102 protein-coding genes, 2 tRNA genes, 2 pseudogenes and 1 riboswitch (2 of these 107 running past the window's edge) are annotated in these 112,585 nt (G+C 72.1%); of the genes and pseudogenes, 50 read left to right on the top strand and 56 right to left on the bottom strand.

What is annotated here, in order from left to right:
- The 7 genes and pseudogenes from LO763_RS02405 to LO763_RS02375 all read right to left on the bottom strand — a co-directional run.
- Window positions 1-2,240 (bottom strand): annotated as a pseudogene (locus LO763_RS02405) (ATP-dependent Clp protease ATP-binding subunit); its annotated part reaches 271 nt to the left of the window's first position; the annotation flags it as partial.
- A gap of 308 nt (window positions 2,241-2,548) precedes the next feature.
- Window positions 2,549-2,905 (bottom strand): histone-like nucleoid-structuring protein Lsr2, encoded by a 357-nt coding sequence (locus tag LO763_RS02400; protein ID WP_091032362.1) that lies wholly within the window; start codon window positions 2,903-2,905, stop codon window positions 2,549-2,551.
- A 249-nt stretch (window positions 2,906-3,154) separates the two neighbouring features.
- Entirely contained in the window at window positions 3,155-4,609 is a 1,455-nt protein-coding gene (lysS, locus tag LO763_RS02395; RefSeq protein WP_255671609.1) for a lysine--tRNA ligase, read from the bottom strand.
- Window positions 4,610-4,953: 344 nt separating this feature from the next.
- Window positions 4,954-5,760: an AmmeMemoRadiSam system protein B gene (amrB, locus tag LO763_RS02390; RefSeq protein WP_230600262.1), complete on the bottom strand. Its 807-nt coding sequence runs from the start codon at window positions 5,758-5,760 to the stop codon at window positions 4,954-4,956.
- Window positions 5,761-5,789: 29 nt separating this feature from the next.
- The gene (locus tag LO763_RS02385) at window positions 5,790-6,413 is read right to left on the bottom strand and encodes a hypothetical protein (protein WP_230600260.1); all 624 of its coding nucleotides are present in this window, start codon (window positions 6,411-6,413) and stop codon (window positions 5,790-5,792) included.
- 149 nt (window positions 6,414-6,562) lie between these two features.
- Entirely contained in the window at window positions 6,563-7,657 is a 1,095-nt protein-coding gene (locus LO763_RS02380; RefSeq protein WP_230600259.1) for an ABC transporter ATP-binding protein, read from the bottom strand.
- 238 nt (window positions 7,658-7,895) lie between these two features.
- Window positions 7,896-8,639, bottom strand: coding sequence for a hypothetical protein (locus tag LO763_RS02375; RefSeq protein ID WP_230600258.1), 744 nt, complete (start codon window positions 8,637-8,639; stop codon window positions 7,896-7,898).
- 47 nt (window positions 8,640-8,686) lie between these two features.
- Between LO763_RS02375 and LO763_RS02370 the strand changes: the two genes are divergently transcribed.
- Window positions 8,687-9,742: a UDP-N-acetylmuramate dehydrogenase gene (locus tag LO763_RS02370; protein ID WP_230600256.1), complete on the top strand. Its 1,056-nt coding sequence runs from the start codon at window positions 8,687-8,689 to the stop codon at window positions 9,740-9,742.
- Window positions 9,743-9,787: 45 nt separating this feature from the next.
- Here the strand turns inward: LO763_RS02370 and LO763_RS02365 are convergent, their stop codons facing one another.
- Window positions 9,788-11,971 (bottom strand): MMPL family transporter, encoded by a 2,184-nt coding sequence (locus LO763_RS02365; protein WP_230600254.1) that lies wholly within the window; start codon window positions 11,969-11,971, stop codon window positions 9,788-9,790.
- A gap of 95 nt (window positions 11,972-12,066) precedes the next feature.
- Between LO763_RS02365 and LO763_RS02360 the strand changes: the two genes are divergently transcribed.
- Window positions 12,067-12,693, top strand: a complete 627-nt coding sequence (locus tag LO763_RS02360; protein WP_230600252.1) for a TetR family transcriptional regulator — start codon at window positions 12,067-12,069, stop codon at window positions 12,691-12,693.
- Between the two features lie 35 nt (window positions 12,694-12,728).
- A complete protein-coding gene (locus LO763_RS02355) occupies window positions 12,729-13,121 on the top strand; it encodes a type II toxin-antitoxin system VapB family antitoxin (RefSeq protein WP_230600250.1) in 393 nt (130 codons plus the stop codon).
- Here the strand turns inward: LO763_RS02355 and LO763_RS02350 are convergent.
- The 8 genes from LO763_RS02350 to LO763_RS02315 form a co-directional block, all read right to left on the bottom strand.
- Complete coding sequence (locus LO763_RS02350; protein WP_230600248.1) at window positions 13,102-13,515, bottom strand: type II toxin-antitoxin system VapC family toxin; 414 nt, start codon at window positions 13,513-13,515, stop codon at window positions 13,102-13,104. The two genes, LO763_RS02355 and LO763_RS02350, sit on opposite strands and share 20 nt — an antisense overlap.
- Window positions 13,512-13,751, bottom strand: coding sequence for a hypothetical protein (locus LO763_RS02345; RefSeq protein ID WP_230600247.1), 240 nt, complete (start codon window positions 13,749-13,751; stop codon window positions 13,512-13,514). The genes LO763_RS02350 and LO763_RS02345 overlap by 4 nt, the downstream gene beginning before the upstream one ends.
- 39 nt (window positions 13,752-13,790) lie before the next feature.
- Window positions 13,791-14,753, bottom strand: coding sequence for a porphobilinogen synthase (gene hemB / locus LO763_RS02340; RefSeq protein WP_230600245.1), 963 nt, complete (start codon window positions 14,751-14,753; stop codon window positions 13,791-13,793).
- Window positions 14,754-14,815: 62 nt separating this feature from the next.
- Entirely contained in the window at window positions 14,816-16,396 is a 1,581-nt protein-coding gene (locus tag LO763_RS02335; RefSeq protein ID WP_230600243.1) for a bifunctional uroporphyrinogen-III C-methyltransferase/uroporphyrinogen-III synthase, read from the bottom strand.
- A gap of 34 nt (window positions 16,397-16,430) precedes the next feature.
- The gene (gene hemC, locus LO763_RS02330; protein ID WP_255671518.1) at window positions 16,431-17,378 is read right to left on the bottom strand and encodes a hydroxymethylbilane synthase; all 948 of its coding nucleotides are present in this window, start codon (window positions 17,376-17,378) and stop codon (window positions 16,431-16,433) included.
- Window positions 17,379-17,393: 15 nt separating this feature from the next.
- Entirely contained in the window at window positions 17,394-18,830 is a 1,437-nt protein-coding gene (locus LO763_RS02325) for a glutamyl-tRNA reductase (protein ID WP_230600239.1), read from the bottom strand.
- 27 nt (window positions 18,831-18,857) lie between these two features.
- On the bottom strand, window positions 18,858-19,601 hold the full coding sequence (locus LO763_RS02320) for a redox-sensing transcriptional repressor Rex (RefSeq protein WP_230600237.1): 744 nt from the start codon (window positions 19,599-19,601) through the stop codon (window positions 18,858-18,860).
- A 328-nt stretch (window positions 19,602-19,929) separates the two neighbouring features.
- Window positions 19,930-20,187: a glutaredoxin family protein gene (locus tag LO763_RS02315; RefSeq protein WP_230600235.1), complete on the bottom strand. Its 258-nt coding sequence runs from the start codon at window positions 20,185-20,187 to the stop codon at window positions 19,930-19,932.
- Between the two features lie 385 nt (window positions 20,188-20,572).
- Here LO763_RS02315 and LO763_RS02310 point away from each other — a divergent pair, with 385 nt between their 5' ends.
- The 7 genes from LO763_RS02310 (at window position 20,573) to LO763_RS02280 (ending at window position 29,001) form a co-directional block, all read left to right on the top strand.
- Window positions 20,573-21,388: an ECF subfamily RNA polymerase sigma factor, BldN family gene (locus tag LO763_RS02310; protein WP_255671605.1), complete on the top strand. Its 816-nt coding sequence runs from the start codon at window positions 20,573-20,575 to the stop codon at window positions 21,386-21,388.
- A gap of 337 nt (window positions 21,389-21,725) precedes the next feature.
- Window positions 21,726-22,871: a DUF5667 domain-containing protein gene (locus LO763_RS02305; protein WP_230600232.1), complete on the top strand. Its 1,146-nt coding sequence runs from the start codon at window positions 21,726-21,728 to the stop codon at window positions 22,869-22,871.
- Between the two features lie 296 nt (window positions 22,872-23,167).
- Window positions 23,168-24,055 (top strand): HAD family hydrolase, encoded by an 888-nt coding sequence (locus LO763_RS02300; protein WP_230600231.1) that lies wholly within the window; start codon window positions 23,168-23,170, stop codon window positions 24,053-24,055.
- Between the two features lie 6 nt (window positions 24,056-24,061).
- Window positions 24,062-25,150, top strand: a complete 1,089-nt coding sequence (locus LO763_RS02295) for a hypothetical protein (RefSeq protein WP_230600229.1) — start codon at window positions 24,062-24,064, stop codon at window positions 25,148-25,150.
- A gap of 107 nt (window positions 25,151-25,257) precedes the next feature.
- A complete protein-coding gene (gene folP / locus LO763_RS02290; protein ID WP_255671603.1) occupies window positions 25,258-26,055 on the top strand; it encodes a dihydropteroate synthase in 798 nt (265 codons plus the stop codon).
- A gap of 143 nt (window positions 26,056-26,198) precedes the next feature.
- Window positions 26,199-26,315, top strand: a riboswitch (SAM riboswitch).
- 14 nt (window positions 26,316-26,329) lie between these two features.
- A complete protein-coding gene (thrC, locus tag LO763_RS02285) occupies window positions 26,330-27,592 on the top strand; it encodes a threonine synthase (RefSeq protein WP_230600226.1) in 1,263 nt (420 codons plus the stop codon).
- Window positions 27,593-27,975: 383 nt separating this feature from the next.
- Window positions 27,976-29,001, top strand: a complete 1,026-nt coding sequence (locus tag LO763_RS02280) for a GNAT family N-acetyltransferase (RefSeq protein ID WP_230600225.1) — start codon at window positions 27,976-27,978, stop codon at window positions 28,999-29,001.
- Between the two features lie 28 nt (window positions 29,002-29,029).
- Here the strand turns inward: LO763_RS02280 and LO763_RS02275 are convergent, their stop codons facing one another.
- The 6 genes from LO763_RS02275 to LO763_RS02250 form a co-directional block, all read right to left on the bottom strand.
- The gene (locus LO763_RS02275) at window positions 29,030-29,860 is read right to left on the bottom strand and encodes a potassium channel family protein (RefSeq protein WP_230600224.1); all 831 of its coding nucleotides are present in this window, start codon (window positions 29,858-29,860) and stop codon (window positions 29,030-29,032) included.
- Window positions 29,861-29,921: 61 nt separating this feature from the next.
- Window positions 29,922-32,225: an AAA family ATPase gene (locus LO763_RS02270; RefSeq protein WP_439650259.1), complete on the bottom strand. Its 2,304-nt coding sequence runs from the start codon at window positions 32,223-32,225 to the stop codon at window positions 29,922-29,924.
- Window positions 32,226-32,284: 59 nt separating this feature from the next.
- A complete protein-coding gene (locus LO763_RS02265; RefSeq protein ID WP_230600222.1) occupies window positions 32,285-32,488 on the bottom strand; it encodes a hypothetical protein in 204 nt (67 codons plus the stop codon).
- A 24-nt stretch (window positions 32,489-32,512) separates the two neighbouring features.
- Entirely contained in the window at window positions 32,513-34,432 is a 1,920-nt protein-coding gene (locus LO763_RS02260; protein WP_230600221.1) for a right-handed parallel beta-helix repeat-containing protein, read from the bottom strand.
- A 458-nt stretch (window positions 34,433-34,890) separates the two neighbouring features.
- The gene (gene groL, locus LO763_RS02255; RefSeq protein WP_230600220.1) at window positions 34,891-36,519 is read right to left on the bottom strand and encodes a chaperonin GroEL; all 1,629 of its coding nucleotides are present in this window, start codon (window positions 36,517-36,519) and stop codon (window positions 34,891-34,893) included.
- Between the two features lie 237 nt (window positions 36,520-36,756).
- Complete coding sequence (locus LO763_RS02250) at window positions 36,757-37,755, bottom strand: hypothetical protein (protein ID WP_230600219.1); 999 nt, start codon at window positions 37,753-37,755, stop codon at window positions 36,757-36,759.
- Between the two features lie 168 nt (window positions 37,756-37,923).
- Between LO763_RS02250 and LO763_RS02245 the strand changes: the two genes are divergently transcribed.
- A complete protein-coding gene (locus LO763_RS02245; RefSeq protein WP_230600218.1) occupies window positions 37,924-39,459 on the top strand; it encodes a peptide MFS transporter in 1,536 nt (511 codons plus the stop codon).
- Window positions 39,460-40,338: 879 nt separating this feature from the next.
- On the opposite strand, the pseudogene LO763_RS02240 reads toward LO763_RS02245, so the two are convergent.
- The 4 genes and pseudogenes from LO763_RS02240 to LO763_RS02225 form a co-directional block, all read right to left on the bottom strand.
- Window positions 40,339-40,869 (bottom strand): annotated as a pseudogene (locus LO763_RS02240) (metallophosphoesterase); the annotation flags it as partial.
- Between the two features lie 766 nt (window positions 40,870-41,635).
- Window positions 41,636-41,941, bottom strand: coding sequence for a hypothetical protein (locus tag LO763_RS02235; protein WP_230600217.1), 306 nt, complete (start codon window positions 41,939-41,941; stop codon window positions 41,636-41,638).
- A gap of 148 nt (window positions 41,942-42,089) precedes the next feature.
- Window positions 42,090-42,485 carry a VOC family protein gene (locus LO763_RS02230; protein WP_230600216.1) on the bottom strand — a complete coding sequence of 132 codons (396 nt, stop codon included), beginning with the start codon at window positions 42,483-42,485 and terminating at the stop codon, window positions 42,090-42,092.
- A gap of 198 nt (window positions 42,486-42,683) precedes the next feature.
- Entirely contained in the window at window positions 42,684-46,154 is a 3,471-nt protein-coding gene (locus LO763_RS02225; protein WP_230600215.1) for a putative Ig domain-containing protein, read from the bottom strand.
- A gap of 369 nt (window positions 46,155-46,523) precedes the next feature.
- On the opposite strand from LO763_RS02225, the gene LO763_RS29530 reads away from it, so the two are divergent.
- The 3 genes from LO763_RS29530 to LO763_RS02210 all read left to right on the top strand — a co-directional run bounded on the left by LO763_RS29530 (window position 46,524) and on the right by LO763_RS02210 (window position 49,424).
- The gene (locus LO763_RS29530) at window positions 46,524-47,531 is read left to right on the top strand and encodes a hydroxyacid dehydrogenase (protein WP_230600214.1); all 1,008 of its coding nucleotides are present in this window, start codon (window positions 46,524-46,526) and stop codon (window positions 47,529-47,531) included.
- 418 nt (window positions 47,532-47,949) lie between these two features.
- Entirely contained in the window at window positions 47,950-48,624 is a 675-nt protein-coding gene (locus LO763_RS02215) for a hypothetical protein (RefSeq protein ID WP_230600213.1), read from the top strand.
- Between the two features lie 80 nt (window positions 48,625-48,704).
- Entirely contained in the window at window positions 48,705-49,424 is a 720-nt protein-coding gene (locus tag LO763_RS02210) for a hypothetical protein (protein ID WP_230600212.1), read from the top strand.
- 56 nt (window positions 49,425-49,480) lie between these two features.
- Here LO763_RS02210 and LO763_RS02205 read toward each other — a convergent pair whose 3' ends face one another.
- Complete coding sequence (locus LO763_RS02205) at window positions 49,481-50,065, bottom strand: TetR/AcrR family transcriptional regulator (protein ID WP_369431889.1); 585 nt, start codon at window positions 50,063-50,065, stop codon at window positions 49,481-49,483.
- Between the two features lie 104 nt (window positions 50,066-50,169).
- On the opposite strand from LO763_RS02205, the gene LO763_RS02200 reads away from it, so the two are divergent.
- A complete protein-coding gene (locus tag LO763_RS02200; protein WP_230600210.1) occupies window positions 50,170-50,742 on the top strand; it encodes a hypothetical protein in 573 nt (190 codons plus the stop codon).
- A gap of 15 nt (window positions 50,743-50,757) precedes the next feature.
- On the opposite strand, the gene LO763_RS02195 is transcribed toward LO763_RS02200, so the two are convergent.
- From LO763_RS02195 to LO763_RS02170, 6 genes are all read right to left on the bottom strand, one after another.
- Complete coding sequence (locus LO763_RS02195; RefSeq protein ID WP_230600209.1) at window positions 50,758-51,021, bottom strand: DUF6510 family protein; 264 nt, start codon at window positions 51,019-51,021, stop codon at window positions 50,758-50,760.
- Between the two features lie 9 nt (window positions 51,022-51,030).
- Entirely contained in the window at window positions 51,031-51,777 is a 747-nt protein-coding gene (locus tag LO763_RS02190) for a ferredoxin reductase (protein WP_439650258.1), read from the bottom strand.
- Window positions 51,744-52,346 carry a sulfite oxidase-like oxidoreductase gene (locus LO763_RS02185; protein ID WP_230600208.1) on the bottom strand — a complete coding sequence of 201 codons (603 nt, stop codon included), beginning with the start codon at window positions 52,344-52,346 and terminating at the stop codon, window positions 51,744-51,746. The genes LO763_RS02190 and LO763_RS02185 overlap by 34 nt, the downstream gene beginning before the upstream one ends.
- A gap of 117 nt (window positions 52,347-52,463) precedes the next feature.
- Window positions 52,464-53,183 carry a DUF981 domain-containing protein gene (locus LO763_RS02180; protein WP_230600207.1) on the bottom strand — a complete coding sequence of 240 codons (720 nt, stop codon included), beginning with the start codon at window positions 53,181-53,183 and terminating at the stop codon, window positions 52,464-52,466.
- 304 nt (window positions 53,184-53,487) lie between these two features.
- Window positions 53,488-54,321 carry an NADPH-dependent oxidoreductase gene (locus LO763_RS02175; RefSeq protein ID WP_230600206.1) on the bottom strand — a complete coding sequence of 278 codons (834 nt, stop codon included), beginning with the start codon at window positions 54,319-54,321 and terminating at the stop codon, window positions 53,488-53,490.
- Window position 54,322: 1 nt separating this feature from the next.
- Window positions 54,323-55,354, bottom strand: coding sequence for an aldo/keto reductase (locus LO763_RS02170; protein ID WP_230600205.1), 1,032 nt, complete (start codon window positions 55,352-55,354; stop codon window positions 54,323-54,325).
- Between the two features lie 155 nt (window positions 55,355-55,509).
- Between LO763_RS02170 and LO763_RS02165 the strand changes: the two genes are divergently transcribed.
- On the top strand, window positions 55,510-56,586 hold the full coding sequence (locus tag LO763_RS02165) for an LLM class flavin-dependent oxidoreductase (protein ID WP_230600204.1): 1,077 nt from the start codon (window positions 55,510-55,512) through the stop codon (window positions 56,584-56,586).
- Window positions 56,587-56,602: 16 nt separating this feature from the next.
- Here the strand turns inward: LO763_RS02165 and LO763_RS02160 are convergent, their stop codons facing one another.
- Entirely contained in the window at window positions 56,603-57,802 is a 1,200-nt protein-coding gene (locus tag LO763_RS02160) for an FAD-dependent oxidoreductase (protein ID WP_230600203.1), read from the bottom strand.
- Between the two features lie 88 nt (window positions 57,803-57,890).
- Here LO763_RS02160 and LO763_RS02155 point away from each other — a divergent pair, with 88 nt between their 5' ends.
- Entirely contained in the window at window positions 57,891-58,511 is a 621-nt protein-coding gene (locus LO763_RS02155) for a TetR/AcrR family transcriptional regulator (RefSeq protein WP_230600202.1), read from the top strand.
- Window positions 58,512-58,669: 158 nt separating this feature from the next.
- Window positions 58,670-59,353, top strand: a complete 684-nt coding sequence (locus tag LO763_RS02150; protein WP_230600201.1) for a hypothetical protein — start codon at window positions 58,670-58,672, stop codon at window positions 59,351-59,353.
- A 15-nt stretch (window positions 59,354-59,368) separates the two neighbouring features.
- Here the strand turns inward: LO763_RS02150 and LO763_RS02145 are convergent, their stop codons facing one another.
- Complete coding sequence (locus tag LO763_RS02145) at window positions 59,369-60,160, bottom strand: helix-turn-helix domain-containing protein (RefSeq protein ID WP_230600200.1); 792 nt, start codon at window positions 60,158-60,160, stop codon at window positions 59,369-59,371.
- A 126-nt stretch (window positions 60,161-60,286) separates the two neighbouring features.
- Here LO763_RS02145 and LO763_RS02140 point away from each other — a divergent pair, with 126 nt between their 5' ends.
- A complete protein-coding gene (locus tag LO763_RS02140; protein WP_230600199.1) occupies window positions 60,287-60,652 on the top strand; it encodes a nuclear transport factor 2 family protein in 366 nt (121 codons plus the stop codon).
- A 43-nt stretch (window positions 60,653-60,695) separates the two neighbouring features.
- Here LO763_RS02140 and LO763_RS02135 read toward each other — a convergent pair whose 3' ends face one another.
- Window positions 60,696-61,898, bottom strand: coding sequence for a sulfotransferase family protein (locus LO763_RS02135; protein ID WP_369431888.1), 1,203 nt, complete (start codon window positions 61,896-61,898; stop codon window positions 60,696-60,698).
- Window positions 61,899-62,126: 228 nt separating this feature from the next.
- Here LO763_RS02135 and LO763_RS02130 point away from each other — a divergent pair, with 228 nt between their 5' ends.
- A complete protein-coding gene (locus LO763_RS02130) occupies window positions 62,127-62,858 on the top strand; it encodes an SDR family oxidoreductase (protein ID WP_230600198.1) in 732 nt (243 codons plus the stop codon).
- A 37-nt stretch (window positions 62,859-62,895) separates the two neighbouring features.
- On the opposite strand, the gene LO763_RS02125 is transcribed toward LO763_RS02130, so the two are convergent.
- Window positions 62,896-63,777 (bottom strand): RNA polymerase sigma-70 factor, encoded by an 882-nt coding sequence (locus tag LO763_RS02125; protein ID WP_230600197.1) that lies wholly within the window; start codon window positions 63,775-63,777, stop codon window positions 62,896-62,898.
- Between the two features lie 469 nt (window positions 63,778-64,246).
- On the opposite strand from LO763_RS02125, the gene LO763_RS02120 reads away from it, so the two are divergent.
- A complete protein-coding gene (locus tag LO763_RS02120; protein ID WP_230600196.1) occupies window positions 64,247-67,570 on the top strand; it encodes a discoidin domain-containing protein in 3,324 nt (1,107 codons plus the stop codon).
- Between the two features lie 62 nt (window positions 67,571-67,632).
- On the opposite strand, the gene LO763_RS02115 is transcribed toward LO763_RS02120, so the two are convergent.
- Entirely contained in the window at window positions 67,633-67,905 is a 273-nt protein-coding gene (locus tag LO763_RS02115; RefSeq protein WP_230600195.1) for a hypothetical protein, read from the bottom strand.
- A gap of 258 nt (window positions 67,906-68,163) precedes the next feature.
- On the opposite strand from LO763_RS02115, the gene LO763_RS02110 reads away from it, so the two are divergent.
- From LO763_RS02110 to LO763_RS02075, 8 genes are all read left to right on the top strand, one after another.
- Window positions 68,164-68,580, top strand: a complete 417-nt coding sequence (locus LO763_RS02110; RefSeq protein ID WP_230600194.1) for a hypothetical protein — start codon at window positions 68,164-68,166, stop codon at window positions 68,578-68,580.
- Between the two features lie 158 nt (window positions 68,581-68,738).
- Window positions 68,739-69,179 (top strand): Asp23/Gls24 family envelope stress response protein, encoded by a 441-nt coding sequence (locus LO763_RS02105; RefSeq protein WP_230600193.1) that lies wholly within the window; start codon window positions 68,739-68,741, stop codon window positions 69,177-69,179.
- On the top strand, window positions 69,176-69,484 hold the full coding sequence (locus LO763_RS02100; RefSeq protein WP_230600192.1) for an Asp23/Gls24 family envelope stress response protein: 309 nt from the start codon (window positions 69,176-69,178) through the stop codon (window positions 69,482-69,484). The genes LO763_RS02105 and LO763_RS02100 overlap by 4 nt, the downstream gene beginning before the upstream one ends.
- Complete coding sequence (locus tag LO763_RS02095; protein WP_230600191.1) at window positions 69,481-69,657, top strand: hypothetical protein; 177 nt, start codon at window positions 69,481-69,483, stop codon at window positions 69,655-69,657. Before LO763_RS02100 ends, LO763_RS02095 begins: the two co-directional genes overlap by 4 nt.
- Window positions 69,650-70,033 carry a hypothetical protein gene (locus tag LO763_RS02090; RefSeq protein ID WP_230600190.1) on the top strand — a complete coding sequence of 128 codons (384 nt, stop codon included), beginning with the start codon at window positions 69,650-69,652 and terminating at the stop codon, window positions 70,031-70,033. Before LO763_RS02095 ends, LO763_RS02090 begins: the two co-directional genes overlap by 8 nt.
- Complete coding sequence (locus LO763_RS02085) at window positions 70,030-70,551, top strand: DUF6286 domain-containing protein (protein ID WP_230600189.1); 522 nt, start codon at window positions 70,030-70,032, stop codon at window positions 70,549-70,551. Before LO763_RS02090 ends, LO763_RS02085 begins: the two co-directional genes overlap by 4 nt.
- A complete protein-coding gene (locus LO763_RS02080) occupies window positions 70,548-71,105 on the top strand; it encodes a hypothetical protein (RefSeq protein WP_230600188.1) in 558 nt (185 codons plus the stop codon). The genes LO763_RS02085 and LO763_RS02080 overlap by 4 nt, the downstream gene beginning before the upstream one ends.
- Before the next feature lie 488 nt (window positions 71,106-71,593).
- Entirely contained in the window at window positions 71,594-73,672 is a 2,079-nt protein-coding gene (locus LO763_RS02075; protein WP_230600187.1) for an HNH endonuclease signature motif containing protein, read from the top strand.
- A 593-nt stretch (window positions 73,673-74,265) separates the two neighbouring features.
- On the opposite strand, the gene LO763_RS02070 is transcribed toward LO763_RS02075, so the two are convergent.
- Both LO763_RS02070 and LO763_RS02065 read right to left on the bottom strand, forming a co-directional pair.
- Complete coding sequence (locus LO763_RS02070) at window positions 74,266-75,420, bottom strand: DUF1648 domain-containing protein (RefSeq protein ID WP_230600186.1); 1,155 nt, start codon at window positions 75,418-75,420, stop codon at window positions 74,266-74,268.
- Window positions 75,417-75,833, bottom strand: a complete 417-nt coding sequence (locus LO763_RS02065; protein WP_230600185.1) for a GntR family transcriptional regulator — start codon at window positions 75,831-75,833, stop codon at window positions 75,417-75,419. Before LO763_RS02065 ends, LO763_RS02070 begins: the two co-directional genes overlap by 4 nt.
- Before the next feature lie 71 nt (window positions 75,834-75,904).
- Here LO763_RS02065 and LO763_RS02060 point away from each other — a divergent pair, with 71 nt between their 5' ends.
- From LO763_RS02060 to LO763_RS02045, 4 genes are read left to right on the top strand one after another with little or no spacing between them, the layout of a single operon-like run.
- Window positions 75,905-76,618 carry an ABC transporter ATP-binding protein gene (locus LO763_RS02060; RefSeq protein WP_230600184.1) on the top strand — a complete coding sequence of 238 codons (714 nt, stop codon included), beginning with the start codon at window positions 75,905-75,907 and terminating at the stop codon, window positions 76,616-76,618.
- Window positions 76,615-77,409, top strand: coding sequence for a hypothetical protein (locus LO763_RS02055; RefSeq protein ID WP_230600183.1), 795 nt, complete (start codon window positions 76,615-76,617; stop codon window positions 77,407-77,409). The genes LO763_RS02060 and LO763_RS02055 overlap by 4 nt, the downstream gene beginning before the upstream one ends.
- 27 nt (window positions 77,410-77,436) lie before the next feature.
- Window positions 77,437-77,799 (top strand): hypothetical protein, encoded by a 363-nt coding sequence (locus tag LO763_RS02050; protein ID WP_230600182.1) that lies wholly within the window; start codon window positions 77,437-77,439, stop codon window positions 77,797-77,799.
- Between the two features lie 52 nt (window positions 77,800-77,851).
- The gene (locus tag LO763_RS02045) at window positions 77,852-78,568 is read left to right on the top strand and encodes a hypothetical protein (RefSeq protein WP_230600181.1); all 717 of its coding nucleotides are present in this window, start codon (window positions 77,852-77,854) and stop codon (window positions 78,566-78,568) included.
- Between the two features lie 64 nt (window positions 78,569-78,632).
- Here LO763_RS02045 and LO763_RS02040 read toward each other — a convergent pair whose 3' ends face one another.
- On the bottom strand, window positions 78,633-80,024 hold the full coding sequence (locus LO763_RS02040; RefSeq protein WP_230600180.1) for a cellulase family glycosylhydrolase: 1,392 nt from the start codon (window positions 80,022-80,024) through the stop codon (window positions 78,633-78,635).
- 183 nt (window positions 80,025-80,207) lie between these two features.
- Here LO763_RS02040 and LO763_RS02035 point away from each other — a divergent pair, with 183 nt between their 5' ends.
- Window positions 80,208-80,966, top strand: coding sequence for a helix-turn-helix domain-containing protein (locus LO763_RS02035; protein WP_230600179.1), 759 nt, complete (start codon window positions 80,208-80,210; stop codon window positions 80,964-80,966).
- A 47-nt stretch (window positions 80,967-81,013) separates the two neighbouring features.
- Complete coding sequence (locus tag LO763_RS02030; RefSeq protein ID WP_230600178.1) at window positions 81,014-81,424, top strand: VOC family protein; 411 nt, start codon at window positions 81,014-81,016, stop codon at window positions 81,422-81,424.
- 166 nt (window positions 81,425-81,590) lie between these two features.
- Here LO763_RS02030 and LO763_RS02025 read toward each other — a convergent pair whose 3' ends face one another.
- From LO763_RS02025 to LO763_RS02015, 3 genes are all read right to left on the bottom strand, one after another.
- The gene (locus LO763_RS02025) at window positions 81,591-82,331 is read right to left on the bottom strand and encodes a hypothetical protein (RefSeq protein WP_230600177.1); all 741 of its coding nucleotides are present in this window, start codon (window positions 82,329-82,331) and stop codon (window positions 81,591-81,593) included.
- On the bottom strand, window positions 82,328-82,840 hold the full coding sequence (locus LO763_RS02020; RefSeq protein ID WP_230600176.1) for a sigma-70 family RNA polymerase sigma factor: 513 nt from the start codon (window positions 82,838-82,840) through the stop codon (window positions 82,328-82,330). The genes LO763_RS02025 and LO763_RS02020 overlap by 4 nt, the downstream gene beginning before the upstream one ends.
- 214 nt (window positions 82,841-83,054) lie before the next feature.
- Window positions 83,055-84,782 (bottom strand): ABC transporter substrate-binding protein, encoded by a 1,728-nt coding sequence (locus LO763_RS02015; RefSeq protein WP_230600175.1) that lies wholly within the window; start codon window positions 84,780-84,782, stop codon window positions 83,055-83,057.
- Window positions 84,783-85,604: 822 nt separating this feature from the next.
- Between LO763_RS02015 and LO763_RS02010 the strand changes: the two genes are divergently transcribed.
- Both LO763_RS02010 and LO763_RS02005 read left to right on the top strand, forming a co-directional pair.
- Window positions 85,605-86,255, top strand: coding sequence for a DUF4360 domain-containing protein (locus LO763_RS02010; RefSeq protein WP_230600174.1), 651 nt, complete (start codon window positions 85,605-85,607; stop codon window positions 86,253-86,255).
- A 458-nt stretch (window positions 86,256-86,713) separates the two neighbouring features.
- A complete protein-coding gene (locus LO763_RS02005) occupies window positions 86,714-87,379 on the top strand; it encodes a DUF4360 domain-containing protein (protein WP_230600173.1) in 666 nt (221 codons plus the stop codon).
- 88 nt (window positions 87,380-87,467) lie between these two features.
- On the opposite strand, the gene LO763_RS02000 is transcribed toward LO763_RS02005, so the two are convergent.
- Window positions 87,468-88,406: an SDR family oxidoreductase gene (locus LO763_RS02000; RefSeq protein ID WP_230600172.1), complete on the bottom strand. Its 939-nt coding sequence runs from the start codon at window positions 88,404-88,406 to the stop codon at window positions 87,468-87,470.
- A 175-nt stretch (window positions 88,407-88,581) separates the two neighbouring features.
- Between LO763_RS02000 and LO763_RS01995 the strand changes: the two genes are divergently transcribed.
- The gene (locus LO763_RS01995) at window positions 88,582-89,424 is read left to right on the top strand and encodes a helix-turn-helix transcriptional regulator (RefSeq protein WP_230600171.1); all 843 of its coding nucleotides are present in this window, start codon (window positions 88,582-88,584) and stop codon (window positions 89,422-89,424) included.
- An 86-nt stretch (window positions 89,425-89,510) separates the two neighbouring features.
- A complete protein-coding gene (locus LO763_RS01990) occupies window positions 89,511-90,155 on the top strand; it encodes a dihydrofolate reductase family protein (protein ID WP_230600170.1) in 645 nt (214 codons plus the stop codon).
- A gap of 15 nt (window positions 90,156-90,170) precedes the next feature.
- Here the strand turns inward: LO763_RS01990 and LO763_RS01985 are convergent, their stop codons facing one another.
- Entirely contained in the window at window positions 90,171-90,992 is an 822-nt protein-coding gene (locus LO763_RS01985) for a helix-turn-helix domain-containing protein (protein ID WP_230600169.1), read from the bottom strand.
- Window positions 90,993-91,101: 109 nt separating this feature from the next.
- On the opposite strand from LO763_RS01985, the gene LO763_RS01980 reads away from it, so the two are divergent.
- The 4 genes from LO763_RS01980 (at window position 91,102) to LO763_RS29335 (ending at window position 95,592) form a co-directional block, all read left to right on the top strand.
- Entirely contained in the window at window positions 91,102-92,301 is a 1,200-nt protein-coding gene (locus tag LO763_RS01980; RefSeq protein WP_230600168.1) for a Gfo/Idh/MocA family protein, read from the top strand.
- Window positions 92,302-92,417: 116 nt separating this feature from the next.
- Window positions 92,418-93,755, top strand: a complete 1,338-nt coding sequence (locus LO763_RS01975; RefSeq protein ID WP_230600167.1) for a replication-associated recombination protein A — start codon at window positions 92,418-92,420, stop codon at window positions 93,753-93,755.
- A gap of 131 nt (window positions 93,756-93,886) precedes the next feature.
- On the top strand, window positions 93,887-94,819 hold the full coding sequence (locus LO763_RS01970) for a phosphotransferase (RefSeq protein ID WP_230600166.1): 933 nt from the start codon (window positions 93,887-93,889) through the stop codon (window positions 94,817-94,819).
- Between the two features lie 230 nt (window positions 94,820-95,049).
- Complete coding sequence (locus LO763_RS29335) at window positions 95,050-95,592, top strand: sugar O-acetyltransferase (RefSeq protein ID WP_304608760.1); 543 nt, start codon at window positions 95,050-95,052, stop codon at window positions 95,590-95,592.
- A gap of 313 nt (window positions 95,593-95,905) precedes the next feature.
- Here LO763_RS29335 and LO763_RS01960 read toward each other — a convergent pair whose 3' ends face one another.
- Together LO763_RS01960 and LO763_RS01955 are read right to left on the bottom strand one after the other, a co-directional pair.
- Complete coding sequence (locus LO763_RS01960) at window positions 95,906-97,492, bottom strand: MFS transporter (protein WP_439650250.1); 1,587 nt, start codon at window positions 97,490-97,492, stop codon at window positions 95,906-95,908.
- A 29-nt stretch (window positions 97,493-97,521) separates the two neighbouring features.
- Window positions 97,522-98,166, bottom strand: coding sequence for an SAM-dependent methyltransferase (locus tag LO763_RS01955; protein ID WP_230600164.1), 645 nt, complete (start codon window positions 98,164-98,166; stop codon window positions 97,522-97,524).
- Between the two features lie 111 nt (window positions 98,167-98,277).
- Here LO763_RS01955 and LO763_RS01950 point away from each other — a divergent pair, with 111 nt between their 5' ends.
- A complete protein-coding gene (locus LO763_RS01950) occupies window positions 98,278-98,874 on the top strand; it encodes a helix-turn-helix domain-containing protein (protein WP_230600163.1) in 597 nt (198 codons plus the stop codon).
- Window positions 98,875-99,205: 331 nt separating this feature from the next.
- Here the strand turns inward: LO763_RS01950 and LO763_RS01945 are convergent.
- Both LO763_RS01945 and LO763_RS01940 read right to left on the bottom strand, forming a co-directional pair.
- Window positions 99,206-99,296, bottom strand: a tRNA-Ser gene (locus tag LO763_RS01945).
- 66 nt (window positions 99,297-99,362) lie between these two features.
- Window positions 99,363-100,142, bottom strand: coding sequence for a CPBP family intramembrane glutamic endopeptidase (locus tag LO763_RS01940; RefSeq protein ID WP_230600162.1), 780 nt, complete (start codon window positions 100,140-100,142; stop codon window positions 99,363-99,365).
- Between the two features lie 269 nt (window positions 100,143-100,411).
- Here LO763_RS01940 and LO763_RS01935 point away from each other — a divergent pair, with 269 nt between their 5' ends.
- From LO763_RS01935 to mshD, 3 genes are all read left to right on the top strand, one after another.
- Window positions 100,412-101,224, top strand: coding sequence for a hypothetical protein (locus LO763_RS01935; protein ID WP_230600161.1), 813 nt, complete (start codon window positions 100,412-100,414; stop codon window positions 101,222-101,224).
- A 47-nt stretch (window positions 101,225-101,271) separates the two neighbouring features.
- A tRNA-Ser gene (locus tag LO763_RS01930) sits at window positions 101,272-101,363 on the top strand.
- A gap of 144 nt (window positions 101,364-101,507) precedes the next feature.
- Window positions 101,508-102,443, top strand: a complete 936-nt coding sequence (gene mshD / locus LO763_RS01925) for a mycothiol synthase (protein ID WP_255671501.1) — start codon at window positions 101,508-101,510, stop codon at window positions 102,441-102,443.
- A gap of 29 nt (window positions 102,444-102,472) precedes the next feature.
- Here mshD and LO763_RS01920 read toward each other — a convergent pair whose 3' ends face one another.
- From LO763_RS01920 to LO763_RS01900, 5 genes are all read right to left on the bottom strand, one after another.
- Window positions 102,473-103,243, bottom strand: coding sequence for an NUDIX hydrolase (locus LO763_RS01920; RefSeq protein WP_230600159.1), 771 nt, complete (start codon window positions 103,241-103,243; stop codon window positions 102,473-102,475).
- 105 nt (window positions 103,244-103,348) lie between these two features.
- A complete protein-coding gene (locus LO763_RS01915; protein WP_230600158.1) occupies window positions 103,349-104,374 on the bottom strand; it encodes an inorganic phosphate transporter in 1,026 nt (341 codons plus the stop codon).
- Between the two features lie 2 nt (window positions 104,375-104,376).
- Window positions 104,377-105,006, bottom strand: coding sequence for a DUF47 domain-containing protein (locus tag LO763_RS01910; protein WP_230600157.1), 630 nt, complete (start codon window positions 105,004-105,006; stop codon window positions 104,377-104,379).
- Between the two features lie 327 nt (window positions 105,007-105,333).
- Complete coding sequence (locus LO763_RS01905; RefSeq protein ID WP_230600156.1) at window positions 105,334-107,295, bottom strand: ATP-dependent DNA helicase; 1,962 nt, start codon at window positions 107,293-107,295, stop codon at window positions 105,334-105,336.
- The gene (locus tag LO763_RS01900; RefSeq protein WP_230600155.1) at window positions 107,292-108,668 is read right to left on the bottom strand and encodes an AI-2E family transporter; all 1,377 of its coding nucleotides are present in this window, start codon (window positions 108,666-108,668) and stop codon (window positions 107,292-107,294) included. The genes LO763_RS01905 and LO763_RS01900 overlap by 4 nt, the downstream gene beginning before the upstream one ends.
- 561 nt (window positions 108,669-109,229) lie before the next feature.
- Here LO763_RS01900 and LO763_RS01895 point away from each other — a divergent pair.
- Genes LO763_RS01895 through LO763_RS01885 form a run of 3 tightly spaced genes read left to right on the top strand, consistent with a single transcriptional unit; the run spans window position 109,230 to window position 112,194 of the window.
- Window positions 109,230-109,568: a GroES family chaperonin gene (locus tag LO763_RS01895; protein WP_230600154.1), complete on the top strand. Its 339-nt coding sequence runs from the start codon at window positions 109,230-109,232 to the stop codon at window positions 109,566-109,568.
- Window positions 109,568-110,500: a prephenate dehydrogenase gene (locus tag LO763_RS01890; protein WP_230600153.1), complete on the top strand. Its 933-nt coding sequence runs from the start codon at window positions 109,568-109,570 to the stop codon at window positions 110,498-110,500. The genes LO763_RS01895 and LO763_RS01890 overlap by 1 nt, the downstream gene beginning before the upstream one ends.
- A complete protein-coding gene (locus tag LO763_RS01885) occupies window positions 110,497-112,194 on the top strand; it encodes a DUF885 domain-containing protein (RefSeq protein ID WP_230600152.1) in 1,698 nt (565 codons plus the stop codon). Before LO763_RS01890 ends, LO763_RS01885 begins: the two co-directional genes overlap by 4 nt.
- A 206-nt stretch (window positions 112,195-112,400) precedes the next feature.
- Here LO763_RS01885 and LO763_RS01880 read toward each other — a convergent pair whose 3' ends face one another.
- On the bottom strand, window positions 112,401-112,585 hold the end of the coding sequence (locus LO763_RS01880; RefSeq protein WP_230600151.1) for a winged helix DNA-binding domain-containing protein. Its footprint extends 955 nt past the window's final position; only the last 185 of its 1,140 coding nucleotides appear in the window; the start codon falls outside the window, past its right edge; its stop codon occupies window positions 112,401-112,403.

The raw sequence follows: 112,585 nt of genomic DNA, 5'->3' as shown, positions 1-112,585 counted from the left end.
ATGTCGCGGTTGGCGAGCTGGTCCTCGATGCGCTTGACCATGAGGTCGACGATCGAGACGATCGCCTCCTGGGTGTGCTTCGGGAACACGATCGTGTCGTCGATGCGGTTGAGGAACTCGGGGCGGAAGTGGTTCTTCAGCTCCTCGTTGACCTTCTCCTTCATCCGCTCGTAGTCGCCGCCCTCGGAGGCGTCGGCCTGGAAGCCCAGCGACACGGCCTTGCCGACGTCCCTCGTGCCGAGGTTCGTGGTCAGGATCAGCACCGTGTTCTTGAAGTCGACGATGCGGCCCTGGCCGTCGGTGAGGCGGCCGTCCTCCAGGATCTGGAGGAGGGTGTTGAACACGTCCGGGTGGGCCTTCTCGATCTCGTCGAACAGGACCACGCTGAACGGCTTGCGGCGGACCTTCTCGGTGAGCTGCCCGCCCTCGTCGTAGCCGACGTAGCCGGGAGGCGCGCCGACCAGGCGCGACACCGTGTACCGGTCGTGGAACTCGGACATGTCCAGCTGGATCAGCGAGTCCTCGGAGCCGAACAGGAACTCCGCGAGCGCCTTGGCCAGCTCGGTCTTGCCGACGCCCGAGGGGCCGGCGAAGATGAACGAGCCGGAGGGGCGCTTGGGGTCCTTGAGGCCCGCGCGGGTGCGCCGGATGGCCTTGGAGACGGCCTTGACGGCGTCCTCCTGCCCGATGATGCGCTTGTGGAGCTCCTCCTCCATCTTGAGCAGGCGGGTGGTCTCCTCCTCGGTGAGCTTGTAGACCGGGATGCCGGTCCAGTTCGCGAGGACCTCGGAGATCATCTCCTCGTCGACCTCGGTGACCTGGTCGAGGTCGCCGGCCTTCCACTCCTGCTCGCGCTTGGCGCGCTTCTCGTGGAGGCGCTTCTCGGTGTCGCGCAGGCGCGCGGCGGCCTCGAAGTCCTGGGCGTCGATCGCCGACTCCTTCTGGCGGCGCGTCTCGGCGATCTCCTCGTCGATCTCGCGCAGGTCCGGCGGAGCGGTCATGCGGCGGATGCGCATCCTCGCGCCGGCCTCGTCGATGAGGTCGATGGCCTTGTCCGGCAGGAACCGGTCCGAGATGTAGCGGTCGGCGAGCGTCGCGGCCTGCACCAGGGCGCCGTCGGTGATGGAGACGCGGTGGTGGGCCTCGTAGCGGTCGCGCAGGCCCTTGAGGATCTCGATGGTGTGCGCCAGCGACGGCTCGGCCACCTGGATCGGCTGGAAGCGGCGCTCCAGGGCGGCGTCCTTCTCGAGGTACTTGCGGTACTCGTCGAGGGTGGTCGCGCCGATGGTCTGGAGCTCGCCGCGGGCGAGCATGGGCTTGAGGATCGAGGCGGCGTCGATCGCGCCCTCGGCGGCCCCCGCGCCGACGAGCGTGTGGATCTCGTCGATGAACAGGATGATGTCGCCGCGGGTCTTGATCTCCTTGAGGACCTTCTTCAGGCGCTCCTCGAAGTCGCCGCGGTAGCGCGACCCGGCGACGAGCGCGCCGAGGTCGAGCGTGTACAGCTGCTTGTCCTTGAGGGTCTCGGGGACCTCGCCCTTGGTGATCGCCTGCGCGAGGCCCTCGACGGCGGCGGTCTTGCCGACGCCGGGCTCGCCGATGAGCACCGGGTTGTTCTTGGTGCGGCGGGACAGGACCTGCATGACGCGCTCGATCTCGCGCTGGCGCCCGATCACGGGGTCGAGCTTGCCGTCGCGGGCGGCCTGCGTGAGGTTGCGGCCGAACTGGTCGAGCACGAGCGAGCCGGACTGCTGCGCCTCGGTGGAGGTGCCGCCGGAGGTGGCGCCCGCGGGCTCCTTGCCCTGGTAGCCGGACAGGAGCTGGAGCACCTGCTGGCGGACGCGGTTGAGGTCGGCGCCGAGCTTGATGAGGACCTGGGCGGCGACGCCCTCGCCCTCGCGGATGAGGCCGAGCAGGATGTGCTCGGTGCCGATGTAGTTGTGCCCCAGCTGGAGGGCCTCGCGGAGGCTCAGCTCCAGGACCTTCTTCGCCCGGGGGGTGAAGGGGATGTGGCCGGAGGGGGCCTGCTGGCCCTGGCCGATGATCTCCTCGACCTGCTGACGGACGCCTTCGAGCGAGATGCCCAGGCTCTCCAGGGCTTTCGCCGCCACGCCCTCGCCCTCGTGGATGAGGCCGAGCAGGATGTGTTCCGTGCCGATGTAGTTGTGGTTGAGCATCCTGGCTTCTTCTTGGGCCAGGACGACCACGCGTCGGGCACGGTCCGTAAACCGTTCAAACATGCGCTTCTGCTCCTCGCGTCCGCCGCTACTTGTCGTCGATACTGGTCGTGGCTTGCAAAACCCTGTGGGTACACCTTATCTCCCGGGTCCGCGGACGACGGGTGCCACGTGGGTGACAACAAGCGTGCCCCGGGGACCATTCCCGTTGATAAAACGTTCGCTGTGAGCGCAATACCCGCCGGTGGGCTCCCCAATCCAATGGTGCCCGCCGGGTGCGACAGTTCCGGCATGCGTTCACTCAGGGCGGAAGTCGCGCGAAAGCGCCCGCTCCCCGGGCAGGGGGGCGGGCGCCGAGTCGGTTCGCCGGTCTAGTTGTGGGCGGCGTTGTATTCCTCGACGATGGCCTGCGGGATGCGGCCGCGGGGCGAGACGCGCTTGCCGTTGCGCTCGGCCCACTCGCGGATGGCCTTGTTCTGCTCACGGTCCACGGTCTGGCGGCGGGGGGCCGCGGCGCCGCGGACCGGGCCGCGGGGCGCGCCGAGGCTGTAGCGGCCCAGACGGGTGCCGGCCTCCTGGAACTTCTCCAGTGCGTCGCGCAGTTCCTTGGCGTGCGAGGCGGACAGGTCGATCTCGTAGGCCTGGCCGTCGATGGCGAATTTGACGGTCTCCTCAGCCTTGCTGCCGTCGATATCGTCGATCAGGATGACCTGTGTCTTCTTCGCCATGGCAAATTCCTCTCGAACTGTATTGACTGCAACTTCCCGGACAGCCGTCCTGTTAGTGCCAGAGCATATACGAGTCCCTTAGAGAAACGTAAGAGGGTTCGCCGATCTAATTGTGAATACGCGGCTACACGGCAGCTCACCACCGACTCGAATACGACGGCGACTGGGCGCCGCGGGCAAAAGGGGACCGCGCCGGACGCGAGAGCGGCGAATAGGCTCGGCCGGTCCGGCGCGGTCGTATTGCTTTCCCTATTCGGGTTTCACCAGCGGGAAGAGGATCGTCTCTCGGATGCCGAGTCCGGTGAGCGCCATAAGGAGGCGGTCGATGCCCATGCCCATGCCGCACAGGGGAGGCATGCCGTACTCCATCGCGCGCAGGAAGTCCTCGTCGACGCCCATGGCCTCGTCGTCGCCCTTGGCGGCCTGCCTGGCCTGGGCCTCCATGCGCTCGCGCTGGATCACGGGGTCGATGAGCTCGGAATAGCCCGTGGCCAGTTCGAAGCCGCGCACGTACAGGTCCCATTTCTCGGTGAGCCCGGGCGTGTCGCGGTGGCCGCGCACGAGCGGCGAGGTCTCCTCCGGGTAGTCGTACACGAACGTGGGCGCGTGGAGGTGGTCCGCGACCAGGTGCTCGAACAATTCCTCGGCGAGTTTCCCGGGACCCCACTTGGGGTCGACGCCCAGTTCGACTTTGTCCGCGTAGGCGCGGAGCGTCTCGAGCGGAGTGTCGACGGTCACTGTTTCTCCGAGCGCTTCGGAAAGGGAGCCGAAGACGGTGATCTCGTCCCAGTCGCCGCCGAGATCGTAGTGGGCGCCGTCGGCGAGCGCGACCGTCTCGGATCCGAACACGGAGCGCGCGGCGCCTTGAATGAGCGACTTGGTGAGCGCCCCGATGGTGCGGTAGTCGCCGTAGGTGCGATAGGCCTCGAGCATCGCGAACTCCGGCGAATGCGTCGAGTCGGCGCCCTCGTTGCGGAAGTTCCTGTTGATCTCGAATACGCGCTCGATCCCGCCGACCACGCACCGCTTCAGATAGAGCTCGGGGGCGATGCGCAGGTACAGGTCGATGTCGTAGGCGTTCATGTGGGTGACGAAGGGCCGCGCGGTGGCCCCGCCCGGCTGGACCTGCATCATCGGGGTCTCGACCTCGATGAAGTCCTGGGCGTCGAGCTGGTCGCGCAGGGAGCGGACGACCTTCGCGCGGTTGCGGGCGGTGTCGCGGGCCTCGGGGCGCACGATGAGGTCGACGTAGCGCTGGCGGACGCGGGTCTCCTCGGCGAGCGCCTTGTGGGCGACCGGCAGGGGGCGCAGGGCCTTGCCGGTGATCTGGAAGGAGTCGGCCATGACCGACAGCTCGCCGCGCTTGGAGGTGACGACCTCGCCGGTGACGCCGATGTGGTCGCCGATGTCGGCCAGGCGCTTCCACTCGGCGAGGGCCTCCTCGCCGACCTTGGCCTGGGAGAGCATCACCTGGAACTCGGTGCCGTCGCCGTCGCGCAGGCGGGCGAAGCAGAGCTTGCCGGCGGTGCGCACGAAGATCACCCGTCCGGTGGTGGATACGGTGGTGCCGGAGGACTCGCCGTCGGCGAGTTCGGTGAACTGCTCGCGCAGCTGGGCGAGCGTGTGGGTACGCGGATAGCCGAGCGCGTACGGCTCCTTGCCTTCCGCGAGGAGGGCGGCGCGCTTCTCGCGGCGGATCTGCATCTGCTCGGGAAGGTCGTCGCCGGTCTCGGTGTCTTGCTCGTGCTCGGTCACGTCTTACAGGGTAAATGCCGCCGCGGGCGGGCGGCATGCGAGTTTCGCCGCACCGAGCCCGGGTCACATGCGCCCGGCGGCCGCCCCCGCGGCCGGGTGTGTCGGTCCCGGGCGCCCCCGATCACCCGGAGTGCCCTCGGGGTCCGACGTTCCGAGGCGGTGCGGCGCCCCCGGGGCCGGGTGTGCCGGGCGCCGGCGCCCTGATGCGCCAGGGTGCCCCCGGGTGCGACAGCGGGGCGCTGGCGTCGGGGAGCCGTTCCGGGGGCTCGTGCCCTCGGGTGCGGCGGTCGCGGCTACTCGGCGACGGCCGGGAAGTCGATGGCGAAGGCCGGGTAGCCGACCACGCGTTCGGGGTCGCCGACCGTGTCGGCCGAGGTGCCCAGGGCGAGCTGGCGGGGCCGGCGGCCCGTGGCGTCGGCCCAGGCCACCGTGCCGCGCAGCGCGAACACGCCGCAGGCGTGCTGCGCGGCGATCTCGCGCGGGCGCAGGCTCCGGATCGCCTGCGCGGTCGCGGCGTCGACCCGTTCGGCGGTCGCCCGGTCGTGGTAGTGCGACAGGTCCGTCGAGCACACCAGGACCGTGCCCTCGCCGGCCTCCTCCAGGAGGGCGCCGATGACGCGGGCGGTGTCGGGCGTGCGGCTCATGCCGCACGCCACGGGCATCACCTCGATGTCGTCGCCGAGGGCGACCTGGAGGAACGGCAGCTGCACTTCGAGGGCGTGCTCGGCCTCGTGCGGCAGCCTCGAGGAGCCGACGACGTTGGTCGGCGCGGCCCGCACCTGCCCGAGCGGGGTCTGCCAGGCCGCGTACGGCGCGGCGGCGTGCCCGCGCAGCGGGTAGTGGTGCGAGGGGCCGACGAGGATGACGCGCTTGACCTCGCCCCGGTGCGCGGCGAGGCGGGCGTAGACCTCGGCGGCGACGGGGCCGGAGTGGCGGTATCCGGCGTGGGGCGCGATGTAGGCCGCCGCGAGCGGATCGCGCACGGGCCCCACCGCCTCGATGAGCCGCGCGATGTCGTCGCGCAGCCGGTCCGGGTCGGCCGGGTAGAACCGGCCGGCGACCGCTGGGGGCCGCACTGTGTCTGAAGTGATCGAAGGCATCGCAGGTCTTCCGGTGGTGGTTCCTATTATTAGAGTGACGGCGCGGGTATGCGGATCGGTTGCCGCTTGGGACCCCAGTCTCCCGCCGGGTCCTCGAAAACGCCGGGGACGCGCGCACCGCGACTCCCGCAGTGTCCGCTATCCGACACCGCATAACGGTCAATGCGGTGACAATCGTGCACTATGAGGGCTTCCCCACAGGAGCGGGTGGTCGTCCGCCCCTCCCGGTCGCGGACGCTCCCGGTGCGCGCGTGCTCGAACCCGGCCTCCGGCGCGATCCGCCGCGCACGGCGCGGCGCCGGTGGCACGTCCTGCATCGCGGAGTCCGGGTGGAACGCGTTGGGGCGCAGCGGCACCCTGTTCCCCGGGTGCTCGGCGACCCGGGCGCGCTCGGCCGCGGTCGCCGCGTCGGAGTCGTTGCGCCCCAGGATCAGGAGCGTCGCGGTCTCGGTCCGGACACCAGTGTCGTGCACGAGGTGCCCGAGGGCGCCGGGAACGGTCCTCAATGAAGCGGAGGCCACCTTCTCGTGGCGCTCCTCGGCGATCCCCTCGCGGTCGGTGCCCGCGGCGCCCATGTGCGCGTAGCGCTCTCGGCGCGTCCGGTCATCGCCGGCGCCTTCGGCGCGAGGCCTACTGGGTGTGAGGGTGGCCATACGACAACCGTAGCGCTCCTGCGATTGCCGCCGCGTTTCGGCGAGCGCCCCGGTACGGAAAAGAAGCGGAAAACGACGAGGGCCGCGCCGAAGCGCGGCCCTCCAGGGTGGGGTCGGGGCTGCCGGGCCGAGCGGGCCCGGTCGCCCGGTCAGTTCAGGCGCTCGCCGGTGGCGGCGTGGAACACGTGCTCGTGGCCCGGCTCCGGCACCACGTAGACGGTCTCGGCCAGGCGCGGCACGTTGGCCGACTCGGTGCGCACGACGAACCGCTCCGAGGAGCCGTTGTAGGCGGCGTGGCCGTACACGTAGGCCTCCGAGCCGAGCTCCTCGACGAGGTCGACCTCGATCGGGATGCCGCCGGAGTTCTCCGAGCCGATCTTGCAGTGCTCGGGGCGGATGCCGATGGTGACCTGCTGGTCGCCGCCCTGCTGGCCGGCGGCGTCGCGGACCTCGCGCGAGAGCGGGAGGGTCACGTCGCCGAACAGGCCGCCGGACTCGGTGAGGCTCACGGTCTTGAGGTTCATCGACGGGGAGCCGATGAAGCCCGCGACGAAGGTGTTCTGCGGCTTGTCGTACAGGGTGCGGGGGGTGTCGCACTGCTGGAGCAGGCCGTCCTTCATGACCGCGATGCGGTGGCCCATCGTCAGCGCCTCGACCTGGTCGTGGGTGACGTAGACGGTGGTGATGCCCAGTCGCTTCTGGAGCGAGGCGATCTGCGAGCGGGTCTGGACGCGGAGCTTGGCGTCGAGGTTCGACAGCGGCTCGTCCATGAGGAACACCTGCGGCTCGCGCACGATCGCGCGGCCCATGGCGACGCGCTGGCGCTGACCGCCGGAGAGGGCCTTGGGCTTGCGGCCCAGGTACTCCGAGAGGTCGAGGAGCTTCGCGGCGTCCTCCACGCGCTGCTTGATCTCGGCCTTCGGCATGCGGCGCAGCTTGAGGGCGAACGCCATGTTGTCGAAGACGGACATGTGCGGGTAGAGCGCGTAGTTCTGGAAGACCATCGCGATGTCGCGGGACTTCGGGGGGAGGTTCGACACGTCGGTGTCGTTGATGTAGATCGAGCCTTCGTCGACCTCTTCGAGGCCCGCGAGCATGCGCAGGGAGGTCGACTTGCCGCAGCCCGAGGGGCCGACGAGGACGAGGAATTCGCCGTCCTGGATCTCGATGTCGAGCTTGTCGACGGCCGGCTTCTCGGTGCCGGGGTAGATGCGGGTGGCACCCGCGTAGGTCACTGTCGCCATGATGTTGTGGTCCCTTTCACTGGCAGGCACGTGCCAGACGATCCGTGGTAAAAGGCGGTTGTCACCGCAGGTCGGGACCGGAACCGGAGGTGCGCGGCCCTGCGCTGCGATGCGAGCCGCAGTGTGAACCGCGACTCGTGAGGCGAGCCTAGCGCCGTAGGAATACCTTTGCCAAGCGGGGGCCGAACGTTTGTCCGGTTTCCGCGCGCCGTTTACCGAAACGTTATCCCGTTCGCGCCTACACCACGCGCAGCGCCTGGAGGAGCGACTCGTCGCCGACGACGTCGCAGATCCCGAACGGCAGCCGCCCCCACAGGGCCAGCGCGATGTCGGAGGCCGAGCCCGCGGCGCGGGCCTGGAGTTCGGTGCGCGCGTCGGGCTGGTCGAGCAGGGCGACGCGGCCCTCGCGCAGCCGCACGAACCAGGTCGCGTCGGCGTCCTGGGCGAACAGCTGCACGAGCCCGGTCGCCTCGGGGTGGGCGCCGCGGCGGGCGCCGGCGGGGATGAACGCCTCGAAGACCTCGGCGATGGCCTCGGCGGCCAGGGCGGCGGGGACGGGCGCGGTCGCGCCGACGGCCATCTGGGCGTCCCAGCGGGCCAGTCCCGTGGCGACCGCGACGCGGCGGTGCCAGAACTCGGCGCGCCACTCCACGGGCGCCCAGGTCCAGGCGGGGGCCTCGGGGCCGCGGGCCTCGACGGCGTCGAGCACGGCGGCGAGGGCCTGGTCGTAGGCGTCGAGCACGGCCGGGCCGCGGGCGTCGAGGGGGGCGGGTTCGGGCAGGTCGTCCTCGGTGGGCGGGGTGGAGAGGGCGTCGACCGACCAGCGGTAGAGGCGGGCGAGTTCGAGGAGGAGGCCGGCCACGGTGGTGTCCGGCCGGGAGGGGGCGACGCGGTCGAGCACGTCGGGCCCGCAGACGGAGCGCAGCCCGGCGGCCTCGGTCTTCAGTTCCGTGAGGTAGTCGGTGATGCGCAGCTTAGCCATGGTGACCGCCGTTCCTCGTAGCCTGCGTAAAGCTTAGGCTTTTCGGTGTGACACACGCCAGCCCACGCCCGAGCGAGAACGGCGACAACGGTCGGAATCCCGGCAAACCGCTCAGCGAGCACACGACGCTGCGCCTGGGGGGCCCGGCCCGGGAGCTGGTCGAGGCGCGCGACTGGTCCGAGGCCGTGGCGGCGCTGCGGGAGGCCGAGGGGCCGACGCTGGTACTGGCCGGGGGCAGCAACGTGGTCGTCGGCGACGCGGGCTTCGACGGGACCGTGGTGCTCCTGCGCGGCGGCGGCGTCGAGCGGATCGGCGAGGGCCTCGTCCGGGTGCAGGCCGGGCAGGTGTGGGACGAGTTCGTGGCGTGGACCGTGGCCGAGGGCCTCTCGGGCGTCGAGTGCCTCAGCGGCATCCCCGGTTCGGCCGGGGCGACGCCGATCCAGAACGTCGGCGCCTACGGGCAGGAGGTCGCCCAGACCATCGCGTCGGTGAAGGTCTTCGACCGCGAGACCGGCGAGATCCGCGACCGGAGCCCCCAGGAGTGCGGGTTCGCCTACCGGCACAGCGTCTTCAAGCACTCGAGCCGGTATCTGGTGCTGAGTGTGGACTTCCGGCTCGAAGCGGGGCCGCTGTCGCGGCCGGTGGCCTACGCGGAGCTGGCGAAGCGGCTCGGCGCGGACGTCGGCGACCGGGTGCCGCTGGCGGCGGCCCGCGAGGCGGTCGTGGAGCTGCGGCGCGGCAAGGGCATGGTCCTCGACCCGGCCGACCACGACACGTGGAGCGCGGGCTCGTTCTTCACCAACCCGGTCGTGGGGGCGGCGGCCCTGCACGGCGTCGCCGACCGGGCCGGCGGCGAGCCGCCGCACTGGCCCGCGGGCGAAGGGCGCGTGAAGATCTCGGCGGCCTGGCTCATCGGCGCGGCCGGGTTCGCCAAGGGCTACCGGCGCGGCAACGTGGGGCTGTCCACGAAGCACACGCTGGCGCTGACGAACCGGGGCGGCGCGACGACCGCCGAACTGCTCGACCTCGCCGGCGAGGTGGCCGGCAAGGTCGAGCGGGAGTTCGGCGTCCGGCTCCGGCCCGAACCGGTGATGGTCCTCTAGGGACTCTCCTGCGGCGCCGGGCGGATCCCTTGCGGGACCGGGGCGTCAGCTCTCGCGCAGGCCGATGCGCTCGTGCAGGCGGCGCAGCGGCGCCGGGGCCCACCAGTTGACGCGGCCCGTGAGGCGCATCAGCGACGGCAGCAGGACCCCGCGGATCACGGTGGCGTCCACGGCGACCGCGAGGGCCATGCCGATGCCGAGCATCTGGAGCAGCACCACGTCGCCGGTGGCGTAGACCGCGAAGGTGAACGCCAGGACCAGGGCCGCGGCCGTCACGAGCGGGGCCGACCGCTGGAGGCCGACCGCGATCGAGCCGAACCGGTCGCCGGTGCGGTCGTACTCCTCCTTGATGCGGGCGAGCATGAAGATCTCGTAGTCCATCGACAGGCCGTAGGCGACGCAGAACATGAGGATGGGGACGCTGAGCTCGAACGAGCCCTGGGGCGTGAAGCCGATCAGGCCCGAGAGGTTCCCGTCCTGGAAGATCCAGACGAGGGCGCCGAACATGGCCGACAGGGACAGTGCGTTGAGGAGGGTGGCCTTGACGGGGGCGACGACGCTGCCGGTCATGAGGAACAGGATCACGAAGGTGACCAGGACGATCAGGCCGAGGATCAGCGGGAGCCGGTCGAGCAGCGCCTCGCGGAAGTCGGCGAGGTCGGCGGGGTAGCCCGAGACCGAGACGGCGAACGGCGCCTCGACGGCGCGGACCTCGCCGACGAGGGCGTAGGGGTCGCCGCGCATGGCGTCGACGGTGGGGACCGCCGAGAGCCACGTGCCCTCGCCGTCCCAGGCGAAGCGCCCGGCGTCGCCGGGGGCGACGGCGGCGCCGTCGACGAACCGCCCCGCGGCGGAGTCGACCTGCGCGATGCCGTCCACCAGCGACAGGTCGGCGGCGTAGGCGGCGAGCCCGGCCTCGTCGGCGCCGTCGACGAGCACCAGCATCGCGTCGGTCGCCTCGTCGGCGAAGCCGGCGGTGACCTGGTCGGTGACGATCCGGCTCTCGGCGTCCTCGGGGAGGGAGCGCTCGTCGGGCACGCCGAAGCGGACGCCGGTGAGCGGCGAGGCCAGCGTCAGGACCAGCAGGAGCGCGGCGGTGCCCCACAGGACCGGGCGGCGCATGACCGCGGTCGCCAGGCGGAACCAGCGGCCCCGCTCCAGCGGCCGCGCGGGGCGGCGGAGTTCCACCTTGCGCCCCCAGACGGCGAGGGCCGCGGGGAGGACCACGACCGCGCCGAGGACGGCCGCGAGGGGGACGACGATCCCGGCGTACCCGAAGGAGCGCAGGAACGGGAACGGCATGAGCAGCAGCACCGACAGGCTCGCGGCGACGGTGACGGCGCTGAAGACGACGGTGCGCCCGGCGCTGGCGACGGTGCGCGCGACCGCCTCGGCGCGGTCGTGCAGGGCGGACTCCTCGCGGAAGCGGTTGACGATGAACAGGCAGTAGTCCACGGCCAGGCCCATGCTCATCACCAGGATGAGGTTCGCGGCGAACGTGGAGACCTCGGTCGCGGCGGCGACGAACCGCATGGCGGCCAAGGAGACCGCGAGCGCGAACAGGCCGGTGCCGACGGTGAGGAACGCGGCGGCGGGGCGCCGGTAGAGGACGACGAGGAGGATCAGGAGGCCGGGGATGACGATGAGCTCGGCGAGCAGGAAGTCCTCGCGGGCGATCTGGGCGACCTCGCGGAACAGCTCGTCGGAGCCGCCGACGGCGACGGCGACCGCGCCGCCGTCGCGGGTGAAGGCCGCTTTCAGTTCGGGCAGGACCGCTTCGCGCACGAAGGTGACGTCGCCGGGGACGTGGGCGGTGACGAGCGCCTGGGAGCCGTCCTCGCTGCGGAGCGAGGGCGAGGCGGTGTCCCAGTAGGCGTCGACGCGGCCGACCTGGTCGTGGGCGGCGAGTTCGGCGGCGAGGGCGGCCCCGGCGGCGGCGCTGGCGGCGGAGTCGACGTCGCCGTCGGCGGCGGTGACCAGCAGCAGGAAGTTCGCCGAGCCGATGTCGAAGCGCTCCTCGAGCTCGTCGCCGGTGACGATCGACTCCGATCCGGGGGCCTCGTAGCGGGAGAGGACGAGGGCGTTCATGGTGCCCGAGCCGATGAGGGCGGCGGCGACGAGGATGAGCAGCGAGGCCAGGAGCACCGGGCGCCTGCGGCGGTGGGTGAAGCGGCCGAGGCGGAGCATGGCCCCCTCGGGCGGGGCGAGCGGAGGAGCGGTGGAGGTCATGGGGTCTCCCGACCGGCGTAGACTGGAATACGAGTGAGCGCTCGTAAATAAAAATACGAGTGATTGCTCGTATTCACAAGACCGAAGGGTGCCCAGTGACCGACGACACGGCGAAACCGGTGCGCAGACGCCAGGCCCGCGGCGAGAAGCGCATGGCCGAACTGCTGGACGCGGCGGCGGCGGTCTTCGCGGAGCAGGGGTACGCGAAGGCGAGCACGAACGCGATAGCGGCGGCCGCCGGGGCGTCGCCGGGGACGCTGTACCAGTTCTTCAGGAACAAGGAGCAGATCGCCGAGGCGCTGACGGCGCGGTACCTGGAAAGGCTGCGGGCGGCGCACGGGGAGGCGTTCGACCTGGCGGTGGCCGAGCTGCCGATGGAGGCGATGCTCGACCGGATCATCGACCCGGTGGTGGCCTTCGACCGGGCGAACCCGGGCTTCTACGCGCTGCTGTCGGACCCGCACCTGTCGAAGGAGCTGGCGAGCGCGAAGCGGCCCGCGCAGAAGGTGATGTTCGAGCAGCTCGACAAGATCCTGGAGCGCAGGGCCCCCGACCTGCCGCCCGAAAAGCGGACGCGCACCGCCGAAGTGGCGGTCCACCTGTTCAGGGGCCTGCTCCCGATGATCATGGCCGCAAGCGAAACCGAGCTCCCGGCCGTGGTCACCGAGACGAAAGCGGCGCTCCGCGCCTACCTCGCCACGGCCACCGACGCGAGTTCCTGACGGAATCCGGCCGCCGCGCCCTCGAAAATGTAGGTATGCCAGACCTCGAAATCATCGGCGTTTCCGAAGCGACGCTTGCCCTCCTGCGCGACCGGGCCTCCGCACGCAGCCAGCCCCTGGAGGAGTATCTCCGCGAACTGCTGGAGCGGGAAGCCCGCACTATGGTCCGTGAACAAGCTGCGCGAACACCTCACGGCGCTGAACGAGCGAAGGCTGCCTTGGCAAGACTGCGGCGAATGGCAGACGAAGGCCTACTCGATTTCGACCGGATGGTGGACCTCAACAAGTCGGTCGACGACGGCCTGCTGCGATACGCCATGAAGGTGCTGGACGTCGACTCCCGGACCGAGGCGATCAACCGAGCGCTTGAGGAGGCCGTCGTGGCGCGCGGGGCCGAGCAGTACCGCGTCACGGACCAGGAGGCGTGAGGAATCGGCACCGCGGCCCATTGCTACGAGTCAACCTGAGATCGGCGGTCAGCAGCGGCGCTTGTCGCCATTCAGCGACCGCGATATAGGAGGCGTCGTAGGCGGTCACGCTACCGCGCAACTCCCACACGCGGTTGGCGAGCACGGAGAACGGCTCGCAGTAGATCTTCATGGCGAGCAGATCGCGATATCCGACGCTGGCGGTGGTCTCGTCGATCGTTCCCTTCCGCGACTCGCGGCGGAGAATGTTGGCCGTCTCGTAGTACAGCATCTCAGGGGCGAACAGGCGCTTCCCCAAAACCTGCTTGGCGACCCATTCCCCGCGCTCACCCCCGGCGATGAGCAGTGCCGCGATGGCAGATGCGTCGACGACCAGATTCTCGCCGTCGGTCATCGGCGGTCCGCGTCCCGGGACTCGAGGATGTCTTCAATGGTCACACTCGAGTTCGAAGCGCGAACACGCTCGCGAGCACGTTCGACGACCAGATCGAGAGGCGGGTGCGCAACGATGCCTTCGATCTGGCCAAGCATGAACTCCTGCAACGACTGGCGTTCGCGAGCCGCCCGCGCTGCGAGTTCGGCACGCCACTCTTCGGGAACATGCCTGATCGTCATACTGACTTCGCTCATGCTTGCATTATAGCAGCGCTGAATGCGTAATGGTTTCATTCAACGGAGGAGGGCCGCCGCGTCCAGGGCCGTGTATGTGGCGATGATTCCTGCACCTGCCCTTTTGATGCTGGTGAGGGACTCCAGGATCGCCGCTTCCCTGTCGATCCAGCCCTTCTCGGCCGCCGCCATGAGCTGCGCGTACTCGCCTGAGATGTGGTAGGCCGCAACGGGGACGGGGCTGCGCTCGGCCGCCGCCCGCACGATGTCCAGGTACGGCAGCGCGGGCTTCACCATCACGATGTCGGCGCCCTGCTCGATGTCGAGGTCGATCTCCAGCAGCGCCTCGGTCGCGTTCGGCGCGTCCTGCTGGTAGGTGCGCCGGTCCCCCTTGAGCTGGGAGTCCACCGCCTCGCGGAACGGGCCGTAGAACGCGCTCGCGTACTTCGCGGCGTAGGCGAGCAGGCCCGTGTCGGTGTGCCCGGCCTCGTCGAGAGCCGTTCGGACGTAACCGATCTGGCCGTCCATCATGCCCGAGGCGCCCAGCAGGTCCGCGCCCGACTCGGCGAGGGCCAGGCCCATCTCGGCGTAGCGCGCCAGGGTCGCGTCGTTGTCCACAGTGCCGTCCTCGCGCAGGACGCCGCAGTGGCCGTGGTCGGTGAACTCGTCCAGGCACAGGTCCGGGATCACCACGAGGTCGTCGCCGATCTCCTCGCGGATCGCCCGCGTGGTGCGGTTGAGGATGCCCTCGGGGTCCGTCGCGGCCGACCCGACCGCGTCGCGCGCCTCCGGGACGCCGAACGGCATGAGCCCGCCGATGCCCGCGCGCGCCGCCTCGACCGCGAGCTTGCGCGCCGAGTCGACGGTGTGCTGGTAGACCCCCGGCATCGAACCGATCTCCACCGGCTCGTGCAGGCCCTCCTTGACGAAGAGCGGCAGCACCAGGTCGGCGGGGTGGACGCGGGTCTCGGCCACGAGACGGCGAAGGGCCGCAGTGCGGCGCAGCCTCCGAGGTCGGATCACCGGGAAATCGGAGCTGTTCGGCACTGCGGCCTCCTCTGGTAAAAAGCGGGGACTTCCGGTCTCTAGCGGAACCTGAGGGCCGTGGGGCCCTGCACCTTCTGTCCGCGGCGGGTCTTGATCGGGCCCTCCGCCAGGCGCTGCTTGAGCTCCGTGGCGTACTCGGCGAGGGCCTCGATGAGGTCGGGCACCGAGGCGTTCTCGGGCTTGGCGTCCACGCGCAGCCCGAACTCGGTGGCGGTGTCGGCGGTCGCCGGGCCGATGCAGGCCACGACCGTGCGCTGGTGCGGCTTCCCGGCGATGCCCACGAGGTTGCGCACCGTCGAGGACGAGGTGAACAGGACCGCGTCGAACCCGCCGGACTTGATCGCGTCGCGGATGTCGGCGGCCGGCGGCGAGGCGCGCACGGTGCGGTAGGCGGTGACGTCGTCGACCTCCCAGCCGCGCTCGGTCAGGCCCTGCACGAGCGTCTCGGTCGCGATGTCGGCGCGCGGCAGCAGCACCCGGCCGACCATGTCGAGGATCGGGTCGTGCGGCGGGAAGACCTCGAGCAGGCCCTCCGAGGACTGCTGCCCGGTCGGGAGCAGCTCGGGCTCGATGCCGAACTCGCGCACCGCGTTCGCGGTCGCCTCGCCGATGCAGGCGATGCGCAGGCCGCCGAAGGCGCGGGCGTCGAGGCCGTGCTCCTTGAACTTCTCCCAGATGGCCTTCACCGAGTTCTGGCTGGTGAAGACGATCCACGCGTAGCGGCCGTCGACCAGGCCCTTGATGGCCCGCTCCATCTGGGCGGGCGTGCGCGGCGGCTCGACGGCGATGGTCGGGACCTCGCACGGGATCGCGCCGTAGGCCCGCAGCCGCTCGGACATGACCCCGGCCTGCTCCTTGGTGCGCGGGATGAGGACCTTCCAGCCGTACAGCGGGCGCCCCTCCCACCAGGCCAGCTCGTGGCGGTCGTCGACGCCGGGGCCGATGGTGAGCACGACCTGCCCGGCGTAGCCGAGGGCCGCCTCCACGAACGTGTCCACCGAGGAGGTCGTGGTGTACTCGGTCTCGCCGGTCGCGTCCCCGGTGACGGCCACGGCGGTCTCGCCGGAGACGCCGCCCGCGAGCAGGATGTCGCGGAGGCTGGAGAGGTCGGAGACGTCCGCGGTGACGGTGAGGGAGCCGCGCTTGATCGCGTCGGCGATCATGAGCGGCTCGACCGCGGCGATGTCGTCGATGTCGATGACCGTGCGGATCTCCCCGGGCGGCATCCCCGCGTAGACCGCGACGGCCTGCGCGTGGCTCATGCCCGGGATGACCTCGAAGCGGGCCCGCTCGGCCGAGGCGGCCTTGATCTCGGCCTTGGCCAGGCGGTTCGGGTAGGCGTCGCCGACGACGAGGCGCGTGACGTGCTCGCCCTCGCGGGCGGCGGCGGCCATGAGCTTGCCCTGGTCGCTCGGGGAGGACTCGATCAGCTTGAGCCTGGTCTCGTCGCCCGCGAGCTCCTTGGCGGCCTCGACGAGCGACTGCGGCAGCGACCGGTCGTAGTAGATCCGGTCGGCCTCGGTGATCGCGTCGAGGGCGCGCTTGGTCAGCAGTCCCGGGTCGCCTGGGCCGGTCCCGACGAAACGCACGCGGCCCACCGGCTTACGGGCACTGGTCATGTTCTCTCCATAGCAGTCGTCTAGCGCTTGCGGCTTATTTCAATAGTTGCTCGGCACCCGCTTCGAGCAGGTCCTCGGCGAGCGCCCGGCCCGCGGCGGCGGCCTGCTCGGCCAGTTCGTCGCCGCCCGCGTCGCGAAGGGCGGCGGTGGTGGAGAGCCGTTCGACGACGGAGCCGTCCACCGCGCCGACGGCCCCACGCAGATACAGGTCGACCTCACCGGGCTCGGCGCCCTCGGCGATGTCGGCGAGCGCGGCGACGGGAGCGCTGCACCCGGCTTCGAGCCGTTGCAGAAGTGCGCGTTCGGCGGCGACCGCGGCCTGCGAGTACCGGTCGTTGAGCTTACTTGAGATCAGCGCAGATGTCATGTCGGCTTTGCGGCATTCGACCGCCAATGCACCTTGTGCGGGAGCGGGAAGCATCACCAAAGGGTCCAGGTACTCAGTGACTTCACCCTCCCGGCCGACCCGCTTGAGCCCGGCCGCGGCGAGGACCACCCCGTCGAGGTCCTTGCCGACCCGGCCGATGCGGGTGTCGACGTTGCCGCGGATCGGCACGCACTCGAAGCCGCGCCCCAGGGCGTTCAGCTGCGCCATGCGCCGGGGCGAACCGGTGCCGATGCGGGCGCCGGGCCCCAGGTCGGCGAGGGTGCGGCCGCCGGAGGCGACGAGCACGTCGCGCGGGTCCTCGCGCGCGGGGACGCCGATCGCGAAGCGCTCGGGCTGGGCGGTCGGCAGGTCCTTGTACGAGTGGACCGCCAGGTCGATCTCCTCGCGGTCCATGGCGTCGCGCAGCTGGTTGACGAAGACGCCGACGCCGAGCTCCGCGACGGGCACGGTCGTCCCGTCCCCTGTGGTCTTGATCTCTACGAGCTCGACCCCCTCCCCCGTGAGGCGGGTGATCGCGTCCGCGACCATCCCGCTCTGGGCGAGCGCGAGCTTCGATCCCCTGGTCCCGATTCGGATCACAGGTGTTCCCTTCATAAGGCACAGGCCTTCTTAGGGCCGAGAGGGCGCCAGCCCTCCCGGCTGCGTTGGGGCGGCGGACGAGGAGTCGGCGTCCAGCGGGCACGCCTCGGCGGCCGGCCGGTGGGCGGCCGCGGCCTCGGCGGCCGGCTCGGGACTGATCTTCAGCGCCTCGGCCAGGTCAGCGCCCTCGGCCGCGGCCACGGCGTCGAGGGCGAACAGGTCCCGCAGGGCGCGGGCGTAGTCGGGCGCGCCGGGCTGGCCGGCGAGCTCGCGGACGCGGACCGTCGGCTCGTGGAGGAGCCGCTGGACCACGCGGTGGACGGTGCGGGCGACCTCGGCGCGCTGGTCGTCGGTGAAGTCGCCGCGGCGGGCGACGCGGGCGAGCTCGGCGTCGACGATGTCGGCGGCCGCCGACCGCAGGGCGGCGACGGTGGGGGTGACGGCGTCGGCGCGCAGCGCCTCGTTGTAGGCCTCGACCTCCTCGGCGAGGAGGGCCTCGACGGCGGCGAGGGTCTCGGCGGCGGCCCCGGCGGCCCCGGCGCGCTGGATCTCGGCGATGCCGATGACGCCGACCCCGGGCAGGTCCGCGACGTCGTCGGCGACGTCCTTGGGCAGCGCGAGGTCGCAGACGACGAGCGGCCCGGTGCGGCCCTCCAGGTGGGCGGCGCGCAGGACCGGCTCGGTCGAGGCGGTCGCGCACACCAGCAGGTCGACGCCGGCGGCGAGGGAGGCGAGGTCGTGGTAGTCGGCGGCCTCGGCGCCCCACTCGGCGGCGAGGCGCTCGGCCTTGCCGCGGTCGCGGTTGGCGACCTTCAAGGCGGTGACGCCCGCGCGGGCGAGGGTCGCGGTGGCGAGGCCGCCCATGGCCCCGGCGCCGACGACGGCGGCGCGGGCCCCGGACAGGCCGGCGACGCCGGCCCGGTCGAGCTCGCGCTCGGCGAGGCCCAGGGCGGCGGTGACGACCGAGGGCGCGGCGGCGTCGACGTCGGTCTCGGCGTGGACGCGCTTGCCCACGCGCAGGGCCTGCTGGAACAGCTCGTGCAGGTGGCGCCCGACCTGGTCGGCCTCGCGCGCGCGGTCGTAGGCGTCGCGCAGCTGGCCCAGGATCTGGGGCTCCCCGGCGACCATCGAGTCGAGCCCGGCGGCGACGCGGAAGGCGTGGGCGACCGCGTCGGCGCCGTGGCGCACGTAGCCGAAGGAGGCGAAGTCGAGCGCGGCCTGGCGGTCGGTGAGCCCCCAGGCCCGGTGGAGCTCGTCGACGATCGCGCCCAGGCCCCCGTGGAAGGTGGCGGCGGTGGCGTAGACCTCGACGCGGTTGCAGGTCGAGAGCACCACCGCCTCGCGGACCTCGCCGCCGCGCAGCAGGGCGCGGGCGAGGTGCCCGGCGGCCTCGGGGCCGACCGCCAGCCGTTCCAGGGTCTCGACCGCGGCACTGCGATGCGAGATGCCGACTACCAGGAGGTTCACTTCACCGTTCCCGTCTCTTGGCCTTGTTCATTTACGTCTCCGCAAGCGGTGGTCGCGGTCGACCGCCGCTTGCTGGGCGTCGGGCCGGCCGAGCGTCTTGTGGTGTTCGTGGAAGGAGAGGATCTGCAGCTCGACGGCCAGGTCGACCTTGCGGACCGCCACGCCCTGCGGCACGGCGAGCACGCACGGCGCGAAATTGAGAATGCTTGTGACACCAGCATCTACGAGGAGGTCGGCCACGTGTTGGGCGGCCGCGCCGGGTGTGGCGATGACCCCTATGCTGATGCCTTCGTCACGTACGGCCCGCGCCAGGAGCGCCACGTCGCGCACCCGGATGCCGTCGAGATCCCTCCCTATGATGCCCGGGTCGGCGTCGAAGAGGCCAACGATGTCGAAGCCGCGCTCGGAGAAGCCGGGGTAGCGGGCGAGGGCCTGTCCCAGGTGCCCCAGGCCGATGATGGCGACGCGGGAGTCCTTCGTGAGTCCCAGCACACCGGCGATGTAGGCGGCGAGGGCGGCCACGTTGTAGCCGACGCCGCGCATCCCCGAGGCCCCCAGCTGCGAGAGGTCCTTGCGGAGCATCGCGGAGTTGACGCCGGTGGCGGCCGCGAGGGTCTCGGAGGAGACGGTCTCGACCCCGGCCTCGGAGAGGGTGCCGAGCGCGCGCAGGTACTCGGGGAGGCGCCGGACGGTGGCCGCCGGCAGGTCGGCGGCCGTCGCGGGCGCGCCCGGGGGGACCTCGCGGTCAGTGCCTTCACCGGTGGTCGTCAATGGTGGAACTCCAGGTCCGCAGATGCCGCGCCGTTCACCGGCGCGCCACTCAGCTTAAGAGGTGGGCGGCGGAGCGGCTCGCACAGGCGGCGCTAACCGGGCGGCGGCGGAGACGACTCGGCGGCTCGCGGGGCCGGTGCGGTACACCCCCGTATCACTGGGCAGGGCCCAGCTGTACCGATGTTCCGGTGATCCCGGCGAGCCGCCGTCGGGATCGAGTTTGCCCTAAAAATACGAAGATGACCGTTAACCGCGGTTTTTCTGCGTGTCGTGTCGCGCGCGCCGTGTCGTGCAGGGCGCGCCGGGCGCACGGTTCGGCGAGGAGCGGTCACCTGATCGAGGGGTCATGCGGGGCGGCGAGGTCGCGCTTGAGGCGCGGCACGTCCACGTCCCAGTAGCCGTGCTCGCGGCCGTCGAGGAGCACGACGGGGAGCCGGTCGCCGTATTCGCGCGACAACGCGGCGTCGTCGGCGACGTCGACCTCCGTCCACGCCGCGCCCGTCTCCCGGGCCACCCGGTCGAGGTCGGCGCGCGCCGCCTCGCAGAGGTGGCACTCCTTTGTAGTCAGCAGCGTCAGCCTGTTCACCCTGCTCCCTCGCGTCACCGGAAGATCGCACAACTTGTGCGACACCCTCCGTCATTCCTCGATCACTATTGATTCGGAACGGGTCCGCGAGCGCGGACCTCCGAATATATGGGGAGGTAATGGTGGGATTCCGCCCCCGGAACGAAGGGTACGCCGGCGCACCGAGCGAGCGCCGACATCGATCCGGCCGAAGCCGTCACCGAGTGCGACACGCCGATCGCAAATCCGCGAGGGAAGCCGTCCTGATTTCTAGACTCAGGCGGGTCAGTCCCTGCGGGACCCGATCGCATGACTCGGCCCGACCCCTCAGACGAGGAGGCCACTAGTGCCCGGTATCGCACCGAACTCGACCGGCCGGCTTCTCGGCTCGCAAGCGTCGCCAAGCCTGCTCGCCGGCCGGTACTCGGTACAGCTCACGTCAGATTTCGCCCCCTTCCCGACCGGAGGCGCCCTCGCCGAGGCGCTCTCCCGGCTCCCGACCCCGACCTTCGAACGGCTCAGGCAGGCCGTGTGGACGGTCCTGAGCCTCGACACCGGCACCGCCGAGCAGCGCCAGGTGCGGCCCGGCCCCGAGGCCGCGGGCGCCGGCGCGGCCGGCCTGCGCGGCGCCCCCGAGCAGTCCGGCGGCGACCAGGTCGACGGCGACGAGGTCGCCGACCTGGTGGCGCGCGCGCAGGACGGCGACCCGGGCGCGTTCGGGGAGATCTACGACCGCTACTCGGAGACGGTGTACCGCTACATCTACTTCCGGGTCAACAACGCCCAGCTCGCCGAGGACCTCGCGTCCGAGACGTTCCTGCGGGCCCTGCGGCGCATCTCCAGCTTCAGCTGGCAGGGCCGGGCCTTCGGCGCCTGGCTGGTGACGATCGCACGGAACCTGGTGGTGGACCACTTCAAGTCCGGCCGCTACCGGCTCGAGATCGTCAAGCCCGACGTCCTGGGCGCCGACGCCCAGGACTCCGACCCGACCACCTCTCCCGAGACCGCCGCGCTGGAGAAGCTCACCAACGCCACCCTCCTCACCGCGGTCAAGAAGCTCAACCCCGACCAGCAGGAGTGCATCGTCCTGCGGTTCCTCCAGGGGTTCACCGTCGCCGAGACGGCCCGCACCATGGGCAAGAACGAGGGCGCGGTGAAGGCGCTGCAGTACCGCGCCGTGCGCACCCTCGCCCGGCTGCTGCCGGAGGGCTTCCGAGGCTGAGGCCCTTGCCCCCCTTGTTCCCTACGACCCTTCCCGGCGGCACAGGCCGCCGCCGGGGATCCGACAAGAACCCGTCCAGGATCGGCCTCGCGGGGCTCCCGCCCCGCGAGCGGCGATCACCGGTCCCCCGGGGGTCCTCCCCGAGGATCGGCACTGCCAGGTCAGGGCCGCCCGCCGGCCCGATACCGCCGCGAGACCCCACCGCGACGAGGCCCGAGTGGTCCGCGTCGCAAGGTTCGCGGCGAACCGTAACCTCAGGGGCTACTCGTGCGTTGTTCTCAGTACAGGAGCAGGATCCATGCAGTGAGAGGGGGTGTGCCCGGTGACAATCAATCCCATGGAGCGCCGACGCGCGGAGGAATTCGCGCGGCTGCTTGACGCAGGCGGTTCCACCCTCCCTCACACGCACCGCAGCGTCGACGCATCGGGCGGCTCAGCGGAAGCGTTCGCCGAACTCGTCGGGGTGTCCGACCGGCTCGGCGGACTCGGCGAGCAGCTCGCGGCCGCCAGCAGGCCGTCGCGCGAATGGCACGACGCCACCCGGAGGCGGCTCATGGCCGTCGCCGCGGAGGAGGGCATCGGCGTGACCGCCCGGCACCGGGCCAGCGCCGCGGTGCCCGAGCCGAAGCGCGCGCCCGTCCTGGACGACATGTTCCCGCGCCGCCCCCGCGGCGGCAGGCGCCTCGCGATCGTCGCGGCGCTGCTGACGGGCACCGTCGCCATATCCGGGGTCTCCGCGGCCTCGGGCGACGCGCTGCCGGGCGAGACGCTGTACGACTTCAAGCGCTCCACCGAGCGGGCGCAGCTCGCCTTGGCGGGCAACGACCTCGGCAAGGCGCAGCTGTACCTGGAGTTCGCGCGCACCCGCATCGAGGAGGCCGCCGCGGTCAGCGGCGACGACGAGGCGGTCGCCAGCGCGCTGAACGACGCCGCCTCGGAGCTGCGCAGCGGCGCGAAGCTGCTGGGCGAGCTCGCGGTCGCGGACGAGGACCCGGCCCCGCTGGACTATGTGGACCTGTTCACCAACGAGCACCGGTGGGTGCTCGAGGAACTGGTGAGCGGCCTCGACGGCGAGGCGCAGGCGTCCGGTGAGGCGCTGGTGGCCGTCCTCGAGGCGGCCGCGGCGCGGTCGGTGGAGCTGCGCGGGGCGCTGGACTGCACCGACCCGGGCGGCGCGAGCGACGAGCTGGGACCGGTTCCCGGCGCGTGCGCGCAGAACACGGTCGACACGACGGCCCCGGCCGAGCCGGGCAGCTCCTCCGACGACGCCGAGGACGGCGGCCCGGAGAGCGGCGGCGAGACGGCGCCCGAGCCGGGCGGCGAGGACGCCGCGAGCGCCCCGGACGAGGCGGACCCGCCGTCCGCGGACCCGCTCACCGACGCCGTCACCGACCCGGTGACGGGCGGAGAGACCGCCGAGGAGGACGAGGGCGGCGACGTCCTCGGCGAACTGACCGGGATCGTCTCGGGCCTGTTCGACTGAACCGCCGGTACGACTGAACCGCCGGTACGACCGAATCCCTGTGAACGGCTGCATCCGTCCACGACCGGGCCGCCGGTCGGACCCGGCGCCCGGCTCCGGTTCGACCGGACCGGGACCGGTGCGGAGCACGGGCCGGGAAGCCCCGCGGCTTCCCGGCCCGCCGCCGCGTCCGGGGACCGAACCGCACTTCCGGTGCCGGAGCGGCACATCCGACGTAACTGGGCCCACACTGGAAATTTACCGAGCTCCCGTCCTGGCGTTAGAGGCCGTCTGCCTGAGGCTTGTAGGCTTTTAGGGTGTCAGAGATCGAGGCTTCCTCCACCGCCTCCGCCACGCCCCGTTCAGCTGCTGTGCGGGTCGGCGGCAGCGCCCGCGCCCACTCCGTCGTCGTCGAGCCGCGCATCGACGACGACGCCGCCCACGTCCCCTCCGCGGCGTTCTTCGACGTCGACAACACCCTCATGCACGGGGCCTCCGCGTACTGGCTCGCCCGCGCCCTCGCCAAGTACGGCGTGCTCTCCGCCCGCCACATCCTCAACTTCGCCTGGAAGCAGGCCCGGTTCAAGTTCCAGGGCGGCGAGCGCCACGGCGAGATCTCCTCGGTGAAGTCCTCCGCGCTCGAGCTCGTCGCCGGGTTCCCGGTCGACGAGATGCGCACCCTGTGCGAGGAGGTCGTCGACCGCGACATCTCGCCGCGCATCCTCGCGCCCGTCCGCCGCCTGGCCGAACGCCACCTCGAGTCGGACCAGGAGGTCTGGCTCGTCACCGCCAGCCCCGTCGAGCTCGCCGAGGTCATCGCCGCGCGCCTGGGCCTGACCGGCGCGCTCGGCACCATCGCCGAGATCGAGGAAGGCTGCTACACCGGCCGCCTCGTCGGCGACCTCATGCACGGCCCCGCGAAGGCCGACGGCATCGCCCAGCTCGCGGCCGAGCGCGGCCTGGACCTGGAGCAGTGCACGGCCTACTCGGACTCGGCGAACGACCTGCCGATGCTGCGCAAGGTCGGCCGCGCCATCGCGGTCAACCCGGACGCGCGCCTGGCCCGCCAGGCCCGCCACCACGGCTGGCCGGTCCTGGACTACCGGCGCGGCCGCCGCGCCGCGAAGCTGGCGCTGCCGACGGCGGCCGCCGCGGGCGTGGGCGCCGGACTGTTCTACCTGTACAAGTCCCGCGACCGCGACTAGCGGCGGATGGACACCGCGCAGCGGCTCACCCTCGCCGGGACGGCGGTGCTCGCCGTCGCCTGGCTCGCCTGGCCCTCCCCCGAGCGGCCCGAGACCGCCGCCGCCCCCGAGGCCCCGCCGACGGTGTGGGAGACCTGGGACGCCGAGCCGGCCGACTGGCCCGGGCAGGTCGGCGGGCGCGCGTGGACGCCGCTGCTGGGCCTCGACGGCGACACGCCGGCGATGCTCGGCACCGACGAGGCCGGGAGCCTGCTGTACGTGGCGCAGGACGAGGACGGCGGCACCGCGGTCACGCCGGTGGCCGAGCCGGGCTCGGTCCCGGGGGTCGTCGCGGCCGCCGCCACCGATGAGCGCTTCGCCTGGATCGCGTCGGTCCCCGACGACCGGGGCCGGGTCGTGTCGCAGCTGTGGACGGCCGAGCGCGGCCCCGACGGCGCCCCCGGCGCGGCGTCGCTGCTGACCGCCGACACCGGCGACGTCATCGCCTCCGGCGGCGCCTACGACCTCCAGTTCGCGGCCGAGGGCCTGCACTGGCTGTCGACCGCCCGCAGCGACGCGCTCGTCACCGAGCACCGGTCGATCGGCGTGGACGGCGGCGAGGTTGAGGTCGTCGGGCACGCGGGCGCGTGGCAGGCCGCCGCGTGGCCGTGGCTGGCCAGCGCCGGCTCCGATTCGCTGGGCGGGGCGCAGCTGGTGCGCACCGACACGGGCGCGGGCGTCAAGGTGTTCGCCGGGGCCGACGAGCTGACGCTGTGCTCGGCGGCGTGGTGCCGCCTGGTCGTGAACGCCGAGGACGGAGCGCGGATCGACCTCGTCCGTCCGGACGGGACGGACCGGGTCACCGTCGCGGAGGGCTTCACGTCGGCCGTGTCCCCCGATGTGGGACTCATCGACCGGTTCGAGCCGCTCGCCGAGCGCGCGGCCGCGGCCGGGGACGGGACCGTCGTGACGCTGTTCGACCTCGAGGCGGGGACGGACTACCTGGTGGCCTCGGCCGCGGGCCGGACCGGGGCGGACGACCGGCGGCTGTGGTGGTCGACCGGGACGGACGAACTGCTGGTGTGGCACGTGCTGGACCTCACGGACCTGGCTTGATGCGAGGCGTTCACGCGCCCGGCGCGGGTAACGTCGATCCCGTGACCGAGCCGCGAGATTCCGCCCAGGCGCCGCCCGACGGGCCGGGCCCCGCAGCGCCGCAGATCATGGGCGTCCTCAATGTCACGCCCGACTCCTTCTCGGACGGCGGGCGCTACCTCGACTTCGACGACGCGGTGGCGCACGGCGAGCAGATGGGCGCCGAGGGCGCGGACCTGATCGACGTCGGCGGCGAGTCGACCCGGCCGGGGGCCGAGCGGGTGGACGCGGCCACCGAGACCGCGCGCGTGGTCGACGTGGTGGCCGCGCTGGCCGAACGCGGACTCGCCGTCTCGATCGACACGACCAGGGCCGCGGTCGCGGCCGCGGCGATCGGGGCCGGGGCGAGCGTCGTCAACGACGTCTCGGGCGGCCTGGCGGACCCGGACATGGCGCGGGTCGTGGCCGACACGGGCGTGCACTGGGTGCTCATGCACTGGCGGGACCACTCGGCGGACATGCAGCGGCTGGCGCACTACGACAACGTGGTCGCCGACGTCAAGGCCGAGCTGGAGGACCGGGTCGAGGCCGCGCTGGACTCCGGGGTGGAGCGCGAGCGGCTGATCCTGGACCCCGGGCTCGGGTTCGCGAAGTCGGCCGAGCACAACTGGCGGCTCTCGGCGCACCTGGAGGAGTTCACGGCGCTGGGCTTCCCGGTGCTGTTCGGCTCCTCGCGCAAGTCGTACCTCGGCAGGCTCCTGGCCGACGAGAGCGGCAAGCCGCGCCCGGTGGGGCAGCGGGAGGCGGCGACGCTGGCGACCTCGCTGCTGGCGTTCGAGGCGGGCGTGTGGGGCGTGCGGGTGCACGACGTGGCGGGGACGGCGGACGCGCGCGCGGTGTGGCTGGCGACGGCGTCCGCGCGCTGACGGATCACCGACAGACAACGATCGATTCACGCCCCGGTGCGGGCGTGACCTGGCAGAGCACGGAGTCCCGGAGCCCGGCGCCGTCTCGAAACCTGGAACGCCAGTTGCGGTTGCACCTGGCACACCCGTAGCATTCGGCTCGTACTTCATCCAGAGCAGCTGAGGGGTCCGGCCCTGCGACGCTGCGGCAACCACCGGCTCGCCTTCGAGGCCGAGCGGCAGGTGCCAATTCCGGCCCGCTCTCGCGGGGAAGATGAGGGAGGAGCCTTCTCGCATGTCCAACTCGCTCTTTGCCGACAGCCCTGCCAAGGGACTCGTCTGCCGCAACTGCGACACCACTTACGACCTGGTCGCCCAGCACGCCTGCTGGCAGTGCTGGGGCCCCCTGGAGGTCGACTACGACCTCGACGAGCTCGCCAAGGTCACGCGCGAGCGGATCGAGGCCGGCCCGCAGAACCTCTGGCGCTACGCGCCGCTGCTGCCGGTCGGCGTCCACCCCGAGGACCGCGTCAGCCTCGATCCGGGCCTGACCCCGCTCATCGACGCGAAGCACCTCGCGAAGGCCCTGGGCATGAGGAAGCTGTGGGTCAAGGACGACAGCGCGAACCCGACGCACTCGTTCAAGGACCGGGTGGTCTCCACCGCCGTGTCGGCCGCGGTCAAGCTGGGCTTCGACCGGTTCGCGTGCGCCTCGACGGGGAACCTGGCGAACTCGGTGGCCGCCCACGCGGCCCGCGCGGGCATCCCGTCGATCGTGTTCATCCCGCACGACCTGGAGCCGGGCAAGATCGTGCAGTCGGCGATCTACGGCGGCGAGCTGGTCGCGGTGCAGGGCTCCTACGACGACGTCAACCGCCTGTGCTCGGAGCTGACCGAGACCGACGAGTTCGAGTCGACGGCGTTCGTGAACGTCAACATCCGCCCCTACTACGCCGAGGGCTCCAAGACGCTCGGGTACGAGGTCGCCGAGCAGCTCGGCTGGCGGCTGCCCGAGCAGGTCGTGGTCCCGATGGCCTCGGGCGAGCTGCTCACCAAGATCCACAAGGCGTTCGAGGAGTCGGCCCAGATCGGCCTGACCGAGCCGGGGAAGGTGCGGGTCTTCGGCGCGCAGTCGGCCGGGTGCAGCCCGATCGCCGACGCCTACAGCGCCGGGACCGACGTCATCACGCCCGTGAAGCCCACCGGGATCGCCAAGAGCCTCAACATCGGGGACCCGGCGGCCGGGCCCTACGCGATCGAGGCGTGCCGCTCGACCGGCGGCGGGATGGCGAAGGTCTCCGACGACGAGATCCGCGACGGCGTGAAGCTTCTCGCCGCGACGACCGGTGTGTTCGCTGAGACGGCAGGCGGCGTCGTGGTCGCTACGCTCCGTAAGCTCCTGGAGTCGGGGCAGCTCGACCCGGAGGCGGAAACCGTCATTTACAACACCGGAGAGGGTCTGAAGACTTTGGACGCGGTGTCGTCGCTGGTCGGGCCCACGCACACGGTGAAGCCGTCGTTGAAGGCGGCGAAGGAAGCCGGACTGCTGCAATCCTGAGTGGAGGTTCGAGAGTTCGTCAAACGCTTGCCGAACTCTCGAAATTATCACTCACCGTGACCATTGTGAATGGTTGTGTCGGGTACCCGACAAAAAGAAGCGAAGTTCGGGTCTTGACCGTATTCACTGAATGAGCAAGAATTCTTCTTGCGGGAGGCCGCAGACGTCCTGTCGCCACTCACCCGGTTGACTGCGAGTCCTGGGGCTAGAACGTGTCGAGCAGCGCCAGCCGGTGTCAGGAACTGCGGTCTCCCGACCAGCGTGCTCCATGCTCATCGTATTCCCTGAATGCCGCTCCCCCAAACACTCCCGTGCCCCGGCGCGGGTTTTTCGCTTGCGCAACGGGCTTGTCAGCGCCGGGCCGCTCCGACAGACTCGGGATCATGACGCATTTCGACATCGTCCCGGTGGCCCCCTCCGATCACGCACTCACCGAGGCCTGGCTCGACCTCCAGGAGGCCGTCGACGGCCACGACTTCGCCGGGCTCAGGCCCCGGGGCCCCGTCTGGCCGCTGATGCGCCTGGTCGTCGGCGGCGGCGACACCCGCCGCGAACACTGGGCGGCCGTGTGCGACGGGAAGGTCCTCGGCCACCTCGACCTCAACTTCTCCGATCAGGACAACACCCACCTGCTCGGCTTCACGCTCGGCGTGCACCCCGCCGAGCGCCGCCGCGGCGTCGGCTCGGCCCTCCTGCGCCACGCCGAGGAGCGCGCCGCCGAGGACGGCAGGAGCACCCTCCACTGCTGGACGGCGGTCCCCCACGAGTCCTCGCCGCTGGTGCGCGGCGACGGCGGGTCGTTCCTGGTCTCCAAGGGCTACAAGGGCTCCCTGGACGCCGCGATCCGCAAGGTCGACCTCGACCAGGTCGACGAGTCCGCGCTCGACCGGCTCTTGGACGAGGCCTGGGAGCGGGCCGAGGGCTTCGAGCTCGTGCCCTTCGAGGGCGCCCCGCCCGAGGAGCTCCTCGACGGCATGGCCTACCTGCACTCCCGCATGTACACCGACATGCCGCTGGGCGAGTGGGACCTCCAGGAGGCCGACATCGACCGCGGCCGCCTCCTCGACTGGTCGCGCCAGCGCCGCCGGCGGGGCGAACTGCACCTCCAGGTCGCGGTGCGCCACAAGGAGAGCGGCGAGGTCGCCGGGTTCACCGAGATCGTCGTCGAGGCCGGCGAGGAGCGCCACTGCTCCCAGGGCGACACCATCGTCGACCCCCGGTTCCGCGGCCACCGGCTCGGCACGGTCCTCAAGGTCGCCAACCAGCGGCGCGTGCGCGAATGGCGGCCGAAGATGCGGTACGTGTGGACCGGCAACGCCGTCTCGAACGAGTACATGATCAGCATCAACGAGGCGGTCGGCTACCGCCTCGCCGGTCAGGAGCGCGTCTTCCAGAAGACGATCGCCTGACCGGAGGCGGCCGAGCCGCGAGAGCCGGTCAACGCTCGGGCTCGGCGCGCGGGCCCGGCACTCCCCGCGATTCGCGGACGGGCGGCCCGCCCGGGACGAGGGCCGCGTGGATCTCGGCGACCTGCCGCTCCAGCCGCTCCATGCGCATGCTCAGCTCGACGGCCTCGGCGCGGTCGGTGGTCTCGGCGGCCGCCGAGACGCGGTCGACGAACCACGAGGCGAGCGAACCGCTCACCAGGCCGACCAGGCCGATCGCCGCGAACATCAGGAACGCCGCGATCGCCTTCCCCTCGGCGGTCTGCGGGACCGCGTCCCCGTAGCCCACCGTGGAGGCGGTCACGACCGACCACCACAGGGCGTCGCCGAAGTCGGTCACCTGCGAGTCGCGCGCGTACCGCTCGGCGTCCAGGATCGCCAGGCTCGACATCAGCAGGATCAGGAAGGTCACGGTGACGACGTAGAACGCGGCCCGGAGGCGTTTGGTGACCTCCGCGTGGCGGCGGAAGACCTCGGACAGCAGGAGGATGATCCGCAGGATGCGCAGCGGTCGCAGCATCGGGAGCGCCACCATGACGAGGTCGACCGGGTGCGTGCAGAGGAACCGGATCCGGTTCCCGCGGCCCGCCTTCACGAGCCGGACACCGAAGTCCACCGCGTACACCCCGTACACCAGGGCGTAGACGGCGTTGGCGGCCGCCCCGACCCAGCCGGGCAGACCGGGGTAGAGGATCGGGACCGCGTAGGCGATGAGGAAGAGGGCCGCGAGGGCGAGCAGCGGCAGGTTGGTGGCGCGCTCCCAGGCGGTCAGCTGAGGCGGCCAGCCCCGGCCGGGCTCAGGGGAGGTCGAGGAGTCGGGCATCCGTCCAGGGTAACGACCCGGCTCCCGGACGGGGCCCGCCTCGCACGCGGGACCGGGGCGGTCACCCCTCCCGGTTGCGGGCGTAGTTCTCGAGGTACTCCAGCTGCTCGGGGTCCAGGCTGGGGCGGACGCGCTCCATCGCCTGGCCCACATGGGAGGCGGTGACGACGCTCGCGTCGAGGGACTCGCGCATCGCCGTCAGCGCGGCCTCGCGCACCAGGGCGGCGCAGTCGGCCGCCGAGTACAGCCACAGCTCGTCGGCGACCGCGTCGAGGTCGACGTCGTCGGCGAACGGCACGTTCTTCGCGTTGGCGCGCAGGATGTCCGCGCGCCCGTGCGCGTCCGGCGGCGGCACGTAGACGAGCCGCTCCAGGCGGCCCGGGCGCAGCAGGGCCGGGTCGATCATGTCGGGCCGGTTCGTCGCCCCTACGACCACGACGTCGCGCAGCGACTCGGCGCCGTCGAGCTCGGTCAGCAGCGCGGCGACCACCCGGTCGGCGGTGCCGCCGTCCGTGCCGCCCCCGCGGACCGGGGCGAGCGCGTCGAGCTCGTCGAAGAACATGAGCGTCGGGCTGGCCTGGCGGGCCCGGCGGAACAGCTCCCGGACGTTCTTCTCCGACTCGCCGACCCACTTGTTCAGCAGTTCGGAGCCCTTGACGCTCAAGACGTTCGCGTGGCCCTCGCCGGCGACGGCGCGCACGATGTAGGTCTTGCCGCACCCGGGCGGGCCGTACAGGAGGATGCCGCGCGGCGCCTCGATGCCCAGGCGCGTGAACGCGTCCGGGTAGGTCAGCGGCCACAGCACGGTCTCGGTGAGGGTCTGCTTGAGGTCCTCCATGCCGCCGACGTCGTCGAGGGTGAGCCCGCCGAGCTCGACCGAGTCGCCCGCCATGCTGGTGGGCCGCACCGACTCGAGGGCGCCGTCGAAGTCGTCGCGCTGAAGGGCGGTGGCGCCGCCGCCCTTGGCGCGCATGGCGGCCCGCACCCCGGCCTCGCGGACCATGACGGCCAGGTCGGAGGCGACGTAGCCGGGGGCGCGGTGGGCCACCGACTCGAGCTTCACGTCCTCGGCCACCTTCATGCCGCGCGTGAAGTAGACGAGGAGGTCGCGGCGGGCGTCGGCGTCGGGCATGGGGACGACCACCTCGTGCTCCAGGCGCGAGCGCAGCCCGGCGTCGACGTCCTCGACGCGGGCGGCCGTGCACACGACCGCGTGCTTACCGGCCTCGCCCAGCCCTTCGTCGCCCAGTACTTCTTCAACCATCCGGGAGAACACGGTGCCCAGGGGCGTGCGCTTCCCGGCGGGCGCGAGGTGCTCGACGCCGCGGACGAGGAGCACGCCGGGGACGGCGAGGGCCGCGACGGCGGCGCGGAGCCGGTCGGCGGCCGCATTCGCCTCGAGCGCGGCCAGGTCGGAGCCGGAGACCTCGCTGACGGCGGCGCCGACCGCGGCGGCCACCGAGCGGACGATCGTGGCCTTGCCCGCGCCCGAGGGGCCCGAGACCAGGACGCCGAGGGCCATGTCGGTGCCGACCACTTTCAGGACCTCGCGGTGGTTGAACCCGAGGTCGAGCAGTTCCCGCAGCTCCTCGGCGGGGATGCGGGCGCCGGCGAGCTCCTCGTAGGGGATGGGGGCGATACCGGGGACGGCCTCGGGCGCCCGGGCCGGGGCGAGCGGTTCGCGGGACTCGGCGCGGGGGCGGGCCGCGGCGGCCGCGCCGCCGTAGGACGGGGGCATCCGCTCGGCGGGGGCCGCCGGGAGATCGCCGGGGCCGACCGCGGCGCGGACCTCCTGCTCCCACTCCACGCGCGTGTCGGCGGTGATCATCGCCCCGCGGGCGGGGGCGGACTCGACCACGTTGAGCACCATGGTGGTCCAGCCCATGCCGAGGGTGTTGTTGAGGGTGCGGCGGGTGGCCGCGACGATCTCGCGCTGGGCGTCCCCCAGCTCGATGGGCAGCAGCGACACGTCGTCGCCCTCGCCGACGACCTTGGACAGCAGGGCCAGGCGCAGCGTGTCGGGATCGACGACGGCGACCGCCGAGGCCGGGCCGGACAGGACCACGCGGTCGGCGGCGGCCAGGTCGGCCGGGCCCAGGCGCACGGGGTCGCCGTCCCGGGCGCCGATGTTGCCGAGCGTCAGGTCGTCGGCATAGAGGGCGCGGCGGGAGGCGTAGCGGTCCGCGGCCAGCGCGATCGCGGTGGTGGTCCGGCGCCCGGTGATCGCCACGGGGTCGCCCGGGCGCAGGTCGAGGGCGGTGAGGGCTTCGGCGTGGAGGCGGACGATGCCGCGCCGGGCGTCGAGTCCGGCGCGGGCGCGGGTCGCCGTCAGCGTGAGGGAACCTGGGTCGGTCACGCCGCCCAGCCTATTACGGTCCGGCGGCGGGCGGCGACGGTCGTGATCCAGGCCTTACTTACCGGCGCTCAGGACTCCTCGGCCGGGGAGAGCTCCATGCGGTAGACGGTGCGGCCGTCCTCGACGAGGATGGCGGCGGCGGCGCCCTGGTCGGCGAAGTCGCGCCAGCGCTCGCCCAGCCACGACTCGGCGTCGCCCTGGCTGCCCAGGTCGCTGTCGGGGGTTTCGAGGGCGTTGCCGTCGGCGTCTTCGAGCTTCCAGGTCCAAGTCATGACGCAACAGTACGCGACCGTGCGTCACCAGTCGAAGCGGTCGTGCGACGGGGCGGTGACCGGTGTGCGCTCGACGCGGACCGGTTCCGGCTCGCGCCGGCGGGGGCCGAACGCGGCGGCGAGCGCGAACAGCGTCCACAGGGGAAGCAATGCCAGCCAGAGCCAGGCGGGGGCGACGGGCGCGAGGACGAGGGTCCTGACGCCGCGGTCGATCGCGTCGAGGAGGGCGAGCAGCCCGATGAGGACGGTGAAGGTCCCGAAGACGCGGATGCCGCAGCGGCGCCAGGACCGCCCGGCGAGGATCCAGCCGAGGCCCCACAGGCCGACGGCGAGGGCCTCGTAGTCCGCGCGGCCGGACCAGGCGGCGAGGACCGACAGGAGCGCCCCGGCGCCGGTGGCCAAGGCGGAGAACGTCATCTGGCCCGCGCGGGGCGGGTCGGGGGCGCGGGCGGCGCCGAGCCACCCGGCGCCCGCGAGGAACAGGAGCGCGACGGCGAAGGCGACGGCGGCGCGGAACTCGAGGCGCTCGGTGAAGCGGGCGCCGAACCAGTCGCAGCCGTCGGGGACGGCCCCGGCGTCGGCGATGCCGCAGTGCCAGGCCTTGAGGGTGCGGAGGGGGTCGCCGAGGGCGCGCGTGGCGGGCACGTCGCAGGAGGGGACGACCGAGGGCGCGGTGCGGTGGGCGCCGGGTTCGTCGAAGCAGTTGCCCGCGCCGTTGCCGTCCCACCACACGTCGAGCCGGTTGCGCTGGCGCTGGCCGTCCTCGCGGACGCCGAACTCGTTGCCGGCGACGGTGTTGCGGTTGCCCGCGCCGTCGGGGCCGGGCGTGCCCCAGGCGGCCACGGCGGCGGTCCGCTGGTTCCAGATCCGGTTGGCGGTGGCCTCGACGCCGTCGGCGTCGGCGAGGAGGAGGCCGATCCCGCCGGGGTAGGCCGGGTCGGGGCAGCGGGGGCCGCCGTCCCAGTCGCGCTGAGCGGGGTCGGCCCGGCAGGCGGCGGCGTCGGCGTCCAGGTCGCGGCGGTTGTTGTCGTAGACGAGGTTCTCGGCGGCGGTGATGTCGGAGCGGTTGCCGGTGTCGTGGATCGCGAGGCCGGTGGCGTTGCCGTGGAGGCGGTTGCCGGTGATGTCGGCGGCGGTGCCGGGGCCGGAGACGGCTATCCCCGCGGTGCTGCCGGTGACCTCGCAGCCCTGGACGTCGGCCTCGGAGCGGTGCACGGCGATGCCGGCGGTGTCGACGGCGTCGGCGCGGCAGCCGGTGAGGAGCACGCCGGCGGCGTCGGCGACGTGGATGCCGAGGCCGCCGATCTGGTGGGCCGCGACGCGGTCGACGGCGGCGCCGTCGGCGGTCACGCGCAGCCCGGTGCCGCGGGCCTGGGCCACGGTGAAGCCGCTGAGGTGCACGTCCGCTCCGGCGGCCTCCATGACGGTGTCGAGGGCGAAGCGGCCGGAGAGGGTGACGTCCTCGGGGCCGTCGCCGAGGCCCTCGACCTGGAGGCCGGTGAGGTCGGGGCCGATGACGGCGGTGCGGTCGAGGGCGTAGTGGCCGGGGAGGAGGAGGACGCGGTCGCCGGGCTCGGCGGCGTCGAGGGCGGCGGGGAGGTCGTGGTGGCCGGTGTCGGCGCAGTCCTCGTAGAGGCGCTCGTTCTCGAGGCGCTGGAGGTAGTCGACGTTCTCGTTGCGTTCGGTGAAGGCGTCGGCGTCGGCGGGGCAGACGAGGAGGGCGGGGCCGGTCTCGCGGTAGGGGGGCGGCTCGGCGTCGGCGGCGGCGGGCGGGAGGGTCTCGGCGAGGCGCGGTTCGACGGCGAGGCCGCCGAGGTAGCAGGAGGCGACGAGGGCGGCCAGGACGGCGGTCATGAAGGCGAGGACGGGGAGGCGGCGTTCGGGGCGCGGGCGGAGGGCGCGTCGCGGCCGTTCGGCGCCGGGCGGCGGGGCGTGTGGGGGCACCGGATCAGGGTAGCCCGCACGGCACCGCATGTGAAGGGCCTCGGAAGCGGCTGGGGCCCATGGTGGTTCGCGGCAGGGGGTGGTGCGCGGCGGTCTCGGGGACGGTGCCGGTGGAGCCACCGGCCGTCCCCAGCCCCCACCCTCCCGAGAGGGGTGAAGGCAGTGCCCATCATTGCCCGCGGGTCCGACAAAAACCGGGCCCGGCGCCGGACCCGTCACCCGAAAGGGTGCCGGGGGGCGGTCGGGGACGCGGCCTGCCGTTCGGCCGGGAGAGGGCCGGACGGCGGTGCGACGCGGCATACCGCCCCTGGAAGGAGCGGTATGCCGCGCTAGCGCAGCGGACTACGCCGTCTGCACTGGAGGCCAGTACAGAGAAAGGGAGAACCACTCACTCTACCGTGAGCGGTCCTCCCTCGCAGTACTCTGTGCGGCCAGAGTTCGCGGTCCCGAAGGACTGCTTACATCATGCCGCCCATGTCGCCCATGCCGCCGCCGGCGGGAGCGGCGCCTTCCTTCTCCGGGGCGTCGGCGACGACGGCCTCGGTGGTCAGGAACAGCGCGGCGATCGACGCGGCGTTCTGGAGCGCCGAGCGGGTGACCTTGGCCGGGTCGGGGATGCCCGCGGCCAGCATGTCGACGTACTCGCCGGTCGCGGCGTTCAGGCCCTGGCCCTTGGGCAGGTTGCGGACCTTCTCGACCACGACGCCGCCCTCGAGGCCGGCGTTCTCGGCGATGGCGCGGAGCGGGGCGCCCAGCGAGCGCTGCACGATCTCCACACCGGTGGCCTCGTCGCCCTCGGCCTCGATCTTGTCGAACGCGGTCGCGCCGGCCTGGGCCAGCGCGGTGCCGCCGCCGGGGAGGATGCCCTCTTCGACCGCGGCCTTGGCGTTGCGCACGGCGTCCTCGACGCGGTGCTTGCGCTCCTTGAGCTCGACCTCGGTGGCCGCGCCGACCTTGATGACGGCGACGCCGCCGGCCAGGCGCGCCAGGCGCTCCTGGAGCTTCTCGCGGTCGTAGTCGGAGTCGGAGTTCTCGATCTCGGCGCGGATCTGGTTGATCCGGCCCTGGATCGCCTCTTCCTCGCCGCCGCCGTCGACGATGATGGTGTCGTCCTTGGTGATGACGACCTTGCGGGCCTGGCCCAGCAGGGACAGGTCGGTGTTCTCGAGCTTGAGGCCGATCTCCTCGGAGATGACCTGGCCGCCGGTGAGGATCGCGATGTCGCCGAGCATGGCCTTGCGGCGGTCGCCGAAGCCGGGGGCCTTGACGGCGGCCGACTTGAAGATGCCGCGGATCTTGTTGACCACCAGGGTCGGGAGGGCCTCGCCGTCCACGTCCTCGGCGATGATCAGGAGCGGCTTGCCGGTCTGGGTGACCTTCTCCAGGGTCGGCAGGAGGTCCTTGACCGCGGAGATCTTCTGGTTGGCGACGAGGATGTACGGCTCCTCGAGCACGGCCTCCATGCGGTCCTGGTCGGTCACGAAGTAACCGGACAGGTAGCCCTTGTCGAAGCGCATGCCCTCGGTGAGCTCGAGGTCGAGGCCGAAGGTGTTCGACTCCTCGACGGTGATGACGCCTTCCTTGCCGACCTTCTCCATGGCCTCGGCGATGATGGCGCCGACCGTGGCGTCACCGGCGGAGATGGAGGCGGTGTTGGCGATCTGCTCCTCGGTGTCGACCTCGGTGGCCGAGTCCTGGAGCTGCTCGACGACGGCGGCGACGGCCTTCTCGATGCCCTTCTTGATGGCGATCGGGTTGGCGCCGGCGGCGACGGCGCGCAGGCCTTCCTTGACCAGGGCCTGGGCGAGCACGGTCGCGGTGGTGGTGCCGTCACCGGCGACGTCGTCGGTCTTCTTGGCGACCTCCTTGACCAGCTCGGCGCCGATGCGCTCGTACGGGTCCTCGAGCTCGATCTCCTTGGCGACGGAGACGCCGTCGTTGGTGATGGTGGGGGCGCCCCACTTCTTGTCGAGCACCACGTTGCGGCCCTTGGGGCCGAGGGTCACCTTGACGGCTTCGGCGAGGGTGTTCATGCCTCGCTCGAGCCCGCGGCGAGCCTCCTCGTCGAATGCGATCATCTTCGCCATGTGGATGGCTTCCTTTCGGATAACGTTCGTGGTCGACGGTGAGGCGGCTTCCCGCGACGGTGGGCCCGCAGACCCGACCACCTCATCGCGCTGGTTGCATAGTTAGCACTCCCCAGTGGCGAGTGCCAGAATCAGGTATAGCACTCTCGCCTGGAGAGTGCCAATCCGGGGCACGAAACCGGTGGTGGCACGCGCGGGGGCCGGGGCGTCCGCCCCGGCCCCCGCCGGTCCGCGGCGCTACGGGCGGGGCGGCGCGCTGCCGGGGTGGCCGGGCTCACCGGGGCCGGTGTAGCCGCCGGGCACCGGTCCCTGCGGGGCGCGCTCCGGCGCGGCGCCGGAGGCCTCTGCGGAGAGGGAGGTCGCCGAGACCGGCTCGGCGCGGCCCCGCAGCCACGCGTAGGTGCACAGCGAGGCGGCGAGGACCCAGATCATGGGCGCGAGCAGCAGCAGCGCCATGACCGCCTCGGTGAGCACGGTGAGGACGGTGGCGAGCCAGGGCGCGAAGATCCCGTGCCAGATCCCGGCGAGCAGCAGCCCGACGAGGCCGATGACGAGGTTCGCGGCGAGCGCGACGAGGACCACGATGACGATGCGGCCCAGCGCGGGCCCGAACGCGGCGTGCGTCAGCCGGATCGAGCGGGCGTAGGGGCTGCGGCGGGCCTCGAAGACCGCGGCGGGGGCCATGAGGCTGAGCGCGAAGACCGCCCACAGGCCGGGCAGGACGCACAGGACCAGGCCGGCGCCGATGGTGACCCAGGCGAGCAGGAGCCACAGGAAGAACGTCCCGCCGCGCCGGAACCCGAAGGAGAACGCCTCGCCGAGGCTGAGGAAGCCGCCGGCGGCCTCGGCGGCGGCGGTGCGGACGGCGGCGAGCGCGGCCGAGCCGGCGACGTAGAGGGCCGCGAGGCTCAGGACGGCGCCGACGAGGCCGACGGCAAGGCCCGGGGAGTACTCGCGGACCCATGCGCCCCAGTCGGTGACGGTCACGTCGGCCTGGGGGGCGCGCACGTTGCCGTTGAAGGCGCCCACGACCCAGCGGGGCAGGACGACGCCGACGAGGAGGATGAGGCCGACGGTGCGCCAGGAGCGCTGGACGACGTCCAGCGAGGCGTGCCACCAGGTCTCGAAGGTGTCGGTCACGAGGGGGTCGCCGCCCGAGAAGCGCCCGGAGGGCTCGCCGGACCAGCCGGGGGACCCGCCGGGCGGGCCGGTGTTCCAGTACGGATCGTCGCTCATGGTCGGGATCGTAGACCAATCAAACGTGCATATCAGACAAACGGCTTCGGCGCATCCTTTCGGGGACGACGCGTTGCGCCGTTCGCGTCCCAGGGCGCGCCGGAGGCGTTAGCGTCGGCAGGTACCGGCGCGCGCCGCGCCGGCCCGCACGCACCACCGGGAGCGCCGATGTCCCACCGCGAGTACCCCGTCGGCCGCGAGCCGACCTTCTTCGGGCACCCCCGCGGCCTCGCCGTCCTCTTCGGCACCGAGATGTGGGAGCGGTTCAGCTTTTATGGCCTGCAAGGCATCCTGCTGGTCTTCCTGACCGCGGGCGTCCTGCAGAACGGCCTGGGGCTCGACGACACGGTCGCCGTCCCGATCGCGTCGCTCTACTCCGGCGCGGTGTACCTGACGTCGCTGCCGGGCGGATGGCTGGCCGACCGGGTCCTCGGCGCCCGGCGCGCGGTCCTGGTCGGCGGCGTGATCATCATGTGCGGCCACATCTCGATGGCGATCCCGGTCAGCGGCGCGGGCCTGGTCTTCTTCGGCCTGTTCCTGGTCGTGCTCGGCTCGGGCCTGCTGAAGCCGAACATCTCCGTGATGGTCGGGCGGCTCTACGAGGGCGACTCGGACGCGCGCCGCGACTCCGGGTTCTCCGTGTTCTACATGGGCATCAACCTCGGCGGGTTCCTCGGCATCCTCGTCACCCCGTACCTGGCCGGGGAGGACCGCTGGCACCTGGGCTTCGGCGCCGCCGCGGTGGGCATGGCGCTGGGCCTGCTGTGGTACGTGCGCGGCTGGTCGCGGCTGACGAACACCGGCGTCGGGCCCTCGCGCCCGCTCACGGACGCCGAGCGCGGCAAGGTCGTCAGGATCGTCGTGGTCGCGCTGGTGCTCGCGGCGGCGGCGATCGCGGTATGGGCGGCCACCGGGACGCTCACGCTCTCGACGGTGCCCACGGTGGTGACGGTCCTGTCGATCGCGGCCGCCGTCTGGTACTTCGTCTACATCTTCGGGGAGGCCAAGGACGTCACGGACGCCGAGAAGGCGGGCCTGCGCGCGTACGTGGGGCTGTTCATCGCCTCGGTCGTGTTCTGGATGCTGTACCTCCAGATGGGGTCGATCCTGACGGCGTTCGCGTCGAACTCGGTGGACCTGGACTCGTGGGGCTTCCACCTGCCCGCGGGCGGCGTCCAGAACTTCAACTCGGTCTTCATCCTGGTGTTCTCGCCGATCTTCGGCGCGATCTGGCTCAAGACCGGGACGGGGTTCGGGACGGCGTACAAGTTCGCGCTCGGCGTGGGCCTGACCGGCCTGTCGTGGGTGCTCCTGGGCTGGTTGCAGGGGCGCGCCGACGGCGGGGCGCTGGTGGCGCTCGGCTGGATGGTCGGGGTGTACCTGCTGCTGACGTGGGGCGAGCTGTGCGTCTCGCCGGTGGGCCTGTCGGTGACGACGCAGCTGGCGCCCTCGTCACTGAAGGGACAGTTGATGGGCGTGTGGTTCCTGGGCCCGGCGGTGGGGACGCCGCTGGGCGGGCAGGCGTTCGCGTTCCTGGTGCCGCGGGTCGGCGAGCAGGCGTTCTTCTTCATCCTCGCGGGGATCGCGATCCTCACGGCCGTGGTCCTGGCGCTGTTCAGCCCGGCCCTGCACCGGCTCATGGGGCGGGGCGGGCACGGGCCGGGCGCGGTCATGGAGACCCCGTCGGAGCCCCGGCCGCGGTAAGCGGCCGGTGAACCAGGTGCTCGCCTGGGACATCAGGCGCCGCACGGGGTTCTGGCGCGGCAGGGAGGCGCTGGCCGGGCCCGGGTGGCAGGCGGGGAAGCCGGGCTCGATGAGGCGCGGCTCGAGCGGGTCGACCGGTCTGATCCACGAGGCCCCCTCGCCGCCGTCGGGGTCGGCGGCCCAGCGGCGGCCGGCCCGGTCGAGGCCGATCGGGTAGACGGTGGCGCCGTCCTTGTCGACGCGGATGCGCAGGAAGCACTTCTGGTCGATCACCGACATGCCCGCGAAGAGCTCGTTCGCGTTGACGCCCAGGCGGTTCGCGACCACGAGGTAGAGGCCGACGAGCCAGGTGCCGACGAGGCCGGCCACCGGCAGGTAGGCGAGGTAGGTCCAGAAGCTCACGTCGTCCATGGTCTTGATGAGCTGCGCGCCGCCCCATGCGAGGCCGATCTGGGCGGCGCCGTGGAGGACGCCGAGCACGTAGTGGCGGGTGGCGCGCCGGCCCTGGCCGGGGTGGGCGAACGCGACGCCCGCGCCCAGGAGCAGCGCCGCGACCGCCACGAACGGGCCTGTTCCCTCCAGTATGGACACGGTGGCAATGAGGGCGACGACGCTCATGAGGGCCACGAAGCCCTTGTTGAGCCACGGCAGGCGCCCGAAGATCCCGATCGCGTAGGACAGCGACTTCGCCTTCGAGGGGTAGGTCTGCGTCAGGCGGTACTCGCGCTCGGGCGCGTCGGGTTCGTGGATGGAGCGGCCCGGGGCCGTCACCTGCTCGGGGAGGTCGTGGGTGGGCGAGAGGTAGGCGCCACCGCCGCCCGCGCCGACGAGGTGGCGCACGCCGTCCACCTCGGCGTAGTGGGAGTAGTGGTGCCGGTCGCCGGTGAGGATGAGCGGGACGCGGCCGCCGCGGGCGGCCACGATGTCGCGGATGAAGTGGTCGATGCGGCCGAACGAGCGCGGCTCGTCCTCGGTCCACAGCCAGGAGGGCTGCGCGACGCAGAGGATCACCTGGTCGCCGGGGCGCATGTCCTTGGCGGCGTTGCGGAAGTACTCGAGCTGGCCCTGGTCGAGGTGGGTGTCGAACTGGGCGTCGAGAGCGAACAGCCACCAGCGGTGCGGGAGGGAGAGCGCGAAGTAGGAGCGCTTCTGGAAGGTGCGGTAGCCGCCGATGGTGCGGCCCTCGGTGAACTGGCGGGTGAAGGCGGTGAGGCCGTCGAACCAGTCGTGGTTGCCGGGGATGGCGTAGAGGGGGATCGGGTGGCCGGGGTTGGCTGCCTCGTAGGGGCCCTTGAGGCGCCGCTCGTACTCGAGCCAGTCGCCCGCGGGGTAGACCTGGTCGCCGCCCATGATGAGGACCGAGCCGCGCGGGAGGCGCTCGCCGCCGGCCTCGACGTGGTCCTGGGCCATGAGGTAGGCGATGGAGTAGGTGGCGTTGAAGCCGTCGCCGACGTCGGCGACGTAGTCGAGCCACAGCTCCTCGGCACCGGAGTGGTCGTAGACCGGCTGGGGGCGGCCGCCGATGATCTCGCGCTTGTCGACGTAGCCGCCGAAGAGCCGGGCGAGCCCGAAGCGCATGCTCGTGTCGATGAGGGTGCGCGGCGAGAGCCAGCGCACCGGCTTCTGCGGCACGAAGCGGAGCTCGGCGGGACTGAGGTCCTTGGGGCGGCGGGACATAGAGCCCATCATGGCACGTTCTGCGCGCCAACGGAACCCGCGGTGACCGGTCCGACGCGGGGAGCCGCGGGTCTCGCCGCCCCGGACGCTGCTCAGCACCGGCTCGGCCCGGATCGGCTCCAGCCCGGCTCTGGACCGGCTCCGGCTCGGCCGATTGGTCTGCGGGGACCGGGCGCGGCGGATGGCCGCGGAGGGCACGGCGAAGCGGGACAGGGGGCGCTGGGGTGGGCCCCCGGTTTTCAAGGATGCCCGCGGGGTCCGACATTCGGCGGGGGTGTTCGGCGCGGCCGCGATGGAGGTCACGGAAAAGCAATCGACGGAGGATGCCGCAGCGGGAAGCCCGTTCGGCGGCCCCGACGCCGCGGGCTCCGGAGCATGACCACTGCACGCTTCGCGTTCTCGGCGGTCGAGCCGGTCGCTTCGGAGCGGGGCGAGGGCCGGTACCGGCAACCGGGGTTCGCGATCTCGGCGAAGTCGGCGATGCGGTGGGGCACGGCCCCTAGGCCTTTCGCCTCCTGGGGAGGCGGCGCCGCAGGTGCCGCCAGAGAAGGAAGGCCGCGGCGGCGAGTGCGAGCGGGGGCGCGGCGGCGCCCCACCAGGTCCAGTCCGCGGCCTGGACGGCGGCGGTCGGGGCCGCGGGGCCCGCGGCGTCGGCGCAGTCGCGGACCGCGCCGTCCGCGTCGACGTGGAAGCAGTCGGCGGCCTCGTACCCGGGGGGCGCACCGGTGCCGACGCCGCCGGCGATGCCGTAGGCGAGGACCGCGAGCAGCAGCGCGGCCAGCGCGAGGAGCGAGCGCGCGGTCATGCCGGTCCCGGGGGGCCGGAGGCGGTCCGGCCGGACCGGCCCCAGTGGATTCGCGCCTGCACGCGCCGATGCTAGCCCGCCGGGGCGGGCGCGGGCGCCGTTTGCGCGCGCCGACGCGGCCGCCGGCTCGCGGCCTTCCCGCGCCGCCTCAGAGGAACAGGCAGAAGGGGTGGCCGACCGGGTCGAAGAGGACCCGCACGTCCTCCTGCGGCTGGTGGTCGGCGAGCCGCGCGCCTTGAGCAAGCGCGTGTTCGACGGCGGCGTCGAGGTCGTCGACGTGGATGTCGAGGTGCTGGGTGGCGTGCGGGGCGCCGGGTTCGGCGGGCCAGACCGGGGCGCGCCAGTGGCGCTCGTACTCGAAGCCGAGGGTCGGGCCCTCGCCGGTGCGGACCTGCGCCCAGCCCGCCTCCGGGGGCTCACCCGGTTTCGGGCCTTCGCTGACGGTGACGGGAAAGCCGAGGAGCCGCGCGTAGAAGTCGGCGAGGGCCCGCGGGTCGGGCGCGGTCACGGTGATCGAGGTCAGTACGAGTCGCGGAGCGTCCATCCGGTCAGGGTAGCGCCGTGACGGGGCCGGGTCGGTCGTTCGGGGAACGGCGCCGTCGAACCCGAGGCCGGCTGCGGGGCTGAGCGCATGGGCGGCGTTCACCCGTTCCTGCTGGGACGGATGCACTCCGCGCACCGATGCGATCGATGGCGCAGGGCCCCGGGAGCGGATGCTCCTGGGGCCCTGCGCCATCGATCGCTACAGTCCTGCGACCGCGCCGAAGAGGCGGAGTTCCGCTATGTCGATCAGCGCGCCGTTCGCGACGCGCACGTAGCGGTAGCTTCCCTCGTCGTGCGACGGGAGCTCCTGCCAGGCGAGGGTCTTGACCGTCGGGGCGGTCAGCGCGGTCCAGGTCGACAGGTCGTTCGAGCCTTCGAGGACCAGGCCGTCCATGCGGACCAGACCGTTGTTGTCCTGGCGCGCCAGGAAGTCCGCCCGGTCCACGGTGGCCTCGGCGCCTTCGCCGAAGTCCCAGATCAGGTGGAACTCGCCGTCGACGGCGGGCACGTCGCTGAACGTCGCGGGGTCCGCGTCGAGCAGCTTCGCCGCGTGGGCGGCCTTCGACGCGTCGGGCGAGCCGTCCGAGGCGACCACTCGGACATCGGCGAGGTCGATCAGGTCGCGCTCGTCCGAGCCGTACAGGACGGTGCCGTCGGTCGAGCCGTGGACCGTCGCCTGGTCGCCGTCCTCGGTGGTGTGGTCGATCCGCACGTCGAGCGGGCCGGAACCGGTGAGCTCGCCGAGTTCGGCGGTGGCCGTCCAGGCCAGGCCGTCCTCGCTGGTCGCCTCGAGGGCCTGGTCGCCGATCGAGACGGCCACGTCGCCTATCGGTGCGGCGCTGGAGAAGTCGACGGTCACGGTGTCGCCCGCGGTGACCCGGCCCGCGAGGGCGTCCGGGGAGGACACGGACACGGAGTCGATGTCGCCGGGGGCTTCGCTGCGCTCGCCGAAGATCCGGAACTCGCCGATCGACCAGATGCCCGGGTAGGCGGGGTCGGTGGGGACGCCCGGCTCGTCGAGCTGGACCTTCAGGTACCGGTACGCGTCGTCGTCGTGCTCGGCGAGCACCTCGATCGTCTCCATGTCGGGGTCGTTCGCGGTGGCCCGCTCGGTCAGCAGGTCCCAGGCGATGCCGTCGTTCGAGCCGTACACGTTCGTGCCCTCGGAGCGGTTCGCGAACAGGGACCGGGCCTGGAACCCGAAGGCGTCGGCCGTGATCCGGTACCGGGTGCCGAAGTCGAGCGTGAACGAGCCGGTGCGCAGGTCGCCGGTGTGGGAGGTGTTGTCGCCGTCCGCGAGGGCGACTACGGCGTTGTCGGTGATCCCGAAGGGGGCCACGGCGTTCGTGTAGTCGAACGACTCGTCCGGCAGTTCGGGGTCGAGGAGTTCGAGGGCGTCGATCGCGGCGATGAGTGCGTCCAGCGCAGCCGCGAACTCCTCGTCGGAGCCGTGGCGCGCGGCGTCCCTCGCCTCCTCCAGTGCCTCCTCGTACGGGTCGCGGGTGGCGGCGGTGTAGTCGGCTCGGCGGTCGACGCCGTCCCGGACGACCGTCTCGACGGTGCGGTTCGGGTTGGGGGACACCACGAGTTGAACGGTGCGAGCGGTGACCGCGGTGCCGTCGTCGGCGACGATCTGGACGTCGTGGCGGCCCTTGTCCCTGCCGTTCGGCGTCCAGGCGAGCCCGCCGGTCGCGGTGTCGAAGGACGCGCGTTCGGGCAGGCCGTCGACCCTGTAGGTCACGGTGCCGTCGGTGTCCTTGGCCGACAGGTCGATCGAGGCGCCGAGGCCTTTGGTCAGGTAGTAATGGTCCTCAGTGGAGTTGAACCGGGGGACGCTGAGGTCCGTGGCGCCCGAGAGGATCACGCTGTCGAGGTCGACGGTGGTGCCGTCCTCGCCGGTGAGTCGGTAGAAGTTGACGTTCTGGCCGCCCGCCGGGTAGGCGAGGTATCGCCATTCGCCGCCGGTGTCCGGGATCTCGAGTGCTGCAAGGGTCCTGGTCTCGGCCTCGTCGGGGTTGACGCCGGTGGCCTCCTCCTTGTAGAGGACTTCGAGGCCGGCGGGGCCGTCGCTGCGGAACCGGAGGCCGATCTGCGCGTTCGAGCCGTACATCATGCGGCTGACGACGCTGGTGGTGCCCTCCTCGGTCACGTTCGCGCGGGCGAAGGTCTCGCCGTCCTCCTCGGTGATCGCGGTGCGATCGTCGAGTGGGAGGCTCGCGTCCGCGAAGCTCAGCGCGGCGGTGTCGGGCAGCGGTTCGGGTGCGGTGCCGGCCAGTTCGGCCGGGAACGCGACCCAGTACTCGGGGTTCTTGTCCCCCGGGGCCCAGAAGTTCGCGACGCCGGTCCCGTACCAGTAGTAGGGGCCGTCCATGCGCGAGGCGAGCTCGGCGACGTGCGGCGCCTCGGCCGCGACGTCGACGCCCCGCTCGAGCGCGTACTCGTAGTACAGCTCGTTGACGGGGTTGAAGATCCGCCCGCGGTAGGCCTGGGCGATGGTGTTGCCCTGCCCCTCCTCGTCGATCCACGGGGTGGGCGCGCCCATCATGAAGCCCCAGAAGGCGTTCGCGCCGTCGAGGAGCCGCTGGTCGAGGAAGTCGTAGGCGGACACGGCATCAGTGCCGGTGGAGACGGTCCCGGCGGTCGGGTCGACCTTGGTCCCCTGGACTTCGAGCATCCTCGCGAGGCCGGTGAAGTTGTCGATGTTGCACTCGCCGTGCGCCTGGTCGCGGCCCATCTCGCGGACCTGCACGAAGTCGCGCCCGTACGGGTTCGCGGGGTCGTCGGCGTCGATGAGCGGCATCTGCGGGGCCATCGCGCCGTTGTCGTAGGCGGTGTCGCCCGAGTTGACGGTGAACCACTCGACGCCGGTGGCGTAGCCTTCGGCGTCGTCGGCGTAGATCGCGGTCGCGATGCGGCCGAACAGCCCGAAGTTGTGCTGGTTCATCCAGCGCTCGTTGGAGAACAGGAAGGTCTCCACGACGGGGTCGGCGAAGTTCGCGAGGAGCTTCCGGTCGTCCTCGGCGGACCAGGCGACGTCGTAGCCGCCGTGCTCGCCGGGGCTGTCGTCGTCGACCGGTTCGGTGGCGCGGATGATCTCGGCGGCCATGAGGAACTGGTACAGCGGGTGCCCGGTGTGGATGTGCGCGTCGGGGAAGTACGCGTACCGCTCGGGGTCCATGTTGGACCAGGTGCGGATCGCCTGGATCGCGTTGCGCCGGTAAACCTCGTCGCCGGTGGTGACCCACATGAGGGACTGGGTGAGGGCGCCGAAGGAGTCGTTGGTCTCGCGGTTCCGCATCCCCGCCTGGGTGAACGTGGGGTCGAGGGGCACGTCGGGTTCGGCGGCGGACTTCGAGTTCGACGCCCGGTACGCGGTGGAGGCGAAGGCGGTGTCGGCCATGGCGGCGAAGTAGGAGGCCCAGGGCTCCTGGCCGGTGCGGACCATCTCCTGGGCGCTCCGCAGGTCCTCGGCGGTCAGGCCGACGCCGGGGTGGACGAACCCGGCGTCGCTCACGGTCTCGTTGACCGCCACGAGGTGGTCGGTGATCAGGTCGTCGTATTCGGCCGCCCCAGCGGCCTGGGGCGGCAGCGCGGCCGCCCCGAGTCCGGTGGCGAGCGCGGCGGCCAGCGCCACGAGTCGCGACCGTTTTCGTTGTCCGACTTGCGTCATCGCACGTCCTTCCAAAGCATGGTCTTCCAGGGGGCTCCCCGGACCGGCGGCGCCGGGGAGGCCGTCTCGGGTGCCGGAGCAGCTGGACATCGGAATCCGTCTATGCGGACGATAGCGCCTGCCGAAGCCCGAATCAAGGCTCAGATAGATAACGTTCTCTGTTCTTTGACGAGGTCGATCGTGCATCATTGAGGCCGATGCAGAATCGTTACCTTTGGTGAATTTGGTTTTCTAGCTGCATAGTTACGAGCCGACCATGAGCGCGGCGCCTCGCTCGTCGGGCATTGGTCGATGTCGAGGTCTCGACAATCAGCGCAGGAGATCTTAACGTAGAAACCGATATCTATCCGGCCGATCGAAGGACCCCGTGTGGCTGACCGACCGAGGGCACTGCTCGCCATGAGCCCCGAGTTCCTCCCCCAGCTCTTCCCCGAGCCCCTGCTGCGGCGGCTCCTCGCCGTGCTCGACTTCGACCCCGGCCTGGTGGCCGAGGACTTCGCCGACCCGGCCGTGCAGCCGGTCCTGGCCGAGGCCGAGGTGCTCGTCACCGGCTGGGGGGCGCCGAGGCTCCGCGACGAGGTGATCGCCGAGGCCCCGAAGCTGCGGGCGGTGCTGCACGCGGCCGGCTCGGTGAAGTCGATCGTCGGCGAGGCGGCCTGGGACCGGCCCGTCGCCGTCTCCTCGTCCTCGGGCGCGAACGCGCTCCCGGTGGCCGAGTACACGCTCGCCGCGATCCTCATGGCGGGCAAGAACCTCTTCGGCCTGCGCGAGGACTTCCGCCGGGAGCGGTCGTTCCGGCTCGGGCACATCCACCCCGAGGTCGGCAACTTCGGCCGAACCGTCGGCATCGTGGGCGCCTCCAAGATCGGGCGCCGCGTGCTGGAGCTGCTGCGGCCCTTCGACTTCGAGGTGCTGCTGGCCGACCCGTACCTGGAGGCCGCGGAGGCGGCCGCGCTCGGCGCGGAGCTGGTCGACCTCGACTCGCTCGTGGCCCGCTGCGACGTCGTCAGCGTCCACGCCCCCGACCTGCCCGAGACCGCCGGCCTCATCGGCGCGGCTCGCCTGGCCGCCATGAAGGACGGCACGGTCGTCGTCAACACCGCCCGCGGGCGCCTGGTCGACACCGACGCGCTCACCGCCGAGCTCGAGACCGGACGGCTCTCGGCGGTCATCGACGTGACCCACCCCGAGCCGCTCCCCCGCGACTCGCCCCTGTTCGACCTGCCGAACGCCTTCCTCACCCCGCACGTCGCCGGGTCGCACGGCAACGAGCTGTCCCGCATGGGGCTCTACATGGTCGAGGAGGCCGAGCGCCTCTCCCGCGGCGAGGCGCTGGTCCACGAGGTGGACCCGCAGACGCTGTGGAAGCAGGCCTGAGGCCCCGGCGACCCGCTGCGACGACCGTATTCCCCCCACCGGATCACCTTCGGCTCGAGAGGCGCGACCGGAGCCGCCAAGAGCCGATCGACGCCGCACAACCGAATCGAGGACGGGGCCGGTCATGGCAGCGACCGGTCCCGCCGCCGTGCCGCAGGCGTCTCGCGGGGCCCCGAGCGTGCCAAAACCGCTGTGATCTCTTGTAGCGTCGCAACGACGACACTCCCCCGCAGCACCCATTGGAGCCCCCGCCATGCCCGACGCCCCCGGAGAGGGCGGCAAGTTCGCCGCCGACCTTTACGAGCTCTACGAGGTGGCGCAGAAGGACCTGCGGCCCCTGGCCGATCTGTACAGCGGGGCTGGACGATGAGCCAGGTTACGATTCCGGCTCCCCCTGGCAGCGAAGAAGTGGACATCGATGGCTTCCACCATGAATCCAGCCTCTGAACCCGGCCTGCGGCTCCGGAAGCCGAAGCGTGGCTCGCGCCTCGCGTTCTTCGCCGTTGCCGGCGCGTTTCTCCTGCTCGTCGCCGGAGCGGTGGTCGCGCTGCCTCACCTGACCGGCCCCGACCTCGAGTATCGGTTCGCCGCCCCCGAGCCGTGGGGCGAAGCGTGCCTCGGCGGCGAGGCCGAGGCGGATGAGCTTCTCGGCTGGGAGGAAGCCGGCGCGCCACAGCCCGCGATCGAGGACTTCGAGGACTCCTTCAGTTCGTACACCTGCGAATGGTCTTGGGACCCTGGCGGAGACGGCGTCACCGGGCAGGTGCTCAGACTGGACGTGACCGTCTTCGACGACACCGAACCTCTGGGATACGACCATCTCCTCGAACAGCCGCAGGACCAGCGCGACTGGATTGTGGGGGCCGAATCCCTCCATGGATTCGACCACGGCCTCTGCCTTGACCACGCATCGCTGACAGTCCCCTACTTCGAGTGCATGGCTTCCGACAGCAATCTCGAGTTGTCGGTCGAGAGTCGCCCGGCCACCTCTCGAGGCGATTATTCAAGCGACGCGTTCGGTCCGCGACCCGTGTCCGTTGAAGACCTCACCGTCGCGGTCGGGGAACTGGTGCAAGAGGCGTTCCGGCGTTGAGCCGCCGCGAACGGCGGTCGACCTGCGGGCAGGGGGTTCCTACAGTGGGTGGTGACCATGCGCCTACCGGAGGGTGGATCATGCGAACCGCGTACTGGATGGTCGGCGTCGTCGCGCTCGCGGCGCTCTCGGGATGCTCCCCGGACCCGGAGCCGCCGCCACCGGAGCCCACGAGCGCGGAGCCGGCCACCGCGGCGAGCTCCGCGCCCGCAGTGGACCTCTCCGCGTTCCGCCACGGGGAGGTCCCGGCCGAGTTCCCCGGGCGCGATCTCGGCGGGCTGCCGCCCGAACCGGGCGACGAGGACCCGCTGGAGGACAAGATCGCCTGGGAGGGCCTCGAGGCCGTGACCGACTTCGGGTCCGTGGTGGACCCGGACGCCCGCGCCTCGTGCCCCTCGATCGATCCGCGGAACGACACCGAGGCCGTGTGCGCCGTCGAGTACTTCGGCGAGACCTACGACTACCAGGTCACGAACCTGTCGTTCGAGTCCACCGGGCTCACCGACGGCGAGAACGACTACGGGTACGTCTCCTACAACACCGCGCTCGCGGAGGGGCCGGTGGTGCGCGACCAGGTCGAGGCGGTCCTGCGGTTCAAGCGCGGCACCGAGTACGTCGCCTGCGACATGGACGAGATCGTCAAGCTCGACATCGGCCCCGACCGGCCCTGGGGCGGCACGTCGGTCGCGCGGACCCTGGCGACCGGCATCGAGTGCCGCGCGGTCGACCCGAGGACCGGCGCGGCCATAACGCTCCCGCTGGACGTCTACGAGTCCGGCTCCCCGAGCAGCTTCGACTAGGCGCCGTGCCCGAGGTGTTCGCGAACCCCTGACCCGCCGCTGCGCGGTGCCCGGACTCAGCCCGCGTTCTCGCGGAACCCTTCGATGACGGCGGTGGTGCCGCGCAGGAACGAGGCGGCGACCGCGTCCGGCTCGTCGAGGTAGCCGGCGACCATGGCGCCGTCGCGCAGCAGCATCAGGTCGTCGGCGGCCTCGCTCGCGCGCTCGGGTGCGAAGGGGGCCACCAGTTCCGCGAACGTCGCCTTGCACCACTGCCGGTGCTCGGCGACGGCCCGGCGCACCCGGCTGTCCGGGTCGGGGTACTCGGCGGCGGCGTTGATGAACGGGCAGCCGCGGAAGCCGGGCTCGCAGGCGATGATCCCGAGCTGCTCGGCGATCAGCCGCATGACGGCGTCCGCCTCGCCCCCCGCCGCGGCGACCGCGGCGCCGATGCCCTCGCGCTCGATCGCGGCCCTGCGCTCCAGGTGCGCCACGACGAGGTCGTCCTTGCTCTTGAAATGCCGGTAGAAGGTGACCTTCGTCGTACCGGCGGCCTCGATGACCTTGTCGACGCTCACCGCGCGCAGCCCGTAGGCGTAGAACAGCTCGGTCGCGGCGTCGACCAGGCGCTGGCGCATCGGGGTTCTCACGGTCGCGATCATACGTCCCCTCCCCCGCACTTGCGCTTTCCCGAGCGCTGTGCGTATCATTCCTCAAGTAGAGTGACTAGTCATTCTACCTCGTATCGACTTCAGGAGAGAAGGCCATGACCAGCGACACCATCACCCGGCCCGCCGCCACCGCGACGGCACTGCGCAACCTCTACTACCTCCGGTTCGGCTTCGCCGCCGCCTGGGCGGCCCTGCTCGTCGCCACCGGGGCCGGCCTCGGCCCGATCGGCGTCGCGCTGCTCGTGGTCTACCCGCTGTTCGACGTCGCGGCGGCCGTCGCCGACCTCCGTTCGTCCAAGGACGACCGGCCCGCCGCCGGTCTGTACGCCAACATGGCCCTGAGCCTGGCCGCCGCCGCCGGCCTCGCGATCGCGGCCGCCTCCGGCACCCCCGCCGTGCTGCGGGTGTGGGGCGCCTGGGCGATCACCGCCGGCGCCGTGCAGCTCGTCGTCGCGATCCGCCGCCGCCGACTCGGCGGCCAGTGGCCCCAGATCCTCAGCGGCGGCATCTCCACGATCGCCGGCACCGGCTTCATCCTCCAGGCGGGCATGCCCGACCCGGCCCTGGCCGGCGTGAGCGGCTACGCGTTCGTCGGCGGCGTGTTCTTCCTGGTCTCAGCCGTGCGCCTGCACCGGAAGACCGCAGCGGGACGCGACGGCCGGGGCTGACGCCGACCGGGGCCGTCAGCCCTGGTTCGGGAAGCGGAGGTAGGAGAGGCCCGCGGTGCTGAGCCACATGGCGTGCGTGCTCTGCACCATCTGCAAGGTCACCTGCTGGCAGTTCGGGCACCGCCCCACCGTCCCGGCGGCCGCGGTGTACACGTGCAGCCCCGCCACGGGGCCGGTCATGCCGCAGCCCGCGCAGCGGGCCTCGGCGGTGGTGATATCGGGCCGGAAGACCTGCCACAGGGCTCCGGCGAGCATGTTGCCGTCGACGTGGTCGTTCATTGGGCCTCCTCAGCCGAAGCGTTCCGTCTTGATCCGATGCGGGTCGTGACCGAGGGCGGTGAGGAGTTTCGCGGCGACCTCCACGAAGCCGTTGGGGCCGCAGACGAAGCAGGCGGGTTCGAACTCGGCGGGCCAGCCGTGGGCGGTCACGTCCGCGAAGCCGATCCGCTCGGGCGGGCGGCGCGAGCCCACCAGCGCCCGGCGGGTGAACAGCAGGGCCCTGTCGACGCCGTCGTCGCCGCGCGGCGGGCGGATCATCTCCTCCGCGTAGATGACGTCTTCAGGGGTCCGTACCGAGTACAGGAGCCGGAACGGGGCCCGGGAGCCGAGCGCGCGGCGCTGGCGGACCATGGCCTGGAGCGGGACGATCCCCGAGCCGCCCGCGAGCAGCATCACCGGCCGGGTATCGCTCCCGCGCCACACGAACCAGCCCCCCACCGGGCCCCGCACCTCCACATACGCCCCCACCGGCAAGTCATCACACAAGTACGTGGAGACCTCACCGCCCCGGACACGCTGAACCGTGAACACGACCCGCCCCTCCTCGACCGGCCCGGCGAGCGAGTAGGAGCGCACGGCCTGGTAGCCGTCGTCAGCGGTGAGCCGGATATCGGCGTGCTGCCCGGCGAGGTGGCCGGGCCAGTCCTCGGGCTCGAACACCAACGTCACCGCCGACTCGGTCTCGAGCCGTCGTTCGAGCAGGCGCGCCTGCTGCCACATGGTCACCACCCCGACTGGTAGCGCTGCTCGAGCCAGGGGTCGCCGTAGTCGTGGTAGCCGGCCCGCTCCCAAAACCCCGGCTGGTCCTCGTCGTGCAGGGTGATACCGGAGACCCATTTCGCGGACTTCCAGAAGTACAAGTGCGGCACCAGGAACCGCGCCGGACCGCCGTGCTCGGCGACCAGCGGCGCGCCCTCGTACCCGGTCACCACCCAGGCCTGGCCGTCGGTGAGGTCCTGCAACGGCACATTGGTCGTGTACCCGTCGACCGAGTGCACCACCGCGAAGTCCGCGGCCGTCGCCACGTCGGCCAGGAGGGTGTCGACCGAGACGCCCCGCCACGTCGTATCCAGCTTCGACCAGCGCGTCACACAGTGAATATCGACCGTCGGCGTCTCATGCGGCAACGCCGCGAACGCCGCCCAATCCCAAGACACACGCTCACCGACCTCGTTCACCACCGTGAACGACCACTCACCGGTATCGACCACCGGCGTCGGCCCCGCACTCAACACCGGGAAACCCTCGGTCAGATACTGCCCCGGCGGCACCCGATCGCTCTCGATGCGCCGGTGCCCGCGGAACCCCGGTGTCAATTCGCCCATGCCCGCCTCCGAGACCATCGTAAGGCCAGGATCGGGCGGTGGGCGCCGGAAAGCGCGGGAACGCACCGGTCCGGCGACGCGGGCGCGTACGCGGCGGACCGGTGGCGAAGGGCGGCGCTACATCGTGTTGACGATGAGGCCGATGTGCGTGAAGAAGTTCATCGCGCCGAACAGCAGGAACGCCAGGCCCGCGAGGAACCAGCAGACCGCCATGACCTTCTGGGCGGCGTTCGGGCCGGGCTTGAGCGCGAACGGGAAGAGCACGCCGCCGACGCCGACCAGCGCGTACAGGCCGGAGATGAAGATCGCCTCTATCAGCGGGTAGTCGGCGAACTCCCCGGAGATGGGCTCCTCGGGCGGCGCGGCGAACAGCTCGTAGCCGACGCCCGCGAAGGCGATCGCGATGGCGGCGAGGCCCATGCCGAGGACGAAGACGGACACCGGCCCCGCCGCGGACGCCACCGCGGCGGGGCGGTCGGGCGCCTCCTCCAGCCTCTCGGCGCGGCGCCAGAGGTAGAAGGCGGCGAACAGCAGGAGCACGCCGAACGCGAGGCTCGGCTCGCCGAAGATGATGTTGTCGAACGGGAACCCGCCCGCGGCGAGCGGCCAGGTGAGCGTCATGTGCAGGCCGGTGAGGGTGAGGATCGTGCCCAGGACGCCGAAGGCCATCGCCCAGCCCTCGGCGCCGAGCGGCCGGTCAGTGTCGTTGACCCGGCGGGCGAACGCGACGACGAGCAGCAGTCCCGCCCCGGCGGCGACCGACATGATCGTGTTGTAGGTCGGCATCTGGGCCCAGTCGATCTTCAGGCCCTGCGCCACCGCGGTTTCGACGTCCATCGCCGGATCGTAGGCCCGCGAGCAGCCATTACGCAGAAAAACGCGAGAACCTTCGCGCGAGGGCCCGCGGCCGCGCCGCCGGGAGGGCGGGCCGGTCCCGCGGAGTCCGCCGGCCTCACGGGCGCGGATCCTGCACGGGGCCCGACCGCGCAGGAGCGGACCGGTGGGCGGCCGATCGGCGCGGGAGCGCACTGACGAGCGGCCGATCGGCGTAGGAGTGCACCGACGAGCGGCCGATCGGCGTAGGACCCGGTCGGCCGTCCCGCCTGCGCCCGCCGGTGCCCGGCAGTGCCCATGGGCGCCCTCAGCGCGACGGAATGCCGAAGCGCTCCAAGGCCTCCCGCAGCACGTGCCTGCCTCCCATGGCCTCCGGTCCCCTGAGGCGGGCCAGGACGCGGCTGCTCCAGTTCCCCTTCAGGCCGAACCGCTCGTTGTAGGCCGCCAGGCGCTCGTCGTAGACGCCGATGTGCTCGTCGGCCGCCGTGTCGTACCGCTCCCGGTGCAGCACCGCCGCCTGCGGGAGGCGCGGCTTCACATCGGCCCGCTCGGCCGGGTCCGGTTCCCCCACCGCCAGGCCGAACGCCGCCACCGTGTGCGGCGGCAGCCCCAGCTCCGCCGCGACCTCCTCGGGCCGGTTCCGGACGGCCCCCACGAACACCGAGCCCAGGCCCAGCGACTCGGCCGCGACCACGGCGTTCTGGGCCGCCAGCGCGGTGTCGATGAACCCGATGAGCGTCGTCTCCAGGTAGTCGGCCGCGGCCGCCTCGGTTCCGGCGCGCTCGGCGAGGCGCCGGGCCCGGCCGAGGTCGGCGATCCAGACCAGGAACAGCGGCGCCTGCGCCACGAACGCCTGGTCGGCGGCCAGATGCGCAAGGCGCGCTTTGCGTTCGGGGTCGCGGACCGCGACGACGCTCCAGGGCTGGAGGTTCGAGGAGGTCGGCGCGGACTGGGCGGCCGCGATGAGCGCGGCCAGCTCGTCCTCGGCGACGTCCCGGGAGGTGAAGCGGCGCACCGAGCGGTGGGCGAGTTGGAGCCGGACCACGTCGTTGACGACGTCGAGGGCGGCGTCGGGGTCGCCGTAGCGGGCCGCGGCGCCGCCGAGCCGCCCGGTCGCGGCGCCGGTGTCGGCGGCGGCCATGTCAGATCCCGAGGCCGGTGCCGTGGACGCCGTGCTCATCGATGTGCTCGAGCTCGTCGTCGGTCAGGTCCGGGAAGTCGAGGGCCTTGGCGTTGTGGTCGAGCTGCCAGGTGGAGCTCGCGCCGATGAGCGCCGAGGTGACCTCGGGGCGGCGCAGGACCCACTGGAGGGCGAGCTGGGCGAGCGACTGGCCGCGGTCCTTCGCGAGGTCGTTGAGGGCGGCGGCGCGCTCGCGGTAGGCCGCGTCGATCTGGTCGGGCTTGAGGAACGCGCTGTTCTCGGCGCGGGCGCCCGCGGGGATGTCCTCCAGGTACTTGTCGGTGAGCAGGCCCTGGGCGAGCGGGGAGTAGACGACGAGGCCGAAGCCGTCCCGGGCGGCGAGGTCGAGCAGGCCGCTGCGTTCGGGGGTGCGGTCGAAGATCGAGTAGCGCGGCTGGTGGACCAGGAGCGGCACGCCCGCCTCGCGCAGGAGGACGGCGGCCTCGTGGGCCTGCTCGGGGTCGTAGTTGGAGACGCCGACGTAGAGGGCCTTGCCCTGCTGGACGGCGCTCGCGAGGGCGCCGACGGTCTCCTCGATGGGGACGGTCGGGTCGGGGCGGTGGTGGTAGAAGACGTCGACGTAGTCGGTGCGGAGGTCGCGCAGGCTGTGGTCGAGCGAGTTGAGCAGCGACTTGCGGGAGCCGCCCTTGAGGTAGGGGCTGGGGCCGATGGGGTTGCCCGCCTTGGTGGAGAGGACGAGCTCGTCGCGGTAGGGGGCGAGGTCCTTCGCGAGGACGGCGCCGAAGACCTGCTGCGCGGCGCGGTGCGGGGGGCCGTAGCGGTCGGCGTTGTCGAAGTGGGCGATCCCCAGGTCGAAGGCGCGGAGGATGATCTCGCGCTGGGTGCGGGGCGGGTAGTCGGTGCCGAACTTCTGCCAGAGGCCGAGCGAGAGCGGGGGCAGGTCGAGGCCGGAGGCGCCGGCGCGCCGGTAGGCCAGGTGCTCGTACCGGTCCTCGGCGGCCGCGTAGGTCTGCTCGAATGCGCCGTGTGCCATGGGAGTGGGCCCTTTCGGTGGTGGTTCGCGAGGGGCCGTGCCCGGCCCCGCCCGGGAGCGTCCGGGGCCAAGGGTAGATGAACGGCCTTCGAAGAAACTACACTACATCGATAGGATAACTCTAGTATTGGACGCCGATCCGCAAGGAGACCTCGATGAGCGCCGAACACCTCTGGTACATCCCCAACCAGGCCCGGCCCGGGCACCGCGGCGACGACGCCGCGGAGGGCCACAACAGCCTGGAGACCCTTACCGAGCACGCCAAGGCGCTCGAGGACCACGGCTGGGGCGGCGCGCTCCTGGGCACCGGCTGGGGCCGGCCCGACACGTTCACCGTCGCCACCGCGCTCGCGGCCCGGACCACCACGTTCAAGCCGCTCATCGCGATCCGGCCCGGGTACTGGCGCCCGGCCAACTTCGCGTCCGCCGCCGCGACGCTCGACCACCTCACCGGTGGGCGCGTGCTGGTCAACATCGTCTCGGGGCAGGACGACCTGGCGGCGTACGGCGACAGCGAGGGCGACCAGGCGCACCGCTACGGGCGCACCAGGGAGTTCATGCAGATCGTCCGCAGGCTCTGGACCGAGGACGACGTGCGGTACCGGGGCGAGCACTTCCAGGTCGCCGACGCGACGCTGGGCGTCAAGCCCGTGGCGGCCGGGGAGCGGCACCACCCGCGCCTGTACTTCGGGGGCGCCTCCGAGGCGGCCGAGCGGGTCGCGGCGGCCGAGGCCGACGTGCAGCTGTTCTGGGGAGAGCCGCTCGACGGGGTCCGCGAGCGCATCGAGCGGCTCGAGAAGCTCAGCGAGCGGCTCGGCCGCGAGCACGCGCCGCTCGAGTTCGGGCTGCGCATCACCACGCTGGTGCGCGACACCTCCGAGGAGGCCTGGGCCGACGCGGAGGCGAAGGTCGCGACGATGGCGGAGGGCAGGAGCGGCTTCACGGTCGACCCCGACCACCGGGGACGGTGGGCCGAGGCGGTCGGCCAGCGGCGCCTGCTCGACCTCGCCGAGCGCGGCGAGGTGCTGGACGACAACCTGTACACGGCCCCGGGGAGGTTCGGGGGCGGCGGCGCGGGCACGACCTGGCTGGTCGGCTCGGCCGAGGAGGTCGCGGCGTCGCTGCGGAAGTATGAGGCGCTGGGCGTCACGCACTTCGTCCTCTCCGACACGCCGTACCTGCCGGAGATCAGGCGGCAGGGCGACCGGCTGCTCCCGCTCCTGCGGGACTGACTGGGCGGCAAGGGGTTCAGGCGGGCGGGGTCGGGCGGGTGTCGAGGAGCTTCTGGATCGGGCGCAGGGCCACGCCGAGCGGCACGAAGCGGGCGGCGGCGTCGCGCACGGCGGCGGCCGTCGGCGAGCTGTTGAACATCATCGGCGCGAGCTGGCGCGAGTTCTTCTGCGCCGCTTCGACCCTCGGCCGCTGCGCCTGCTCGTACGCGCGCAGGGCCGCGGCCACGTCGCCGTACTCGTTCGCCGTGAGGTGGTGCGCGAGCACCCAGGCGGACTCGATGGCCATGCCCGCGCCGATCCCTGCGGTGGGGAGGAATCCGGCGGCGGCGTCGCCGACCAGGGCGATCCGGCCCGAGGTCCATGCGGCGCTGCGGCAGTCGTTGAGAGCCCAGTAGTAGGACTCGCGGCCGTCGTCGGCCTGCGCCAGCACCCGGTCGAGGCGGTCGCCCGCGCCGGAGACCTCACTGCGGATTCTCGCGACGAGCGCGCCCAGTCCCTCGTGCTTCGATGCCCTTGGGGCGCAGAGGATGGCGCCGATGCGCTCCTTCACGGGGTAGGTGCCGACGAACCAGCCGGTGCCCCAGAGCTCCTCGCCGAGGTCCTGGTCCTCGTCGGCGTCCATCCAGACGACCCAGCCGCCCCAGTCGGTCTCGTGGCCGGTGACCTGCTCGGGCTCCAGGAGGAGGCCGCGGGTGGCGGAGTGGAGGCCGTCGGCGGCGATCACCGCGTCGAACTCGGCCTCGGCGACGTCCGCGCCGGCGAAAGCGGCGGTCACGCCGTCGGGGCGCTGGTCGAGGGCGGTGACGGTGACGCCGTGGGAGACGGTGCCGCCGGGCTGGGCGAGGACGTCCATGAGGTCGCCGCGGCTGATGCCGCGGTAGTCGCCGTAGGCGTCGAGGAGCTTGCCCATCTCGTACTCGCGGACGAGGGCGCCGTGGCGCGAGCGGAGGCGGTAGCGGCGCATCGGGACGCTGCGGTCGCGGTAGGTCTTGGTGAGGGCGAGCTCGGCCAGGACGGGGTCGACCAGGGGGACGAGGGCGAGCATGTAGCCGCTGGGGGCGTCGGGCCCGGCGCGCTCGACCAGGACGGGGTGCAGCCCGCGCCCGCGCAGGAGCTGGGCGAGGGTGAGCCCGGCGATGCCGGCGCCGATCACGAGGACGCGCAGCCGGTCGTTCCGGGCGGCGTCCAACTGCGCTTGCAGCGATGTGGTCTCCACGGTTCCTCCTCACGTAGTGGACCGGTCGGTCCAATCCAGCGTAGCAGCATTCTTGGACCACCTGGTCCACTGGTGTTAACCTGGCCGCATGGAGACGCGCGGAAAAGGGGTCCTGCCCGCCGAGAGGCGGCGGGCCCTGCTGGAGACGGCGGCGGCCGAGTTCGCGCAGGCGGGCTACGAGCGGGCCTCGCTCAACCGCGTGCTTCAGGCGCAGGGGATGAGCAAGAGCTCGTTCTACCACTACTTCGCCTCGAAAGAAGCATTGTTCGGCGCGGTGGTCGCCGATCTGGGCCGGGAGATCGCGGAGGCGCTGGAGGTCCCGGACGCCGAGGCGCTGGCCGGGGACTTCTGGGGAGAGATCGGCGCATTGGCCGGGCGGCTGGGGGGCATGGGCGAGGGGGCGCCGGAGTTCATACGGTTCGCGGCGCTGTTCTACCTGCCGGACGCCCCGGCGGGGCCGGGGAGCCCGCTCGCGGCGGCGAGGGCGGGCATCGACGGCTGGATAGACCGGGCGTTGGCGGTAGGCCGCGAGGCGGGGGCGATAGGCGACAAGATGCCGGTAGGGCTGCAACGGCACCTGTGCAAGGCGGTGCTGTGGGCCATGGACGAGTGGACGGTGGAGCACCTGGAAACGTTGAGCCCCAAGGAGTTGGAAGCCCTACCGGAGGCGCAGTTGGTCGCCCTGAGACGGCTCCTGGGGAAGAAATAGACCGTATCGGCGTCATCCTGAACCGCTCGGCACCGCAGCCCTCGATACCATCGGAATGCCGGCACCCCCGACCCCCGGAGCAGTCATGTCCGACGACCTCAGTTCCGACGCCACCGCGACCGGACGCGATGGCCTCCCCGCCGATTCCGGGGCGTGACATGGCGAAGCCCGCGAAGACCCGGTACTTCAGCCTGCGCACCGACGTCGAGCCGCTGCTGCGGGAGCGCTGGCTGCGCCCCGGCGAGCGGCTCCTCGACTTTCGGCCCGTCGAGGACACCGGCACCGCCCCTGGGCTGCGAGGCTTCTCGCCGCCGCGCACGGCCGGGCAGCGGTTCCTGCGCGTCCTCGGCTACATCGGCCTGGCGCTGCTGTTCGTGCTCATCGTCCCGATCCTCGTGTACGCCTTGGAAGGCCTCGGCGGCGCCGAGGACGACACCAAGGACTCCCGCAAGCGCCGCCCCCTCTACGCGTGGGGGGACGGCGCCGGTTCGGCCGCCGCTCAGGCGGTGCTCCCCACGTTGCGGTGCACCGGCGTCTGGGTCCTCACCGACCAGCGGCTGGCGTTCGTCGCCGTGCAGGGCAAGACCACCTTGACGGCCCCCCACGAGACCGGCGAGGCCGACCGCCTCCCCCGCCCGGTCGAGATCGAGACGCCCGTGGCCCTGCCCTCCCACCGCTACGCGTACGAGGGCAAAGTGGAGCGCACCCGCACGACCGCGCTGCTGCGCAGGGAGAAGCCCGTCGGGACCTACCACCGCATCGCCTTCGCCGACGGCTCCGGCATCGACATGCGCCACCGCTACCCGCCCGCGGTCGACCCCATGGCCCGCTTCAAGCGCTGAGCCGCGCCGGAGCGCTCACTCGGCGTCCTCGCCGCGCAGGACCCGGGCGGTCCGCTCATCGGCGGGAAAGAACGACTCGATCGCCAGCTCGGCGACAGTGACGTCCATCGGGGTGCCGAACACCGTCGTGGTGCTGAGGAACGACAGCTCCCCGGCCCCGGTCGCCAGGCGCAGCGGGACGACCAGGCTGTTCGGTGCCCCGGGCGCGGTACCGCCCGGAAGGCCGCGCAGCTCCTCGCGCAGCCGCGCCAGCTCGGGGTCCCCGGTGGCGCGGCACTGGTGCTCCAGCCGGGCCAGGACGTGCCCGCGCCACTGCGGGAGGTTGCGGATGCGCGGCGCCATGCCCTCGGGGTGCAGGCTCAGCCGCAGCACGTTCACCGGCGGCTCCAGCAGCGCCGCCGAGCAGCCGGCCGTGAGCAGGTCCACCGCCGCGTTGGCGTCGACCATGGTCCAGTGCCGGTCCACGACGACCGCGGGAAACGGCATGTGGCCGTCCAGGATCTGGATCAGCGCCGCGCTGACGCTCCGCATCGACGGCTGCTCCAGCGAGGACTCGCCGTAGGCGGGCGCGTGGCCCGCGGCCATCAGGATGTCGTTGCGGTGCCGCAGCGGCACGTCGAGGTGCTCGCAGATCAGGATCACCATGTCGGCGCTCGGCCGCGACCGCCCGGTCTCCACGAAGCTCAGGTGCCGGGCCGAGATCCGGCATTCGACCGCCAGCTCCTGCTGCGTCAGGTGCCGCAGGGTCCGCCAGTGCCGGATCAACTCGCCCGGGCTGGCCGCGGTGTGCGCGATGTCGATCGTCATCCCCACAGCCTATCGCCGCAGGTAACGACCTTCATTACCTCGCAGGTAATCGACGGGCGGCCCCGCGGGACGCAGACTGGTGGCGTTCCCGCGAGACGGCGGGACGCTCACCGGAAAGCAGGAGCCATGAACGACTTCAACGCCATCGCCGCCAAGTACATCGACGCCTTCAACGAGCACGACCCGGCGGGGCGCGAGCGGCTCGTCGCCGACGTCTTCGCGCCGGACGCGAGCTACGTCGACCCCATGGCGGCCGTCGAGGGCCGCGCCGGGGTGGACGCCTTCATCGCCGGAGCCCACCAGCAGTTCCCCGGCTGGGTCTTCCGGCTCGTCGGCGAGGTCGACGGCCACCACGACCAGGCCCGCTTCTCCTGGGGCCTCGGCCCCGAGGGCGCCGAGCCGCCCGTCCTGGGCTTCGACGTGGTCAACCTCGGCGCCGACGGGAGGATCACCGCGGTGCACGGGTTCCTCGACCGCGTGCCCGGCGCCTGACAGAGCACAGGGGACGGTCCGGCGGACCGTCCCCTGAAGCGGGTCAGCGCATGGAGTGCACCATGCGGGCGTAGTCGCCGAAGGCCTCGTCGATCATGTCCGGGTCGAGCCCGTAGTGGCCGAGGCTGTACTCGTGGCCGCGCTTCATGCCCGGCCGCGCCAGCACCGTCTCCAGGTTCCCCTCGTCGCGGGCCGTCCACTCCATGTCCAGGCGCTTGAAGATGCCCGGCAGCTCGTCGTAGGGGTTCGCGGTGAGCTGGTGGTACGAGACGTCCACGACGCGCTCGCGCGGGAGCCTGGTGCGCACGTCGCGCCCAGTGTTCACCATGCGCGCCAGCATCTCCAGCCAGTCCTTGCCGATCACGTGCGGGTCGTAGGTCCGGTTGCACAGGGCCACACCGGTCTCCATGAGGGAGCACCAGGAGCCCATGACGGTGTTCGGGTCGCGGTGCGTCCACATGATCTTCGCGTCGGGGAAGACCTTCAGCAGCGTGTCCAGGTGCTCGATGTGGTACGGGGACTTCAGGACCCAGCGGCGGCGCGGCGCCCCGAACTGGAGCACCTGGAGGACCTGCTTGTAGTACTCGTAGTCGGGCAGGAAGTCGCGCCCGTCCAGCCAGTCGCGGTACCCGGGCATCCGGAAGCACACGAGCCAGTTGCGGCCGTGGGGCAGCGCGAACACGCACTCCTCGGGCGAGAGCGGCTCCATCGCGTGGATCTGGGGCAGCACCGGGGAGAAGACGTGCCCGAAGTTCGCCGCGCGGGTGGCGACCTTGATCCGGTGGCGGCGCACCTTCTCGTCGACGTCGGCGCGGTCGGTGGCCTGGAGCTCCCACATGAGCGGGGCCCGGTTCTCCTCGGGCCAGGCGAGGATCTTGTGCGCGAGGGTGGTCGCGGTGCGCGGCATCCCGGTGACGAGGATGGGCTTCTCGATCGGCTCGTCGAGGATCTCGGGGTGCTCGGCGATGAGGCGGCGGACGCGGAAGCGATTGGTCAGGCGGCCGCGGATGTCGCCGACGATGCCCATCCAGCCGAGGGCCGAGGCGGTCTGGACGCGGGCGACCTGGCGCATCAGGAACCGGTACTCCTCGAGGAAGGCCTCGTCGCCGGCGGCGGTGCCCCCGGAGGCGGCCTCGGCCTGGCGGACCGTCTTGTCGAAGAGGGCGTCGACGTCGCTTCGCTGGCGGGCGGAGGACGACTGCATCAGCGAGTTGATGGGGCCGACCATTCGGGATACGCGTCGCACGGGGATCGCTGTCCTTTCGGAGGGTTCGGAGCGGGGGCCTCCGAGTCGAATCCTGGCATATCCGCACCTCGGGATCAACAGTGGTTCCCTTGTGGCCCACCAGCCTGGACTGGTGCCGGTTGCCACTGCCCCGTCCGCCCCGCGGCGCGGCGTCACAGAACGGGCGGCCGTCTTGTCTTCACTGGTGACGGGGCGGCACCGGCCGCTCCGGGGAACAGGAGGTTTGCCATGAAGATCGCTGTCATCGGCGGTACCGGCCTCATCGGGTCGCAGGTCGTGCGGATGCTGAACGACGCCGGGCACGAGGCGGTGCCCCACTCGCCGTCCACGGGCCTCGACCTGATCAGCGGGGACGGCCTGGCAGAGGCGCTGGAGGGGGCCGACACGGTCGTCAACCTCGCCAACTCGCCCACGTTCGACGAGGCCTCGCCCGCGTTCTTCCAGACGAGCATGGACAACATGCTCGCGGCCGCGGCGGCCGCCGGGACCGGCCACGCGGTGATCCTCTCGATCGTGGGCGTCGACCGGGTGGACCTGGACTACTACCGGGCCAAGACGCTCCAGGAGGACGTGCTCGAGGCCGGGCCGGTGCCGTACTCGATCGTCCGCTCGACGCAGTTCTTCGAATTTCTCGACGCGGTCATGTCGTGGACCTCGGACGAGCACGAGGTGCGGCTGCCCGCGACCAAGGTGCAGCCGATCGCCTCGGCCGAGATCGCGCAGGCGGTGGCCGAGGTCGCGGGCGGCGCGCCGCTCCAGGGGACGCGGAACGTCGCCGGGCCCGAGGTGTTCACCCTCGACGAGCTGGGGCGGATCACGCTCGCCGCCAAGGGCGACCGGCGACCGGTCGTGGTCGACGGCACCGCGGGCATGTTCGCGGCCGTCGAGGGCGACGTCCTGATCGCCGGGGACGACGCCGTGATCGCCAAGACCACGTACCGGGAGTGGCTGGCGCGCTGAGGGACCGGGGCCCGCGCCGGTGCTGCGCGGGCCCCGTTCAACGCGCGGCGAGAGCGGCGGTCTTCTCGGGGGCGACGAGCCACAGCACCTGGTCGATGCCCTCGTCGGAGGCGCTCACGGTCATGACGCTGTGGACGGCGCCGTCGCGGCGCAGCACGGCCGCGGTCCGGCCGTTGGCCGTCGCCCACTCGACGTCGACGCCGGTCCAGAACCAGTCGGCGATCGCGGCGTAGAACTTCGCGACCCGCGCGGCGCCCACCACCGGACTGCGGGCGACGCGCACCGCGCCGTTGCCGTCGGAGAGGCTGGTGGCGTCGGCGGCCAGGAGCCTCTCGAGCTCGACCAGGTCGCCCGAGCGCGCGGCCGCGACGAAGGCGGTCAGGAGCCGGCGCTGCCCGGCCGCGTCCGGGCGCGAGCGGCGCCCGCCGGCCATGTGCTTGCGGGCCCGGCTCACCAGCTGGCGCACCGCGGCCTCGCTCGCGTCCAGGACGCCCGCGATCTGCGCGTACGGGTAGTCGAAGGCCTCGCGCAGCACGTACGCGGCCCGCTCGCCCGGGGTGAGGCGCTCCATGAGCAGCAGCGCCGCGAGTTCGAGGGCCTCGCCGCGCTCGGCCCCCAGGTGGGGGTCGGCGGCGGTGTCGACCGGTTCGGGCAGCCAGGGGCCGATGTAGGTCTCGCGGCGGACCCGGGCCGACTTGAGGGCGTTGATCGACAGGCGGGTCGTGATCGTGGCCAGGAACGCGCCGGGGTCGCGCACCCGGGCGCGGTCGGCCGCCTGCCAGCGGACCCAGACCTCCTGCACGAGGTCCTCGGCCTCGGCGGCGCTGGCGAGCATCCGGTAGGCGATGCCGAACAGGCGCGGCCGGACGCCGTTGAACACGGCGGCGGCCGCTTCGAGGTCGTCCGCTTCGGTGTCCATGCGCCCCGCCTTCCCGTTGCGGCCGACGGCGGCCGCGCGGTCACCTTATCTCGGGCCGAAGCCGAGGTGGCGGGATCGGCACCCGCTTTCAATCACCTTCGCGGATTCGCCGTTCCGCCGGACGGCCCGACTTTGCCGTTCGCTCCCATCGAATGCGGAGCGCATCCGGCGGACCGCACTGAGCGACAAAGTATTGACAAGTGTAATTACCGCGGACTAAGATCATGCATTAGGTATAGCGCTAAACCTAAGACAGCCAGCGTTTTCACAACCTTTCAACCGCACATCGATCGACCTTCGTCGATTTCATTGACCATGCCCGGAGGCGGTCGGCCACGAGCCGCGCCGGTCCATGCGGGACGGTCCGCGCCCTCATCGCAATCGGCCGACGAATCCGGCCGCATTGGCATACGGGCGTGCCCTGAAGACGAGTCGACCACCGCGCGGTCCCCCACTCAAGGAGCCGAAGATGAAACTCTCGCGCATGGCCCTCGCGCTGACGACGGCAGTCGTCGCCGCGACGGCGGCGCTCGTGTCGGTCACGCCGGCGCACGCGAACGACGGACCGAACCTGGCGGCCGGGAAGACCATGACCGCCAGCAGCAGCGTCCAGGACTACACGCCGAACCAGGCCAACGACGGCAACCAGGGCACCTACTGGGAGAGCGCGAACACCGCGTTCCCGCAGTGGCTCCAGGTCGACCTGGGCGCCTCGCTCGAGGTGAGCGAGGTCGTCCTCGAACTGCCCGCGCTCACCGCGTGGCAGGCCCGCACCCAGACGCTCGAGCTGCGGGCCAGCTCGGACGGCGCCTCCTTCACCACCGTCGCCGACGCGAAGGGCTACACCTTCGACCCCGCCAGCGGCAACACCGTCACCGTCGCCTTCGACCCGGTCGACGCCCGCTACCTGCGCGCGGTCTTCACCGCGAACACCGGCTGGCCCGCGGCGCAGGTCTCCGAGATGGAGGTCTACGGCGAGAACGGGGCGCCCTCGGAGACCGGCGAGCTGGCCACCGGCAAGGCCGCCACCGCCTCGTCCCACGTGCACGACTACGTGGCGGCGAACGCCACCGACGGCGACCCGACCACCTACTGGGAGGGCGCCCCGGGCGCCTACCCGAGCACGCTCACGGTGGCCCTGGGGGCGAACGCCGAGCTCGAGCGCGTCGTCGTCAAGCTCAACCCGAACACGGCGTGGTCGGCGCGGACGCAGACGTTCGCGGTCCTGGGCCGCGAGGCGGGCAGCGAGGAGTTCACCGTCATCGAGGCGGCGGCGGAGTACGACTTCGACCCCTCCGGCGGCAACTCGGTGACCGTCCCCGTCTCCGCCACCGCGGCGGACGTGCGGCTCCAGTTCACCGGCAACACCGGCGCGCCGAACGGCCAGGTCGCCGAGCTCCAGGTCTTCGGGACCGCGGCGCCCGCCCCCGACCTGGTCGTGACCGGCATGTCGTGGAGCCCGGCCGCCCCGGTCGAGACCGACGAGGTGAACCTCTCGGCCGTCGTGGAGAACGCGGGCGAGGTCGCCTCCTCTCCGTCCACCGTGGACCTCTACCTGGACGGCGAGCTCATCGGCGCCGCCGAGGTGGGCGGCCTGGCCGCGGGCGAGTCGGTCGCCGTCTCCGGTTCGATCGGCTCCCTCACCGCCGGCGACCACGAGGCGGGCGCCGAGGTCGACCCGAGCGGCGCGGTCCCCGAGAGCGACGAGACCAACAACGAGTACACCCACCCGGACCCGCTCGCCGTGAGCGCCATCCCGACCTCGGACCTGGTCGCCGCGGCGATCACCTGGTCGCCGAGCAACCCGTCGGCGGGCGACGAGGTCGCCTTCTCGGCCGCGATCGAGAACCAGGGCAGCGTCGACTCGGCCGCGGGCGCCCACGAGGTCACCGCCACGTTGACCGACAACGACACCGGCCAGGCCGTGCACACCTTCACCGGCGCGTACGAGGGCGTCGTGGCCGCCGGTGACGCCACCGGCCCGATCGACCTGGGCGCCTGGACCGCGGCCGACGGCGAGTACACGCTCACCCTCGCGGTCGCACCCGACGCGAACGAGCACGAGGTCAAGCAGGGCAACAACACCGGCACCCGGACGCTGTCCATCGGGCGCGGCGCGGCCATGCCGTACACGATCGACGAGGCCGAGCACGGCGACGCCGGCGGCGGGGCCAAGGTCCTGGAGCCGAACCGGGCCATCGGCGACCTCGCCGGGGAGGCCTCCGGGCGCCAGGCCGTGGTCCTCGACGCCACCGGCGAGTACGTCGAGTTCGACACCGCCGTGCCGACCAACACGCTCGTCACCCGGTTCGCCATCCCCGACGCCCCGGGCGGCGGCGGCATCGACGCGACCCTGAACGTGTACGTCGACGGCGAACTGCTGCAACCGATCGAGCTCACGTCGAAGTACGCGTGGCTCTACGGCGCCGAGGCGAGCCCGGGCAACACGCCGAGCGCGGGCCCGGCGCGGCACGTCTACGACGAGGCCAACGTCCTGCTCGACGAGACCATCCCGGCCGGGAGCACCATCCGGCTCCAGAAGGACTCGTCGAACACCGCGGCCTACTACGCGATCGACTTCATCAGCCTCGAAGAGGCCGCGCCGATCGCGAACCCGGACCCGGAGCGGTACCTCGAACCGGACGGCTTCACCCACCAGGACGTGCAGAACGCCCTGGACCGGTTCAGGATGGACACCTCGGGCGACCTGCTCGGCGTGTACCTCCCCGCGGGCGACTACGCGACCGCGCAGAAGTTCCAGGTGTACGGCAAGGCGACCGAGGTCATCGGCGCCGGGCCGTGGTACACCCGCTTCTACGCGCCGCAGAACCAGGAGAACACCGACGTCGGGTTCAGGTCCGAGGCCACCGCGAACGGCTCGACGTTCGCCGGGTTCGCCTACTTCGGGAACTACACCACCCGCATCGACGGTCCGGGCAAGATCTTCGACTGGCAGAACGTCTCGGACATGACCATCGACGACACGTGGGTCGAGCACCAGGTCTGCATGTTCTGGGGCTCGAACATCACCGACTCGCAGATCACGAACTCCCGCACCAGGAACCTGTTCGCCGACGCGGTCAACATGACCAACGGCAGCTCCGGGAACCTGCTGCGGGACATCGAGTCGCGGGCCTCCGGCGACGACAGCTTCGCGCTGTTCGCCGCCACCGACGCGGGCGGCGGGGACCAGACCGGGAACGTGTACGAGAACCTGACGTCGATCCTGACCTGGCGCGCCGCCGGGCTCGCGGTCTACGGCGGGTTCGGGAACACCTTCCGGGACATCCACATCGCCGACACGCTCGTCTACTCTGGCATCACGATCAGCTCGCTGGACTTCGGCATCCCCATGGACGGCTTCGAGGCCGACCCGCCGACGCGGTTCGAGAACATCTCGGTCGTGCGGGCGGGCGGCCACTTCTGGGGCCAGCAGACCTTCCCGGGGATCTGGATCTTCTCGGCCGACAAGGAGTACCAGGGCATCAGGGTGTCCGAGGTGGACATCGTGGACCCGACGTACTCGGGGATCATGTTCCAGACCAAGTACACCGGCGGCCAGCCGGAGTTCCCGGTCGCGGACACCGTGTTCACCGACGTCAGCATCACCGGGGCGCGGTTGAGCGGCGACGCGTTCGAGTCCAAGTCCGGCTTCGGCATCTGGGTCAACGAGATGCCCGAGCCCGGCCAGGGCCCGGCGGTCGGCTCGGCGACCTTCCACAACCTGGAGATGAGCGGCAACCACCAGGACGTCAAGAACACGACCAGCACGTTCGAGCTCATCATCGAGTGACGGTCCTATAAGGACGTCGGGGCCGGGGGATCACTCCCCCGGCCCCGACGCGCGTCCCTCGGCTAGAAGCCGTGGTCGTTCCTGAAGTCCTCGACCGACTGCGCGGCCTGGTCACCGGCGTCCTGCGCCGCGCCGGTCGCCCCTTGCGCGGCGTCCTGCGCGGTCTCGCCCGCCCCCTGCGCGGCGTCCTCGGCGCCCTGGGCGGCCTCGCCGACCTGGTCGCCGACCGAGGAGTCCGCGGCCTGCCCGAGCATCTCCCCGGCCTGGCCCTTGACCTCCTCCACCGTCCCGGTGATCATGTCCTTCAACTCGTTGAACTTGTCCGCCAAGCCCATATGCCCCTCCTCGCCTCGGTGACTCCATGATAGGGGCTCTGGACGAAAAGCGACATTCCCAACGGAGCGTTCATGTTTCGGGGGGTTCAGCCGCACCAGCGCCTCCGGCGGAGGTTTCCCCGGGCGGCACCGGGGGCATCCTCGCGTCCCGACGCCGCTCGCGCGCCCCGGTGGAGGCGACCGCGAGCCGTCCGCGCCAGGCGCGGACGAATGCGGCAACCGGCCGTACCGGCGCCCCGACCGAGGGAGAATGCGACCATGACATCGCAGAAGGATTCACCGGACCAGGGCGCGCAGCCGGCTTTCGAGTCCGACGCGCTGCGCCTGTCCGACATCGCGGGCCGCGACGCCGCCGAGGTCCGCGGCGTCGACGATCGCGAACCGCCCGGCCTCGTCGAGGACGAGCAGGAGATCGCCGCGAGGGACAACATCCGCGGCATCGTCCTGGCCGTGGCCGCCGTGGGCGTGGCGGCGGCCGTGGTGGTCGGGCTCAAGATCGCCTACGACCGGCGCAAGGCCTCGCACCGCTACCGGAGGATGGTCGCCGGCCACTTCCACGACGCGAAGGACTCGGTCGCCGGGCACCTCGGGGACGCGCGCGACTCGATCGTCTCGGTGGCCTCGGAGCTGCCCGGACGCGGCCGCGACGTCCTCCACCAGCTCAAACACCACTAACGGCCCGAAGGCCGCCGCGGCGTCGCAGGAGCGCCACGGCGGCTTTCGCACGCCTGATCCCCGTCCCGCCCGGCACCTCTCGATCACTTTCGGTGACATCGGCCTCGCATCTGTGTGAACCTGGAGGCCGAAACCGGAGGACTCCGAGGAGGCGGGCGATGACCGACAGTGCAGCGGCGGGCAAACCGGGCGGCGACAGCGCCCTGGTGAGCGACCAGGGCAGGACCACCATCGCCGACCAGGTGGTCGCGAAGATAGCGGGCATAGCGACCCGCGACGTCGACGGCGTGCACGACCTCGGCGGCGGCGTCAGCCGCACCGTCGGCGCCATCAAGGAGCGCATCCCCGGCTCCCGCACCAACTACGGCCAAGGCGTCTCCGTCGAGGTCGGCGAGCGCCAGGCCGCGATCGACCTCGACCTCATCGCCGACTACGGCATCGCCATCGCCGACCTCGCCTCCGGCGTGCGCCGCAACGTCGTCACCGCCGTCGAGCGCATGACGGGCCTCGAGGTCACCGAAGTCAACATCGTCGTCCACGACGTGCACCTCGAAGGCGAGTCGGACGACGACGCCGAGGGCGAATCGCGGGTGGAATGACGGCCGCCAGCGGCGACTTCGCCGCCACCGCCGACGCGATCGCCGCCGCGGCGACCGCCGTCCCCGGCGTGGCGGGACTCCACGGCGGCGCCTTCGACGAGGTCGCCACCGCCCTGCCCGGGCGCCGCATCAAGGGCCTGCGGCTCGACGAGGGCGCCTGCGCCGTGCACGTGGCCGTCGACTGGGACGCCGACATGCCGCGCGTCGCCGACGCGATCCGGGCGGCCCTGGCCCCGCTGACCGGGGACCGGACCGTGTCCGTGACCGTCGAGGACGTGGGCGAACCGAAAGAGGACCGAACATGAGAACGACCTTCGCCGGCCTGCTGGCCGGACTCCTGCTGGCACTGGCCGCGACCACCGGCGGCTTCACCGGGTTCCTGCTCGCCGTGGTCCTCGGCGCGATCGGGCTCGCGGTCGCCGGGAAGCTCAGCGGCGAGGTCGACGTCGTCGACTGGTTCCGAGGCCGCCGTGACTGACGGGGGATTCGCACTCGCCGACCTGCCCGGCGGCACCGACCGGCCGCCCGAGGCGCGCGGCACGCTGCGCCTCCACGACGCGGCCGTCGTCCACGTCCTCGAAGGCGCCGCCCGGCGCGCGCCCGGGGCCGCCGTCCGCGCCGCGGCGCTGGGCCGCGGCTACCCGCACGCCCGAGCCAACGTCAGGCACGGCCGGATCTGGGCCCGCCTCGACGTCGGCGTGCGCTGGCCCGGGGCCACCGCCGAGACCGCGCGCGGCATCGCCCGGCACGTCCGCACCGAGGCCGCCCGCATCACCGGGCTCGACGTGGCGGCCCTCGACCTGACCGTGCACCTGCTGGACGGCCGGGACGCGCCGGAGCGGAGGGTCCGATGAAGCGACGCGCCCCCCGACGCCGCCCCGCCGCGGGCTGGTTCGGCCGGCTCGGGGCCGTGCTCCTGGCCGGACTGGCCGTGCTCGCAGGCCAGCACGCCGCCGTCGAGCTCGGCTGGGCGGGCGGGGAGTCCTGGCTCCGCGGCGCCGTCGCGGCCCTCGACGAGCCGAGCCCCTCGACATGGGTCCTCGCGGGCGGCGTCGCCGCCGCGCTGCTGGGCCTCGCGTTCCTGATCGCCGCCGTGGTCCCGGCCCGCCGCAGCCACCTGCCGGTCGAGGGCCGCTGCGACCTGTGGGTCTCGCCGCGCGCGGTCGAGGCGATGGCCGCCGACGCCGCCGAGCGCTCGCCCGGCGTCCTGCACGGCCGGGGCGACGTCCACCGTCGTCGCCTGCGGATCGAGGCGCTGCTCGCGCCGGGCGCCGGTGCGAGCGTCGCCGCGATCATGGACGCCGTGGGCGGGCGGCTCACCGGCCTGGCCGACATGGAGGTGTCGGTGCGGGCGAGGGAGGGGAGCCGATGAGGGGCTTCGCGGCCGACCGCGTCGGCGCGGCGCTGCTGGGGCTGCTGCTCCTGGCGGCGGGCGCGGCGGTGCTCGAGTGGCGCTTCGACCTGCTCGGCCTGCACGACCGGCTCGACACCGGGGCGGTCCGGGACGTGGTCGACGCCGACTGGTTCTCTTGGGCCGCAGGGGGTGCGGCGGTCGTGCTCGCGGTGCTCGCGGTGTGGTGGCTGCTCGCCCGCGTCCCCAGGCCCGTCGAGGGCGGGGTGCGGCTCGCGGGCGCCGACCGCGTCGACGTGGACGTGCGCTCGCTCGAGCCGCGGCTGCGGGAGAGCCTGGAGCGCAGCGCCCCGGTCGACCACGTCACGAGCGGCCGGACGCATGTGGACGGCGGGCAGCTGGTGCAGCTGCGCGCGAACGTCGACCCGCGCGCCGACGCCGAGTCCCTCCGCCGCGCCGCCGACGAGATCGCCGCCTCGGTCGAGGAGGCCTTCCCCGACGGCGAGGTGGCCGTGCGCATCCTCATCGACGGGCCGCGGCGCCCCAGCAGGAGGCGCACACCCCGGGTCCACTGAGGGCGCTCTCTTGAGCGACGAGGCCTCGCGCCACCGGATCGACCGGTCGGGTGCGGCCACCGGGAGCGGGGGCGGGCCGCGTGGCGGTGGAGAGGCCCGGCTTCGTCGGGATGACGTGTTCGGCCGTCAGGGAGAAATGGGTGGCGGTCAGGGCGGGCGGCGACGGGGAGGTCCCCTTTGGATGGGATCGGTCCTCGGGGTGCGGGTGGCGGGCGGGTCGGGGTCAGGGCGGGCGGCGACGGTGGGGTGGGCGGGTGCCGGGGGTGGGGTGGCGGCTGTCGGGTGTGGGGTGGTCGGGGCGCCGGGTGTAGCGGGGGTATTGGTTCGCGTTGGGCCGTAGGGGACCCTGACGAAAGTTAGGGGTGATCGGGCGGTTTTTCATACCTTCGACTGATGACAGTCCGGAGTCGTCCTGTCACACTTGATGAAGTACGGCACGACGACAACAGCACCACATTCGAGCACAGCGGAACGGAGGCGAGTCCCCGATGAACACCTGCACCACCACCCCGGACGCCCCCTCCCTTATCGGTACCGCTGACCGCGCCGCTCAGGCCCGGGAACTGCGCGCCACCCTCGATGCGGCCGCTGATCTGATCAACGCCCAGCACGCTCAAGTACTCGCCTCGGTCATTGCAATGAAGGAGCAGAACCTCCACCGCTCCGCCTTCGGGTTCTCGGCGCTGCGCGACTTGTTGCTGTCGCAGTTCGACTTCACGTTCAACACCGCCGGAGCGATCGCCGCGATCGCCCGCCTCTCGGGCAAGTTCCGGCTCCTCACCGAGGCTGCTACGTCGGGCCGGGCGCGGATCGATCAGGTCGCCTACGCGGTCCGGCAGCTGGACCAGACCCCGGCGATGCGCCTGTTCGCCCGCACCCCCTTCCGGGCGCCCGTGCCCTCCCCTTTCGATGACGCGGTCTTCTGCGCGACGCCTGAGGCGATGGTGGCCCAGTACTGCCAGCACGCCTCGTTCACCGACCTCCAGCGGCACCTCGAGGGGCTGTGGGCGGCCATCGCCGCAGAATCGGAACTGCTGGATGCGCTCGGCGAGCAGTCCCTCCAGCGCCTCGACCTGGTCGAGACCGGCAACGGCATGTGGCACCTCGAAGGCGAGTTGACCGAGACCACCGGGCGCCTGCTCGACAAGTACCTCAAGACCGCCTGCCCCCCGCCCCGCCAGGACGAGACCGACACCGACGGGGTCCTGCCCCCGCAGGCGAACCGGCACGCCGAAGCCCTGCACCAGCTCCTCGCCGGCTATGGGTCCTCGCCGGAGGCTGCGACGCGGCACGGGCACACCGCCACCCTCGATCTACTGGTGGACATCGAGACGTTGCAGGGCAAAGACACCGGCCGGGTGCCCTTGTTGGAAGGGCGGCCAATCTCGCTCGCCCAAGCCCGGCTCCTGGCCTGCGAGACCCAGGCCATCCCCAGCGTGTTCAACTACGCCACCGGCGAAGCGGTCGAACTCGGCCGCGCCCTGCGCCTCCCGAATGTGGCCCTGCGGCGGAAACTCGAACTCGAGCAGCCCGGGGGCTGTGTTTGGCACGGCTGCTCCCGGCCCATCGCGTGGACCGAAGCCCACCACATCATCCACTGGGCCGACGGCGGCCCCACCGAAGCCGCCAACCTGATCCTGGTGTGCCGGTTCCACCACGGCCGCCTCCACACCCCCGGCTGGACCGTCCAGAAAACCGGCCCCGGCCAGGCGGTGATCACCCACCACGACGGCTGCGAGAACGCCCCTGACACGGCTGCCGGGTGCGGGTGCGCCGATTGGCGCACCGATGCCGACATGGACACCGAGCATCAGAGTTCGGGCTGGGATCTGTTCCCCACCGGGCTCTACCGTTCGGAATGGTCCGAGACCCTCACACCCGACCTCGACGGCCACGCCGCCATCATCGAACACCAACACGCCCGCACAGCGATACGCACCGCCCGCGCCAAAGCACGAGCACGATTCACCACCGGCAGCAGTGCTGACACCACCGACCAAAGCGATCGTAGCGGGCAGGCCCCGGCCACCACACCGACACCGCCAGCAGCCCAGGCCTCCTCACCACGAGAGCCCGCCCTCGCGGGAACCGCCACCACGGCCAGGACGATCAGGCCGGTCAGGCCAGTGGTCCCGATCGGGCCCATCGACTACGGCGAACCGCCGTTCTTACCCCGCCCCAGCAGGCGACTGCTGGGGGACACGAGGCCACACCACACCAGGAACGCCCCGCAGCCCGAACCCCGACAGGGGCCGGGCCCCTCAGCATGCCCACACCCCGAAAGCCACCAACACGCCCCCGACCATGACCCACTCCACCCCGCCGTCGCCGCCCACACTGAGAGCGCCCCTCCACCACCCCAAAGCCGCAGCACCCACCCCGTACGCCACCACCCCTTCGTCGCCGCCCGCTCGAACCGCGAACGGCCCGCCACGCCAAGGCCGAAGCACCACCTTGAGAGCGACCCTCTCTTCATCGCCGCCCGCCCTGACCGCCAGCCACCGCCACCCCGAAGCCGAAAGCCCCCGCCCAGTAGACGATCACCCCGTCATCGCCGCCCGCCCTGACCGCACGCCATCACCATCCCAAGCCCGAAAACCCCGCCCGATGCGCAATCACCCCGTCATCGCCGCCTGCTCTGACCTCGGCTCCCGCGATCGAGCATCCGCTCCCCCACCGCACTCGAGATCACCCCTTCGTCGCCGCCCGCCCTGACCGTCAGCAACCGCCACCCCGAAGCCGAAAACCCTGCCCGGTGCTCGATCACCTCTCGGTCGCCGCCTGCCTTGACAGGGAGCATTACCGGACCGGGACTCGACCACCACGCCTCACACACGACTCCCCGATCCCGATCCACACCCCCAACCCCCAACCCCCAACCTCCGACTCCCAACCTCCGACTCCCGACTCCCGACTCCCGACTTCACCGCAACCTCGACTGAACGGCATTGGGGCCGAAGGCGTTCAAGCGCTCCCCCATAAATCGTTGTCCGACAGCGCTGTTCATCCGCCGGGCAGAAATCCCTCCGCAGAGCGACGCCACATCGAGGGCGCTTACAACACGACGGCGGGGTACGCGGCCGCCACCGCGCAGCGGCGACCGGCCCAGTCGAGAAGAGCGGGCCGGACGAAGATCGCCGGGGTTCGCCTTCTCCTTCTCCTAAATGCGCTGCGTCTCCGGCAGGTCGAGGACGCCTGCGGCGTCGAGCACCACGGCGACGAGGAGCGCCACGACGAGCGCGGCGAGGAGCAGACCGGCGATCCGGCCCACGGGATGGCCGAGGTTGACCGTCCACTGCGATCCGCCGACGCGCTGGTGGACGAGCACGGCCGGGTCGTCGCGGTTGGCGTAGACCAGGCCGCCCAGGTGCCAGTGGCGGTCCTCGTCGCGCTGGACCAGGCCGGTGTCCTCCTCGGCCTCGCCCGGCAGCTCGGGCAGCCGGTGCCCGCCGGTGCCCACGCGCAGTTCGAACCGGACGGCGAACACGGCGGCGGCCAGGAGCGGCGCGGCGAGCGCGGCCGTAGTGAGCACCGTGGGCGGCAGCAGCTCCCACAGCCGCAGGGCGATCACGGCGAGCGCCAGGTTGGCGCAGGCGGCGGTGACGAGGCCGAGGCGCACCAGCGCCCGCAGGTAGGCGCGGTAGCGCCGGGCGGAGGCGGCGGGGCGCGCGGCGTCGATCTCGGGGCGGGTGCGGACGATCGCGGCGAGCACCAGCACGGTCGCGGCGGTGACCGCGACCTGCCCGAGGACCGGGTTCGCGGCGGTCCAGAACCCGGTCGGGACGCGCGGGCCGCCGTCGAGGGTCGCGCCCGCCATGCCCGGCAGGGTCTCGGGGAGCGACCCCGCGCGCAGCAGGCCCGCGGCGGCGGTGGCGACGAGGACGCCGACGGCGGGCGCGAGCCCGCGCCAGGGCACGCGGACCGGGTCGGTGCTGAAGCTCAGGTCGGCGGTCACGGCCTGGCGGGTCCCGGCGTACCAGTCGCCCTCGGCCTTCGCGGCGCGCACGGCGCGGCCCGCGAGCGCGTAGGCGGCGAGGTCCGCGGCCACCAGGGCGGTCGCGCCGACGCCGGCGGCGGCGACCGGGTCGGTGAAGCGCCCCGCCGCGTACGCGAGGGCGGCGAGGCCGACGCCGAGGACGATCACGTTGCGGCCGTAGGTCCTGCGGATCGCGGCGAGGGCGGGGTCGCCGGCCCGGCCGGACGGGACGGCGACGCCGAAGGCCAGGTGGGCGCGGGTGAGGGCCGGTACGGCCCACCACACGGCGGTGACCGTGCCGAAGAGGGCCAGCAGCAGGGCGGCGTCGGCGAGGTTCACGGGGTCGTCCTTTCGGCGGTGTCGGCGGGGGCGCGGTCGAAGGAGGCGAGGACGTCGCCGGAGCGGCGCAGGACCTCCTCGGCGGTGAGGCCGTGGGCCACGGCCTCGGCCAGGAGGACGCGCAGCCGCTCCTGCCAGGCCTCGGCCACGCCGGGGTCGGGCGGTCCGGAGTCGGGGCCGCGGCGCACGACCGCGCCGCTCTTGCGGTTGACGCGGATGAAGCCCTCGCGCCGGAGCAGGTCGTAGGCCTTGTTGACGGTGTGGAAGTTGATCGCGAGGGCGGCGCCCAGCTGCCGCGTGGACGGCAGGGGCGCCTCGGCGGCGAGCTCCCCGGCGGCGATGGCCGCGACGATCTGGTCCCGGATCTGCTGGTAGATCGGGATCTCGCTGTCCACGTCGAGCGTCAATCGCATCCCAGAAGCATATCTGATATACATGAGCTATAACAGATAGATAAGCACGCTCAGATGAACGGAGCACCGCCATGCGACCGCCCCACCGCCTCGAGATCCGGGGCCTCACCAAGCGGTTCGGCCCCGTCGAGGCCGTCACGGACGCGACCTTCGACGTCGAGCCCGGACGCGTCACCGGCTTCCTGGGCCCCAACGGGTCCGGCAAGACCACCACGCTGCGGATGCTGCTGGGCCTCGTCCGACCCGACGCGGGAACGGCCCTCATCGGCGGCCGCGCCTACCGCGACCTGCCCGACCCCGCCCGCACCGTCGGCGCGGCCCTGGAGGCGAAGGGCCTCCACCCGGCCCGCTCGGGCCGCGACCACCTGCGCGTCTACGGCGCGTTCCTGGGCTGCCCGGGCGCGCGGATCGAGGAGGTCCTGGCCCTCACCGGCCTCGCCGACGCCGCGCACCGCCGGGCCGGCGGCTACTCGACCGGGATGCGCCAGCGCCTCAACCTCGCCACCGCGCTGCTCGGCGACCCGCCGGTGCTCGTCCTCGACGAGCCCACCAACGGCCTCGACCCGGCCGGGATCGCGTGGCTGCGCCGCCTGCTGCGCGGCCTGGCCGCCGAGGGCCGCACGGTCCTGGTCGCCAGCCACGTCCTGTCCGAGGCCGAGCGGCTGGTCGACGACGTGGTGGTCATGCACCGCGGCCGCGTCCTCACCGCCGGCCCGCTCGCCGGCCTCACCCGCGACGGCGCCCTGGAGGACGCCTTCCTCGACCTCACCGGAGTCCCCGCATGAACCGCCCGATCCGCGCCGAACTGCGCCGCCTGCTCTCGACCCCGCTGTGGAAGTGGGGCCCGGCCGCCGCCCTCCTCGCCGGCGGGGGCCTCACCTCGCTGTGCGTCCTCATCGGACCCGAGAACTTCGACCCGCCCATGCCCGGCGTCGACACCGAGGCCGGAGTCCGCCTGGTGCTCAGCATGATCGGCCTGACCGTGCTCGTCCCGGCCCTGTTCGGGGCGCTGGCCGTGACCTCGGAGTACCGGCACGGCACCATCGCGTACACGTTCCTGTTCGAGCCCCGGCGGCACCGGGTGCTCGGGGCGAAGCTCGCGGCCTACGCGATCGCCGGCGCGGTCTACGGGCTGCTCGTCGCCCTCGCGGCGGCCCTGGCGCTGTACGGGGCCGCGGCGGTCCGGGGCGTCGAGGTCGGGATCGCGCCCGGCACCGCGGCCGGGCTCCTGGCGGGCCTGGCGGCGTCCATGGCCGCCTACACCGTCATCGGCGTCGGCCTCGGCGCGCTGCTGCGGAACCAGACCGCGACGCTGCTGGTGCTCGGCGCCTACCTCTACATGGTCGAGCACGTGCTCGCAATCCTCCCCGGCGCCAACCTCGCCTACCCGTTCCTGCCCGGCGGCGCGACCGCGGCCCTCACCGAGTCGAGCCTCATGGGCGCGGCCGCCGCCGAGGTCACCGGCTCCGCCACCGAGCTCCTGCCGCCCCTGCTCGGCGCGGCCGTACTGCTCGCGTACGCCCTGGCCGCCTCGGCCGCGGCGGTCCTCGCCCCGATGCGGCGCGACGTCGCCTGAACCGTCCGAAGAAGAGGAGACATCACCATGGCACTGGTCCTCGCCACCGACACCCACCTGACCGTCCGGCTCACCGGCGCCCGCCGCGCCTTCGGCCGCTGGCGCCCGCTCACGATCCCGTGGCGGCAGGTCGAGGCGGCCCGCGTCGACGCCGCGGCCGCCCGGGCCTTCCCCGGCGCCCGCTGGGGCGTGTCGTCCTACCTCCCGGGGGTCCTCAGCCTCGGCTCGTTCCGCAAGGGAGGGCTGTCCTTCTGGGACGTCGCGGACCCGGAGCGGGCCGTCGTGGTCGAACTCCGCGGCGGCAAGTACGACCGGCTGGTCCTGGAGGTCGAGGACCCGGCCGCGACCGTCGCCGACATCCGGGCGCACCTCGACCGCGTCCGGGACTGAGCCGAGGATGCGCGTCCGGGGCAGAATGGAAGCCCCTGCCCCGGAGGCCGACATGGACACCACCGCACCCGCCGACGCCCCGGCGACCGCCTGGGCCCGCACCCGCAGACGCGGCCTCGGCTTCCCCTGGGAGACGCTCGAGGCCCACCTCTTCGCCGCGCACCCCGACATCCAGCTGCTCCTGCGCGTCCGCGGCCGGGTGCTCCCTTACCGGGGCGCCTGGTACCTCGCCGCGTTCGCCGCCGCCACGGCGGCGGGCCTGACCGCGTTCGGCCTCGGCCCGTCCCGGCCCGCGGCGGCCCTGGCGGCCGCGGGGGTCCTGCTCCTCGTCGCCGCCGCGTGCGAGGTCACCGGGTTCGTCAGGGCCTGGCGGGGCTACGGGACCACCGCCGACAACGTGTGGGGCTGGATCGTCGCGTTCACCGCCTTCGCCCCGGTCGTCGGCGTCGCGATGATCGACACCGGGACGGCCGCCGGGGAGTCGGCGGCCCCCGTGGTCTGGCTCGCCATCGCCGTGGCCGGGCTCGGGTTCACCGGCATCTCGGCGCCCACGACGGCGCCCCACCGCAGGAGCGCCCGGCTCCGGAGGGCGGTCGAGGCGGTCGCGGCCCTGCCCGAGGCGGAGCGGGAGCGCATCCGGGCCGACCTGGCCGCCGCGCTCGACGTGCTGGTCGAGAGCAAGGTCATGCACTCCGACGTGGCGCGGGAGGCGCTCGAGGCGCCCCTCGGCGCGCTCGCCTCGACGCGCTACTCCGAGAGCCCGGGCTGACCGCGGCCGGTCGGCGCTGCGGGGGCGCCGACGGCGCCCCCGCAGGTTCCTGGCCGAGGGTTGCTTACGCCAGGTTGGCGATGACGAAGGGCGCGTGGCCGTTCAGGTGGTCGTCCCACCCTCCGGTCAGGGGCGCGCCGCTCGACAGCAGGTTGGTGGAGTCGGTGCCCACGTCCAGTTTCCAAGCCGTCCAGGAGATCCGGTTGGCCGCCATCCAGTCGACCCAGCGCTGGGCCTCGTCGAGGCAGACGCGGCCGTCGAGCCCGCCGTCGGCGTGGCTCGCGCCCCACTCGGTGACGAACAGGGCCAGGCCCGCGTCGATCGCCGCGTCGGCCTTGTCGCGGTTCCAGTCGGCGTGCGTGCACGAGTAGAAGTGCAGCGTGTACATCAGGTTCGTGCCGGACACCGGGTCGGCGGCCGCCACGTCGACGTCCTGCGACCAGGTCGGGGTGCCGAGCACGATGATGTTGTCCGGGTCCTGCGCGCGGATCGCCGAGACCACGGCCTGGTGGTACGGCTTGACCGTGCCCGACCACGAGACCTGCTCGGGCTCGTTGTAGGGCTCCCAGATGACGTTCGGCAGGTGCCCGTAGCGGTCGGCCAGGTCGGTGAAGAACGCGACCGCCTCGGACTGGTGCTGGTGCGCGGCGTGCGCGTGGAAGTCGACGATGACGTAGACGCCCGCGGTCGCCGCGTTCTGGATGACCGTCTCGACCTCGGCCTTCCAGCCCTGGGGGTCGTCGAGGTAGGCGCCCTCGGGCTCGACGCCCATGGCGACCCGGAACACCTCGATGTTCCAGTTGTCTCGCATCCACTCCAGCGCCTGGAGGTTCTGCGCGTACGGCTGGGTCTGCCAGTGCAGCCACATGCTCGAGACGCCGCGCAGCTGGATCTGCCGGCCGTCCTCGTCGCACATGCCCGCGCCGCAGACGTGCAGCTGACCGTGCCGCTCCACAGGGGTGCCCTCGGGGGCGGGGTCGGTCGGGTCCGGGTCGGTGGGGTCGGGATCGGGGTCGGTGGTCTGCTCGCCGCCGCCCTCGCCGTCGCAGTTCACGCCGTTGACGGCGACGTCGGTGATGTCGCCTGCGGTGCCGCTGGCGGTGAAGCCGAAGACCTCCTTGGTCTGCCCCGAGGCGACCGAGCCGTTCCACCCCGCGTCGGAGGCGGTGAAGTGCGAGCCGCTCAGCGTCTGGTCGGTGACGTTCCAGGCGCTGATGCCGGAGACAGCGCCGGTGAAGTCCCACTCGATGGTCCAGCCGTCGATCGGTTCGCCGGCGGTGATGCTGACGTTGGCCTGGAAGCCCGAGCCCCAGTCGCTGACGACGTCGTACTCGACCTCGCAGCCCTCCGCGGCGCTCGCCGTCTGCGCCGAGGCGATCGTCAGCGCGCTCGCGCCGAGCGCGGCGACGGCCGCGCCGATGATCGCGGCTCTCCTGCGTCTTCGGTCCATCTGCATGTTCTGCGCCTTTCAGTGTGCGGGGCGGCCGCCGGGCGGCGGCCGATCGGTCGGGCCGCTTACGCGGAAGCGCTCCCAATCGCTACATTGAAGTTTGCCAATATGTTGCCGCGGAGTCAAGGGGCGGGGCCGTCCGCGAAACTCGCCCGGAAGGCGTCGGACGGCGGCGATACGATGCGAGACGTGGCACGAGATCTCTCCGGCGCCGTGCCGGGGCTGGAGCAGCGTCCCTCGGACTCGCCCTACGTGGAGCGGGTCTACCAGGTCGCGCCGGACGGCGGCGCCGCCGTCCCCGAGCGCATGGTGTCCGTGGCGAACTCCAACTGGGAGCTCATCGCCTGGAGCGCCGAGGGCGTCACCGGCGTCTCGGTGCGCGGCCCCGAGACCCGCCCGACCGAGGTCCCGCTGGGCGGCCGGATGGACGGCGCGATCGGCGTGATCTTCAGGCACGGCGCGTTCCTGCGGCCCCTGCCCGTCCCCGGCCTCGTGGACGGGAGCGTGGCGAGCCCGCACACGACGGCGCGCACCTTCGTCCTGGAGGGCGACGAGTGGGAGATCCCCGGGTACGCGAACGCGGAGGTCTTCGTCGACCGCCTGGTCCGCGCGGGGCTGCTGGTCCGCGACCCCCTGGTGGCCGACGTCCTCGCCGGGGACGCGCCGCTGCTCGTCACGCCCCGGTCCGTGCAGCGGCGCGTCGCCGCCGCCACGGGGCTCACCCAGGGGACCATCCGGCAGATCGAGCGGGCCCGCCGGGCCGCGATGCTGCTCCAGCAGGGGGAGGCGGCCGCCGACGTCGTGCACCGCGTCGGCTACCACGACCAGCCGCACCTGGCCCGGTCGCTCAACCGGTTCGTCGGCCGCAAGGCGACGCGGCTCCAGCGTCCGGCGGACGACGAGGTGCTGTCGCTTCTGTACAAGACCGACGCCGAGGTGCGGCCGTAGGTTCGAACCAGGCCGGAGGGACCGGCCGCCCGAACCGAGGAGCCCCGATGGCCTTCACGCAGATCTACATCAACCTTCCCGTCGCCGACCTGGAGGCCAGCAAGGCGTTCTACCTGGCGCTGGGCGGGACCCTCAACCCCCAGTTCACCGACGAGACCTCGGCCCAGGTGGTCCTCAGCGAGGTGATCGCCCTCCAGCTCATGACGCACGAGCAGTTCTCCGGGTTCACCTCGCGCGAGATCGCCTCCGGTGCGGTCGAGGTGATCAACGCGCTGTCCGCCGAGTCCAAGGAGGAGGTCGACCGGCTGGCCGCCGCGGCCGCGGCGGCGGGCGGCACCGAGCCGCGGGCCGCGCAGGACATGGGCTGGCTCTACAACCGCGCCGTGGACGACCCGGACGGCCACAGCTGGGAGCTGCTGGCCTACGACCCCTCGGCGATGCCCGGCGCGCCGGAGTGACGGGGGCCGCCGGGGCGCGGCGGGCCGCGATCGGGCCGGGCGCGGGGAGCGGCCGCCGGGACGGGGCCTCGCGCATCGGGGACCCGAAGGCCCGCTGAGGTGTTCGGAAGGCGGCCCTGGAGACGGCGGTGCCCTGCGGGGCGCCGCCGTCTCCAGGGCCGCGGGGTCAGTTCCCGCCGGGCGTGGGCTGCTGGCCGCCGGTGGGCTGCTCGCCACCGGTGGGTTCCTCGCCTCCAGTGGGTTGCTCAGCGCTGCTGGGCTCCTCGCCTCCGGTAGGCGTCTCGCCTCGGGTGGGCCAGTCCCCGGTGGGGGACTCCTCGTGCTCGTCGCCGCCCGGCGTGGCCTCTTCGCTGCCCGAGGCGCCGCCCCCGGGCGTCGGCTCCTCGCTCGGCCGGTCGTCGCACGGCGAGGGCTCTTCACCGGGCGTGGGAGCCTCGTCGCCGGTCATGGACTCCTCGCCGTCCGCGGTGGGGGTCTCGCTGCCGCGCGAGGACTCCTCGTAGTCGGACGTCGGCGCTTCGCCTCCTGCCGTGGGAGTCTCGTCGCCGGTCATGGGCTCCTCACCGTCCGCGGTGGGGGTCTCGCTGTCGGGCATGGACTCCTCCTCACCCGCCGTGGGCGTCTCGCTCGGCGCGTCCGCGCAGGGCGCGTCTTCGCTCGCCGACTCCGTCGGTCCGCCGTCGGCGGGCCCGAGGCCCTGGTCGACCGCCCCGGCCTGCTGGATCGCCCAGCCCGCGGGGACCGCCAGGAGCGCCGCGGCGACTCCGGCCGCGGCGGCGCGCGCGCTCCGGCGGCGCCGCAGCCGCGTCCGCAGCCGCCCGGCGGCGGGCGGGGCCGCCTCGGCGGCGGTGACCTCGGCGTACCGGTCGAACATGGTGCTCAGGGGATCGCTCTGCTGGGGGTTCACTGCCGCTCCTCGGGCTCGTCGATGCGCAGGCGCTCGGCGAGCGCCGCCCTTCCTCTGGTGAGCCAGGAGCGGACGGTCGTCTCGGCCACGCCCTCCTGCTCGGCGATCTCCGCCGTGGTCATGTCGGCCAGGTAGTAGAGGACGACCGCCTTGCGGTGCCGCTCCTTCAACTCGGCCAGCGCCTGCTCCAGGTCGATCCGGTCCGGCCGGGGCCCTTCCACGTGCGCCGGCCGCTGGCGCAGCAGGAGCCGCCGCAGGACCGCGCGACGGCGCAGCCTCGAGGTGGCCAGGTTCCAGGCGACCCGCCGCACCCAGACGGCGGGGTTGTCGTAGGCGCTGATGGTCCTCCAGCGTCCGAGCGCCCGGCAGAAGGCCTCCGCGACCAGGTCCTCGGCCTCGGCGAGATCGCCGACGTAGGCGCGGATCTGGGCGGTGATCGGGTTGACGTTGGCGGCGTAGAAGCCGTCGAAGTCGGGCCGGGACGCGGCCGTGAGGGACGTTCGGTACATGTCGGACGATGGTGCCAGCGAGCTTGCAGCCATCCGGTTCCTCGATTCCAGGGATTGACGCGCGGTCGGGTCGATCGCACCCCTCACACGAACGGCGAGGACCGGACGACGCAGCGATCCGAGGATTTTTTCGGAGACGTGTCCTGCCGGCAGCGGGACGCCGCGCCGCCGGGGGCTCCCGGCGGCGCGGCGTCCCGAACGGACGGTCTACCCCCTACTCGACGGGCCTGATCTCGGTCAGCATCAGCACCGCGCCCAGGCCCCACATCTCGTTCCAGAGGTTCGCGTAGACGGCGGAGCCGTCGGAGCCGTCGGCGGGCCAGTCGGTCCACACCGCGTTGCTCGCCTGCGACCACGCGCCGTTGTACCAGATGGGGATGGCCGGGAGGTCCCGCAGCGAGATCCGCTCGAGCTCGGCGATGAGCTCGGGGTAGCGCGGGTCGTCGGTGGCGACCGTGGCCAGCTCCTGCGTCAGCTCCCAGGCGTCCTCGCTCTCCCAGCGGGAGAAGTTGCCGTTGGCCTGCGTCTCGCGGACCGGCAGCTCGAACAGGTACCGGTAGTGGCTCCACGGGGAGTTGGTGATGCCGCTGTAGTTGTTGATGAGCAGGTCGAACTCGCCGCTGCCGCGGGCGGCGTCGACCTCGGCCGCCTCGATGTACTCCTCGACGACGTTGATGCCCACGTCCTGGAGGCCGCGGGCGATCGAGCGGGCGGCGTCCTCCCAGTCGGTCCAGCCGGCCGGGACGATGAGCTTCATCTCGATCTTCTCGCCGTCGAGGGTCTCGACGAAGCCGTCGCCGTCCTCGTCGGCGTACCCGGCCGCCTCCAGGATGGCGATCGCCTCGGACGGCTCGAACGCGAAGCCCTCCTCGTCGAGCACGTCGGGGTCGAAATAGCGCTCCCAGATCGGCAGCAGCCCGGTCGGGCTCGCCTCGCTGACCATGCTCCCGTACACCGAGTCGACGATCTCGCCCGGGCTGATGGCGAAGGCGATGGCCCGGCGGAACTCGGGGTCGTCGAGGGGCTTGCGCGTCGTGTTCGGGATGAGCATCGCCGTGTTCGCGGCGATCATGAACGGCGGCTTGTCGTAGTAGGTGCTCAGCTCCGGCTCGCCCGCCAGGAAGTCGGCGATGCCCGGCAGGAAGTTGTTGGCCAGGTCGAGCCGGCCCTCGATGAGCATGTTGAGGGTGTCGGCGTTGCCGGGGGTCACGAGGTCGACGATGAACCTGGGCTTGACCTCGAGGCCGAGCGCCTCGGTGGCCCACCAGTCGTCCCGCTTGATCCAGGCGATGCGCTGCTCGTCGTAGCTGTGGACCCGGTAGGGGCCCGAGACGACCGGGTCGTCGTCGAGCGCGCCGTTGATGAGGTCCTCCTCGGAGTAGGCCTCGAAGACGTGCTTCGGGAGGATCTCGTTGGCGTACAGGAAGTTGTCCCACTCCTGGTGGCGGGCTTCGCTGAAGCGGAACTTGAGCGTCAGGTCGTCGATGAGCTCGACCGACTCCAGCCAGTCCCAGACGTTCCCGTACGGCACGCCCTCGATCTTGCCGAGCTCGAAGGTGAAGGCGACGTCCTCGGCGGTCAGCGACCTGCCGTCGCTCCACGTGATCCCGCTCCGCAGGGCCAGCTCGAACTCGCGGTCGCCGGTCCACGCCCCCGACTCGGCCAGCCAGGGGGAGAGCCGCTGCTCGACGGTGTCGAACAGGAAGAGGCTCTCGTAGCCCAGGCCGTTGAGGCCGGTGACCTGGCTCGTCGTGACCGTGTTGAAGTCGGAGGGTGGCCCCCAGGCCGAACCGGTCGTGTACAGGGTCTCCTTGCGGGGGAACTCGTCGATCGACAGACTGCGCGGGTCGCCGCTGCTCTCGGTGCCGTCGCCGTCGGTGCACGCCGATGCCGCCAGGGCCGCTGTGGCGACGATGGCGGGGAGATTTCGCCTCTTGGTCATTTCGGACTGCTTTCGATGTGAGGGATGACCGGTCCCGCCGGTGGCCGATGTCGAGGACGGCGAATGCCGCAGGGGGCCGACAATCGAGCGGATCGGCGGGTCGCGTGAGGAGGTGGTCATTTCCAGTTAAATGCGCGCATCCCGGGTTGCGGTCGCGAATCGGTCGGCGCGACCCGATCGGGAACGCTCCGGACGGCCGGTGCGCGGGGCCGGACGTGCGGCGGGGTCGCCGTCGCGCGGGAGTGTACGGCCTCGCGGTGGTAACAAGTTATCGCAGTTCGGAAGCATTGTCGTCCCACTCTCGGCCGGACCGGGCGATCGCGGCGAGCCCGATCGCACGAATTGCGTGCACAACTGTGGAATCGCTCTCACGGACATGTCGCATTTCGATATGAAATCGATATACGTGAAACCCCCGCTTTTCACGGAACGCGGACGGCGGAACTCCGACCTCAGTGGACTCGCGTGCCCGCTTCGGCACCGGGGCGCGGTCCGCCGGCCCCCTCCCGTTAGCCCGTCCACGATGGCCAACCTGGCCCCACCCCCATCAGATTGACCAGAATGCTCATCTGATTCACTGTTTGCCCTCTTACCTCCCGAGTAAATCTAATATGAACAGTTCAATACATCTTGACTAAATAGTCCTCTATGTATATACCTAGATACACGGATTGGGCACCCTCGACACAATCGGAACCCCGATCTCCCCGCATGCCGATTGGAAGCGCTCCCAGGTCTCTGCATGGGCGGCGCACCGGCTCCGATCGCGAACCCGCAGTGGAGCAGTCGACGTTGTTCTCCCTTATCCCAGAAAGTAATCCAATGACAGTTCTCCGAAAGATCCCGCTGCTCGCGGGAGCGGCCGGCCTGGCCGCCGTCATGCTGGCCGGCCCCGCGCAGGCCGACGTCCGACCCACCGAGACCCCCGGCGGCAAGATCACCGTCGAGGTCGCCACCGTCAACGGCTCCGGCTGCCCGCGGGGCACCGCCGAGGCCGAGGTCAACGGCGACAACACCGCCTTCACCGTGACCTACGACCAGTTCCTCGCCGAGGCGGGCGGCGGCACCGACGTCGTCGACTCCCGCAAGAACTGCCAGCTCAACCTGGTCGTGAACATCCCCTCGGGCTTCACCTACGCGATCGCCAGGGCCGACTACCGCGGCTTCGGGCACCTCGAGCGCGGCGCCACCGGCATGCAGCAGGCGAGCTACTACTTCAGCGGCGAGTCCGCGACCACCAGCTCCTCCCACCAGCTGAGCGGCCCCTACAACGGCGGCTGGCAGTTCACCGACAGGGCCGCCGGGAGCGAGCTGGTCTACCAGCCCTGCGGGGAGCAGCGGAACCTCAACATCAACGCCGAGCTCCGGGTGAGCGCCGGCGACGACCCCGGCCTGAGCAGCTTCATGGCGATGGACTCGTCGCGGGGCAGCATCGAGACCGTCTTCCACTTCGCCTGGAAACGCTGCGGTTAAAGCGGCCTGAGACCAGACCGAGTACTGAATACGCGCTGGCGCATCCGCTCCTCATCCGAGGCGCGGATGCGCTGGATCCGCATGCGCGGAATTGATGCTTCACGATCTTTTCGGAAACAGCAGGCCTTCTGAACACTGATAACACCGATCATGTGTCGATGATACGGGGCACTCTTGCCTGCCTTGAACCGGATTCCACCGCGTGTCAATAACCGTATCACTAGCCTCATTGGACAATCTGTGATCAATTCCTGTGAAATCCTTGACCCCTTAGACATTGATGTATATATATATGTATGGATCAGGCGAGTCGGACAAAACCCACTCCGCCGATCCGCCTCCAGGCACTCCGTCGGAGTCCTGCCCGCCCGCTCACCCGCGGCGCGTCCCCACCCGGTCCCCATGTCGCCGCCCGTCGGCCGACATCGCCCAACCTCCACCATTTGAGAGGGATCATCATGAAACTCATCCGCAAGGCATCGGTGCTCGTCGGGGCCCTGGCCCTGGCGACCCTGGTGCTGGCGAGCCCCGCGCAGGCCGCCCCGCACTTCACCAACGCGCCCCCCGACCAGATCGTCATCGACATCGCCACGGTCAACGGCTCGGGGTGCCCCCAGGACACCACGGCCGTCGCGGTCAACGAGGGCAACACCTCGTTCACCGTGACCTACAGCGACTACCTGGCGCAGGCCGGCGGCAACTCCGACCCCACCGACTTCCGCAAGAACTGCCAGCTCAACCTGATCGTGAACGTCCCGTCGGGCTTCACCTACGCGATCGCGAAGACCGACTACCGCGGCTTCGGGCACCTCGAGGAGGGCGCCAGCGGCATGCAGCGGGCGAGCTACTACTTCTCGGGCATGTCCCAGACCACCAGCTCCACCCACCGGCTGTCGGGACCGCTCAGCGACAACTGGCAGTTCACCGACGAGGTCGAGGTGGACCAGGTCGTCTACAGGCCCTGCGGTGAAGAGCGCAACTTCAACATCAACACCGAGCTGCGCGTCAGCGCGGGCGACGACCCCACCCTGAAGAGCTTCCTCGCGATGGACTCGACCGATGGCGACATCGAGACCGTGTTCCACTTCGCGTGGAAGCAGTGCGACCAGGACGAGACCGATTAAGCGCGGCCCCGCGTCCTGAACCTCCACGATGTCCGCGGCCCGGCGTCTCCTCTCCGGGTCGCGGACCCCCGCCTCCCCTGCCGGGGCCTCAGGCGGCGACCTCGATCCCGGTGAGCCGCTCCGAGACCTCCCAGACGCGCGCGGCCTCGTCGGCGCTGCGCAGCGGCGGATACAGCCGCTGCTCGGCGGGCGGGCCGCCGAGGTGGCCGGGGCCGCTGGGACCGTAGAGGGCGCCGGGCTTCGCGGCGGGGTCGGTGGCGGCCATGAGCGCGGGCAGCTTCGCGGTCGCGACGGTGCCCAGGAGGATCCCGCGGGCCGAGAGCCACCGGATGAGGCGGACCTGGGGCGTGTCGCGGCCGCGGCCGAGCTCCGGGCGGGCGGCCAGGAGGCTGGTGGGGGCCACGCCCGGATGGGCGAGGTTGCTGGTGACGCCCCAGCCGCGGGCCCTGCTGCGCCGCTCCAGCTCGAGGCCGAACAGCCCGAACGCGATCTTCGACTGGCTGTAGGCGCGCTGCCCGCGGTAGCCGTGCTCCCAGTTCAGGTCGTCCCAGTTGACGGCGCCGCTGCGCGCCGCGACGCTCACCTGCGAGGTCACGCGGGCCCGGCCCGCCCGCAGCAGCGGCAGCAGGCGGGCGGTGAGCGCGAAGTGCCCGAGGTGGTTGGTGCCGAACTGGAGCTCGAATCCGTCCGCGGTGGTCTGCCGGTCCGGCGGCGTCATCACCCCCGCGTTGTTGACCAGCAGGTGGATCGGGTCCCCCTCGCCGCGCAGGGTGTCGCCGAGGGCCGCGACCGACTCCAGCGACGACAGGTCGAGGCGGCGCAGCGAGACCGCCGCGCCCGGCGCGGCCCGGCGGATCCGCTCGGCCGCGCGCTCGCCCTTCTCGAGATTGCGGACGGGCATGACCACCTCCGCCCCCGCGGCGGCGAGGCGCTCGGCGATGCCCAGCCCCATGCCGTCGCTGGCCCCGGTGACCACCGCCCGCTTCCCCGACAGGTCCGGGACGGTGATGTCGATCGTGCGTGTCATCGCGCTGCTCCTTGGCTCGTCTCCCGGCCACCACGGTCCCGGACACGGCGGCCCCCGTCCAGGGCCTCCCGATCCGCTGATCCCCGGGCCGGCCACGAGAGGGGGATCGGCGGGCCGTGGCTGCGCCCCGTCCGGGACGGTATACATGGAGCGATCCGCGAGAAGGGGGAACGCCGTGATCGACCGCGCCGGACTGGCCGATTTCCTGCGGACGCGCCGCGAGGCGCTGCAACCGGAGGACGCGGGGCTGCCGCGCGGCCCCCGCCGCAGGACGGCGGGCCTGCGTCGCGAGGAGGTCGCGGCGCTGTGCCACATGTCGGTCGACTACTACGCCCGGCTCGAGCGGCGGCGCGGGCCGCAGCCCTCGGAGCAGATGCTCGCCTCGATCGCCCAGGGCCTGCACCTGTCGCACATGGAGCGCGACCACCTGTTCCGCCTCGCCGGGCACCGGCCGCCGGTGAGCGGCGTGGTGGGCGAGCACATCAGCCCCGGGCTCCTGCGCGTCCTCGACCGCCTCGGCGACACGCCCGCCGAGATCGTGACCGAGCTGGGCGAGACCCTGCGGCAGACGTCGCTGGGCGTCGCCCTCACCGGCGACACGACCGCCTACAGCGGGCCCGAGCGCAGCCTCGGCTACCGGTGGTTCACGATGCCCGAGGTGCGGCGGCGCTACGCGCCCGAGGAGCACGCGTTCCTGAGCCGCATGTACGCCTCGGGGCTGCGCGAGGTCCTGGCGCTGCGCGGGCCCGACTCGCGGGCCGCGCACCTCGCCGAGCTGCTGCTCGACCGGAGCGAGGAGTTCCGGCGGCTCTGGGCCGGCCACGAGGTGGGCGTCCGCCCGGGCCAGGTCAAGCGCTTCGCGCACCCCGAGGTGGGCGCGCTCGAGCTCCACTGCCAGCACCTCGTCGACCCGGGCCACGCCCACTCGCTGCTCGTCTACACCGCCGTCCCCGGCAGCGAGACCCACGAGAAGCTGCGCCTGCTGGCCGCCGTCGGAGCGCAGCCGCTCGCCGGGTAGCGGAGATATCGGCCGCGGCGATGAATACCGGCGGCCCGCGGAGTCTCATCACCGTCACCCCGTCACCACCACGACAAGAGGACCGCATGAGCCAGCTTCTGAGAGTCCAGAACTTCACCGTCTCGCAGGACGGGTTCGGCGCCGGCGAGCACCAGAGCCTCGAGCGGCCGTTCGGCACCGCCGACCCCGGCGCGATGTTCGCCTGGGCCGGGGCCACGGCGAGCTGGCCCAACCGCACCGAACCGGGCGGCGGCCGCGGGCTCGACGACTACTTCACCCGGGACTTCTCCCGCAACATCGGCGCCGAGATCATGGGCAGCAACAAGTTCAGCCCCCACCGGGGCCCCTGGAAGGACCACGGGTGGCGCGGCTGGTGGGGCGAGGAGCCGCCGTTCCACACGCCGGTGTTCGTGCTGACCCACCACACGCGCCCCTCGTTCACGCTCGCCGACACCACGTTCCACTTCATCGACGCCGACCCCGCCGCCGCCCTCGCGCTGGCGCGGGAGGCCGCGGACGGCAAGGACGTGCGGCTCGGCGGCGGGGCCGCGACCATCCGGTCGTTCCTCGACGCCGGCCTCGTCGACACCCTGCACGTGGCGGTCTCGCCGGTCTCGATCGGAGCGGGGTCGCGGCTGTGGAAGTCCCCGCAGGAGCTGGACGACCGCTTCCACCACGAGGTCGTGCCGAGCCCCAGCGGCGTGGCGCACCACCTGTTCTGGCGCAGGTGACCCGGTGCCGCGGCGCTACCGGTGCTGGCGGCGGTACGCGGCGGGCGGGACGCCGCACCCGGTCTTGAACGCGGCGTAGAACCGGCTGACCGAGCTGAAGCCGGACTCGGCCGCCACGGTCGCGATCGGGAGGTCGGTGGTGACGAGCAGGCGCCGCCCCTCGGCCAGGCGGCACCGCGTGAGGTAGTCGATGATCGTGGTGCGCACGATCTTGCCGAAGTGCGCCATCGCGTAGTTGGGGTGCAGGCTCGCCGCGGCGGCGACGTCGGCGACCGTCAGCGGTTCGCGGAAGTGCTCGGCGAGGTGCCGGACCATCGTGACGACATGGCGCAGCGCCGGGTCGCCGCCCGAGTACTCGGCCGCCGGCCCCTGCGGCGCGTCCAGCGCGAGGCGCCGGACCCGCGCCTCGACCTCGAGCAGCAGGATGCGGCGGCGCTCGGGCCGCGCGCTGGCCAGGTCGGCGGCCCACTGGGTGAAGTTCGCCGGGTCCGAGGCCATGGCCGCCGAGGGCGGGGCGATGAGCGGCGTCCCCGAGAGCAGCCGGCCGACCAGCGCGGTCGGCAGGCCCCAGCCCAGGAAGGTCGCGAACGGCACATGCACCCAGTGCGCCCGGGTCGCCCCGTTCGCGACGAGCTGGTGGGGCACGGCCGCCCAGAACGCCGCCACCGAGCCCGGGGCGATCTCGACGGGCTCGCCGCCGAACAGGTAGAGCATCGTGCCGCCCTCGGCGACGAAGTTGATCTCCAGGTCGTCGTGCTGGTGGGCGGCGTCCATGAGGATGGGGCGCCCGGCCCAGCCCACCAGCTCCGGCGGGGCGATCGCGATCTGAGGATCCAAGAAAGACTCGTTCCAATCGGTGAAGACTTCTCGAATCGAAACCTATACCGTGATGCGGCGGCCGCCACCCGCCGCCTTCGACCAGTCCCCCTGACCATGGAGTCTCACCGTGTTCTCAATCGGCATCGTCGGCGCCGGGCAGTTCGCCGGCGCGTTCGCGAAACTGTTCAACGCCCACCCCGGGGTCTCCCGCGTCACCGTCACCGACCTCCTCCCCGACCGCGCCGCGACCCTCGTCGGCGAGCTCGGCCTGGCGGGGACGGCCGAGGACTTCGACGCGATGCTCGCCTCGGACGCGGACGCCGTCGCGGTCTTCACCCAGCGGTGGACGCACGGGCCGCTCGTGGTGCGGGCGCTGCGCGCGGGCAAGCACGTCTACTCCGCCGTGCCGATGGCCTTCACGGTCGAGGAGATCGGCGCGATCATCGACGCCGTCAAGGAGACCGGCCTCACCTACATGATGGGCGAGACCAGCTTCTACCACCCCGCCACCGTGCTCGCCCGACAGAAGGCCGCCGCAGGGGCGTTCGGGCGCCTCTTCTACGCCGAGGGCGACTACGTGCACGACATGGACCACGGCTTCTACGCGGCCTACCAGTACAGCGGCGGCGCCGAGTGGAAGCGCACCGCCAGCTTCCCGCCCATGAAGTACCCCACCCACGCCATCGGCGGCGTGCTCGGCGCCTGGAGCACCCACGCGGTCAGCGTCAGCGCCGTGGGCGTGCCCGACCGGCGCGGCGACGGCGTGTTCGACCGGTCCGTGAGCATGTTCGACAACGACTTCTCCAACGCCACCGCGCTGTTCGAGACGGCCGACGGGGGAAGCATGCGCACCAACGAGTTCCGCCGCGTCGGCCTCGCCGAGGGCGTCCCCGAGTCGCGGTTCACCTTCTACGGCACCGAGGGCATCCTCGAGCAGGGCGCCCGGTCCACGCTGTGGCACGACCGGTCCGGTCCGCTGCACGACCTCTCCGACCTGGTGCGCCCCGGGTCGGCCAGCGGGGCCGACGACCCGGGGCTGGCCGGGGTGGACCCGAGGCTGCACGACTCCTTCATCTCCGGGCACGCGCCCGTGCACGACACCGCCGCCCTCCCGGCCGAGTTCAAGGGCCTCGGCAACGGGCACATGGGCAGCCACCAGCTGCTCGTGCACGACTTCGTGACCGCCGTGAACGAGCGGACGCTGCCGAGCGTGAACGCCTGGGTGGCCGCGCGGTACACGCTCCCGGGCGTCGTGGCCCACGAATCGGCCCTGCGCGGCGGCGAACGCCTCCGCATCGACGACTTCGGCGACGCCCCGGGGGCCTAGCGCCTCCCGGGCGGTGGCGCCGTTCGGCGTGCGGCGCCACCGCGGGGGGAGGAGGATACGGCCATGGATGCGAAACGGCTTCGGGCCGGCGGTCCCCGCGTCGAGCGGAGCCGCCGGTGAGCACCGACCCTCCGGCCCTGCCGCTGTTCGGCGGCGAACCTCCCCGGCCGCTCGCCGACCGCCTGCGGCCGCAGTCCCTCGAAGCGGTCGTCGGCCAGGACCACCTGCTCGCCCCCGACGCGCCGATCGGGCGCATGGTCGGGCGCGGCCGGCTCGTCTCCCAGATTCTCTGGGGACCGCCGGGGTCCGGGAAGACCACGATCGCCCGGCTCCTGGCCGAGCGGGCGAACCTGGCGTTCGAACCGCTGTCGGCCACGTTCTCCGGCGTCGCCGACCTGCGGAAGGTCTTCCGAGCGGCCCGGCAGCGCCGCGAGACCGGGCAGGGCACCATGCTGTTCGTCGACGAGATCCACCGCTTCAACCGCGCCCAGCAGGACGGCTTCCTGCCCTACGTCGAGGACGGCACCGTCGTTCTCGTCGGCGCCACGACCGAGAACCCGAGCTTCGAGCTCAACGGCGCGCTCCTGTCGCGCTGCCAGGTGCTCGTCCTCAGACGGCTCGACGACGCCGCGCTGCGCACGCTCGCCGACCGCGCCGAGGCCGAGACCGGGCGGCCCCTGCCGCTCGAACCCGAGGCGCGGGAGGCGCTCCTCGCGCTCGCCGACGGCGACGGCCGCTACCTGCTCAACATGGCCGAGCAGCTCCTCGCGCTCCCCGAGGGCACCGCGCCGCTCGACGTCGCCGGGCTCGCCGCCCAGGTCCAGAAGCGCGCCCCCGTCTACGACAAGGCCCAGGAGGGCCACTACAACCTGATCTCCGCGCTCCACAAGTCGATGCGCGGCTCCGACCCCGACGCGGCCCTGTACTGGCTCGCGCGGATGCTCGAGGGCGGCGAGGACCCGCTGTTCATCGCCCGCCGCATCACCAGGTTCGCCACCGAGGACGTCGGCACCGCCGACCCGCACGCGGTCCGGCAGGCCCTCGCCGCCTGGGACGTCTACGAGCGGCTCGGCTCCCCCGAAGGGGAGCTGGCGATCGCCCAGGCCGTCGTCTACCTCGCGACCGCGCCGAAGTCGATCGCGGTCTACCGCGGTTTCGGCGCCGCCCGCAAGCGCGCCCGCGAGACCGGCTCGCTCGCCCCGCCCGCCCACATCCTCAATGCCCCCACCGGCCTCATGAAGCGGCTCGGCTACGGCGAGGGCTACCGGTACGATCCCGATGCCGAGGACGGCTTCTCCGGCGCCGACTACTTCCCCGACGGCATGGACCGCGAGACCTACTACCGGCCCACCGCCAACGGGGACGAGGCCCGGATCGGCGAGCGACTCCAGCGCTGGTCCGAAATGCGAGCCGAACGGCAGCGCGAGAACGACGAACCGGAGGATGAGCCGTAGCGGCGAGACCGTCGGCGGAGGACATGGGACCGGCGCCCGTGATCGGACACCATCCGAGACCCGCTGCGGGAGGCGGGCTACGAGTTCTTCGGCCGAGGCCGCTTGGCGGAGATTGGATTTGCGAGGACAGCATGAATCCCGAAGCGCCGCCGGCCGAGGTCCTGGACGACGTGGCCGGCGTGGTCGGGGCAGAGGTCACACCTCTCGGTCGCCTGCCCGGAGGCGTCAACGGGGGCGCCGTGCGCGTCCAGTTGGCCGGAGGGGCGAACGCAGTGCTCAAGGCGGTGCCCAGGGCGCGCCCCGGCCACCTGGACGAGACGTTGCGGGCCCAGAGAGTGGTCGAGCACATGCGCGGGCGCGGCTATCCCACCCCGGCCTGGCGGGCGGTGGGGGCCACCGCCGCGCATGTGTGGCATCTGATGGACTTCGTCGACGCGGCTCCCGCGCCGGAGCTGACCCCGCCCCTCGTCGAGCAGCTGATGGCGATCATCGAACTCCAGGCCGGCCAGGCCTCCGAGCCCTACGACCACTGGTCGTACGCCTGGCGGGTCGCCACCGGCCAGGGATCGGCTGCCGCCGGACCGGAGTTCGACGAGACGCCCGAGCAGTCGCTTCTCCGCGAGTCCGTGGCCGGGCTCTGGGGGTACTCTTCCGCGGTGTCGGCCTTGGTCGAGCGGCTGCGGCTCATGTGCGCCGACGCCCCGCCGCCGCCCGAGGCGCCCGACATGGTCCACGCCGATCTCGCGACCCCCGGCAACGTCCTGGTCCGTGATGGAGCGGTGGTCGCGGTCGTGGACATCGGGAACGCAGGCAGCGGCACGCGGGCGACCGATCTCGCCGCCCTCGTGTGGTACTCCTTCCAGGATCCGCTGCTGGACGGTGTCCGAAGACGACTGTGGACGAGCATCCTCGACCTGGTCGGCGGCGAGGGGGCGGCGGTGCTCGCAGCGGCGCAGGTCCTCCACATGCTCGAGATCCCCGTCCGCCACGGGCGTCACGATGCCGTTCCGGAGGTGGTCGAGCGCGGCCATCGCGCCCTCGACGAGCTGAACGCGCTGCGCTGACCGCCGCCGATGGAATCGAAGACCGCTACCGGCCGCAGCACTCGGCCGCGATCGCGGGCACGGCCTCCTGCGTCTGCGCTAGTTGCCCGGTTACCGGGCATGTCGCGACGTCGACGATTCGTTCGGGCGGCGTGCGCGCGTATCGCTTTCTCGCTTGACTCGGCGGTCCCGACGGCGTCTAGTGAGTCTCGTCCAGCTCCCGATGCCGATGCACCCGAAAGGTTTGCAGCATGTCCAGCGACCGCCTCATGCGCATCCGCAGCCCCGAGTTCAAGGCCATGTCCGAACGGGTCCTGCGTGCCACCGAACTCACCTCCCGCCTGAACGTCCTGCCCTTCGACGACGAAGCGGGCAAGGCCGAACTGTTCGAACAGCTCCTCGGTCGACCGCTGCCGGAGCGGGTCACGATCTATCCGCCCTTCTACACCGACCACGGCCTGAACCTCGACCTGGCCGAGCGGGTGTTCATCAACCAGAACTGCACGTTCCTGGACTACGCGGGCATCCGGATCGGAGAGCGCACCATGATCGGCCCGAAGGCCACCTTCATCACCGTCGGCCACCCGGTCGACCCCGAAGAACGGCGGGGGTGGCTCAGCGGCGCGCCCATCACCGTCGAGGAGAACGTCTGGATCGGCGCCGGGGCCACAATCCTGCCCGGAGTGCGCATCGGCCGCGACGCCGTGATCGCCGCCGGCGCAGTCGTGGCCGATGACGTTCCACCGGCCAGCCTGGTGACCGGCCCCAAGGCGACCGTCCACCGCCAGTGGTGACAGGCTCGGCCGAAGTCCAGGCACGGCCGCGCGCCCGCCCCGGCCGATGAACCGGCCTCAGTCTAAAAGGGGCTGCAGCCTCTGTGCATCTTCGTCAGAGGACGGCACCGGATTCGAACGGAGGGCACCGGAGCACCGGCCGAAGGCCACGAGTTCGAATCCCCCTATTGAATCGGACATACAGGATATGAGGGATCATCGCATTGATGATCCCTCTTTCCTTGTCCTGCAACGGTGTGCGCGTTTATTTCGGTATTCGTATTGCGTGATCGATTCCACCGGCATCGAGACGGGACGGTGGCGACGCCCTGGGTCAGGCCCGTGGTTTCGGGCCCCTGGCGAGCACGTGGACCAACAGGACGGCCATGACGGCGACGCCTGCCCACATGGCGTGCCGCCATCCGGCGACGAAGGCCTCCTGGGCGGCCCGGAACAGTGCTTCGGCCTGGGGTCCCTCGGCGGTGAGGGCGGTGCCGATACCCGCGCGGGCAGCGTCGCCGGCGGGCCCGTCGAGGTCCCCGATACGGTCGTCGATCGCGTTTCGGTACCCGGCGGACAGGACCGCGCCGAGGAGTGCGATGCCGAGCGCGGTGCCGAACTCCCGTGTCACGTCGTTCAAAGCGGAGGCGACGCCCTGCCGCTCCGTGGGCAAGGCGAGCGTGATGGCTTCGGTGGACGGTGTCATCGAGAGTCCCATGCCGAGTCCCATCACCAGCATGCCCGGCAGTACCGACAAGTAGCCGCCGTCGACGGACACGAACACCGCCATCGTCGCCAGGCCCCCTGCGCAGAGCGCGACACCGGCGGCCATCGTCGAACGCGCGCCGGCACGGGCGGCCACGCGCGGCGCGAGTGCCGAGGCCGCCATCATCAGCACCATCATCGGCAAGAGCGCCAAGGTGGAACGAAGCCCGGACCAGCCGAGAACCGACTGGAAGAACGGAAACATGACCACGAAGATCCCCGCTTGCACCCCGAACACCGCCAAGAGCGTGACCGAACCGCTCGCGAGGCCGCGATCGCGGAACTGCCGCACCTCCAGCAGCGGCGCGCGGTGCCGACGCTCCCAGACGACGAACGCGATCGCGCCCGCGACGCCCACCGCGAGGCTCAGCAGCGTCGGCGTCGCGGTCCAACCGCTCGCCGGCCCTTCATGCAGCATGAGGATGAGCCCGACCACGGCGACCACTGACGCGAGCGAACCGACCACGTCGAACCGGTGCGGCGAGCGCTCCCTCGAGTTCGGCACGAACCGCAATGTCAAGGGGAAGGCGACCGCGACGAGCGCGACCGGGAGCGCGAACAGCCACCGCCAATCCGCCACGTCGACGAGCAGCGCCGAAAGGTACATGCCGAGGATGCCGCCGCCTCCGGCGACGGCCGTCCAGACACCGATCGCGCGAGAGCGCTCCTGCTGCGGGAACGTCGAAGTGATGACGGCGAGGGTGACCGGCATGATCATCGCCGCGCCGACGCCACTGGCGAGCCGGGCGGCGATCATCGCCTCCGAGGAGGTCGCGAGCCCGCCGGCCACGTTGGCCGCGCCGAAGACGAGCAGGCCCGCGAGCAGGACCGGGCGGCGCCCGAGACGGTCGCCGAGCGCGCCGAGCGGCAGGAGCAGGGCGGCCAGCGCGATCGTGTAGGTGTTGATGATCCACAGGACGGTGGACTGGGAGGCGCCGAACTGGACGGCGAGGTCCGGCTGGGCGACGTTCAACCCCGTGACCGAGGCGATCACGGCCATGAGCGCGATGCATACGGTGATGAGGACCGCGCGGCGGCGGCGCGGGTCGTCGATGGTGGATTCGGCTGGAGGGACTGCGGTGGAGAGGACCACGGGCGGATTCCTTTCAGGCTGCGGTCGAGTGGTGCGGTTCGGGCATGGGACGGACGCGGGCACCGGAGTTCGGGGGCTCGGGCGCCCGCGGGTCACTCGCGGACGGCGCGGACGACGACGTCGCGCAGCGGGTGGCTCCGGCCGTGGGAGTCGATGACGGCGCCTTGCCGTTCCTCGGCGGTGACGACCGTCCAGGCCTCGGTGTCGAGTCGGGCGGTGATGCCGGGCGCGGTCGCCGTGGCCTGGGCGGGGTGGTGTCCGTGGGCGCTGCCCCGATCGCGGTGGTGGCCGTCCGCGGCGGCGTGGCCGACGATGAGCAGCGTCCCTCCGGGCGCGACCCAGGCCGCGATGCGCGCGTAGAAGTCGAGTTGCGCCATGGCCGGGTGGGCGTAGTGGGTCGTGACCAGGTCGAACGGGCTGCTCGGTTCCCAGTCGACGAGGTCGGCGGCGATCCAGTCGACGCGGTCGGCGAGGCCGGCTCGAGCGGCTCGCTTCGCGGCCTGCTCGAGGGGTGCTGCGGTGATGTCGACGGCTGTCACCCGCCATCCGCGGGCAGCAAGCCAGATCGCCTCCGTCCCGGTGCCGCAGCCCGCGTCCAGGGCGCTGCCCGGCTCCGCGTCGGCGATCTCGGCCACGAGGTGCGGGTTCGGGTTCTCGGTCATCGGGCGTGCGTCGCCCCAATGCCGTTCCCAGTAGTCCCGGTCGAATTCGTGGTGCTCTGCGTTGTCGTGCGTCATCGCGGTGACCTGCCCTTTCATCGTGTTCGGTGGCATGGCCAAGGATGGACCCGCTTTGACGAACGAGCAAGTAATCTTGCCGATCGGCAAATTATCGAGGATCATGGACGAATGAACGACGGACTTGAACGCACGCTCGACGCGGTCGGGCCGCGTCTGAAGCGCCTCCGGCAGGCCCGCGAGGTCACGCTCACCGACCTCGCCGCCGAGACCGGCATTTCGGCGAGCACGCTCTCGCGACTCGAAGCCGGGCTGCGGCGACCCACGCTCGAGCAGCTGCTGCCGCTGGCCCGCGCGCACGGCGTCACGCTCGACGAGCTCGTCGACGCGCCGCCCACCGGGGATCCGCGGGTCAACCTGCGGCCCCTCGTCTGCAAAGACGGGTCGACCGTGCTGCCGCTGACACGCAGGCCCGGCGGCATCCAGGCGTACAAGTTCATCCTGCCGACCGGCTCCGACGACCGCGAGCCGGAAGTGCGCAGCCACGAAGGCTTCGACTGGGCGTACGTCCTCAACGGCACGCTGCGTCTGGTCCTGGGGGAGCACGACCTCCGCCTCAAGCCCGGCGAGGCTGCGGAATTCGACACGCGCACGCCGCACTGGTTCGGGGCGACGAGCGCCGGACCTGTCGAGTTCCTCAGCTTGATCGGCAAGCAGGGCGAGCGGGCCCATGTGCGGGTGGCCACGAAACGGCCGCAAACCGAATAGGCGACCGGGCGCGAAGACTCCCCGCCCATCAGCCGGCCCGATGCGGCTGCGGGCCGCATACGAGGCCCGGACCGACTGCCCCCAGAACGCCGAATCTTCCACCGCGCCCGACCGGCTCCCGCATGAGGGCAGCCCGAAGCCCGGACGACCTAAAGGCCGCCGCGTCACCATCGACCGAGCGCATCCCAAAGCGACAGACCCGGTCAAGGCCGGCCAGATACCGCGATCGCGGGTTTCTTCGCATATATCGGCGAAGTCGGGAAGACGACTGCGGGGACACCGTCCAATACGCCAGTGTCCCCGCAGGTGGACCGCGTCTGAGCGCGGTCAGTGGCGGAGGATATGGGATTTGAACCCATGATCGGGTATCACCCGAAACCCGCTTAGCAGGCGGGCGCACTAGGCCACTATGCGAATCCTCCAGGACGCGCCGAAGCACGTACCAAGCACAGAGCATACCGGTTCGGCCGCCGATGCCCCAAGCGGGTTCAGAGCCAGCTCACGTGGGGCGCGACCAGCAGGTACCCGACGAACGCGACGATGTCGAGGAGCAGGTGGGCGACCACGAGCGGGCCCGTGCGCCCCCAGCGCAGGAAGCAGAGCGCGAAGACCGCGCCCATGACGGCGTTGCCGATGAAGCCCCCGAAGCCCTGGTAGAGGTGGTAGGTGCCGCGCAGCAGCGAGTGGGCCGCGACGATCGCCACCGGCCCCCAGGCGAGCTGCCGCAGCCGGGTGATGAGGTAGCCCACGCCGATGACCTCTTCGACGATCGCGTTCTTGAGGGCGGCGAGGACGAGGACGGGGACGGCCCACCACACGTCGTTCAGGTTCGTGGCGCTGATCGTGGCGTTCAGGCCCAGTGCGCGGGCGGACAGGTAGAGCCCCAGGCCGGGGATGCCGATGCACGCGGCGAGGGCCGCGCCGCCGAGGAGGTCGAAGGCGGGCCGGCGGGCGTCGAGACCGATGGCGCGGAAGGGGTTCCCGCGGTCGAGGCCGAGCAGGTGCAGGGCGAGCGCCACGGGGGCCATGGCGAGCGTGAGGCTCACGAGCTGCTGCGCGAGGTCGTACCAGGGCCGCTCGGCCTCGGCCCGCGCCGAGTTCATCGACTGGACGCTGTCGGCCAGGCCGCCGGGCTCGGTGAGGGTGCCGACGATGTCGACGATCGACCAGACCGCCGAGGCCCCCAGGGAGAGCGCCAGGACGACGACCACTTCGCGCCGGATCACGCGGGGGGTGAGGAGCGGCGCGGCTTCGGGGCGGTTCGACATGCGCACCAGCGTGCCAGACCCGGCGGGGGCGGTCGCACCGCGTGTGCGACGCGCCGGTCGCCGCCGGCGGCATGATCATGCGTAGCGAGGTGCTGTGAAACTCATCCCACTCGGCGACGCTCACCTTCACGGCACCTCGCTTCCCTACACCCTGTGGCGGCGCGGCGTCTGTCGGTTTCTTGACAGTTGATCGCATGGGTCGGGTAAGGTTAGCCATCCCTTACCCGAGAGGCGGTATCCATGCGGCCCGTGAACGCGGAGGCCCTCACATGCTGAGCGCACCCGTCGCCGAGCGCCGCACCGTCCTGCCGAGGCCGATCGATGCGCTCCGCGACCTCGCGGACCGGGTCGAACGCCAGGTCAGCCCCCACCCGGTCGCGGGCCTCCAGGGCTGGCTGCACGGCTCCCCGCCGGCGGGCGCCGCCGCGTTCCCCGCCGCCGGACTGGCCGCGGGCGAGCGGGTCGAGGAGCTCATGCGGACCGCCGCCGCCCTGTGGGGCGGCTCCCCGCACGCCAACGCGGCGCTCACGTGGAAGACCTACTGCTACTGGGCCGTGGCCCCGGTCGTGCTCGGCTACCTCGCCGACCGCCGCGTCCCGGTCATGGACGCGGCGAACACCGTCTTCTCGGTGTCGCGGGACGCCCCGATGTTCTCGGTCCGCCAGGTCCGGCCGCGCTTCCTGGTCCTGCCGCACGACCCGTGCGCCGGCGGGCCGGGCGCCGAGGTCGCCGCGAACGAGGGCGACCTGCTGGACCGGATGCGGACGAGCGTGTTCGAGGACCACCTGGAACCGGTCCTGGACGCGTTCCTGGCGCGGGTGCGCGTCGGGCGGCGGACCCTCATGGGGTCGCTGGCCTCGGGGCTGGCGTACGCGGTCGCCTCGATGGCGCAGGTCGCGCCCGAGCCCGACGAGGTCGCGGCCAAGACCCTCCTGGACGCGTTCGACGTGGGCCACCTGGTCGACATCGCCACCGACGAGGCCGGGCGGCTGGTCTACCGGCGCCGCACCTGCTGCCTCGCGCTCACCATCGACGGCAGCCGCACCTGCTCGACCTGCTGCGTCCGCACCGAGCAGCGCTGACGCCCGCGCCGCCGTTTGGTAGATTGGCGCTTGCCTCAAGGGGCCCTGGAGGGGTCGCATAGTGGACTAGTGCAGCGGTCTTGAAAACCGCCGTGGGTGTCAAAGCCCACCGTGGGTTCGAATCCCACCCTCTCCGCCACCACGATCACACCGCGGTTTCCCTGCTCGGACCGGCGACGGCGCCGCTCACGGCCTGTCGCGCTTCAGGAAACATCCTTGACTGAGGCAAGAAAAAGGACTCAGCACCCCGGCACGGTGCTGAGTCCATCATTAGAGTAACCCCATGGCGCAACATGCTTCACTTCCGGGTCGGGATATTCACGAAATCGTTACGATGTCGCAGCGTTGCGAGGAGGCGGACGGCATCGCCCCCTTCAACGAGGAGACCACCCTCGCACTGTCCCGACCTGCGGAGGCAGGGCGTATGCACTTCGTTGTGCGGCAAGACGATACGGTCATCGCGTACGCGGGCGCAGCGGTGGTCGGGGACGGTGCGGAGGCCGAGTTGGCGGTCGATCCGGACCACCGCGGGCGCGGCGTGGGCACCGCGCTGCTCGCGGAGGTCGAGGCGTGGCTTGAGGCGCAGATCACGCGTCTGCGGGTCTGGGCGCACGGCGACCGGCCCGCTTCGAGCGCGTTCGCGGCATCGAGGGGCTTCGAGCGGGCCCGGGTCCTGTTCCAGTTCTCCCGGGGCCTCGAGGGCTTCGCGTGGCCCGCCGCCTGGCCCGAGGGCGCCGGCCGGGGCTGGCCGACCGGGGACGCGCCGGCGGCGCGGCTCGCCGAGGGGGTCCGCCTGCGGCCCTTCAGCACGGGGGCCGACGAGGAGGCGTGGCTGCGGGTGAACGCGGCGGCGTTCGCCGACCATCCCGAGCAGGGCCGCTGGACGGCGGCGGACCTGGCCGCGCGCGAGGCGGAGCCCTGGTTCGACCCCGGCGGCTTCATCGTCGCCGAGGACGAGCAGGGGATGCTCGGCTTCCACTGGACCAAAGTGGAGCACGGCGTGGGCGAGGTGTACGTGCTCGGCGTCGACCCGCGGGCCCAGGGCACCGGCCTCGGTCGGACGCTGACCCTGGCCGGGCTCGCGCACCTTGCGGCGCAGGGCGTCCGGCGGGTCGACCTGTACGCCGACGAGTCGAACGCCAAGGCCGTCAAGCTGTACCGCTCGCAGGGCTTCGCGGTGGTGCGCACCGACGTGCAGTGGGCCAAGCGGATCGGGTAAAGGCCTCGGGAAAGGACGTTTCGGGAACGTCATGCCGAGGCGAGGGCGTGGGCCGGGTAGCCCTCCTCGCCGGGCAGCACGATGCTGGCGGTGCCCTCGCGCAGGTTCACGCGCGGCAGGATCGGCGACATGTCGCGCTGCTCGGCCGAGGCGAAGACCTCGCCCACGGTGGAGTAGCGGGAGAGCTCGGCGAGCGTGGTCGCCTCGGGCATGGACATCTGGCCGCCGTACTGGCACACCGCCTGCTCGGGGCCGATCCAGGTGGCGTACTCGGGTTCGCGCACGCGGATGCGCGGCTGGAAGCCCTCGGCGAGCGTGGCGACGTAGATCCAGGAGTCGAACCGCACCGGCTCGTACTCGGGGGTGACCCACCGGGCCCAGGCCCGCTGGAGGGCGACCATCGCGCCGGTCTCCTCCTCGACGGCGCGGACGCCGGTCATGGCCACGTCGGGGTCGTCGGGCTTGTGGCGCCCGCCGGGGAAGCCGTACTGGACGCCGCGGGTCGCGCCGCGGCCGTTGACGACGCGGCCGCCGGAGCCGTCCATGTCGAGGTGGGTCCAGCGTTCGCGGACCCCGATCCCGGGCAGGTCCGCGCGGTCGAGGACGGGGAGGGCGAACGGCTCCTTCGCGGGGTGGCGCAGCAGGAAGACCCGCAGCGGGGCCTCGCGCAGGAGCACCACGACGGCGGCGCGCTCGGGCTCGGCGGGAGCGCCCTGCTCCTTGAGTCGGTCGAGGGCGCGAGCGGCGGACGCCGGCTCGACCGCCCGGAAGTCCCATTTCCCGAAGCGCTGGATGGACATGCCCCTCACGCTAGTCCACGAACCGGTGTTTCCGGGCGCTTCGGGCGAAACGGATGCGGCCCGGCCGGAGCCGGGCCGCGAAGCGCCGCGAGGGTCTCCCGGGGCTCAGCCCAGGAACTGGATCGGGAGGTAGAACAGGGCGCCCACCGCGGCCGCGATCGGGAACGTGATGATCCAGGCGATGACGATCGAGCGGGCCACGCCCCACCGGACCGCGCGCGGGCCGCCGGTCGAGCCGACGCCCATGATCGAGGAGGTGATGGTGTGGGTGGTGGAGATCGGCGCGCCGAGCAGCCAGGTGTTGGCGTACAGCACCGAGCTGGCGACGGTCTCGGCCGCGAAGCCCTGGGGCGGGCCGAGGTCGATGATCTTGCGGCCCATGGTCTTGATGATGCGCCAGCCTCCCGCGTAGGTGCCCGCGGCCATGACGGCGGCGGAGGCCCAGTAGACCCACTGCGGGATGTGCGTGGCGCTGTCCTGGAAGCCGCCGACGTACAGGGCGAGGACGATGACGCCGATGACCTTCGCGGCGTCCTGCATGCCGTGGGCGAGGGCCATGGCGGCGGCCGAGACGGTCTGGGCGTGCCGGAAGCCGCGGTTGAGCTTGTCGGGGCGGCCCTTGCGGAAGATCCAGTAGACGGCGATCATGACCAGGAAGCCGAGGGCGAAGCCGACGACCGGGGAGACGATCGTGGGCAGGACGATCTTGTCGACGATGCCGTCCCACAGCACCCAGTCGTTGGCGTTGCCGGCGATGAGGAGGCCGCCGGCCATGGTCGCGCCGACGATGCCGCCGAACAGGGAGTGGGAGGAGGAGGTCGGCAGGCCGAAGTACCAGGTGATGAAGTTCCAGGTGATGGCGCCGAGCAAGCCCGCCATCACGATCAGGAGGCCTTCGATGCCGGTGGGGAGGACCACGACGCCCTCGGCGACGGTGTGGGCGACCTTGGCGCCGAGGTGGGCGCCGATGAAGTTGCCGACCGCGGCCATGCCGAGCGCGACCCGCGGTTTGAGGGCCCGGGTCGAGATGGAGGTCGCGATGGCGTTCGCGGAGTCGTGGAAGCCGTTGGTGTACCCGAAGAGCAGGGCCGCGGCGATGCAGAGCAGTACTGCGATGAGGACGCTGTCCACGCTCAGGATTCCTTGACGTAGACCGACTCGACGACGTTGGAGACCGACTCGAAGGAGTCGCAGGCGGCCTCGAGCTCGTCGCCGACCTCTTTGAGCTTCATGACGGTGAGGGCCGGGTACTCGCCGGAGTACAGGCGCACCAGGAGCATCCGGTAGGCGCGGTCGCCGTCGTTCTCGAGGCGGTTGCACTCGACCCAGAAGTCCTGCATGGTCGCGTTGAGGCCCTTGAGCTTGGGCATGAACTCGACGAGCAGGTCGGCCTGGGAGGCGAGCACGGTGATCTGCTCGATCATCTCGCGGGGCAGGGCCGGGAGGTCGGAGAGGCCGTAGAGGTAGACGAGGTTGGCGGCGGCCTCGATGTGGTCGAGGATGTCGTCGAGCTTCCCGGCCAGGTGGTACATGTCGGTGCGGTCCATCGGGGTGACGAACGTGGAGTTGACCTTGTTGAACAGGCGGTGCGTCAGCTGGTCGTTGTCGTGCTCCACGTCGACGAGGCGCTCGGAGATCTTCTGGTAGTCGGGCGCGTCGTCGCCCAGCTCGGCCAGGATCACCACGCCGCGGCGGATGTTCTCCGCCGCCTCGGTGAAGAAGGCGTAGAACGCGTCGTCCTGAGGCTTCAGTGAGAACCGCACCGGGCACCCCTGCTTTCGGTCGCTTTGTCTGTCCTCACTGTACCGATAGGTCCAGAGGAGGGCTGGAATTCGTCTCCGCGAAGTTAACATCCAGGTGAACGCGAGACAAGCTTGCGAAGTGGCCTGTGTGAGACTCCACGAAACCGCTCTAAGCTGGGGTTATGCAAAGGTTTTACTTGAATTCATCTTCTGTTCACCTAAGGCTTCGGCGGGTGCGCCGACCGCCCGGACGGACGCCGTTCATTCGCGGCCCCTCGGGTTCCCAGGCGGCGGCGGATTATTCCAGTGGCGGAACGGCACTCACGAGCGTCGATACGCGGGCCGGCGCTACACGGCCGCCGCGGCCGGTTCGGCCGCGTCGTCCGCGAGGCGGCCGAGCGCGCCGGCCACCGAGTCGGACTTCGTCGTGTACCAGAACGGCGGCAGCGAATCGCGCATGAACTTCCCGTAGGAGCGGCTCGTCTCCAGCCGCGAGTCGAGGATCGCGACCACGCCCCGGTCGGTGGTGCGGCGGATGAGCCGCCCGGCGCCCTGCGCGAGCCGGATCGCCGCGGCCGGGACCGACACCTCCGTGAACCCCGAGCGCCCCGCCGCGTCGGCGGCCTCGGACCGGGCCGCGGTGAGCGGCTCGGTGGGCCTGGGGAACGGGATCCGGTCCATCACCACCAGGCGGCAGGTCATGCCCGGCACGTCCACGCCCTGCCACAGGCTCATGACCCCCAGCAGGCACGTCGACTCCTCCTCCTTGAACCGCTTCACGAGGCTCGCGAGGGTCTCCTCGCCCTGGAGGAGGATGTCGAAGTCGGTCTGGGCGCGCAGCAGCTCGGCGGCGGCCTCGGCGGCCCGCTTCGAGGAGAACAGCCCCAGCGTCGCGCCCCGGCTCGCCTCGACCAGGCGCAGCAGCTCCTTCCCGGTCTCCGCCGACAGGCCCGACGCGGTCGGGCGCGGCAGCGACGCGGCCACGTACAGGATGCCCTGCCTGCGGTAGTCGAACGGGGAGCCGACGTCGAGCGACGTCCAGCCGTGCCCGTCAGCGGGCAGGCCGAGGCTGCGGGCCACGATGTCGAACCGGCCGCCGAGCGTCAGCGTCGCCGACGCCGCGATCACGGTGCGCTCCTCGTAGAGCATCGCCGAGAGCAGCCCGCCGACCGACAGCGGCGCGGCCACCAGCTGCGGGCCGTTCGGCTCCGACCAGATCACGTCGTCCCCGGCCGGGCCGGCGCACCGCCCGGCCGTCTCGATCGCCTCGACCAGCCCGGCCTTGAGCTGCTGGGCGCTCAGCTGCTTCTTCGTCTCCGCGTCGAGCGCCCCCAGATGCACGGTGGCCTTCACGCACGCCCCGTTGACGAGGTTCAACGCCTCGACCAGCGGCGTGGGCAGCTCGTCGGCGAAGCGGCGCTCCCCCGCGGCGGCGAGCGCGCCCTCGAGCGCGTCGGCGGCCTCGCGGATCTGGTCGGCCGCGTCGGTGTCGATCAGGCGCCTGCCGCGCTGGGCGAGCCAGCGCAGCCGGGCCGGGTGGAGCTCGGCGCGCGCCGCGGAGGTGACCCGGTCGACCAGCTCGTGCGCCTCGTCGACGATGAGGACGGCGTGCTCGGGCAGGACGCTGCGCTCGTTCATCATGTCGATCGACAGGAGCGCGTGGTTGGTGACGACGATGTCGGCCTCGTGCGCGCGGCCGCGGGCCAGCTCGGCGAAGCAGTCGGCGCCCTGGGCGCAGTCCTTCGCGCCCACGCATTCCGAGGAGGTCGTCGAGGCCTGCTTCCAGGCGCGGTCGCTCACCCCCGGGTCGAGGTCGTCCCGGTCGCCGGTGTCGGTGTCGTTCGCCCAGTCGTACAGGCGCTGCACCTGCTTGGCGAAGCCCGCCCGCTGCCCGGCCCACTTGAGCTCCTCGGTGCCCTCGAGGGCGCCGTCGTCCTCGTCCTCGTCGCCCGCGACCTTGCGCTTGCACAGGTAGTTGTGGCGGCCCTTGAGGAGCGCAAACGAGGGCGTGCGGCCCAGGACGGGCGCGACGGCCTCGACCAGGCGCGGCAGGTCGACCGCGACGAGCTGGTGCTGGAGGGCGAGCGTCGCGGTCGAGACGACCACGGGCCTGCCCGCGGCGAGCGCCGCGCACAGGTAGGCGAGGGACTTGCCGGTGCCGGTGCCGGCCTGCACGAGCAGGTGCTCGCCGGCGTCGATGGCCTTGGCGACCGCCGCGCACATCTCGCGCTGCCCTTCGCGGGCCTGGCCGTGGGGGGTGGCCGCGACGGCGGCGTCGAGGATCGCGAGGGCCTGCGCTTCGGGGCTCATGCGCGCCCCGCCGCGGGCTCGTCGTCGACGGTGCCGTTCGCGTTCGTGGCCTCGGCGCTGGCGCGCACGGCCTCGGCCGTGGCCTCCTCGCCGTCCAGGCCGCGGGCCCGGGCCTCCCGCCGGGCCTCGCGGTAGCGGTTGAGGGCCCGGACGGTGCCGTTGACGATCGCCAGGAGCGGGACGGCGACGAGCGCGCCGACGATCCCCCACACGAAGCCGCCCGCGGTGACGGCGAGGACGATCGCGAGCGGATGGAGCTTGACGGCGCGGCTCATGAGGAACGGCTGGAGCAGGTTCGACTCGAGCTGCTGCACGGCCAGGACGATGCCGAGCACGATGAGCGCGGTGACCAGGCCGTTCGGGGTGCCGACGAGGGCGACGACGACCGCGACGATCCCCGAGACCGTGGCCCCGATGATGGGGATGAACGCGCCCAGGAAGATCAGCGTGGTCAGCGGCAGCCACAGCGGGACCTTCAGCAGCCACAGGCCCAGGCCGATGAAGATCGCGTCGACGGCGGCGACGACCACCATGGTGCGCATGTACTGCACGAGCGTCGACCAGCCCGCGCCGCCGGCGTAGCGCAGCGGCTCGGAGGCGGCGCGCGGGAGCATCCCGGTCAGGAACGTCCAGATCTTGCGGCCGTCGCGGATGAAGAAGTAGGTGGTGAACAGGACCAGGAACAGGCCGGTGGCGAAGTTCCCGAGCCCGGAGGCGGTGGAGCCGGCGACGTCGAGGCCGGTCTGGACGATCGTCTGCTGGTTCTCGTCGTACCAGTCGGTGATGTTGGTCTGGAGGCCCGCGAGGATGTCGGCGACCTGGGCGCCGTCGAGCCCGTACGGGCCCGCCTCGAGCCAGGACTGGGCGTCCCGCAGGCCGGTGAGGATCGAGTCGTAGAAGTCGGGGATGCCCGCGATGAACTGCTGGACGACGAAGGTGAGGATCGCGCCGACGGCGGCCAGGCCCGCCACGAGCATGAGGATCGAGGCGAGAGACTTGTTCCAGCCGTGGCGGATGAGCCAGGCGGCGGCGGGCTGGAGCATGGCGGCGAGGAGGAAGGAGATGGCGACCGGGATGATGACCGTGGTGACCTGGCTGAGCAGGTAGAGGACGACGGCGACGCTCGCGCCGATGACGAGCAGGCGCCAGGACCAGGCCGCGCCGACGGCCAGTCCGGTGGGGACGTAGCGCTGCTCGGAGCGCTCGCCGGGGCCGGCGTCGGGATCGGGCGGGAAGGCCTCCGCGTCGGCGAGGTCGGGCTCGTCGGGGTCGGGTTCGCCGCGGCCGGCCAGGGCCCGCTCGGCGACGGGGTTGAGCCGCATGCCGATCCAGAGCTGTCTTGCACGTGCAGTGGTGCGGCGGAATCGGTTCACGGTCTCTCCCAGGACGGTTCCTCCGGAAGGAGGCGGGTGCGGCGTCAACACGTACGGTACCGGTTCGGTGCGAACCGCCCCATGCAGCCAGCGCCACCGAGACCGGTCCCGCAGGCACTACCGGCCCGGAATGTCGGACCCGCGGCGCACCCTTGCATCGGGGGCCCGGAAGGCGACCCGCCCGGCCCCGGGGGGCGGCCTCCGGCCGCAGTTCGCGGCGCGAGGCGCGCCTCCCACCACCGGTCCTCGAACGGGTCCGCGCCGCGGACCGTCGGACCCCCGGGCCGCCCTGGTGCCGGGGGCCCGCGACCCGACACACCCGGCCCCGGGGGCCGCAGGCGCGCCGGAGTGTCGGACCCGCGCGGCATCGTTAACACCGGGGGCCGCCGCGATCGGACGCACCCGACCTCGGGGGGCGGGACCGCCCGGTGAGGCCCGCGAACCCGGCCGCACCGCTCGGCGGTGGTCGCGGCGAGGGCGGCCGGGCTCCTCCGCGCAGCGGCACGGACCACACCCCGACCCCGGGGCCCGGGCCCGCACCGGGCGGTAGGCTGGGGCGTTGTGACCGATACACCGTTGGACGCCACGACAGGCCTGCCCGTCCGGCTCCTGCACGACCGCCTCCTCGTCCGCGAGGACGCGGACTCCGAGCGCCGCTCCGCCGCCGGCATCGTCATCCCCGCCACCGCCTCCATGGGCCGCCGCCTCCACTGGGCCGAGGCCGTCGGCGTCGGCCCGCTCGTCCGCTCCGTCGAGGCCGGCGACCGCGTCCTGTTCGACCCCGAGGACAAGGCCGAGGTCGACATGCAGGGCGACACCTTCATCCTCCTGCGCGAGCGCGACATCCACGCCGTGGCCGCCAAACGCGTCGACAACGACGGCACCGGGCTCTACCTCTGATGCGGATCGCGGTCACCGGGCTCGGCCTCATCGGCGGCTCGGCCGCGCTGGCCCTCGCCGAGGCCGGGCACGACGTGACCGGCCACGACCCCGACCCGGCCGCCCGCGAGGCCGCCGCCGCGCACTTCCCCGTCACCGCCGACCCGGCCGCGCTCCACGCCGCCGACCTCGCCGTCGTGGCCGCGCCCTTCCGGCACCTGGACGCCGCCGCGCGCGGCCTGCGCGGGTACACCGGGCTGGTCACCGACGTCGTGTCCGTCAAGGCCGCCGCCGCCCGGGCGTTCGCCGACCACCCCCGCTTCGTGGGCGGGCACCCCATGACCGGCAAGGAGACCGCCGGGTTCGCCGCCGCCGAGCCCGGCCTGTTCCGAGGCCGCAAGTGGGTGCTGTGCCTCGAGGCGGACACCGGCCTCGACGACTGGGCGGCCCTCGCGCGGCTGTGGACGTCGATCGGCGCGCACGTCGTGCCCGCGACCGCCGCCGAGCACGACCGGGCCGCCGCCCGCATCTCCCACCTCGAGCACCTGGTCGCCGCCGCGCTCGTCCTCGTGGCCGACGACCCGCTCGCGCGGGCGCTCGCCGCCGGGTCGTTCCGCGACGGCACCCGCGTGGCCGCCAGCCCGACCGCGCTGCTCACCGGCATGGTCGAGGGCAACCGGGCCGAGCTCGCGTCCGCGCTCGGCGACCTCGCCGGCGCCCTCGGCGAGGCCGGGCCGCACCTCGCGGAGGACGCCGGCACCGACGCGATCGGCGAGTGGTTCGACCGGGCCCGGGCCCTGCGCGCGGCCTGGCCGCCCGAGCCCGGCGAGTCCCGGCGGGTGCCGCTGACGCGCGAGGCGCTGCTGGCCCTGGGCAGGGCCGGCGGATGGATCGAAAGGGTCGAAACTGAGGTCGCGATCGGACGGCTCCCTCGCGTAAAGTCCACTCCATGAGAAAAATCGATCAGATCGCCGACCAGTACGTCGAGGATGCGATCGCCCTCAGCCCCATGAACGCGACCGCGATGGGCGTCCCCGGACACGACCACGAGCTCGACGACCTCTCCCCCGCCGGGCTGGCCGCCTTCGCCGATCTGGAGCGGCGCACCATCGCCGCGCTGGAGGCCGCCGAGCCGGTCGACGAGCGCGAGCGGGTCGCCAAGGAGGCCATCCTGGAGCGCCTGCGCCTGAGCCTGGAGCGCCACGAGGCGGGCGACACCTACCTGGGCCTGAACGTGCTGGCCTCGGAGATCCACAGCGTGCGCCAGATCTTCGACCTCATGCCGAAGGAGGGCAAGGAGGCCGCCGAGAACATCGCCGCGCGCCTCGCCGCCGTCCCCGCCGCGGTCGAGCAGTACACCGAGACGCTGCGCGCCGAGGCCGCCGCGGGCCGGGTGGCCGCGAAGCGGCAGGTGCTCGAGGTCGCCCAGCACTGCGACAACTGGAACGGCGCCAAGGGCAAGGAGACCGACTTCTGGGCGGGCCTGGCGAACTCGGTGACGATCGACGGCGAGCCCATCCGGTCGGGGCCGCTGCGCATCGCCTTGAGCCAGGGCGCGGACTGGACGCGTGCGGCGCTCATCAAGTTCGCGCTGTTCCTGCGCGAGGAGCTGGCCCCGCAGGCGCCCGAGAAGGACGCGGTCGGGCGCGACCGCTACTCGCGGGCGTCCCGCTACTTCATCGGCGCGGAGATCGACCTCGAGGAGACCTACGCGTGGGGCTGGCAGGAGCTGGCCCGCATCGAGGCGGACATGCGGGCGACCGCCGAGCGGATCAAGCCGGGCGCGTCGGTCGCCGAGGCCGTGGCGTTCCTGGACCAGGACGCCGACGCGAACTTCTCCGACAAGGAGGCCTTCCGCGACTGGATGCAGGAGCTCGCCGACTCCACGATCGCCGACCTGGCCGACAAGCACTTCGACATCCCCGAGCAGATCCGCAGGATCGACTGCAAGATCGCGCCGACCGAGGACGGGGCGATCTACTACACGGGGCCGAGCGAGGACTTCTCCCGTCCGGGCGCGATGTGGTGGTCGGTGCCGGAGGGCCAGCAGCTGTTCGGCAAGTGGCGCGAGAAGTCCACGGTGTACCACGAGGGCGTGCCGGGCCACCACCTGCAGGTGGGGCAGACGATGGCGCGCGTGGAGCTGCTCAACCGGTTCCAGCGCCAGATGATGTGGTGCTCGGGCCACGGCGAGGGCTGGGCGCTGTACTCGGAGCGGCTCATGGACGAGCTGGGCTACTACGACGAGGACCCGGCCGGGCGCCTCGGGATGCTCGACGCGCAGGCCTTCCGGGCCGCCCGCGTGATCGTCGACATCGGCCTGCACTGCGAGTTCACCATCCCCGAGGACAACCCGTTCGGCTGGCGGCCGGGCGAGGAGTGGGACGGCGAGAAGATGTTCGAGTTCATGCGCGCCCACACGCACACGATCGAGGACGACATGCTCAGGTTCGAGGTCAACCGGTACCTCGGTTGGGCGGGCCAGGCGCCGTCGTACAAGGTCGGCGAGCGCCTGTGGATGCAGGCCCGCGAGGACTACAAGGCGCGCAAGGGCGCGGACTTCAGCCTCAAGCAGTTCCACACGGACGCGCTGAACCTCGGCTCGATGGGCCTCACCCCGTTCGCCGAGTCCCTCGCCCGCCTGTAAGCGAGCGTTCCTCGGGGTTGCGGCACTGTTCAGCGGTGTCGGACCCCTGAGGTACGGATTGTTGAACGGGGGCGCTGCGTACGGAACATATCCGATATTCCGGATTCGTCCCTCACGCAGCGCCCCTGTTCAACCACGATAGGCCGCGCCTGTGACACCGTGACCAGGCGAAACATGTTCACCGATCGAGGTCTGCGGCACCGGCCTCAAGCGTGCTCCAGGCCCAGCTCCATCTCCGGCTTGCCGTACCAGGCCCGCAGGCGGTCGGCGCCGCGGCGCAGCGCCGCGATCTCCGCGGCGGTGAAGCCGCGCACCCGCCAGGTCTCCACCAGGAGCACGTCCCGCTTCGGGGTCGCCTTCCAGTTGCCGATGGCCTGGCCGTCGAGCAGGA

It is taken from the genome of Glycomyces amatae (assembly GCF_020991375.1).
Taxonomy (GTDB): Bacteria; Actinomycetota; Actinomycetes; order Mycobacteriales; family Micromonosporaceae; genus Glycomyces; species Glycomyces amatae.
The sequence above is the reverse complement of the archived record's forward strand: the minus strand, read 5'-3'. Positions and strand labels throughout refer to the sequence as shown.

Excerpts from the sequence above, each read along its gene's own strand:
- LO763_RS02400 (WP_091032362.1), bottom strand. The coding sequence starts at position 2,905 with ATGGCGAAGAAGACACAGGTCATCCTGATCGACGATATCGACGGCAGC.
- lysS (WP_255671609.1), bottom strand. The coding sequence starts at position 4,609 with ATGCAGATCCGCCGCGAGAAGCGCGCCGCCCTCCTCGCGGAAGGCAAG.
- amrB (WP_230600262.1), bottom strand. The coding sequence starts at position 5,760 with ATGCCTTCGATCACTTCAGACACAGTGCGGCCCCCAGCGGTCGCCGGC.
- LO763_RS02385 (WP_230600260.1), bottom strand. The coding sequence starts at position 6,413 with ATGGCCACCCTCACACCCAGTAGGCCTCGCGCCGAAGGCGCCGGCGAT.
- LO763_RS02380 (WP_230600259.1), bottom strand. The coding sequence starts at position 7,657 with ATGGCGACAGTGACCTACGCGGGTGCCACCCGCATCTACCCCGGCACC.
- LO763_RS02375 (WP_230600258.1), bottom strand. The coding sequence starts at position 8,639 with ATGGCTAAGCTGCGCATCACCGACTACCTCACGGAACTGAAGACCGAG.
- LO763_RS02365 (WP_230600254.1), bottom strand. The coding sequence starts at position 11,971 with ATGACCTCCACCGCTCCTCCGCTCGCCCCGCCCGAGGGGGCCATGCTC.
- LO763_RS02355 (WP_230600250.1), top strand. The coding sequence starts at position 12,729 with ATGCCAGACCTCGAAATCATCGGCGTTTCCGAAGCGACGCTTGCCCTC.
- LO763_RS02350 (WP_230600248.1), bottom strand. The coding sequence starts at position 13,515 with ATGACCGACGGCGAGAATCTGGTCGTCGACGCATCTGCCATCGCGGCA.
- LO763_RS02345 (WP_230600247.1), bottom strand. The coding sequence starts at position 13,751 with ATGAGCGAAGTCAGTATGACGATCAGGCATGTTCCCGAAGAGTGGCGT.
- LO763_RS02335 (WP_230600243.1), bottom strand. The coding sequence starts at position 16,396 with ATGACCAGTGCCCGTAAGCCGGTGGGCCGCGTGCGTTTCGTCGGGACC.
- hemC (WP_255671518.1), bottom strand. The coding sequence starts at position 17,378 with ATGAAGGGAACACCTGTGATCCGAATCGGGACCAGGGGATCGAAGCTC.
- LO763_RS02305 (WP_230600232.1), top strand. The coding sequence starts at position 21,726 with ATGGAGCGCCGACGCGCGGAGGAATTCGCGCGGCTGCTTGACGCAGGC.
- LO763_RS02295 (WP_230600229.1), top strand. The coding sequence starts at position 24,062 with ATGGACACCGCGCAGCGGCTCACCCTCGCCGGGACGGCGGTGCTCGCC.
- folP (WP_255671603.1), top strand. The coding sequence starts at position 25,258 with ATGGGCGTCCTCAATGTCACGCCCGACTCCTTCTCGGACGGCGGGCGC.
- thrC (WP_230600226.1), top strand. The coding sequence starts at position 26,330 with ATGTCCAACTCGCTCTTTGCCGACAGCCCTGCCAAGGGACTCGTCTGC.
- LO763_RS02280 (WP_230600225.1), top strand. The coding sequence starts at position 27,976 with ATGACGCATTTCGACATCGTCCCGGTGGCCCCCTCCGATCACGCACTC.
- LO763_RS02275 (WP_230600224.1), bottom strand. The coding sequence starts at position 29,860 with ATGCCCGACTCCTCGACCTCCCCTGAGCCCGGCCGGGGCTGGCCGCCT.
- LO763_RS02265 (WP_230600222.1), bottom strand. The coding sequence starts at position 32,488 with ATGACTTGGACCTGGAAGCTCGAAGACGCCGACGGCAACGCCCTCGAA.
- groL (WP_230600220.1), bottom strand. The coding sequence starts at position 36,519 with ATGGCGAAGATGATCGCATTCGACGAGGAGGCTCGCCGCGGGCTCGAG.
- LO763_RS02250 (WP_230600219.1), bottom strand. The coding sequence starts at position 37,755 with ATGAGCGACGATCCGTACTGGAACACCGGCCCGCCCGGCGGGTCCCCC.
- LO763_RS02245 (WP_230600218.1), top strand. The coding sequence starts at position 37,924 with ATGTCCCACCGCGAGTACCCCGTCGGCCGCGAGCCGACCTTCTTCGGG.
- LO763_RS02235 (WP_230600217.1), bottom strand. The coding sequence starts at position 41,941 with ATGACCGCGCGCTCGCTCCTCGCGCTGGCCGCGCTGCTGCTCGCGGTC.
- LO763_RS02230 (WP_230600216.1), bottom strand. The coding sequence starts at position 42,485 with ATGGACGCTCCGCGACTCGTACTGACCTCGATCACCGTGACCGCGCCC.
- LO763_RS02225 (WP_230600215.1), bottom strand. The coding sequence starts at position 46,154 with ATGACGCAAGTCGGACAACGAAAACGGTCGCGACTCGTGGCGCTGGCC.
- LO763_RS02215 (WP_230600213.1), top strand. The coding sequence starts at position 47,950 with ATGGCTTCCACCATGAATCCAGCCTCTGAACCCGGCCTGCGGCTCCGG.
- LO763_RS02210 (WP_230600212.1), top strand. The coding sequence starts at position 48,705 with ATGCGAACCGCGTACTGGATGGTCGGCGTCGTCGCGCTCGCGGCGCTC.
- LO763_RS02205 (WP_369431889.1), bottom strand. The coding sequence starts at position 50,065 with ATGATCGCGACCGTGAGAACCCCGATGCGCCAGCGCCTGGTCGACGCC.
- LO763_RS02200 (WP_230600210.1), top strand. The coding sequence starts at position 50,170 with ATGACCAGCGACACCATCACCCGGCCCGCCGCCACCGCGACGGCACTG.
- LO763_RS02195 (WP_230600209.1), bottom strand. The coding sequence starts at position 51,021 with ATGAACGACCACGTCGACGGCAACATGCTCGCCGGAGCCCTGTGGCAG.
- LO763_RS02185 (WP_230600208.1), bottom strand. The coding sequence starts at position 52,346 with ATGGGCGAATTGACACCGGGGTTCCGCGGGCACCGGCGCATCGAGAGC.
- LO763_RS02180 (WP_230600207.1), bottom strand. The coding sequence starts at position 53,183 with ATGGACGTCGAAACCGCGGTGGCGCAGGGCCTGAAGATCGACTGGGCC.
- LO763_RS02175 (WP_230600206.1), bottom strand. The coding sequence starts at position 54,321 with ATGGCCGCCGCCGACACCGGCGCCGCGACCGGGCGGCTCGGCGGCGCC.
- LO763_RS02170 (WP_230600205.1), bottom strand. The coding sequence starts at position 55,354 with ATGGCACACGGCGCATTCGAGCAGACCTACGCGGCCGCCGAGGACCGG.
- LO763_RS02165 (WP_230600204.1), top strand. The coding sequence starts at position 55,510 with ATGAGCGCCGAACACCTCTGGTACATCCCCAACCAGGCCCGGCCCGGG.
- LO763_RS02155 (WP_230600202.1), top strand. The coding sequence starts at position 57,891 with ATGGAGACGCGCGGAAAAGGGGTCCTGCCCGCCGAGAGGCGGCGGGCC.
- LO763_RS02150 (WP_230600201.1), top strand. The coding sequence starts at position 58,670 with ATGGCGAAGCCCGCGAAGACCCGGTACTTCAGCCTGCGCACCGACGTC.
- LO763_RS02145 (WP_230600200.1), bottom strand. The coding sequence starts at position 60,160 with ATGACGATCGACATCGCGCACACCGCGGCCAGCCCGGGCGAGTTGATC.
- LO763_RS02140 (WP_230600199.1), top strand. The coding sequence starts at position 60,287 with ATGAACGACTTCAACGCCATCGCCGCCAAGTACATCGACGCCTTCAAC.
- LO763_RS02130 (WP_230600198.1), top strand. The coding sequence starts at position 62,127 with ATGAAGATCGCTGTCATCGGCGGTACCGGCCTCATCGGGTCGCAGGTC.
- LO763_RS02125 (WP_230600197.1), bottom strand. The coding sequence starts at position 63,777 with ATGGACACCGAAGCGGACGACCTCGAAGCGGCCGCCGCCGTGTTCAAC.
- LO763_RS02120 (WP_230600196.1), top strand. The coding sequence starts at position 64,247 with ATGAAACTCTCGCGCATGGCCCTCGCGCTGACGACGGCAGTCGTCGCC.
- LO763_RS02115 (WP_230600195.1), bottom strand. The coding sequence starts at position 67,905 with ATGGGCTTGGCGGACAAGTTCAACGAGTTGAAGGACATGATCACCGGG.
- LO763_RS02110 (WP_230600194.1), top strand. The coding sequence starts at position 68,164 with ATGACATCGCAGAAGGATTCACCGGACCAGGGCGCGCAGCCGGCTTTC.
- LO763_RS02105 (WP_230600193.1), top strand. The coding sequence starts at position 68,739 with ATGACCGACAGTGCAGCGGCGGGCAAACCGGGCGGCGACAGCGCCCTG.
- LO763_RS02100 (WP_230600192.1), top strand. The coding sequence starts at position 69,176 with ATGACGGCCGCCAGCGGCGACTTCGCCGCCACCGCCGACGCGATCGCC.
- LO763_RS02095 (WP_230600191.1), top strand. The coding sequence starts at position 69,481 with ATGAGAACGACCTTCGCCGGCCTGCTGGCCGGACTCCTGCTGGCACTG.
- LO763_RS02085 (WP_230600189.1), top strand. The coding sequence starts at position 70,030 with ATGAAGCGACGCGCCCCCCGACGCCGCCCCGCCGCGGGCTGGTTCGGC.
- LO763_RS02080 (WP_230600188.1), top strand. The coding sequence starts at position 70,548 with ATGAGGGGCTTCGCGGCCGACCGCGTCGGCGCGGCGCTGCTGGGGCTG.
- LO763_RS02075 (WP_230600187.1), top strand. The coding sequence starts at position 71,594 with ATGAACACCTGCACCACCACCCCGGACGCCCCCTCCCTTATCGGTACC.
- LO763_RS02065 (WP_230600185.1), bottom strand. The coding sequence starts at position 75,833 with ATGCGATTGACGCTCGACGTGGACAGCGAGATCCCGATCTACCAGCAG.
- LO763_RS02060 (WP_230600184.1), top strand. The coding sequence starts at position 75,905 with ATGCGACCGCCCCACCGCCTCGAGATCCGGGGCCTCACCAAGCGGTTC.
- LO763_RS02055 (WP_230600183.1), top strand. The coding sequence starts at position 76,615 with ATGAACCGCCCGATCCGCGCCGAACTGCGCCGCCTGCTCTCGACCCCG.
- LO763_RS02050 (WP_230600182.1), top strand. The coding sequence starts at position 77,437 with ATGGCACTGGTCCTCGCCACCGACACCCACCTGACCGTCCGGCTCACC.
- LO763_RS02045 (WP_230600181.1), top strand. The coding sequence starts at position 77,852 with ATGGACACCACCGCACCCGCCGACGCCCCGGCGACCGCCTGGGCCCGC.
- LO763_RS02040 (WP_230600180.1), bottom strand. The coding sequence starts at position 80,024 with ATGCAGATGGACCGAAGACGCAGGAGAGCCGCGATCATCGGCGCGGCC.
- LO763_RS02030 (WP_230600178.1), top strand. The coding sequence starts at position 81,014 with ATGGCCTTCACGCAGATCTACATCAACCTTCCCGTCGCCGACCTGGAG.
- LO763_RS02020 (WP_230600176.1), bottom strand. The coding sequence starts at position 82,840 with ATGTACCGAACGTCCCTCACGGCCGCGTCCCGGCCCGACTTCGACGGC.
- LO763_RS02015 (WP_230600175.1), bottom strand. The coding sequence starts at position 84,782 with ATGACCAAGAGGCGAAATCTCCCCGCCATCGTCGCCACAGCGGCCCTG.
- LO763_RS02010 (WP_230600174.1), top strand. The coding sequence starts at position 85,605 with ATGACAGTTCTCCGAAAGATCCCGCTGCTCGCGGGAGCGGCCGGCCTG.
- LO763_RS02005 (WP_230600173.1), top strand. The coding sequence starts at position 86,714 with ATGAAACTCATCCGCAAGGCATCGGTGCTCGTCGGGGCCCTGGCCCTG.
- LO763_RS02000 (WP_230600172.1), bottom strand. The coding sequence starts at position 88,406 with ATGACACGCACGATCGACATCACCGTCCCGGACCTGTCGGGGAAGCGG.
- LO763_RS01990 (WP_230600170.1), top strand. The coding sequence starts at position 89,511 with ATGAGCCAGCTTCTGAGAGTCCAGAACTTCACCGTCTCGCAGGACGGG.
- LO763_RS01970 (WP_230600166.1), top strand. The coding sequence starts at position 93,887 with ATGAATCCCGAAGCGCCGCCGGCCGAGGTCCTGGACGACGTGGCCGGC.
- LO763_RS29335 (WP_304608760.1), top strand. The coding sequence starts at position 95,050 with ATGTCCAGCGACCGCCTCATGCGCATCCGCAGCCCCGAGTTCAAGGCC.
- LO763_RS01955 (WP_230600164.1), bottom strand. The coding sequence starts at position 98,166 with ATGACGCACGACAACGCAGAGCACCACGAATTCGACCGGGACTACTGG.
- LO763_RS01950 (WP_230600163.1), top strand. The coding sequence starts at position 98,278 with ATGAACGACGGACTTGAACGCACGCTCGACGCGGTCGGGCCGCGTCTG.
- LO763_RS01940 (WP_230600162.1), bottom strand. The coding sequence starts at position 100,142 with ATGTCGAACCGCCCCGAAGCCGCGCCGCTCCTCACCCCCCGCGTGATC.
- LO763_RS01935 (WP_230600161.1), top strand. The coding sequence starts at position 100,412 with ATGCTGAGCGCACCCGTCGCCGAGCGCCGCACCGTCCTGCCGAGGCCG.
- mshD (WP_255671501.1), top strand. The coding sequence starts at position 101,508 with ATGGCGCAACATGCTTCACTTCCGGGTCGGGATATTCACGAAATCGTT.
- LO763_RS01920 (WP_230600159.1), bottom strand. The coding sequence starts at position 103,243 with ATGTCCATCCAGCGCTTCGGGAAATGGGACTTCCGGGCGGTCGAGCCG.
- LO763_RS01905 (WP_230600156.1), bottom strand. The coding sequence starts at position 107,295 with ATGAGCCCCGAAGCGCAGGCCCTCGCGATCCTCGACGCCGCCGTCGCG.
- LO763_RS01890 (WP_230600153.1), top strand. The coding sequence starts at position 109,568 with ATGCGGATCGCGGTCACCGGGCTCGGCCTCATCGGCGGCTCGGCCGCG.
- LO763_RS01885 (WP_230600152.1), top strand. The coding sequence starts at position 110,497 with ATGAGAAAAATCGATCAGATCGCCGACCAGTACGTCGAGGATGCGATC.